General features: G+C 56.1%; 111 protein-coding genes, 1 tRNA gene and 2 rRNA genes (2 of these 114 running past the window's edge). 40 read left to right on the top strand and 74 right to left on the bottom strand.

Going from position 1 to position 115,019, the window contains the following annotated elements; translation table 11 throughout:
- On the top strand, positions 1–233 hold the final stretch of the coding sequence (locus JN414_RS12135) for a gamma-glutamyltransferase family protein (protein ID WP_304599242.1). It extends 1,333 nt beyond the left edge of the window; 233 of the gene's 1,566 nt are visible here — the last part of the coding sequence; its start codon lies off the left edge, out of view; it ends in the stop codon at positions 231–233.
- A gap of 46 nt (positions 234–279) precedes the next feature.
- Here JN414_RS12135 and JN414_RS12130 read toward each other — a convergent pair whose 3' ends face one another.
- Genes JN414_RS12130 through JN414_RS12115 form a run of 4 tightly spaced genes read right to left on the bottom strand, consistent with a single transcriptional unit; the run spans position 280 to position 2,986 of the window.
- Positions 280–1,614 (bottom strand): AtzE family amidohydrolase, encoded by a 1,335-nt coding sequence (locus JN414_RS12130; protein ID WP_202208107.1) that lies wholly within the window; start codon positions 1,612–1,614, stop codon positions 280–282.
- On the bottom strand, positions 1,611–1,790 hold the full coding sequence (locus JN414_RS12125; RefSeq protein WP_202208106.1) for a DUF4089 domain-containing protein: 180 nt from the start codon (positions 1,788–1,790) through the stop codon (positions 1,611–1,613). Before JN414_RS12125 ends, JN414_RS12130 begins: the two co-directional genes overlap by 4 nt.
- Before the next feature lie 31 nt (positions 1,791–1,821).
- On the bottom strand, positions 1,822–2,202 hold the full coding sequence (gene hpxZ / locus JN414_RS12120) for an oxalurate catabolism protein HpxZ (RefSeq protein WP_202208105.1): 381 nt from the start codon (positions 2,200–2,202) through the stop codon (positions 1,822–1,824).
- Between the two features lies 1 nt (position 2,203).
- Complete coding sequence (locus tag JN414_RS12115; protein ID WP_202208104.1) at positions 2,204–2,986, bottom strand: DeoR/GlpR family DNA-binding transcription regulator; 783 nt, start codon at positions 2,984–2,986, stop codon at positions 2,204–2,206.
- A gap of 178 nt (positions 2,987–3,164) precedes the next feature.
- Here JN414_RS12115 and JN414_RS12110 point away from each other — a divergent pair, with 178 nt between their 5' ends.
- Genes JN414_RS12110 through nagA form a run of 5 tightly spaced genes read left to right on the top strand, consistent with a single transcriptional unit; the run spans position 3,165 to position 8,762 of the window.
- Entirely contained in the window at positions 3,165–4,124 is a 960-nt protein-coding gene (locus tag JN414_RS12110) for an N-acetylglucosamine kinase (protein WP_237390030.1), read from the top strand.
- Positions 4,125–4,135: 11 nt separating this feature from the next.
- Entirely contained in the window at positions 4,136–5,089 is a 954-nt protein-coding gene (locus tag JN414_RS12105) for an SIS domain-containing protein (RefSeq protein WP_202208103.1), read from the top strand.
- 3 nt (positions 5,090–5,092) lie between these two features.
- The gene (locus JN414_RS12100) at positions 5,093–6,379 is read left to right on the top strand and encodes a D-tagatose-bisphosphate aldolase, class II, non-catalytic subunit (protein ID WP_202208102.1); all 1,287 of its coding nucleotides are present in this window, start codon (positions 5,093–5,095) and stop codon (positions 6,377–6,379) included.
- Entirely contained in the window at positions 6,376–7,656 is a 1,281-nt protein-coding gene (gene gluP / locus JN414_RS12095; RefSeq protein ID WP_202208101.1) for a glucose/galactose MFS transporter, read from the top strand. Before JN414_RS12100 ends, gluP begins: the two co-directional genes overlap by 4 nt.
- Positions 7,653–8,762, top strand: a complete 1,110-nt coding sequence (nagA, locus tag JN414_RS12090; protein WP_202208100.1) for an N-acetylglucosamine-6-phosphate deacetylase — start codon at positions 7,653–7,655, stop codon at positions 8,760–8,762. The genes gluP and nagA overlap by 4 nt, the downstream gene beginning before the upstream one ends.
- A 26-nt stretch (positions 8,763–8,788) precedes the next feature.
- Here the strand turns inward: nagA and JN414_RS12085 are convergent, their stop codons facing one another.
- Positions 8,789–10,534 (bottom strand): alpha-glucosidase, encoded by a 1,746-nt coding sequence (locus JN414_RS12085; RefSeq protein WP_202208099.1) that lies wholly within the window; start codon positions 10,532–10,534, stop codon positions 8,789–8,791.
- Between the two features lie 207 nt (positions 10,535–10,741).
- Between JN414_RS12085 and JN414_RS12080 the strand changes: the two genes are divergently transcribed.
- A complete protein-coding gene (locus JN414_RS12080) occupies positions 10,742–11,386 on the top strand; it encodes a D-sedoheptulose 7-phosphate isomerase (protein WP_202208098.1) in 645 nt (214 codons plus the stop codon).
- A gap of 76 nt (positions 11,387–11,462) precedes the next feature.
- Here JN414_RS12080 and JN414_RS12075 read toward each other — a convergent pair whose 3' ends face one another.
- The 3 genes from JN414_RS12075 to JN414_RS12065 form a co-directional block, all read right to left on the bottom strand.
- Positions 11,463–12,368, bottom strand: coding sequence for an NAD(P)-dependent oxidoreductase (locus JN414_RS12075; RefSeq protein ID WP_202208097.1), 906 nt, complete (start codon positions 12,366–12,368; stop codon positions 11,463–11,465).
- Between the two features lie 205 nt (positions 12,369–12,573).
- The gene (locus tag JN414_RS12070; protein WP_167386170.1) at positions 12,574–12,741 is read right to left on the bottom strand and encodes a hypothetical protein; all 168 of its coding nucleotides are present in this window, start codon (positions 12,739–12,741) and stop codon (positions 12,574–12,576) included.
- 78 nt (positions 12,742–12,819) lie between these two features.
- Positions 12,820–14,379 carry a carbohydrate porin gene (locus JN414_RS12065; protein WP_237390029.1) on the bottom strand — a complete coding sequence of 520 codons (1,560 nt, stop codon included), beginning with the start codon at positions 14,377–14,379 and terminating at the stop codon, positions 12,820–12,822.
- A gap of 246 nt (positions 14,380–14,625) precedes the next feature.
- On the opposite strand from JN414_RS12065, the gene flgH reads away from it, so the two are divergent.
- A complete protein-coding gene (gene flgH, locus JN414_RS12060; protein WP_202208096.1) occupies positions 14,626–15,372 on the top strand; it encodes a flagellar basal body L-ring protein FlgH in 747 nt (248 codons plus the stop codon).
- A gap of 60 nt (positions 15,373–15,432) precedes the next feature.
- Here flgH and JN414_RS12055 read toward each other — a convergent pair whose 3' ends face one another.
- The 9 genes from JN414_RS12055 to hrcA all read right to left on the bottom strand — a co-directional run bounded on the left by JN414_RS12055 (position 15,433) and on the right by hrcA (position 25,806).
- The gene (locus tag JN414_RS12055) at positions 15,433–16,680 is read right to left on the bottom strand and encodes a hypothetical protein (RefSeq protein ID WP_202208095.1); all 1,248 of its coding nucleotides are present in this window, start codon (positions 16,678–16,680) and stop codon (positions 15,433–15,435) included.
- Between the two features lie 3 nt (positions 16,681–16,683).
- Positions 16,684–17,118, bottom strand: coding sequence for a biopolymer transporter ExbD (locus JN414_RS12050; protein WP_202208094.1), 435 nt, complete (start codon positions 17,116–17,118; stop codon positions 16,684–16,686).
- Between the two features lie 73 nt (positions 17,119–17,191).
- Positions 17,192–17,617, bottom strand: a complete 426-nt coding sequence (locus JN414_RS12045; RefSeq protein WP_202208093.1) for a biopolymer transporter ExbD — start codon at positions 17,615–17,617, stop codon at positions 17,192–17,194.
- 4 nt (positions 17,618–17,621) lie between these two features.
- Positions 17,622–18,701 (bottom strand): MotA/TolQ/ExbB proton channel family protein, encoded by a 1,080-nt coding sequence (locus tag JN414_RS12040; protein WP_080951457.1) that lies wholly within the window; start codon positions 18,699–18,701, stop codon positions 17,622–17,624.
- A gap of 142 nt (positions 18,702–18,843) precedes the next feature.
- Positions 18,844–19,509 (bottom strand): energy transducer TonB, encoded by a 666-nt coding sequence (locus JN414_RS12035; protein ID WP_046900242.1) that lies wholly within the window; start codon positions 19,507–19,509, stop codon positions 18,844–18,846.
- Positions 19,510–19,906: 397 nt separating this feature from the next.
- Positions 19,907–21,038 (bottom strand): peptide chain release factor 2 gene (prfB, locus tag JN414_RS12030; RefSeq protein WP_099213300.1). Its coding sequence is split into 2 segments (ribosomal slippage): positions 19,907–20,968 and positions 20,970–21,038, totalling 1,131 coding nucleotides; the frame shifts between segments, so codons are not numbered across the junction.
- Between the two features lie 40 nt (positions 21,039–21,078).
- Positions 21,079–23,697 (bottom strand): penicillin-binding protein 1A, encoded by a 2,619-nt coding sequence (locus JN414_RS12025; protein ID WP_202208092.1) that lies wholly within the window; start codon positions 23,695–23,697, stop codon positions 21,079–21,081.
- Positions 23,698–23,782: 85 nt separating this feature from the next.
- A complete protein-coding gene (locus tag JN414_RS12020; protein WP_202208091.1) occupies positions 23,783–24,673 on the bottom strand; it encodes an aldo/keto reductase in 891 nt (296 codons plus the stop codon).
- A 62-nt stretch (positions 24,674–24,735) separates the two neighbouring features.
- Positions 24,736–25,806, bottom strand: a complete 1,071-nt coding sequence (gene hrcA / locus JN414_RS12015; protein ID WP_202208090.1) for a heat-inducible transcriptional repressor HrcA — start codon at positions 25,804–25,806, stop codon at positions 24,736–24,738.
- A gap of 83 nt (positions 25,807–25,889) precedes the next feature.
- On the opposite strand from hrcA, the gene rph reads away from it, so the two are divergent.
- Both rph and rdgB read left to right on the top strand, forming a co-directional pair.
- Complete coding sequence (rph, locus tag JN414_RS12010; protein ID WP_202208089.1) at positions 25,890–26,600, top strand: ribonuclease PH; 711 nt, start codon at positions 25,890–25,892, stop codon at positions 26,598–26,600.
- Complete coding sequence (gene rdgB, locus JN414_RS12005; protein ID WP_202208088.1) at positions 26,600–27,199, top strand: RdgB/HAM1 family non-canonical purine NTP pyrophosphatase; 600 nt, start codon at positions 26,600–26,602, stop codon at positions 27,197–27,199. The genes rph and rdgB overlap by 1 nt, the downstream gene beginning before the upstream one ends.
- Here rdgB and JN414_RS12000 read toward each other — a convergent pair.
- From JN414_RS12000 to JN414_RS11990, 3 genes are all read right to left on the bottom strand, one after another.
- Positions 27,177–27,638 (bottom strand): hypothetical protein, encoded by a 462-nt coding sequence (locus JN414_RS12000; RefSeq protein ID WP_202208087.1) that lies wholly within the window; start codon positions 27,636–27,638, stop codon positions 27,177–27,179. The two genes, rdgB and JN414_RS12000, sit on opposite strands and share 23 nt — an antisense overlap.
- Positions 27,639–27,875: 237 nt before the next feature.
- Positions 27,876–29,261, bottom strand: a complete 1,386-nt coding sequence (locus JN414_RS11995; RefSeq protein ID WP_202208086.1) for an amidohydrolase family protein — start codon at positions 29,259–29,261, stop codon at positions 27,876–27,878.
- 100 nt (positions 29,262–29,361) lie between these two features.
- Entirely contained in the window at positions 29,362–31,200 is a 1,839-nt protein-coding gene (locus JN414_RS11990; RefSeq protein ID WP_202208085.1) for an ABC transporter ATP-binding protein, read from the bottom strand.
- 121 nt (positions 31,201–31,321) lie between these two features.
- On the opposite strand from JN414_RS11990, the gene nth reads away from it, so the two are divergent.
- Complete coding sequence (gene nth / locus JN414_RS11985) at positions 31,322–32,002, top strand: endonuclease III (protein WP_202208084.1); 681 nt, start codon at positions 31,322–31,324, stop codon at positions 32,000–32,002.
- Positions 32,003–32,008: 6 nt separating this feature from the next.
- On the opposite strand, the gene JN414_RS11980 is transcribed toward nth, so the two are convergent.
- Together JN414_RS11980 and JN414_RS11975 are read right to left on the bottom strand one after the other, a co-directional pair.
- Positions 32,009–34,093, bottom strand: a complete 2,085-nt coding sequence (locus JN414_RS11980) for a ComEC/Rec2 family competence protein (RefSeq protein ID WP_202208126.1) — start codon at positions 34,091–34,093, stop codon at positions 32,009–32,011.
- 163 nt (positions 34,094–34,256) lie between these two features.
- Positions 34,257–34,982, bottom strand: coding sequence for an NADPH-dependent F420 reductase (locus tag JN414_RS11975; RefSeq protein ID WP_202208083.1), 726 nt, complete (start codon positions 34,980–34,982; stop codon positions 34,257–34,259).
- 108 nt (positions 34,983–35,090) lie between these two features.
- Here JN414_RS11975 and gltX point away from each other — a divergent pair, with 108 nt between their 5' ends.
- The 9 genes from gltX to JN414_RS11930 all read left to right on the top strand — a co-directional run bounded on the left by gltX (position 35,091) and on the right by JN414_RS11930 (position 46,803).
- Positions 35,091–36,494, top strand: a complete 1,404-nt coding sequence (gene gltX / locus JN414_RS11970; RefSeq protein ID WP_064274235.1) for a glutamate--tRNA ligase — start codon at positions 35,091–35,093, stop codon at positions 36,492–36,494.
- Positions 36,487–37,428: an aspartate carbamoyltransferase catalytic subunit gene (locus JN414_RS11965; RefSeq protein WP_202208082.1), complete on the top strand. Its 942-nt coding sequence runs from the start codon at positions 36,487–36,489 to the stop codon at positions 37,426–37,428. The genes gltX and JN414_RS11965 overlap by 8 nt, the downstream gene beginning before the upstream one ends.
- Entirely contained in the window at positions 37,425–38,699 is a 1,275-nt protein-coding gene (locus JN414_RS11960; RefSeq protein ID WP_202208081.1) for a dihydroorotase family protein, read from the top strand. The genes JN414_RS11965 and JN414_RS11960 overlap by 4 nt, the downstream gene beginning before the upstream one ends.
- Positions 38,696–39,325 (top strand): glycerol-3-phosphate 1-O-acyltransferase PlsY, encoded by a 630-nt coding sequence (gene plsY / locus JN414_RS11955; RefSeq protein ID WP_202208080.1) that lies wholly within the window; start codon positions 38,696–38,698, stop codon positions 39,323–39,325. Before JN414_RS11960 ends, plsY begins: the two co-directional genes overlap by 4 nt.
- Before the next feature lie 41 nt (positions 39,326–39,366).
- Positions 39,367–40,554, top strand: a complete 1,188-nt coding sequence (gene dprA, locus JN414_RS11950) for a DNA-processing protein DprA (protein ID WP_202208079.1) — start codon at positions 39,367–39,369, stop codon at positions 40,552–40,554.
- Between the two features lie 20 nt (positions 40,555–40,574).
- Positions 40,575–43,280 (top strand): type I DNA topoisomerase, encoded by a 2,706-nt coding sequence (topA, locus tag JN414_RS11945; RefSeq protein ID WP_202208078.1) that lies wholly within the window; start codon positions 40,575–40,577, stop codon positions 43,278–43,280.
- Positions 43,281–43,449: 169 nt separating this feature from the next.
- On the top strand, positions 43,450–45,144 hold the full coding sequence (locus tag JN414_RS11940) for a S41 family peptidase (RefSeq protein ID WP_373687855.1): 1,695 nt from the start codon (positions 43,450–43,452) through the stop codon (positions 45,142–45,144).
- Between the two features lie 26 nt (positions 45,145–45,170).
- Positions 45,171–45,512: a DUF1491 family protein gene (locus JN414_RS11935; protein WP_046900928.1), complete on the top strand. Its 342-nt coding sequence runs from the start codon at positions 45,171–45,173 to the stop codon at positions 45,510–45,512.
- A 142-nt stretch (positions 45,513–45,654) separates the two neighbouring features.
- Positions 45,655–46,803 (top strand): OmpA family protein, encoded by a 1,149-nt coding sequence (locus JN414_RS11930; protein ID WP_099213312.1) that lies wholly within the window; start codon positions 45,655–45,657, stop codon positions 46,801–46,803.
- 140 nt (positions 46,804–46,943) lie between these two features.
- Here the strand turns inward: JN414_RS11930 and JN414_RS11925 are convergent, their stop codons facing one another.
- Entirely contained in the window at positions 46,944–47,495 is a 552-nt protein-coding gene (locus JN414_RS11925; RefSeq protein WP_046900929.1) for a hypothetical protein, read from the bottom strand.
- Positions 47,496–47,811: 316 nt separating this feature from the next.
- On the opposite strand from JN414_RS11925, the gene JN414_RS11920 reads away from it, so the two are divergent.
- From JN414_RS11920 to JN414_RS11910, 3 genes are all read left to right on the top strand, one after another.
- On the top strand, positions 47,812–48,372 hold the full coding sequence (locus JN414_RS11920) for a hypothetical protein (RefSeq protein WP_374195565.1): 561 nt from the start codon (positions 47,812–47,814) through the stop codon (positions 48,370–48,372).
- A gap of 81 nt (positions 48,373–48,453) precedes the next feature.
- Positions 48,454–50,469: a DNA topoisomerase IV subunit B gene (parE, locus tag JN414_RS11915; RefSeq protein WP_046900259.1), complete on the top strand. Its 2,016-nt coding sequence runs from the start codon at positions 48,454–48,456 to the stop codon at positions 50,467–50,469.
- A 2-nt stretch (positions 50,470–50,471) separates the two neighbouring features.
- Entirely contained in the window at positions 50,472–51,368 is an 897-nt protein-coding gene (locus JN414_RS11910; RefSeq protein ID WP_237390027.1) for a DMT family transporter, read from the top strand.
- Between the two features lie 19 nt (positions 51,369–51,387).
- Here JN414_RS11910 and dld read toward each other — a convergent pair whose 3' ends face one another.
- From dld to ileS, 5 genes are all read right to left on the bottom strand, one after another.
- Positions 51,388–53,103, bottom strand: coding sequence for a D-lactate dehydrogenase (gene dld, locus JN414_RS11905; RefSeq protein ID WP_202208076.1), 1,716 nt, complete (start codon positions 53,101–53,103; stop codon positions 51,388–51,390).
- Positions 53,104–53,268: 165 nt separating this feature from the next.
- On the bottom strand, positions 53,269–55,131 hold the full coding sequence (gene mutL / locus JN414_RS11900; protein ID WP_202208124.1) for a DNA mismatch repair endonuclease MutL: 1,863 nt from the start codon (positions 55,129–55,131) through the stop codon (positions 53,269–53,271).
- A 39-nt stretch (positions 55,132–55,170) separates the two neighbouring features.
- Entirely contained in the window at positions 55,171–55,746 is a 576-nt protein-coding gene (locus JN414_RS11895; protein ID WP_202208075.1) for a DUF3035 domain-containing protein, read from the bottom strand.
- A gap of 50 nt (positions 55,747–55,796) precedes the next feature.
- Positions 55,797–56,309 carry a signal peptidase II gene (lspA, locus tag JN414_RS11890; RefSeq protein WP_202208074.1) on the bottom strand — a complete coding sequence of 171 codons (513 nt, stop codon included), beginning with the start codon at positions 56,307–56,309 and terminating at the stop codon, positions 55,797–55,799.
- A complete protein-coding gene (gene ileS / locus JN414_RS11885) occupies positions 56,309–59,155 on the bottom strand; it encodes an isoleucine--tRNA ligase (protein ID WP_202208073.1) in 2,847 nt (948 codons plus the stop codon). The genes lspA and ileS overlap by 1 nt, the downstream gene beginning before the upstream one ends.
- A 219-nt stretch (positions 59,156–59,374) precedes the next feature.
- Here ileS and JN414_RS11880 point away from each other — a divergent pair, with 219 nt between their 5' ends.
- On the top strand, positions 59,375–60,340 hold the full coding sequence (locus tag JN414_RS11880; protein WP_202208072.1) for a TraB/GumN family protein: 966 nt from the start codon (positions 59,375–59,377) through the stop codon (positions 60,338–60,340).
- An 89-nt stretch (positions 60,341–60,429) separates the two neighbouring features.
- Complete coding sequence (locus JN414_RS11875) at positions 60,430–61,188, top strand: tetratricopeptide repeat protein (protein WP_202208071.1); 759 nt, start codon at positions 60,430–60,432, stop codon at positions 61,186–61,188.
- Between the two features lie 82 nt (positions 61,189–61,270).
- On the opposite strand, the gene JN414_RS11870 is transcribed toward JN414_RS11875, so the two are convergent.
- The 7 genes from JN414_RS11870 to JN414_RS11840 form a co-directional block, all read right to left on the bottom strand.
- Positions 61,271–62,194 carry a bifunctional riboflavin kinase/FAD synthetase gene (locus JN414_RS11870; protein WP_202208070.1) on the bottom strand — a complete coding sequence of 308 codons (924 nt, stop codon included), beginning with the start codon at positions 62,192–62,194 and terminating at the stop codon, positions 61,271–61,273.
- Positions 62,191–62,871, bottom strand: coding sequence for an acireductone synthase (mtnC, locus tag JN414_RS11865; protein WP_202208069.1), 681 nt, complete (start codon positions 62,869–62,871; stop codon positions 62,191–62,193). The genes JN414_RS11870 and mtnC overlap by 4 nt, the downstream gene beginning before the upstream one ends.
- A gap of 9 nt (positions 62,872–62,880) precedes the next feature.
- Positions 62,881–63,435, bottom strand: a complete 555-nt coding sequence (locus JN414_RS11860; protein ID WP_202208068.1) for an acireductone dioxygenase — start codon at positions 63,433–63,435, stop codon at positions 62,881–62,883.
- A 3-nt stretch (positions 63,436–63,438) separates the two neighbouring features.
- Positions 63,439–64,065 (bottom strand): methylthioribulose 1-phosphate dehydratase, encoded by a 627-nt coding sequence (locus tag JN414_RS11855; protein ID WP_064274250.1) that lies wholly within the window; start codon positions 64,063–64,065, stop codon positions 63,439–63,441.
- On the bottom strand, positions 64,065–64,322 hold the full coding sequence (locus JN414_RS11850; RefSeq protein WP_046900273.1) for a twin-arginine translocase TatA/TatE family subunit: 258 nt from the start codon (positions 64,320–64,322) through the stop codon (positions 64,065–64,067). The genes JN414_RS11855 and JN414_RS11850 overlap by 1 nt, the downstream gene beginning before the upstream one ends.
- 71 nt (positions 64,323–64,393) lie before the next feature.
- Positions 64,394–64,864, bottom strand: a complete 471-nt coding sequence (locus tag JN414_RS11845; RefSeq protein ID WP_202208067.1) for a CHAP domain-containing protein — start codon at positions 64,862–64,864, stop codon at positions 64,394–64,396.
- A complete protein-coding gene (locus tag JN414_RS11840) occupies positions 64,861–65,469 on the bottom strand; it encodes a regulatory protein RecX (protein WP_202208123.1) in 609 nt (202 codons plus the stop codon). Before JN414_RS11840 ends, JN414_RS11845 begins: the two co-directional genes overlap by 4 nt.
- A gap of 64 nt (positions 65,470–65,533) precedes the next feature.
- Between JN414_RS11840 and JN414_RS11835 the strand changes: the two genes are divergently transcribed.
- The 9 genes from JN414_RS11835 to JN414_RS11795 all read left to right on the top strand — a co-directional run bounded on the left by JN414_RS11835 (position 65,534) and on the right by JN414_RS11795 (position 76,200).
- Positions 65,534–67,099, top strand: a complete 1,566-nt coding sequence (locus JN414_RS11835) for a D-aminopeptidase (RefSeq protein WP_202208066.1) — start codon at positions 65,534–65,536, stop codon at positions 67,097–67,099.
- 151 nt (positions 67,100–67,250) lie between these two features.
- Positions 67,251–68,453, top strand: a complete 1,203-nt coding sequence (locus JN414_RS11830) for an aspartate aminotransferase family protein (RefSeq protein WP_202208065.1) — start codon at positions 67,251–67,253, stop codon at positions 68,451–68,453.
- A 41-nt stretch (positions 68,454–68,494) separates the two neighbouring features.
- Positions 68,495–69,424: an ornithine carbamoyltransferase gene (argF, locus tag JN414_RS11825; RefSeq protein ID WP_202208122.1), complete on the top strand. Its 930-nt coding sequence runs from the start codon at positions 68,495–68,497 to the stop codon at positions 69,422–69,424.
- Positions 69,425–69,471: 47 nt separating this feature from the next.
- The gene (locus tag JN414_RS11820; protein ID WP_202208121.1) at positions 69,472–70,353 is read left to right on the top strand and encodes an Hsp33 family molecular chaperone HslO; all 882 of its coding nucleotides are present in this window, start codon (positions 69,472–69,474) and stop codon (positions 70,351–70,353) included.
- Positions 70,350–71,402 carry a hypothetical protein gene (locus tag JN414_RS11815; RefSeq protein ID WP_202208064.1) on the top strand — a complete coding sequence of 351 codons (1,053 nt, stop codon included), beginning with the start codon at positions 70,350–70,352 and terminating at the stop codon, positions 71,400–71,402. Before JN414_RS11820 ends, JN414_RS11815 begins: the two co-directional genes overlap by 4 nt.
- 19 nt (positions 71,403–71,421) lie before the next feature.
- Positions 71,422–72,249: a hypothetical protein gene (locus JN414_RS11810; RefSeq protein ID WP_202208063.1), complete on the top strand. Its 828-nt coding sequence runs from the start codon at positions 71,422–71,424 to the stop codon at positions 72,247–72,249.
- Between the two features lie 121 nt (positions 72,250–72,370).
- Positions 72,371–73,096, top strand: coding sequence for a gluconate 2-dehydrogenase subunit 3 family protein (locus JN414_RS11805; RefSeq protein WP_202208062.1), 726 nt, complete (start codon positions 72,371–72,373; stop codon positions 73,094–73,096).
- A 12-nt stretch (positions 73,097–73,108) separates the two neighbouring features.
- Positions 73,109–74,887 (top strand): GMC family oxidoreductase, encoded by a 1,779-nt coding sequence (locus tag JN414_RS11800; protein WP_202208061.1) that lies wholly within the window; start codon positions 73,109–73,111, stop codon positions 74,885–74,887.
- Positions 74,884–76,200 carry a cytochrome c gene (locus JN414_RS11795; protein WP_202208060.1) on the top strand — a complete coding sequence of 439 codons (1,317 nt, stop codon included), beginning with the start codon at positions 74,884–74,886 and terminating at the stop codon, positions 76,198–76,200. Before JN414_RS11800 ends, JN414_RS11795 begins: the two co-directional genes overlap by 4 nt.
- Positions 76,201–76,246: 46 nt before the next feature.
- On the opposite strand, the gene JN414_RS11790 is transcribed toward JN414_RS11795, so the two are convergent.
- From JN414_RS11790 to JN414_RS11675, 25 genes are all read right to left on the bottom strand, one after another.
- Positions 76,247–77,467 carry a hypothetical protein gene (locus JN414_RS11790; protein ID WP_237390026.1) on the bottom strand — a complete coding sequence of 407 codons (1,221 nt, stop codon included), beginning with the start codon at positions 77,465–77,467 and terminating at the stop codon, positions 76,247–76,249.
- Positions 77,468–77,502: 35 nt separating this feature from the next.
- Positions 77,503–78,189: a hypothetical protein gene (locus tag JN414_RS11785; RefSeq protein ID WP_202208058.1), complete on the bottom strand. Its 687-nt coding sequence runs from the start codon at positions 78,187–78,189 to the stop codon at positions 77,503–77,505.
- Between the two features lie 3 nt (positions 78,190–78,192).
- Positions 78,193–79,431, bottom strand: a complete 1,239-nt coding sequence (locus JN414_RS11780) for a hypothetical protein (RefSeq protein ID WP_202208057.1) — start codon at positions 79,429–79,431, stop codon at positions 78,193–78,195.
- Between the two features lie 44 nt (positions 79,432–79,475).
- Complete coding sequence (locus tag JN414_RS11775; RefSeq protein ID WP_202208056.1) at positions 79,476–80,615, bottom strand: baseplate J/gp47 family protein; 1,140 nt, start codon at positions 80,613–80,615, stop codon at positions 79,476–79,478.
- Positions 80,616–80,657: 42 nt separating this feature from the next.
- A complete protein-coding gene (locus JN414_RS16925) occupies positions 80,658–80,978 on the bottom strand; it encodes a phage tail protein (RefSeq protein WP_375781683.1) in 321 nt (106 codons plus the stop codon).
- Positions 80,971–81,021 (bottom strand): VanZ family protein, encoded by a 51-nt coding sequence (locus JN414_RS17240; protein WP_371822783.1) that lies wholly within the window; start codon positions 81,019–81,021, stop codon positions 80,971–80,973. Before JN414_RS17240 ends, JN414_RS16925 begins: the two co-directional genes overlap by 8 nt.
- Positions 81,014–81,637, bottom strand: a complete 624-nt coding sequence (locus JN414_RS11765; RefSeq protein WP_202208055.1) for a phage baseplate assembly protein V — start codon at positions 81,635–81,637, stop codon at positions 81,014–81,016. Before JN414_RS11765 ends, JN414_RS17240 begins: the two co-directional genes overlap by 8 nt.
- Complete coding sequence (locus tag JN414_RS11760; protein ID WP_237390024.1) at positions 81,634–82,452, bottom strand: hypothetical protein; 819 nt, start codon at positions 82,450–82,452, stop codon at positions 81,634–81,636. The genes JN414_RS11765 and JN414_RS11760 overlap by 4 nt, the downstream gene beginning before the upstream one ends.
- 242 nt (positions 82,453–82,694) lie before the next feature.
- The gene (locus JN414_RS11755; protein WP_202208053.1) at positions 82,695–82,904 is read right to left on the bottom strand and encodes a hypothetical protein; all 210 of its coding nucleotides are present in this window, start codon (positions 82,902–82,904) and stop codon (positions 82,695–82,697) included.
- A 6-nt stretch (positions 82,905–82,910) separates the two neighbouring features.
- Positions 82,911–83,828, bottom strand: a complete 918-nt coding sequence (locus tag JN414_RS11750; protein WP_202208052.1) for a hypothetical protein — start codon at positions 83,826–83,828, stop codon at positions 82,911–82,913.
- Between the two features lie 18 nt (positions 83,829–83,846).
- Positions 83,847–84,725, bottom strand: coding sequence for a hypothetical protein (locus JN414_RS11745; protein ID WP_202208051.1), 879 nt, complete (start codon positions 84,723–84,725; stop codon positions 83,847–83,849).
- A 166-nt stretch (positions 84,726–84,891) separates the two neighbouring features.
- Positions 84,892–85,212 carry a hypothetical protein gene (locus JN414_RS11740; protein ID WP_202208050.1) on the bottom strand — a complete coding sequence of 107 codons (321 nt, stop codon included), beginning with the start codon at positions 85,210–85,212 and terminating at the stop codon, positions 84,892–84,894.
- Positions 85,209–85,634: a hypothetical protein gene (locus tag JN414_RS11735; protein ID WP_046900291.1), complete on the bottom strand. Its 426-nt coding sequence runs from the start codon at positions 85,632–85,634 to the stop codon at positions 85,209–85,211. The genes JN414_RS11740 and JN414_RS11735 overlap by 4 nt, the downstream gene beginning before the upstream one ends.
- Before the next feature lie 2 nt (positions 85,635–85,636).
- Positions 85,637–87,121 (bottom strand): phage tail protein, encoded by a 1,485-nt coding sequence (locus tag JN414_RS11730; protein WP_202208049.1) that lies wholly within the window; start codon positions 87,119–87,121, stop codon positions 85,637–85,639.
- A gap of 81 nt (positions 87,122–87,202) precedes the next feature.
- On the bottom strand, positions 87,203–88,180 hold the full coding sequence (locus JN414_RS11725; protein ID WP_202208048.1) for a hypothetical protein: 978 nt from the start codon (positions 88,178–88,180) through the stop codon (positions 87,203–87,205).
- A 10-nt stretch (positions 88,181–88,190) separates the two neighbouring features.
- Entirely contained in the window at positions 88,191–88,595 is a 405-nt protein-coding gene (locus tag JN414_RS11720; RefSeq protein WP_237390023.1) for a hypothetical protein, read from the bottom strand.
- 205 nt (positions 88,596–88,800) lie between these two features.
- The gene (locus tag JN414_RS11715; RefSeq protein ID WP_202208047.1) at positions 88,801–89,202 is read right to left on the bottom strand and encodes a hypothetical protein; all 402 of its coding nucleotides are present in this window, start codon (positions 89,200–89,202) and stop codon (positions 88,801–88,803) included.
- Between the two features lie 55 nt (positions 89,203–89,257).
- Entirely contained in the window at positions 89,258–90,637 is a 1,380-nt protein-coding gene (locus JN414_RS11710; protein WP_202208046.1) for a DUF4043 domain-containing protein, read from the bottom strand.
- A 76-nt stretch (positions 90,638–90,713) separates the two neighbouring features.
- A complete protein-coding gene (locus JN414_RS11705; protein ID WP_233125942.1) occupies positions 90,714–91,202 on the bottom strand; it encodes a phage scaffolding protein in 489 nt (162 codons plus the stop codon).
- Between the two features lie 23 nt (positions 91,203–91,225).
- A complete protein-coding gene (locus JN414_RS11700; protein ID WP_202208045.1) occupies positions 91,226–92,644 on the bottom strand; it encodes a phage portal protein in 1,419 nt (472 codons plus the stop codon).
- Positions 92,645–92,687: 43 nt separating this feature from the next.
- A complete protein-coding gene (locus JN414_RS11695; protein ID WP_202208044.1) occupies positions 92,688–94,004 on the bottom strand; it encodes a phage terminase large subunit in 1,317 nt (438 codons plus the stop codon).
- Complete coding sequence (locus JN414_RS11690; protein ID WP_202208043.1) at positions 93,985–94,434, bottom strand: hypothetical protein; 450 nt, start codon at positions 94,432–94,434, stop codon at positions 93,985–93,987. The genes JN414_RS11695 and JN414_RS11690 overlap by 20 nt, the downstream gene beginning before the upstream one ends.
- A 28-nt stretch (positions 94,435–94,462) precedes the next feature.
- Complete coding sequence (locus tag JN414_RS11685) at positions 94,463–94,840, bottom strand: hypothetical protein (RefSeq protein WP_202208042.1); 378 nt, start codon at positions 94,838–94,840, stop codon at positions 94,463–94,465.
- 195 nt (positions 94,841–95,035) lie between these two features.
- Positions 95,036–95,548: a hypothetical protein gene (locus tag JN414_RS11680; RefSeq protein ID WP_202208118.1), complete on the bottom strand. Its 513-nt coding sequence runs from the start codon at positions 95,546–95,548 to the stop codon at positions 95,036–95,038.
- A complete protein-coding gene (locus JN414_RS11675; protein ID WP_202208041.1) occupies positions 95,548–95,856 on the bottom strand; it encodes a transcriptional regulator in 309 nt (102 codons plus the stop codon). Before JN414_RS11675 ends, JN414_RS11680 begins: the two co-directional genes overlap by 1 nt.
- 106 nt (positions 95,857–95,962) lie before the next feature.
- Between JN414_RS11675 and JN414_RS11670 the strand changes: the two genes are divergently transcribed.
- Positions 95,963–96,355, top strand: coding sequence for a helix-turn-helix domain-containing protein (locus JN414_RS11670; RefSeq protein WP_202208040.1), 393 nt, complete (start codon positions 95,963–95,965; stop codon positions 96,353–96,355).
- A gap of 534 nt (positions 96,356–96,889) precedes the next feature.
- On the opposite strand, the gene JN414_RS11665 is transcribed toward JN414_RS11670, so the two are convergent.
- The gene (locus tag JN414_RS11665) at positions 96,890–98,404 is read right to left on the bottom strand and encodes a replicative DNA helicase (RefSeq protein ID WP_046900301.1); all 1,515 of its coding nucleotides are present in this window, start codon (positions 98,402–98,404) and stop codon (positions 96,890–96,892) included.
- Between the two features lie 121 nt (positions 98,405–98,525).
- On the opposite strand from JN414_RS11665, the gene JN414_RS11660 reads away from it, so the two are divergent.
- Positions 98,526–98,840 (top strand): hypothetical protein, encoded by a 315-nt coding sequence (locus JN414_RS11660; protein WP_202208039.1) that lies wholly within the window; start codon positions 98,526–98,528, stop codon positions 98,838–98,840.
- On the opposite strand, the gene JN414_RS11655 is transcribed toward JN414_RS11660, so the two are convergent.
- Together JN414_RS11655 and accD are read right to left on the bottom strand one after the other, a co-directional pair.
- On the bottom strand, positions 98,816–100,138 hold the full coding sequence (locus tag JN414_RS11655) for a folylpolyglutamate synthase/dihydrofolate synthase family protein (protein WP_202208038.1): 1,323 nt from the start codon (positions 100,136–100,138) through the stop codon (positions 98,816–98,818). The genes JN414_RS11660 and JN414_RS11655 overlap by 25 nt on opposite strands.
- Entirely contained in the window at positions 100,138–101,007 is an 870-nt protein-coding gene (gene accD / locus JN414_RS11650) for an acetyl-CoA carboxylase, carboxyltransferase subunit beta (RefSeq protein WP_086633071.1), read from the bottom strand. Before accD ends, JN414_RS11655 begins: the two co-directional genes overlap by 1 nt.
- 272 nt (positions 101,008–101,279) lie before the next feature.
- Here accD and JN414_RS11645 point away from each other — a divergent pair, with 272 nt between their 5' ends.
- Entirely contained in the window at positions 101,280–101,843 is a 564-nt protein-coding gene (locus JN414_RS11645; RefSeq protein WP_202208037.1) for an HdeD family acid-resistance protein, read from the top strand.
- Positions 101,844–101,915: 72 nt separating this feature from the next.
- Here JN414_RS11645 and trpA read toward each other — a convergent pair whose 3' ends face one another.
- Positions 101,916–102,728, bottom strand: coding sequence for a tryptophan synthase subunit alpha (gene trpA / locus JN414_RS11640; RefSeq protein ID WP_202208036.1), 813 nt, complete (start codon positions 102,726–102,728; stop codon positions 101,916–101,918).
- A complete protein-coding gene (gene trpB, locus JN414_RS11635; RefSeq protein ID WP_202208035.1) occupies positions 102,725–103,951 on the bottom strand; it encodes a tryptophan synthase subunit beta in 1,227 nt (408 codons plus the stop codon). The genes trpA and trpB overlap by 4 nt, the downstream gene beginning before the upstream one ends.
- Positions 103,952–104,129: 178 nt before the next feature.
- Between trpB and JN414_RS11630 the strand changes: the two genes are divergently transcribed.
- Positions 104,130–105,179: a CorA family divalent cation transporter gene (locus JN414_RS11630; RefSeq protein WP_046900308.1), complete on the top strand. Its 1,050-nt coding sequence runs from the start codon at positions 104,130–104,132 to the stop codon at positions 105,177–105,179.
- Here the strand turns inward: JN414_RS11630 and JN414_RS11625 are convergent.
- The 5 genes from JN414_RS11625 to alr all read right to left on the bottom strand — a co-directional run bounded on the left by JN414_RS11625 (position 105,176) and on the right by alr (position 109,525).
- Complete coding sequence (locus JN414_RS11625) at positions 105,176–105,616, bottom strand: DUF934 domain-containing protein (protein WP_202208034.1); 441 nt, start codon at positions 105,614–105,616, stop codon at positions 105,176–105,178. The two genes, JN414_RS11630 and JN414_RS11625, sit on opposite strands and share 4 nt — an antisense overlap.
- Positions 105,603–107,276: a nitrite/sulfite reductase gene (locus JN414_RS11620; protein ID WP_202208033.1), complete on the bottom strand. Its 1,674-nt coding sequence runs from the start codon at positions 107,274–107,276 to the stop codon at positions 105,603–105,605. The genes JN414_RS11625 and JN414_RS11620 overlap by 14 nt, the downstream gene beginning before the upstream one ends.
- Positions 107,273–107,590 carry a DUF2849 domain-containing protein gene (locus tag JN414_RS11615; RefSeq protein WP_202208032.1) on the bottom strand — a complete coding sequence of 106 codons (318 nt, stop codon included), beginning with the start codon at positions 107,588–107,590 and terminating at the stop codon, positions 107,273–107,275. The genes JN414_RS11620 and JN414_RS11615 overlap by 4 nt, the downstream gene beginning before the upstream one ends.
- Positions 107,591–107,827: 237 nt before the next feature.
- Positions 107,828–108,274, bottom strand: a complete 447-nt coding sequence (locus JN414_RS11610) for an Rrf2 family transcriptional regulator (protein WP_202208031.1) — start codon at positions 108,272–108,274, stop codon at positions 107,828–107,830.
- A 126-nt stretch (positions 108,275–108,400) separates the two neighbouring features.
- Entirely contained in the window at positions 108,401–109,525 is a 1,125-nt protein-coding gene (gene alr, locus JN414_RS11605; RefSeq protein WP_202208030.1) for an alanine racemase, read from the bottom strand.
- Positions 109,526–109,636: 111 nt separating this feature from the next.
- Here alr and JN414_RS11600 point away from each other — a divergent pair, with 111 nt between their 5' ends.
- Both JN414_RS11600 and JN414_RS11595 read left to right on the top strand, forming a co-directional pair.
- Complete coding sequence (locus tag JN414_RS11600) at positions 109,637–110,110, top strand: Lrp/AsnC family transcriptional regulator (RefSeq protein WP_202208029.1); 474 nt, start codon at positions 109,637–109,639, stop codon at positions 110,108–110,110.
- Positions 110,111–110,198: 88 nt separating this feature from the next.
- Positions 110,199–110,429: a bacterioferritin-associated ferredoxin gene (locus JN414_RS11595; RefSeq protein WP_202208117.1), complete on the top strand. Its 231-nt coding sequence runs from the start codon at positions 110,199–110,201 to the stop codon at positions 110,427–110,429.
- Positions 110,430–110,478: 49 nt separating this feature from the next.
- On the opposite strand, the gene bfr is transcribed toward JN414_RS11595, so the two are convergent.
- From bfr to JN414_RS11575, 4 genes are all read right to left on the bottom strand, one after another.
- On the bottom strand, positions 110,479–110,967 hold the full coding sequence (bfr, locus tag JN414_RS11590) for a bacterioferritin (protein WP_202208028.1): 489 nt from the start codon (positions 110,965–110,967) through the stop codon (positions 110,479–110,481).
- A 1,162-nt stretch (positions 110,968–112,129) separates the two neighbouring features.
- A tRNA-Met gene (locus JN414_RS11585) sits at positions 112,130–112,206 on the bottom strand.
- A 50-nt stretch (positions 112,207–112,256) separates the two neighbouring features.
- Positions 112,257–112,371, bottom strand: a 5S ribosomal RNA gene (rrf, locus tag JN414_RS11580).
- Positions 112,372–112,451: 80 nt separating this feature from the next.
- Positions 112,452–115,019, bottom strand: a 23S ribosomal RNA gene (locus JN414_RS11575) (it continues 169 nt past the right edge of the window).

Raw genomic sequence — 115,019 nt, 5'->3', positions numbered from 1 at the left:
GTCCCCGCTGGCTCCTGGGTCGCACATGGGGGCAGGAAAGTACGTCGCTAAAACTGGAGCCTGGATTTGATCCGACCGTAGTTCAGGCTCTTCAGGATGCAGGGCATGTGATTGAGCAGCTTCCTGGCATGTCATCCATCATGGGACATGCCGGAGCCATCGTAAGGCACGCGAATGGTCGCCTAGAAGGGGCCACGGACCCACGCAGCGATGGGTCCGTGGCGGCCTGGTAACTTCAAGAGAAGGAGGCGCTCCTGTAAAAGCGCCTCCTTCTCATACTCAGACCAATCGAGCTTCGGCAGTTCCATCCCGCTCAAGGGATTCCCCTAGAGCCAGCAGCAGATCTTCCCTGCCCGGGCGCGCAATAAGCTGAGCTCCCAGAGGTAGTCCTGCCGTTTTCATCGGGATCGTCAAAACCGGGAAGCCTGCCAACGTCAGCGGTTGCGTATAAAGCCCCAGATTGGCACGCGCAGAGACCATTTTACCCCCTACTTCAATCAATGGCTGATCAAAGCGTGGTGCCTCACCCACCACAGCAGGCGCCAGCAGAATATCTGCATCAGCAAACGCCTCATGCATCCGTGCGCGGAACCAGTTTCTCAGACGATGCGCCTGAAAAATCAGGGAAGCCGGCAAAAGGGCGCCTGCAAGCAGACGGTCACGCACCGACGGATCGTAATCTTTCGCCTGTGTGCGCAGCCGATGCAGATGCAATGCTGCTCCTTCCGAGGCGCTGATCACGAAAGCAGACGCTCTCGCCCGCGCGACTTCAGGGAGTTCCACCGTGTTTTTGGCACCAAGCCGGGCCGCCAGTGCGTCTACTGCCTCCTGCATGGAAGCGGACATGTTCTCCGCAAACCATCCACCCAGGCGCGCCACTTTCAAGCCACCAACATCAACAGGTGCGTTTTCCGTCCGTACCAATGCCTCAAAACATGCTCTCAAGCCGCCCGCACTGTCCGCAAAAGGCCCAACTGTGTCGAGGCTGGCAACAAACGGGTAGCTACCCTCAATTGGAAAACGCCCCTGCGTTCCCCGAAGCCCCCAAACGCCACACAAAGAGGCTGGAACACGGATGGACCCGTTGGTATCGGACCCCAGACCAAGCGAAAACAGGCGCGCTGCCACCCCAGCCGCCGATCCACCAGACGAACCACCCGCCAGATGATCCGACGCATGAGGGTTGCGCGTGACGCCATGGTGGGCATTGTCCGTCGCAAAGCCGTAAGCAAATTCGTCCATGTTGGTCAGAGCTACAGGAATAGCTCCAGCTTCGATCAGACGTGCCACGAGTGCGGCATCCCGCGTCGCAGGCGGATCATTTGCCAGCACCTTCGAACCCGCTGTCGTAACCTGACCGGCCACATCAAACAGATCCTTGATCCCAAATGGAACACCCGCCAAAGCGCCAGGATCACGGCCTTCCGCAACAGCAGAATCAACCGCAGCGGCAGCGGCAAATGCACGATCCGTAAGGGGACGCGTGACGCAATTCAATGCTCCATCCCGCTCGGCGATGTCTGCAAAAACCGCTTTGGTTACGTCTGTTGCAGATAACTCGCCGCTTCGAACACGCGCAGCAATGTCCAGCGTGCGAAATTCAAGCCCGCTCATGGTTCGTACTCGAACGCAGGTTCAAGCCTGTCGGACAGTTCCAATCCCTCAATCAGGGTTGCGTAGGAACGCAGAAGGTCGAGGTTCATCCGAACCCCCTTATGAAATTCAGCGGGTATCACAAGGCCATTTGCCTTTGCGAGCACCTCGATCTCGTTATCTTCCAAAAGATTCATGCTGCTGCCGTTGCCTCTTCAGAGTCAGTCTTCAGGATATGTCGGCCATCAGGGAAACATGCGCAGCCAGAATCTTCCAGCCATTCTGTGTACGAAACCATGTCTGACTCTGCCGACCGATCTTCGAACCGCCCCGGCGTTGAAACTCCAGATCAACCACGGCGGCATGCTGGCCGATAACCGTGATGACGCGTTTCAGCACATCCCGTGGGGGAGAACCACCTGGACGCTGCTTCCGGAACGCCCTGATTTCTTCGATGCCGTAGAGATTTTCACCAACCCCGTACCGGACCGTCTCTGGCCCCGCATAGAAGAGATCATCCAGTATCTGAAGATCATTTTCACCCAACGCTTTTTCATAAAGATCAGCCAGGCCTGAAACCTCAGCCAGAATTTTGGGGTCATTCAGCATCCTATATTTTTCCTTCTGCATGCCCTGCGAGCACGACGTCATGCCCCTCGTCTCGCAGAGACTGAACCTGTCGGGCATCAAGATCGGTGTCTGTAAATATACAGGAAACCTGATCCAGGAACCCAACACTGTAAGTGGAGTGGCGCGCAAATTTTGTGCTATCCACAAGAAGAAAGCACGTCTCCGTCCGCTTCATCATAAGCGCGTTGAGCCTGGCCTCTTCCTCATCAGGCGTCGAAATCGTCGCATCTGGTTGCACAGCACTGGCGCCGAGAAATACCTGATCGAACCAGAGTTTCTCCAGTGCCTGCTCTGCCAAAAGTCCGACCAGACTGCGATTGGTATGCCTCACTCTGCCACCCAGAAGAATCGTCTCGACACCTTCAACACCGCTCAGCATTTCCGAAACCATGATATTGTTGGAAAAGACCGTCAGTGGCATGGGAGAAATGCGCAGACGCCGCGCGAGCTGCAGAACGGTTGTCCCGGCATCAAAGAAAACCTTTGATCCTCGCTCGATACGGCAAAAAGCCAGATCCGCAATGGCTCGCTTATGTTCAAGTGCGTGATTTTCCCGCGCCTCAAACGCGACCTCTCGATCGATGGAAGCAGTCAAGGAAGCACAGCCGCGTGTCCGGATGACAATGCCCTGCTCTTCAAGTAACTGAAGATCCCGCCGGATCGTCGCAAGAGAGGCATCCACCTGTCGGGCCAGTTCGTGGACACCACTCATTCCGTTCAGGTAAAGGTAATGCCGGATCTGAGCCAGCCGGTCAGAAGCCAAAAGACGCTCTCCCTACTGAGCCATGACACGGTGCGCCGAAGCATACCCATATTTTTCAAAAAGCACGCATAAAATGATCGAAATCGGAACGTTTCGCTCAGAAAGATGACTTGACATGACTGGCCTCTGACTAGTCTGATCAGATGAGGATCCTACTACCCGCAAAGAAAGCCTGGCCGTGACTGAACCCTGTATCGCAGCGATTGATGGCGGGGGCAGCAAGACTCTCCTTGTTGTCCTTCGTCAGGATGGAACAGTCGCCGTGAGCCGGCAGACAGGTGGAACAAACCCTTTTGACCAACCCTTCTGGCGCGAGAGGCTGACAGGCCTCCTTCAGGCACTCCCAGCCGAGACCCAGTCTGTCGGACTTGGACTAGCCGGATACGGCGAAAGTGAAACGCTTTGCGCCCGGCAAAAAAATGCTGTCTCCGAAAACCTTAAAGACATTCCATACTCCCTCACAAATGACGTGGATATGGCCTGCTCAGCCGCATTTGGGGGACAGCCCGGCATTCTTCTCCTCTCTGGAACAGGCTCCATGGCCTGGGCTTCCGATGCTGCTGGAAAACATTGCAGGGTCGGTGGATGGGGGAGCCTATTTGGCGATGAAGGCAGCGCCTACCAGATTGGCCGAAACGCCCTGGCACTTCTGACGCACATTCTCGATGGTCGAAACACGCAGGACGCCTGCTTCCTGGCCCCCTTCACTGCGGCCATGGGCCTGCCATCCAGCCCGGAACTCTGCACGCCTGCTCTTCTGGAGTGGTATGGCACCCTTGAGCATCCTCGCTCTGCCGTTGCAGCTCTCGCCCGTCACGTATCTGTTCTGGCCGAAGACGGTTGTGTCCCGGCCATGGCTCTTCTGGATCAGGCTGCATCTGATCTGGCCACGCATATCATTGCGGCGCGTAGAAAAATGCCGGGATTAGACCTTCCCTGGAGCTATGCGGGCGGTACGCTTCAAAGCGCGTACCTGCGAAATGCCATCGCAAAACAATGCGGAGCGCCTCGCCCGCCCCTTCTCCCTCCCATTGGCGGAGGCCTCATTTCTGCTGCCCGCCAGGCCGGATGGGCCGCAGATATACATTGGATTCAATCCCTCTCCCGTACCCTCGACACCGTAGGCTCAGGGGCCTGAAAGGTTTTCTTATGAACGCTACTGAGCGCGGTATTCGCGAACAGTTTCCACTCTGGAACCAGGTAGACATGCAGGATGTCCATCCGGACCCGGAGACTTTCACAGTCGTCGTGGGATGTGGAACATCTGTTCATATTGCGGATTCAATCGCGGCAAGCCTGAACGCCAATGGTATGTTTTCCCGTGCCGTCGCAGGCAATGAGTGGACACGCCGCCCGCAGGATTATGTGCCGTCCTCAATCCGCCCAAACATTCTGGCTCTTTCACGCAGCGGAGAGTCGACTGAGACAGTCGCCGCTGCCATCGAAAGCCGAAAGAGCGGGCTGCACGTTACAGCTTTCACCTGCGCGGAAGACACCAGTCTCGAGAAGAACGCAGACGAAACCGTCTTGGCCAAAACCCATGCGGAAGAAGGCATCGTCATGACGGCTTCGGCCAGTCTGATGCTGCTGATGGGCCTGCGTTATGCGGGTATTTCCGTCATGCCGGAAACAACAGAGGCTGCCGAGGAACTCCTTAACGCTGCAGATCCGCAGCTCAAGGCTCTAATCGAAGGCCGTTCCCATTTCGTGTTCCTGGGCGCTGGAGCACTTTATGGCGTTGCCCGCGAAGGCTCCCTGAAACTTCAGGAAATGAGCCTCAGCCAGACGGAGGCGCATCATCCACTGGAATACCGTCACGGCCCGATCAGCCTGATTGATAACAGCTCTCTCGTCGTCTTCCTGTACCACCCAGACACGCTGGAAGAAGAGAGCATTCTTGCCAAGGATCTGATCGGCAAGGGCGCACGCGTTCTCGGCATTGGTGGCCCCGGCACCGTCTCTCTTTCCGTTAAGGAAGGCGCAGATGTTCGCCCGCTGGTCGTTCTGCCAGTGCTTCAGCTTTTCGGCGAATATATCGCGCGCTCAAAGGGATTGGATACTCTGGCCCCTCGTCATCTGACCAAAGTTGTGACGATCGCCTGATTCATGAGCCTTTCTCCGTTCCTGAACCTCGTTCGCCAGACGCACGATCCAGACGTTCCGAAAGCCCAACGTCAAGGCCTGACCTCTGTCTGTTCCGCACACCCACTGGTGCTGGAGGCAGCACTTCAACGCGCTGCCCGGACCAAGAGACATGTTCTGATCGAGGCGACCTGCAATCAGGTCAATCAGGATGGGGGTTATACTGGCATGACCCCGGCAGATTTCCGGGATCTTGTGCTTGGAATTGCCGCTAAGGTCGGCTGCCCGGCGCATCTTGTTCTGCTGGGCGGCGACCATCTTGGGCCCAATCCATGGAAATCCCTGCCTCCGCAGAAGGCCATGGACAAAGCCCTGACCATGATCGAAACCTTTGCAAAAGCGGGCTTCGTAAAGCTGCACCTCGATGCCAGCATGGGCTGCGCGGGCGAACCGGTTGCGCTTTCCGATGAAACCGTTGCCGAGCGCGCCTGCGCCCTTGCACAGCGCGCCGAAAGCGCGGCTCCCGGTCAGGCCGTCTATATCATTGGAACGGAAGTCCCCGTTCCGGGTGGTGCGGCTGAAGCTCTGGACCATCTGGAGCCAACCTCTCCGGACGCTGCCACTGCAACACTTCAGGTTCACAAAACGCTGTTCCGCCGGGTTCTGGGCGATGATGTCTGGGGCCGTGTGATCGGGCTTGTCGTTCAGCCAGGAGTGGAATTCGGTGTGGAAGATGTGGTGATTTACGACCGGCCGCGCGCGCAGTCCCTCTCGGCCATACTGAACCAAATGCCGGGTCAGATCTTCGAGGCACATTCAACCGATTATCAGCCCCTTTCCGCCCTACGCGCCCTTGTGGAAGACGGCTTCCTGCTCCTGAAAGTCGGACCGGGCCTGACCTTTGCCCTGCGTGAAGCCCTGTATGGGCTGGACAGCATCCGCTCCGTCCTTCTGCCACAGCAGAAAAGCCTGCGGGTAGTTATGGAACGGATCATGACTGAGCAGCCCGCGCAGTGGCGTGGGCATTACGAAGGCACAGAGAGCAAGCTCGCCATTCTCCGTCACTACGCTTACAGCGACCGCATCCGCTATTACTGGCCTCAACCTGATGCGGAAGCCGCCGTTGAAACGCTTCTGCGCCAGCTTGAGGAAACAGGGCTGCCAGACCCGCTTCTGAGCCAGTTCCTGCCGGTGCAGTACGAAAAAATCCGCGATGGGCGTCTTCCACGGCATCCGCGCAACATCATTCTTTCCGCAATCGACACAGTTCTTGGCCTGTACGATCAGGCCTGTGGAGCCGAAGTGACATGAATCGTTCCCCGGACAGCCTGACTGGCTCATACGGCCTTGGTCCACTTGGTGTTGCCGCCGCCATCTTCTTCATGATGGGTTTTGTGACCTGGCTGAACGGGCCGCTAATCTCGTTCGTCCGGGTTGCGTTCTCACTGGGAGACGTCAGCGCTTTTCTGGTGCCTCTGGTCTTCTACCTGTCGTATTTCCTGTTCTCCATCCCCGCATCCTTTGTTGCCCGTTCACTGGGTCTGCGTCGCGGTCTGTCTGGAGCACTGGTTTTATGTGCGGCAGGCGTGGCCCTCTTCGGGCAATTCGTCTCCATGCGCATTTATGGCGGCGCACTGGCCGGGCTTCTGGTGCTGGGTTCTGGCCTTGCACTGATGCAGGTCGTCATCAACCCGCTGGTCAGCTTGCTGGGCCCTTCGGAACGCGCCGCCCAGCGTATTGCCATCATGGGTGTCTGCAATAAATTTGCCGGCATTCTGGCGCCTATCGTCCTGGCCACAGTCGTCATGGGCGATATCGGGAATGTCGCTGAGAAAGCGCAGCTTGCTGCAACACCAGAAGCACGAGACGCCATTCTAAACAGCTTCGTCCATGCCATTTATGCGCCCTATATGAGCATGGCTGTTGTTCTTGTAGTCGCTGCCGTGGGCGTGATCTTTTTCCCCCTGCCGGAACTTCAGGCTCCGCCACTTCCAAGCGTGAGCGGAAGCAGTGAGAAGATTTTCCGGCCGCATCTCGTCTTCGGCATTGCGGCCATGTTCATCTATGTCGGCATCGAAGTCATGGCGGGTGATGCCATCGGCACATATGGGCAGGGCTTTGGTCTTCCCCTAAGCGAGACCAAGTTCTTCACCTCCCTGACCCTAGCCGGAATGCTGGCGGGTTATGTCGCCGGGTTCGTCGTTGTTCCACGCATCATCACGCAGGAGCGCTTTCTTGAGTTCTCCTGCATTGGCGGCTGCATCCTGACCATTGCGGCCTTCCTGACGCATGGTTACGCGTCAGTACTTTGCGTCGCTCTGCTGGGCGCCACAAATGCTATGATCATGCCGACGATCTTCCCAATTGCCATTCGGGGTGCCGGCCCTTGGACCCCGTTGGCATCGGCCTTGATTGTCATGGCGTATAGCGGCGGTGCGATCATTCCGCAGATCTATGTCCTGCTGAAGCCTTATGTCGGGTTTCAGGCAATGTTCGCCCTCCTCGTTCTGCCATCCTATCTCGCAGTTCTTTTCTACGCTCGCCGCTACGGACAGACGGGCCTTCTCCCACTGGACCAGAAACAATGACGTCTCATCTCGATGGAAATCTCGTACTCCGGGACCGGATCGTCCCCGGTCGCGTGACCTTCGGCACCCATATCCACGATCTTGAGCCGCTGAAAAACGCTGGCAACCGTTACATTCTTCCGGGCTTCATTGATGGACATGTTCACGGTGGCGGTGGGGCCGACACCATGGACGGTGTGGAAGCCATTGAAACACTGTCCCGGTTCCACATGTCTCACGGCACTACGACCATTCTCCCAACAACCATTACGGCACCCTGGAATGACGTAATGAATGCCCTGAGAGCCGTCGCGGAAGTCTGTGAACGTGGGGTGGAAAACGGTCCGCGCATTCATGGAGCCCATTTGGAAGGGCCGTTTGTGAGTCCCCACAAGCTGGGTGCGCAGCCTCCCTTTGCCATTCCGCCCTCCCCTGACCGGGTTCAGGAAGCTGTCGAAACCGGGTGTGTCCGCGTGGTCACGCTTGCTCCCGAATTAGACCATGCAGAAAGTGCCATGCGCAGTTTTGCAGCGGCTGGCGTAAGAGTCAGTCTTGGCCATACCACCACAGATCATGAAGGAGCCGAACGCGCCATCTGCCTTGTCTGTGGAGCTGGCGGCACCGTCGGTGCGACCCATCTTTTCAATGCCATGTCTGCAATTGAGGGGCGCAAGCCCGGCCCTGTGACGGCACTCATGTGCAGCGACACCGCGTATGCAGAGATGATCTTCGATACCTACCACGTGCACCCCGCCAGCTTTCGTCTGGCCTCACGCGTTATGGGAGACCGCCTCCTGTTCGTGACAGATGCCATGCGGGGAACAGGTGAACCGGAAGGCCCCAGCAGTCTGGGCGGCCAGGACGTCCTGATCCAGGACGGCGTTGTCCGCCTTCCCGGCGGCTCTCTGGCAGGAAGTGTCCTGACTCTTGATCAGGCTGTGCGCAACGCCGTGCAGGCCGGGAAATCACTTCCGGAGGCTGCACGGCTCGTTAGCACCAATGCAGCGACTTATCTTGGCCTTCATGATCGGGGCACCATTACTCCCGACCTCCTAGCCGATTTCACCGTTCTGGATGACGCGCTGCAAATCGCGGAAGTCTGGGTTGGTGGGCAAAGAACTTTTTGAGGCTGCCTAACTGAGCAGACGTCTCTTCAGATATCCGCGGGTGGTGCCAGCCGATAAACGCCTGCCTGCCAAGGCTTCAGCTCAGGTAGCACGTCCGCTGCCTGAGTAAATGCGCTGTCGATCAGAACCTCAGATATTTTCAGACCATGCGGCAGAATATAGTGTTCCTTTTCCCCGCACATATTGATCAGAACAAGAAACTGCTCGTCCTCTAGCGTACGCGTAAACGCAATGACCGAAGGATGGTCTGGATCAACATCTTCAAATGTACCGTAAATCAGCGCCTGATGCGTAGCGCGAAGCTCAATCAAGCAGCGGTAATAATTCAGAATGGACCCGGGGTCAGCTTCCTGCTGGGCCACATTGATTTCCGTATGATTTGGATTGATCCGAAACCACGGCACACCAGTCGTAAACCCGGCACGCGACGTTCCATCCCATTGCATGGGTGTTCGTGCATTATCCCGACTGATCTTTGACAGGCTGGACAACACCTCTTTTGCGGACATTTTTCCAATACCGACAGTATTGTCCCAAATGCCCCTGGCATTGATGTCCTCGAAATCCTCGATCCCATCGAACCGGATATTCGTCATGCCAATTTCCTGCCCCTGATAAATATAGGGCGTCCCACGTCGCATCAGGAGCATTGTTGCCAGTGCCTTGGCTGATGGGCCGTGCCCTTTGGGCGAAGGATCTCCGAACCATGAGACAGATCGTGGGTTATCATGGTTTTCCAGAAAGGATGTCAGCCAGCCCTCTGGGCCAGAAGATGTATCTTCCCCGCTTAAAACTGCTTTGAGATCCTTGATCGTCCAATCCTGAACCTGCCAGTCATGGCGACCAAGGCGGACAATTTCGAAATGGAAAACCATCGTCATTTCCCGTCGGCTTTCCGCAACAAAAGCCGGGGTCTCATCGAAGGGCACACCAAAAGCTTCCCCAACTGTCAGAAGATCTCGGCCTGCGAAAACCTCCCGGTGCATTTCCTGGAGATAGTCATGCACCTTGGGGCCTGTGACATAAACATGCTCCAGACTTTCCATTTCGGCGAGCGTAAGGTCTCTGAGGCCTGATAACTTGGACAGAAAGCAGATTGCGTCCAGCCGAAAGCCAGACACGCCACGGTCGAGCCAGAAACGCATCATGCTATATATTTCTTCCCGGACATGGGGGTTTTCCCAGTTCAAATCGGGCTGCTCCCGGGCAAAATAGTGCAAATAATATTGCCCTGTCGCTTCATCCCTCTCCCATGCACTCCCGCCAAAAATGGACAGATAGTTGTTGGGCGGACCGCTGTCCCGGCCATCCCTCCAGATATAGAAATCACGGTAGGGATTATCCCGCCCGGCTCGGCTCTGTCGAAACCATGCATGCTGATCACTCGTGTGGTTGGCGACAATATCCACAATGAGCTTCATACCCCGGGCATTTAATCCTGCTACCAGACGGTCAAAGTCTTCCATGGTCCCCTGAAGGGGATCGACTTTGCGGTAATCCCGGATGTCGTACCCGTTATCAACATTCGGGCTGTCATAGTGCGGGGCCAGCCAGATCACCTGTACGCCGAGCGATTGCAGATAATCCAACCGGCTGATGAGACCCGGAAGATCTCCTATTCCATCCCCGTCGCTATCACAGAATGACCGTGTATAGACCTGATAAACCACAGCTTCCTTCCACCAGCGCCTCTTGTCGGGCGTATTGGCTTCACTGGCACGAAGGGCTGTCAGGAATGGTGCGTTGGAATCGTTGGGGGAAGGCTGTGACATCCGGGCTATCTCCTCGCGGATATAAGCCTTCAACGACGCACCAGGAAAAAGCGTTTCAATCTTTAACGTACAAGTTAACGAGACTGCTTTATCAGTCAGTCGCTTGACAGATGCGCCTCGAAACAGTCTGTGTCTCTGGCATGTCGGTGAGCCTGAAGGAGCTACGCCACCGCCCTTTCTATTGCGCTCCAGGAGTTCTTGACCCTGATGTCCACGAACCAGACATCCACCCTGCTGAATGATCTTTCTGCTTCCGAACGGAATTATATGCAGGATTATCTTACCCAGTCAGCCGAGACGATGGTGGCCTTCTCGAAAGATGAAGCCTGTTCAGAAATGATGGCAGGCATTGCATTGACCATCACATCCGCGCTGCAGGACGATGGAAAGCTGCTGGTTGCCGGAAATGGCGGAAGCGCGGCGGATGCCCAGCACATTGCTGGCGAATTCACGGCCCGCCTGATGTATGACCGTCGCCCACTGGCCGCTATTGCCCTAACAACGGACACATCCAGCCTGACGGCCATCGGCAACGACTATGGCTTCGACCACGTCTTTTCCCGACAGGTGCTTGCGCTGGGTCGCAAGGGCGACGTTTTCCTTGGCATCACCACATCCGGGCGTTCGCCGAATATCGTGGAAGCACTCAAGGCTGCTCGCTCGCAAGGGGTCACAACCATCGTCTTTACAGGCCAGACGTCGGTCGAAATTCCGGAAGCGGATTTCGTACTCCGCGTTCCTTCTGCATGGACGCCACTGATCCAGCAGATGCATATTACAGCTGCACACATTGTCTGCGCACTGGTTGAGCGGGCGCTGTGCCCACAATCCTCCATTCACGAACAGCACTGAGCAGGCACCACTGAACTGAGCATGGACCCAGCAGACAGATCCTGGTCACTGTCCGCCGGATCCATGCCCTGAATTATCAGGACCTGATGCGCCAGCGCCAGTCGTTCAGAACTTCCTCAAGAGTGTTTTTCCAGGAGATCTGCGCCGTCCAGCCCAGAATGCGTTGTGCTTCAGACGGATCACCCCGCATATTCTGCAGTCCTGACGGTGTCTGACGCGTAGAATCCAGGCAGATGTCTGCTTTGACGCCCGCCATCTCCATCAGGTCATTCAACATGGCACGAACCGTTCTGGTCTCACCGCTGCAAATATTCAGGATCGTGCCATCCGCAGGAGCCTCGGGTAGCGTCAGGGCATCGATATAAGCATCACAGGCATCCCGAACATTTGTGATGTCATACCCAACATCCGGATGGTTTATCGTAATGGTCGTCTGCTGGTGCGCCTCAACCCGAGCGACCTGAGCGGCCAGAAAGGGTAGGATGGCATTCGGATCCTGATCGCTTCCAGCTTGCGTGAAGGGCCGCATCCGTACAGCGTGCAGACCCTCTTTCGCCATCATTCCTACCGCCATATCAGCCGCCGCCTTACTGGCCGCATAAGAATTCAACGGTGCTACCGTCGCAGTTTCGTTTAAGGGAACGCCTTCCGCAAAAGAGGCACCATAAATTTCAGCTGAAGACACATAGACAAAACGGATGTGGCGGGCGTGTTTCTGAAACGTCTCCGCCAGATTCATCGTTCCGTCCAGATTGACTTGCCAGGCACGCTGCGTGTCCTGACTGGCCTCCAGAACCGATGACACGGCAGCAAGGTGAATGCAGGCATCGGGCCGTGTGTCCTGTACCACACGCTCTACGGCCTCACGGTCCAGAATATTCAGTTGCCCTTCGATCAGAACATGATCGGGCATCCGGTCCTTAAGGCGTGTTTTCAAATGGGTTCCAACAAACCCAAGACCACCCGTAAGAAGAATTCGCATTGCCTGCCCTCACACCGACCACCATAAAGAGCCGAGAGGGTCAGAGGACGTAAGAAGCGAATTTTCCGAAACAGGCAGCATTGATCATTCTCCCATGCTGACGGGTCTGAGCACCGAACGAAGGCACGGCCATTCCGCCATCCCTTCGTTCTCGACCACATTCAGCCACGGGGCAAGAGAGAGACTCTCCTGCAGGGTGCGGGACTCAGTTCCCCAGAGAACGATCCACAGAGCGGCCGGCACGTTCGATAGGCCCCTTCGGCGGATCGACGGTGTCGCGCACCTTTTCACCAAACGTCCGGTGGTGTTCACAGGCTGTCAGCGTCACGCAGGACACGGAAAGGGCCAGAAGAAGCAATATCGATTTACGCACGTGGAGTAATCCTCCGAAAAGACGGTGAAGCCATCAGAAACGGTCTGCGCCGTTCTCGGTTCCCTGCACGTAACGAAGTTAGAAAATTTCGATATGACTCTTGAAGCCCATCATGACAGCATCCCGTAAGTTCACCTGCCCGTTCGGGTTATGGTAATATTGGAGATCAGGCTCAAACGTCATCGCACGGCCGATTGCGAACGTGTAGTTCAGCTCTGCAACTTCCTGATGCGTCTGCAATCCCGTCGCCCGATAAGGCAGAGACTTGCCAGCAGCCAGAAGAATCCGTTCAGTTCTCTGCACACCTGACGCGATATGAACATACGAGACCGCCAGTCCAATCGTGTCTGATGGCCGGGCGGCCCAGAAGCCTTTCCAGGTTGCCCCCAGATAGATCTGCCGATCCCTGAGTGCCGTTCGAGGCTCGTTTAGCACGACACCCCCCATGAGCGTCACACCGCCCTGCGGGTTGATTCTGGAGCCTTTGATTCGTTGATCCGCCATCAACCACGTGGACCATGAACCGCTATGTCGGGCAGCGGAATATCCGCTATCCGCATAGGGATTTCCCAGCGTATCCAAAAAGTTCTCAGACCGCCCCATCGTTTCCACGGCAATGCCCAGCTTATAATGGCCTGGATACGCGAGCTCTCCGGAGGGGCGACGGAAGATAGGCTGCCATCCGATTTCTACGGGAAAGATTTCACCAACAATATTCGAGCCGTTCAGCTTGAACCCTGTTCTGTGTTGCGCGACCGAATAAATGCCCTCTTCCGCAAAATAGACACCCGTTTCGACATAAACATCCCGCCGCCAGGGACGCCCCCTCACACGCAACGCCCAAACAGACGCCGGATAAGAGCTGTAATAGGCGCTGTCAGAAGCACCTTTGGGGCGACCACAGAAGCTGTTGTTAACGAAGGAGCAGAACACCGTACCGGCTGCGAAATCCGAAAGCTGGGACATACGCCCCGCTGCGATTGCCAGTCGGTTCTGGAACAGGTGCTGCTCCCCATATGCCATCACAAGATGCACCACGACGTTTCCGCCACCACCATAGGTTTCCTGACTGTGAGCCAGCCAGTCTCCAAACATGCGGTTAGCCGTTGTGCCGTAGCGCCCTATAAAAATCACATGAGTCGCAAAGCCCTGAAGCTTCGCCAGACGGTTCCAATCCGTCACAATGTTCAGAGCATACTGTCCGGCATTAGACGCGCCCTGCTTGTAACCATACCCTTTGGTCGGAGCCGTCACAGCGCCCATCATCTCGTTCATATTATCGAACTGAGCAATGGTTCCATGACGCCTGAGCCAACCATGAGCATCGTTCACAAAGGAAAAGAGCGACGGCGGGGCAGACAGATTCCCGGCCAGATCTTCATACGCCGAAGCCTTTGGCAGGAGTTCCGCCGCTCCAGCTGAAAGCGGTGCAGCCTCTGTTTCCCCGTTGGCCTGATCAGAAGCGGTACGCCCTTCAGACGAAGACGAGTCAGACGCTGGTTCGGCAGCCACCGCAACGCTGGTCAAAGACAATACACATGCGGAAACGGCGACGCACATTATACGCTGCACCACAGCCATGCGAGCCTTTTCCATGCCATTTTTAATGTAGTCGCTTATCGAACTATCAACGCTCAAAAATGAATTTTCCTTGATGTCGCCCTCAACCCGTCCTGTTTATGCACACCACGACATTAGCTTCCATCCTGCAAATGCTGACCCTCCCACTGCATGAGCGTTGGAGCGAAGACAATATGGATACTTCGACTTTCATAAACCGGAGAAAAGTGCGCTAAACACCCCACTTAGGCACAGAGTTAACCCGTTTTTTACGAAACATATGTTTGGGTCGTTTTGTTCAGAACAAACGGAATTGCCCCATACATGTTGCTTCCATCTCGTCATGCTATGTGCTGTCTGGGGCTGATCGGGCTAATACCTGCCCTCTCCGCTTGTAATTCGCTGGCCCAGCTCTCTGAAGTTGGGCGTCCGCCACGCATGACGTCCATTACCGACCCAACATTAGCAGCAAGCTATCGCCCTGTCACAATGCCCATGCCCCCCCTGCGTCCCCCTCCGCAGGAAGCCTCCAGCCTGTGGCGAAGTGGTAGCCGTGCGTTCTTCAAGGACCAGCGTGCCTCTCAGGTTGGGGATCTGGTCACGATCATTGTGGACATCACCGATAACGCTGCTTTCAATAACGGCACGACAGCCAATCGTGCTGCCAACGAAAAATTTGGAATCCCAAATCTGTTTGGAATCAAAGGACGAGTCATCAGCGCTGTAACGGGTGCTGACAGTCTGAACACAACCAGCAGTAGCGATAGCAGCGCAACAGGAAAGATCATCCGGAATGAAACGGTAACCCTCCGTCTGGCAGGAACCATCACACAGGTTCTTCCAAACGGAAATTTCGTCGTAATGGGGAAGCAGGAAGTCCGGGTCAACAGTGAACTACGTGAGCTCGGTGTCAGCGGCATTGTCAGGCCACAGGACATAACGGCGGACAATACCGTTACCCACGATCGGATGGCGGAAGCCCGTATTTCTTATGGCGGCAGAGGGACCATCACCCAGATCCAGACCCCTCGTTACGGACAGCAGGTCATGGACTCGATTTTACCATTCTAAACAAAAAAAAACGCCGGGAATGACCCGGCGTTTTTCTTAAAATCTTAGCTCTTATCCAGCTCAGTGAGCGGCAGGACGAGACAGCAGAAGAGCCCAAAGTTCGGCAACGTCCTTTGCGGGACCATTCCCGGTGATGGTTTCAAAGGTCTTGATGGCATCAGCCTTATGACCAGCGTCCATCTGCGCCATACCAAATTCAATCTGGGCCAGATCCGGATAGTGCGGCTTCTTCCCAAGGCCGGTTTTCATCAGGGCAAGGCCCTGATCAGCCTGACCATTCAGAACAAGATTATAACCCGTTGTCAGAGCAGGACCTGCAGAGGGATCCGTAGCAGCAGACGCAGCAGCCTGAGCAAGTTGTGCACGGTCAGCAGCGGCACGCTGTGCAACAAATGCGTGGAATTTCGCATCGCCAGCGGCTGTCGGACCGTTACCCAGAGACTTGTTGGCATAGCCCTGATTGAGCAGGTTCAGCGCCAATTGGGGCAGACCCAGCTGAACAGCGCGCTCACCCATGTCCTGGTAGTCGGACGGATCCTTCAGGACACCCGTCGCCAGACGCAGACGCTCGACATAGAATACAAGCGGTGGTGCCAGGTTCGGGTTAGCGACCAGATCATGGATCAGCATCGCCCAATAATCAGGCTTGGAATAATACTTGGCCAGCAGGACGTAGGCGTGCGTCTTGGCGTCCGCGTCCTTCAGGTTCGTATAAGCGGTGGCGAGCATCTGAAGCTGATTTTCAGCAGGAATCTTGCCTGCCTTGATCGTTGCGTCCACCTGCTCCTGAGCAGCCTTGGCTGTCCCTTTCCAGTCACCCTGAAGATAGTAACACTGGATCAGCATGGTCTGCATGCGCGGATCGGGCCCGTGCTCATGCAGATAGCGCTCGGTCGGTGGAATGGCAGCCGCATAGTTCTTGGCACCATAAGCCATGGTAGCCTGAGCCATCAGCATCTGACCCTTCGCAGCCTTCGGCGTGCGGGAGCTGTTGATGAGAACGTCATAAGCTTTGGTTGCCGCAGCCACGTTGCCGGACTGAGCAGCGACCGCTGCACGCATCTGGGCAATGGTATAGGATTCGTAATCCGTCTTGCCCTTGACCGCATCCGCGGCATCCACCGCAGCCATGGCTTTTTCGTAGCTCTTCGCGGCAAGAGCACTCTGCGCCTGCTGAAGATCCTTGCCGACAGCTTGGCCTAGCACATCATCAGCATGGGCGGCAGGCCCAGCAATAAGAGCTGCACCAATAGCACCAGCCAGCAGAAGGGAGCGGGCGCTCAGACGGCGGTTAAGGGACAAAGACACGAATTACTGTCCTTCCATGAACTGATCCAGACCGACGATACCCAGCTTGGTCACACCGAGACGCTGAGCGTCAGCCATGACGTGGGCAACCGTTTTATAATCGGCAAGACGGTCAGGATGAATATGGACCTCGGGCTGATCGCCTTCAGCAGCAGCGGCCTCAAAATGAGCCTGAAGTGCTGCTTCCGAGCTGACCGGCTCGCTGTTCCACGAAATGCTGTTGTCGTAATTGATGCTGACAGTCACTAGCTTAGGCTGCTCGGTAGACGGCGGAGGATTGCCCTGAGGCAGATCGATCGCCACCGAATGTGTCTGCAGCGGGATGGTGATGATCAGCATGATCAGCAGCACCAGCATCACGTCGATCAACGGCGTGGTGTTGATATCGACGATACCTTCGTCTTCGTGCGTGCTGTCCGATCCGACGCTCATGCCCATGACGGCGGTTCTCCAAAAGGGTGACGTGAAAGAGGTTGCCGGACCGTTCTTTCTATAACGGCCCGGCAGACCTTCAGTTCGAGTGGGGCTGCTCGGTGATGAAGTCCACGTGAGCGATACCAGCTTCCTGAGCTGTAGCGACCACCTGGCCAACTGCCAGATACTTGGCAGCACCGTCACCACGGATCTGGACCTGCGGCTGAGGCTTCTGCTTAGCCACCTCTACAAGGCGGTTCAGCAGATCCTGATGCGTTGGGACCGGTGTGGTGTTCCAGAAAACCTGGCCATTCGCAGTCACTGCCAGAACAACATTATTCGGCTTAGTCTGGGTCGGCTGATTTGCATCAACCGGCAGCTTCAGCTTCACAGTATGCGTGGCGACTGGGATGGTGATCAAGAAGATGATCAGCAGCACCAGCATGACGTCGACGAGGGGAGTGGTGTTGATTGCCGACACCACCTCGTCGTCACCGCCGCCTCCTCCGACGTTCATTCCCATAGTATCAGACCCGCTGGCTGGTGGTGATGGTGGTCGGAGCTGACATGCCGCCGTCTTCCGGAGACACGCCGTGACGGAAGCCACCGATCAGGACAGACTGAACGTCTGCAGCGAAGTTGCGAACGCGATCCATAGCGCCCTTGTTACGGCGAACGAGCAGGTTGTAACCCAGAACGGCCGGAACAGCGGTTGCAAGACCAATTGCCGTCATGATGAGGGATTCACCCACCGGACCAGCAACCTTGTCGATGGACGCCTGACCTGCAATGCCGATGGCGGTCAGAGCGTGGTAAATACCCCAAACCGTGCCGAACAGACCGACGAACGGAGAGGTGGAACCCACCGTACCGAGGAACGCGAGGCCGCCCTGAAGACGCGTGTTGATGGTGTCAACGGAGCGCCCGATGGACATTTCCGTCCAGGAGTGCAGGTCGATCGCATCACGCATGGAACCTTCGTGGTGCTCTGCAGCAACAATACCGGTTTCAGCGATGTAACGGAACGGAGAAGAAGCCTTCAGGGACGCAGCGCCAGCCTGAACGGACGGCTTCGTCCAGAATTCACGGGAAGCTTCCTTGGAAGCAGCGAACACACGGCCCTGCTCCAGGAACTTCATGACCATGATGATCCAGGTACCAGCGGACATGATAACCATGATGATCAGAACGCCACGAGCGATCACGTCACCATTGGCCCACAGAGCGCCAAGACCGTACGGGTTGCCCTGCGGAGCCGGAGCTTCAGGAGCGGCCGTTGCGCTTTCACCCGGGGTGGCAGCAGCAGCAGGCGTCTGGTCAGCAGGAGCAGCTGCATCACCGGCGGCAGGTGCCGGAGCGCCAGCATCATTCGGTGCAGAAGCAGCAGGTGCAGCAGACGGGTCCGAGGACGGAGCCGGCGGCACTGCCGACGGGTCGGCCGGAGCGGCAGCCGGAGCACTCTGATCAGCCGGTGCAGGCTGAGCGAAAGCGACGGCCGGTGCGATTGCACCCGAAGCCAGGGCCAGCGTCAGAGCCATGGCGCTGGCCCGGACGGCGCGCGCCTTCGTCGGAACGTCAAGAGCAGGAAGGCGGAACAGTCTGGTCATGAACTCCATATCCTCGTTAGAGATGCCCGTTTTAGGAGCTGTCTGGGGTGCCGGCCATATGGGGACCGGCCCTTTTCCTTGAACCTCTCCGAACCACCTGATCCGAAGAGGCAATCTTATTGGACTACTGGCTGACGGACACTTAGTCGCCCATCGTGAAGTCAACGTGCAGAATGTGGTGATGCTCGGTAACCGGAGCGCCGTTAACGACGGCGGGCTGGTACCGGGCTCGACGAAGGAAGTCGAGCGCACTTTCCACAAACTCGTGACCACCGGTGGAGCTGACAATCGCGCAGTTTGCCGTGTGACCGTTCGGAAGAATGTCGCAGGAAGCCGTAACTTTACCTTCACGGTTCTCTTCCTGGGCTTCCTCCGGATACTCCGGCTTGGCGCCGTTGATCGGAGACGCGCCAGCCGTGTGATCAGGCACTGCCGGAGCTGGCGGACCCTGCGGAGGAGCCGGAACAGGCTCAGGTGCAGGCGTCGGGCTCGGCGGAACCGGATGCGGCGGCTTGGCGTGTGTGACCCGCTGGATCGCCTTGGGTGGCGGCGGAACACTGATCTTCGGCGGCGGAATATACGGCGGCGGCGGCTGTTCCATCTGCGGCGGCGGCGGAGGTGGTGGTGGCGGAGGCGGCTTAGGCTGCTCCTTGATCACTTCCGTCTTGATGGGCGGCTTTTCGTGGACGAGTTTGCCCACAGCACCGCTCATGAGCGCATAGATTACCGCGCCCATAGCCAGCACGGCCACGACGATCGCGACAATATAGTCCGTCGGCTTGCGCTGCTGTGCGGCGTAGCTCTTCATGTCGAAACCTTCTTACCCCTCACTGACACCGACAATGGATCCACACCTGTACGGTGCGAGATCTCGACCTTGTGTTTGCATCGAGTTCCCTCACCTCACGGACGTGTGATTCGTCTCATGTCGTGAGAACATACCCGATATGCTGATTGGGCAGCCTTCAGGCCATGGTGTCAAGCTGATTATTGCCTGTCCCGAAACGAAAAATTCTCATCTTTCGATCGTCTGGCGCCAATATTCGCAGGAGAGTGGGCGAAAAAGTACACTTTTCCGCTTTTTTTCTGCCTTCAGAAAATCAAATTTCCAAAAACTGTAACAGAATTATAACAAGAAGGCCGGGACAGCGTATTAATTACGCCGCCCCGGCCTTCCGGTTTCGTTTTAATGCGTCAGCTCGCTCTTACTGAGCGGAGGCGCTGGCTTCGGATCGCGTTGCTCCGACGCGCTGGGCAAGAGAAGCCGACATGAAGTCGTCCAGGGCGCCGTCCAGAACAGCGTCCGGATTTCCCTTTTCCACGCCTGTCCGCAGATCCTTGACCAACTGATAGGGTGCCAGGACGTAAGAGCGGATCTGATGGCCCCATCCGATATCCGTTTTGGCGGCTTCCGTCTGGGCGGCGGCGGCTTCCCGCTTCTGAAGCTCGGCCTCGTACATCCGGGCCTTCAGCATTTCCATCGCCTTGGCACGGTTGCGGTGCTGTGAGCGGTCCGTCTGACAGGCAACAACGATGCCGGTCGGGATATGGGTAATACGAATGGCCGAATCGGTCTTGTTAACGTGCTGACCGCCTGCGCCTGAAGCACGGAAAGTATCCACACGCAGATCCGAATCGTTGATCTCCACTTCAATGGAATCATCGACCACCGGATACACCCAGACAGACGCGAAGGACGTTTGACGACGGGCAGCGGCATCGAAGGGCGAGATGCGGACGAGACGATGCACGCCAGCTTCCGTTTTCATCCAGCCATAAGCGTTGAGGCCACTGATCTGGATGGTGGCAGACTTGATGCCCGCCTGCTCACCTTCACTGCTTTCAATGAAGGTCACCTTGTAGCCGTGCTGTTCTGCCCAGCGGGTGTACATGCGCAGGATCATCTCGGCCCAATCCTGGGCTTCCGTTCCACCTGCACCGGCATTCACTTCAACGTAGCAGTCATTGCTGTCAGCTTCGCCGGACAACAGGCTTTCGATTTCGCGCTTGTGCACGTCGGCTGCCAGCCCACGCAACGTCGCGATGGCTTCCTGCACCAGATCCGTGTCGTTCTCCATTTCTGCGAGCTCGACAAGTTCCAGCGTGCCTTCAACGTCCTGTTCGATCTGTTCAACGCCCTCGATCTGATTGGCGAGCATGGTTCGCTCGCGCATCAGCTTCTGGGCAGCGTCAGAATCATTCCAAAGGTCTGGGTCTTCCGCGCGGTGGTTCAGTTCCGCGAGGCGTGTTGTGGCGACATCCCAGTTAAAGATGCCTCCTCAGCAGTGCCACCGACTGCTTGATCTGTTCGGAGAGGGCTTCGGTCTCAGCCGACATTATAAATACTCCACTTATATATAAGGTGGTTTGGCTGCCCTCAGTACAGGCCGCCTACACCAATGTCACCATCCGATGCCGCAGGTTTCTGGGCCTGAGGCTTGGCATTCGGAGAAGACCCAACACTCGGCGCGCTGGTGTCTGTCATATCGCTCTCGGAATCCGAAATAACGGCATCTGCCCCGGTATCTGCCGCTGTCAGGGCTTCCGTACCAGCACCGAAGCCATGCAGAGCCACCGACGCACCCGGAACCTGATCAGCCTTGAATCCGTCAGTCGCAGTGATACGGCCGGTGTTGTAGGACGCCAGCGTGATATCGGCCGGAACACGGAAATCCAGCTTCGGCCGGTTGGCGAGCGCCACCTTCATGATCTTGTTCCAGATGGGGCCGGCAATGCGGGCACCATCAGCGTTCCGCCCGAGCGTTTGCGGCGTATCGAAACCGACCCAGACGATCGTGACGATATCCGGCGAAAAGCCAGCAAACCAGGCATCATGGAAATCCTGACTGGTGCCGGTCTTCCCCGCGATGGGACGGTCAATCCCTACCCCTGCCATGCGGCCCGTTCCATGAGCGATGACATCCTTCAGCATGGCCACGATCTGATAGGAACTGGCCTCGCTGGCGAGAACAGGACGACTATCTGCAATGGAGGGAACAGAGATACTTCCGGGAACCGGCGCCGATGGCTGCACTGGCGCCCCAGCAGCTTCGGTCGATGCCGGTGTAATTGTTGGAGATGACGGATCAGCAGTTGGAGGCGCAGGTGGCGCCTGCAAGGTGGTCCCTAATGCCAAGCCAGGTGCACGCCAGACGATATTGCCAAGGCGATCCTGAATGTCATCCATGAGGGTGGGAGAAACAACATGGCCGCCGTTCGCAATCGTTGCATAGGCCGCGGCTTCCTTGAGAACGGTCGTTTCAACGGCACCAAGTGCTGCGGGCAGCACATGCGGCATATCATCTACAAGGCCGGCCTTGATGGCTGTGTCTGCGACCGCCTTCATACCCAGATGCGCGGCCACCCGGATCGTCACGAGGTTCCGGCTTTCACGCAGGGCATCATGCAGGGTGGTTGGACCCCAGTTATCGTGCTCGTAGTTCTTGGGATGCCAGTCGCCGTAAGAGACAGGGGAATCATCAAACTTCTCGGACGGAGAAATACCCTGTTCCATGGCCGCCAGATACACAAACGGCTTGAAGGAAGAGCCCGGCTGACGCAGAGCCTGCGTTGCGCGGTTGAACTGACTTTCGTGAAACGACCATCCACCCACCATCGCCAGAACACGGCCTGTATGGACATCCATCGTCACGACAGCGCCTTCGACCTGCGGAATCTGACGCAGGGCAACGGAGCCACTTTCCTGCGGTTCAATCATGATGACATCCCCGGCACGAAGCGGGTGCATCCGACGTGCCCATGCGATGTCTGTTGCCAGAAGAGGACCAGTCTTCGCTTGGCCTTCCTCATTCCAGCCCACGTGAGTTCCACCGGGAAGAATGACGCCCAGACGCCACTCCCTTAGCATTCCAGCTGGACCGGAGACCTTATCGAGACTTTCTTCCCAGCCTTCTGCGTCAATGCCATCAAGATGGATGACCGGGCCACGCCAACCTCCGCGGCTCCGATCGTAATCCATCAGACCTTCATGCAGCAGCTTCGTCGCTGATACCTGAAGGGGCTGATCCAGACTGGTATGAACTTCAAGGCCGCCTTGAAGAGCGCGATCCTGACCATACAAGCTGATGAGCTGACGCCGGACCTCGGCCCCGAACCATTCTGAATCCGGCAAAGGTCCAAACCGCTGTTTTTTCTGCGGGACCAGTGGCTCCTTCTTGTCTTCCTGAGCCTGCTCGCGGGAAATGACGCCGTTATCGGCCATCAGATCCAGAACAAGATTCCGGCGCATCAAGGCTGCGTCAGGATGAAGGAACGGATTGTAATGTGTAGGGGACTTCGGAAGGGCCGCCAGTGACGCGGCTTCTGCATCATTCAGCTGGTCGAGAGGCTTGTTGAAATAGGTCTGGGCCGCGGCGGCGACACCAAAAGAGCCGTTCCCCAGATCCGCCCAGTTCAGATAGATCTCAAGAATCTTGTCCTTGGACAGCACCTGCTCCATTTTGACGGCAAGCAGGGCTTCCTTGATTTTACGATCGAGCGTGCGGGCATTGCTGTTAAGCAGCATCCCACGCGCAACCTGCTGCGTAATGGTGGACGCACCGACAGCACGGCGCCCATGGCGGGCAAAAACGTCCGTTACGCCTGCACGGGCAATGGCCATCACATCAACACCACCATGGGTGTAGAAATTGTGATCTTCCGTTGCGAGGAAGGCGCGCTTTACCCGATCCGGAATCGCTTCAAGCGGAACGAAAATACGCCGCTCGTTGGCAAGTTGAGCCATCAGGCGATCATCAGATGCATAGATGCGACTGACGGTCGGGGGCTGATAGGCCCTCAGGCTGTCCACACTTGGCAGATCAGCCACGAGTTTGGCGTAGGTGGTCCAACCCAAGATACCCGCACCCGCAACACCGACCAGCCCGACACCAGCGACGATGGCAAGAGACTGACGGAAACGGCGGAAACGGGGCCCGCGGGGCACACTGGCCCTGGGGTCCTGCGGATTACGGGAGCGAATGGAACGGCGCGTCATACAAACTGCATAGCACTGAAACGAGCCGTTCGTCGCCCCCACTGAAAAGGGTCATTTTGTGACAGTTTACGGCGGCCCGTGATCGTTATGATCCGGCGGCGGATTTCTTCCACACCTCTTCACCCTGCCGATTCAGAGTAGCAAACTCTTCATCGTTGAGATTCAGGGATGCTGACCGAACATTAGAGGCCAGATGGGCTCTGCTTCCGGTCCCCGGAATGGGCAACATGACCGGTGATCTTTTCAGAAGCCACGCCAGAGCAATCTGCCCTGCATCTGCATGATGCCGATGCGCGATCTTGTCCATGTCCGTACCGGGTTTGGCCAGTTCTCCGGCAGCTAGAGGTGCCCAGGGAATGAAGCCGATGTTTTCCTTGGTACAGAAATCCAGTACGTCTTCGGACTTGCGATCCACAAGGTTGAAACGGTTCTGAACGGTCGAGACCGGGAAGTATTTCTGCGCGAGCTTGATATCTTTCACACTCACTTCCGATAGACCCACGTGCCGGATCAAACCTTCTTCGCGGAACTTGGCGATCGCCTCGAATTGTTTTTCGGCAGGACAGTCAGGCCCGATCCGATGAAGCTGCCACAGATCTATGCGCTCAACGCCCAACCGTCGCATGGACATCAGCACGCACTGCCTCAGATAGTCCGGGTTTCCGACCGGCTTCCAGATATCTGGACCATGGCGTGTCAGGCCGCCCTTCGTTGCAATGACCATCTTTTTGTAGGGATAAAGCACTTCACGGATCAGATTTTCCGAGACGAACGGACCGTAAGAATCCGCTGTATCAATAAAATCCACCCCGAACTTCGGGAGGCTTTCAAGGGTCTGGACCACTTCTTCGTGGTCTGGAGGTTCATCCCAGATGCCCTTGCCGGTAATGCGCATCGCGCCAAACCCGAGGCGGTGGACCTTGAGATCACCACCAATGAGGAACGTACCGGATTTCTTTGCGTCAATCGTAGCCATGGACTCTTTCCTTTCCGATGGACGCAGGATTCAACAGCGCAAAGGCGGAAGGGTTGCAGTCACTATCCCAGCAGGCGTCCGACCATCCGGGCCGTGTAATCCACGACGGGTACAATTCGCCCGTAATTCAAGCGCGTTGGCCCGATGACACCAATGGCGCCCACGATTTTCTGGGCTTCATTACGGGCTGGCGCGACGATCATGGACACGCCCGACATTCCAAACATTCCGCTCTCACTGCCGATATAGATTCGCACACCTTCCGAAGCGTCTGCCAGTTGCAGGAGCTGAAGCATGGTCTCCTGCGTTTCGAGGTGATCGAACAACATACGGATCGTGGTCAGTCGTTCGATCTCGGTAATATCCGCCAACAGCTTGCCCTGCCCCCGAACGAACAGCGTTCCGCCATCAGCGTCCCATGTGGCCAGACCACTTTCGATGACGCTGGCCGTCAGAGCATCAAGTTCATGGCGGTTGACGTCCATTTCCTTGCTGACACGCTCTTTCAAAGTGCCAAGCGTCAGATCCCCCAAATGGGCGTTAAGATAGTTCCCAGCCTCGACAAGCGCGGAATGCGGCAGTCCTGCCGGGGTTTCGATGATGCGATTTTCCACCTGTCCGTCTGAACTGACGAGGACCACGAGAACACGTCCCGGACCGAGGGCAACAAACTCAATATGTTTGAGCGTCGCGTCGGATTTAGGGGCCAGCACCAGACCTGCTGCGGATGACAGGCCCGACAGCATGGACGATGCTTCAGCCAGGGTCTCCTGATAGGACCGGCCATGAATTTCCAGCCGGCTGTCGATACTGGCACGGTCTTCGTCGCTCAGGGTGCCAAACTGGAGGAGCCCTTCCACGAAGAGCTTAACGCCCTTCTCCGTCGGGAGACGCCCTGCGGACACATGAGGGCTGAACAACAGCCCGGCCCTGCCAAGATCTGCCATGACGTTGCGGATCGTCGCGGGAGACAGAGACAGATTCAAGCGCTGCGCCAGAGTGCGACTGCCGATCGGCTCCCCGGTCTCGACGTATTCCTCAACGATTTCCCGAAGGATCGCAGCTTCCCGTTCTCCGAGCCCGGAAGCAAAGGAGTTCGGCATACGGAAGAAGGAAGGGTCAGATCTCATCATGGTAAAACTGTATGTCGGGGCTGGAAGGCTTCTCGTCAAACGCGGTAGAGGCAGGGCTCGGTTCTGAGAGAGGATTTTTTCGCATGACAAAGCGCCCATCCGGACGCGCCTGTGACGAAGGTCGCGCTATTTCCATTGAAACAGGCTTTGCCCGACATGCGGAAGGTTCAGCACTTATCCGGGTGGGTGGAACGGAAGTTCTGTGCACGGCGTCTCTCGAAAATCGTGTCCCGCCATTTTTGCGCAACAAGGGTCAGGGCTGGATTACGGCCGAGTATGGCATGCTTCCGCGCGCCACCCATCAGCGTGGCAATCGTGAAGCGTCCAAGGGCAAGCAGTCTGGCCGGACGCAGGAAATCCAGCGCCTGATTGCCAGATCCCTGCGAGCCTGCGTCAATCTGAAGAAGCTGGGAGAACGGACCATCACGCTGGACTGTGATGTCCTGAACGCTGATGGCGGGACACGCTGCGCTTCCATTACCGGCGCCTGGGTTGCTCTCTCCATGGCTCTGAAAAAAGCCAATCTGTCCTCAGTCATGACAGCACAAATTGCGGCAGTCTCCTGCGGCCTGACTTCTGCTGGCGCCGTGCTGGACCTGGATTACGTTGAGGACAGTGCCGCTCAGGCAGACACAAACTTTGTTCTTACCGCGGAGGGTGGCATCGTCGAAATTCAGGGCACGGCGGAAACGTCCCCCTTTCAGGAAGCCGAGTTTTTCGAGCTGCTGCGTCTGGCCAAGCTGGGCACAGTCCCCCTATTTGAAGCACAGAATGCCGCACTGGAGACTTTGTAATGCGCCGCCTGTCCCGTGGGTCAAAAATTGTTCTGGCAAGCCACAATGCCGGGAAACTGCGTGAATTCTCCAGCCTGCTTGCAGAAAGCGGCATCACTGTTGTGTCTGCAGGGGAGCTGAATCTGCCAGAACCGGACGAAACGGCAGACACATTTACTGGCAACGCTGAAATCAAGGCTCTGGCGGCGGCCCGTGCATCGGGCCTACCCGCACTGGCGGATGATTCCGGCTTTTGCGTCTCGGCACTCGGCGGCCAGCCCGGCGTTTATTCGGCGCGATGGGGCGGCCCTGCAAAAGACATGACCGTTGCCATGGAGCGTGTGCAGCGCGAAATGGGTGAAACGTCAGACCACGCAGCATCATTTGTGGCGGCGCTCTGCCTGGCATGGCCAGACGGCGAAACACATTCCGTAGTTGGGGAATGTCATGGACAGATAGTCTGGCCACCGCGTGGGGAGCATGGTCACGGCTATGACCCAATGTTTACACCAGAGGGTCATAGCCGAAGCTTCGCAGAAATGAGCGAGCACGAGAAGAACGCGATCAGTCACCGCGGCCGCGCGCTCGCACTTTTCCTTACTGAATGTGTGGAAGGCTGAGCTCGGCTTCAGGCATCCGGGAGAGCTGTGAACTCTCCCGCTCCAAATGATAGGGGCCTGTTGAACAGACTTCTATGGACAGCATACCAGTCCCCTTCCGGAGAGCATCTTCAAGTTCCAGATGCGCACGGCCCTCTGTCCAGCGCGCATCATCGCCTTCGCTGGAAGCCCAACCTGTGATTTCGGGAAATGTCAGATGGGACGTGAGGCGATGGGCGCCTCTTACCGCGTAAAAAGTGATGTCCCCGATGAGGACGCCACGTTCCTCACAAGGCGAAGACTGGCTATGTCTTCGTGAGAGAAGCCAGAACGACTTTGTGGGGCTGGAGAGTATGAAAAGGGCATGACTTCCCTGCCAGCGGGCTGGATGAATGAGAGATCCATCATCGCAGGCAAGGTGGAGGCCAGGATCATTTGTAAGGTAATTAAAAGAGGACATGCGTTTTTCCTGCCATATGCAGTGATTTTATTGTCCATCGCCGAGCACGCACTTTCCCGACCATGGACAGCTCCATGAAGCAGACTGCAGTCTCTCATCCGAACCACATTCCTGTCTGCTTCATGGAAATATTATGTCGTGATATGGTTAGGGAACAGTACAAAATCAGGCTTCTGACAGGAAAAACGGTTCCGTAGCCGTTCTGTCAGAACAGCAAACTTCAGGTCTGCACCTCGATCAATGTGCCAGGTGCCTAACGACCGGTCCGTGACTGACGAGAACACCGCGCTGCCATACCTGATCCACCTGATCGATATCGGCGATGCTTTGGTCTGGAGCACCACGAACGATTAGAAGGTCTGCCCGCTTCCCTGTTTTCAGAACACCGCGATCTTCAAGCTCAAGCAGTTCAGCGGCATTTCCAGTCGCTAGATGAATGGCTTCAAGCGGTGTCAGGCCAGCTTCTACGGTCAAGGCAAGTTCGCGATGTTCCGCAAACCCCGGCAAACGCGTTGGAGCAGCCCCTGAGTCTGTACCAAAACCCACTTTCACGCCTGCCCGATAAAGCGTCAGAAGGTTCTTCTGATTAATCGCAAGCGCGGTGTGCGAAGCCGCGACAAGCGGCTTGGAAAGTGTCTGTTTACGCCAGTCTGCATCTGAGAGCTGCGCCATCAGGGCAGGATCGATGGCGGCCGCAACGAAAGGAACATTCAGAAGCTCCGGATGCTCTGCAAAAAGGTAATTTGCCTCGTCCAGCCCCAGCGTAGCGATGTACCAGACGCCATGGGCCTTCACGGCCTCAATCAGAGCCTGATCAACGGGCTGGTCTCGCACGCCATGCGCGAGGATATTGGCCCCTGCATCCACGACAGCTTTGGCAATATCCAGATCATGAATATGGACCGCCACGCGCGTATTGTGCTGATGGGCTTCGTCTATGACTGCCCGGTAAATATCTGGGGACATTTTGGGAAGCGTCTTGCCATTCGGCACGCCGTTCCGGAAATCATCCACCCAGAGTTTTACGAGATCCGTGTGCTCTGCGACCATACGGTCTACGTCCTGTCGCGCTTCCTGCGGCGTGGTCGGACGATAGACCTGATCCTGCCCTAACGCTTTCACCATCGCAGCGGGCGGCGCTCCTTCCGGAACACCAATGCCCTGATCAACGCCAAACAAATCTGCACCTGGATTTTTACCTGCGTGCTGCTCCCGCCGTAGATCATCGAAGAGCGGCGAACGGTTCAGGCCAAGAGACGTGACGGTGAGAACACCATAATCACTATACTGTTTCAGGGCCGCGAGAATATTGGCTCGGGTATAGTTCTCACTACTGCCAGACGTTCCCTTAATAATACCGACATGGCTGTGATCGCTGATCAGAGCTGGCAACAGGGTTTTGCCGCTGAGATCGATATGCTCGGCTCCTGAAGGGGCCGGATCGCCTATGGAGACAATTCGTCCGTCATTAATGACGACTGTAACGTTTTCACGGACGGGGTCCCCTGTTCCATCGATCAGGCGGGCATGATCGAACGCAACAGGTTCTGCCTGCGCGGTGCAGGCCATCAACGTCGCCGGCGCGGCCAGCAAAAGCCCCGCGAAAGCAGAACGAAGTGTCATAATGGAATTTCCCCTCAGCAGCATTCAGGCTGAGGAGAAACGTTCTGTCATGCAGAAAAGACCAATACCGTCTCGCGATTGTGAAAAAACGCTTGAAACTTTAGCCTTCGAGAGACTGAAGCTCGAACAAACGACGGTAGATGCCACCGTCCTGAGCCACCAGCTCGGCATGAGTGCCATCTTCCTTCAACTCACCCCGATTGAAAACAAGAATCCGATCCAGCTCCATCACCGTGGAAAGGCGATGGGCCACCACGATGACGGTGCGGTTCTGCATCAGGCGGCGCATCGCCTCCTGCACCAGGGATTCAGATTCTGAATCCAGACTGGATGTTGCTTCATCGAAAATAAGGATGGGCGCATCTGCAAGGAACGCCCGGGCAATCGCGACGCGCTGACGCTCACCGCCCGAGAGTTTGACCCCGCGTTCACCGACCATCGTGTTGTAGCCTTCCGGCAGACGCTCAATGAAGGCTGCTGCGTTGGCCTGACGCGCTGCTTCCTTAATGTCCTCGATTGATGCCGAAGGCCGGGCATAGGCAATGTTCTCAGCCAACGTCCGGTGAAACAGCACCGGTTCCTGTGGAACAATGGCAATGTGCGACCGCAGGGAATCCTGCGTGACATGCGCGATGTCCTGCCCATCAACCGTGATGCGTCCACTGTTCACATCATACAGGCGTTGCAGAAGCTTCGTGAGGGTCGTCTTTCCAGACCCACTCGGCCCCACGAGGGCCACACGTGATCCCGGCGCGATATCGATCGTGAGGTCCTGATAAAGAGGTTTGTCCTGCCCCGGGTACTGGAAGGTCACGTGCTCGAAATGGACTTCGCCCTTCGTAAACCGTGCAGGCTGGGCATCTGGTGCATCCTGAATAGCCGAATCCCGGCGGAAGATGGCGATCAGCTCTTCCATCTCATTGACGGAACGCTGCACCTGACTGACCTGCTGGCCCAGGTCTCGAAGATATCCCTGCACAAGAAACATCATTGTCAGAACATATGCGACGTCACCCGGACCGGCCTTGCCCTGCCACCACAGCATGACGGCAAGCCCAATCATGAGCATCCGCATCACAAGAGAGGCCAGCGCCTGAATATTGGCGCTATTGGTGCCACGCAGCCATGTCCTCAGGGTACGTCCGCGCCAGCCTTCGACGATGGTGTCCAGCCGCTGCTCTTCCCGCTTTTCAGAGCCGAAGGCTTTGACAACCGGATTGCAGGTGACGGAATCCGCGATGGCTGCACCCATTTTCGTGTCCCATTCATTGGATGCACGGGCACTGGGCGCAACATAGCGGAGCGTCAGGATAATTGAGAGCCAGGCAAACAGCACGACCGAAACCGCAAGGACCGATCCCATAAGAGGAGAACGGAACATAAGGACGGCCGTAGTGCCACCGAGTACCAGAACCTCTGGCCCGATCATCAGCAGCAGGGTGTCGTCCAGTGTGTCGATAGCCCACATGCCTCGGGTCAGGCGGCGAACCGTCGATCCGGCAAAGGTATTGGCGTGCCAGTCTGTTGAGAATCGCTGCACGCGGGCAAAGGCCTGATTGAGGACCTTGTGCATGATTGCCAGCGTCAGATGTGAAATCCCGACAAAAGACGACCGACGACCGAACAGCCCAATCAGACCAAGCGCAATCAATCCTCCCACCATGAGGAACGCATCATTACGCAGGCTCAGAAGCTCATCGGTTTTCGGGATGGTTGGCCCGGCAGCGTGTTTGGAAATATCCGAGACGAGGCGACCAGCCAGAATCGGTGTGACGACGTCTGCCAGTGTGGCGAGCGCCACACCAGAGAGTGTCCAGGCCAGCAGCGCTGGATGCGCCAGCCAGCGGCGGCAGACAAAGGACAGGACTTCTGTAAAGGAAACGTCGATTTTCCGGCCTTCCTGTTTCTGGCCGGTAAGTTGCGTAGAAGTATCGGACACGAAGAGCTCCGCCGTCTTGTCCTTCAAGGACAACGGCCTGATGGCATGAAATTTTCAGATGTTTGGCGTATCTTGCCGGACAGTCCGGATCAGACGCAACAGCCCGCGCGGAGTTTCAGCCATGACAGACGCCCCCAGACCCATGAGCAAGGCTGCGGCCAAAGCTTTCATTACCGCTCTGGCCGAAGCCAACCCGGATGCGGAAAGTGAGCTGATCTTCCGCAATACGTTTGAGCTTCTGGTGAGCGTGGTTCTGTCGGCTCAGGCCACAGACAAGTCTGTCAACAAAGCGACCAAAGGACTGTTTGAACACGCGCCCGATCCGAAAAGCATGGCGGAACTCGGGGAAGCCGGGCTCGCGCAGTACATCAAGACAATCGGCTTATGGCGCGCCAAGGCGCATAACGTGGCCCTGCTGTGCGAGCAGCTTTTGGAGCGGCATGGCGGGGAAGTTCCTGCTGACCGCAAGTCTCTTGAGGCGCTGGCGGGTGTGGGGCGCAAGACGGCCAACGTTGTGATGAATGTTGCGTTTGGGGCCGATACCATGGCGGTTGATACGCATATTTTTCGCATCGGGAACCGGACCGGGCTGGCTCCGGGGAAAACAACCCGGCAGGTTGAGGATGGTCTGGTGGCGCGTATCCCCAAGGATATGCTGCGGCCAGCCCATCACTGGCTGATCCTGCATGGGCGTTATGTCTGCAAGGCCCGTGCGCCTGAATGCTGGCGTTGCCCGGCGACACAGTGGTGCCTGTATCCGGACAAGCGTCTCACACCACCCCGCACAAAAGAAGCTGCCTGATCGAAGCTACTCTGCCTCAGCCAAGGGCAGATTGGGCATTCCGTGCGAGCCTATGGCAGGAACCCAGGGACGGCTCCCACGCCAGCTCCGATCCGAGACGAGCTCTGGACCGCCTCGATAGAGAAAGACCGCATAGGCGCCATTTCTCCAGACCGAAAAGCGATCAATAAACGGAACTCCTGGGCAGGCATTACGTGCCGGAGATGCACTTACGAACAGGCTAATTCCCTGACAGTCCTGCTCTGACGGGAGGCGAACGCCATCCAGACTATCTTTAGCCCGCAGCAGCATTGTCTGGCCTTTGAGTGAGACACGGCAGAGACCCGTCATGCAGTCAGGTGGCAGGGAGCCCATCGGCAGAGCTAGCGCCCGTTCCCAGTCCTGAAGCGCCAGATTTTCGAGACTGCCATGAGGACCAACCATCAGAACGCCGTCGCCCCTCAAGACAAGCAACCCTGCATCTGCGGAAACCAGAAGGTCCGGATGAGGCGCCATCCAGATGGAGAGAATTCCCACACCAATAGGCCCTAATCCAACGAGGCGCGGCCACCCTTTCCAGAGGCACAACCAGCACAGCCCGAGAAGCAAGGCAGCAAGCCCCCAGCCTGGCATGGCTGGAACAGGTTCGTAAGCAAACGGGAACATCGCAACGGTGTGTGCGATGATCTGAATAATCCGGATGCCCCACCCCATGAGGGTGAGCGGAAGACCTGTGGCATGCAGTGGCATCAGGAGCAGGGACAGGAGACCTGCGGGCATGATCCAGACGGCGGCCAAAGGAACGGCCAGCATGTTGGCGAGCACGAACCACGGCTGGAAGACACCAAAATGCGCCATGCTGACCGGCAGGGTCGCTAGCCCCGCCAGAAGGCTGGTGAGGGACAAGGCAGCCAGATGGGACAGGATGACGCGCACTGACCCACCTTCGCCTCGAAGTCGTGCAAGGGGTTCACGCAGAACTTCATACCCAGCGGTCAGCCCCATCACGGCGGCAAAAGACATCTGGAAAGAGACGTCCAGAACGGAAACAGGAGAGACCAGCAGGATAACGAGCGCAATCAGGGCAAGTGACCGTATGGACAGTGCGCGCCGCCCTGTAACAAGAGCCAGCGTGACCAGTGCAGCCATGCCGAGCGCGCGGACGCTGGGCAGATGGGCACCGGTCAACAGGACATATCCGATACCAGCAAAAAATCCTGAAACTGCTGCGATTTCCCGGCAGGGCCAATACAGAGCCAGACGCTCGAAGGCAGTCAGAAACGCGCGAACAGAAACCGTGACGACAGCCATGACCAACCCAAGATGCAGCCCGGCGACCGCCAGAAGATGCGCCAGCCCGGAAGCAGCGAATTCCTGACGGGTGGAGGCATCAATCCCGCCCGCCTCTCCTGCGAGCAGCGTCGCGGCGATGGCGCCAGTCTGGCCGGGGAGCACCTTTTCGATGCGCGCTTCTATGACTTCTCTCAGTCCCTCCAGGCCTGCCGTCGCATCTGCACTGTCCACGTGCTGGAGTGTGCCCAAAGCATACCCACTCCCTGCTGAGCCAGAGAACCAGGCTTCCTGTTGCAGATCGCGGCCACCCGGCCATGACGGAGCCGAAGGAGAGCGCAACATTGCCCTGATCTGGACGGTACTGCCCGGTAATGTGGATGCGGAATCATCATCCCGGAGTTTCAAACGCAACGTACGTTTGAGAGGCGCCATTCCTGCGTCGACAGGCGTATCGAACTTTGCGTGCGCCAGAATAATCCGTCTCCCGCCTTCATCGCTGCCTGGCCTGGGAGGCAGTGTCTCTAGCGCGATAACCTGCCCTGTTACGACAGAGGCTCGCGTTGGCAGAGACGGCATGGGCGGTTGTCGGCGTGTCTGCCATGAGGCGTCCAGAAAGCCGACCAGAAGTCCTAAAAATACCAGGAATAAAAACAGTAAGGCCGGATGCTTCCGCCAGAACCATACGGCCACCGCTACGCAGCCCGAAATACCGGATGCAGGCCAAAGAGGAGGTTCGAAGCGGAGTGTCAGATACGTGAGGGCCCCCAACGCAACCGCGACAGGGAGCCAGCAGAACAGCCGCCGCCCCTGCTCCACCATGATCCTCTCCATCCATGATGGATGGAATCCCATCCCGGCGGAGGTCTCCGGAGAGTTATCGAACTCATCAAGCAACAGGGTATTGGCAGAAGGCGTCGTGCGGGTCACGGCCTGAGCGTAACGGATTTTCGTCCATCCCGCGCGACCGTAATTCCAGTGAGCTTTAGTTATGAAGATGCAGCGCGCTTCTGAGACCCGCAGAGTCCCGTTCCAGTTCAAAGCCCGCGCTTCCCGGCTGAAAGAGTCGGGCACTGGCGAGGCCTCCCGTCACAACCGGGTCCAGCCCAGCGGCCTCGACCAAATCCTTGACCTTAAGCACCGCCGCCGTGTCATCGCCTGCGATCGGCAAGGCCAGACGTGGATCTGGCCGGTGTGCTTCGGCACGCAGGCTGGTCATGTCGATGGAGTTGAAGGCCCGCACGACATGCGCGGAAGGGAAATATCGCTGTGTCGTGATGCCGGCTCCGTCTCTGAGCGCAACATCAGCAATCCATCCGTCGCGGCCCACATAGGGATTGGCGGGATCAATCACGACCTTATCAGTCAGTGTCCGGTTCAGATCACGTCCGAGAGCAGGTATCGCGCCATACGGTACGGCAAGAACCACAACTTTTCCAAAAGCAGCAGCCTGAAGCGGCGTGCCGGCAGACGCCAGGGGCCCCAGGGTCTGAGCCAAAGCCTGAGCATCCTCGATATTGCGGGCAGAAACCATGACGCGATAGCCCGCCTGCACCCAGAGGGCCGCAAGTGTCCGTCCAACCTGACCGGACCCAATAATGCCGATGCCAGGAAGCTCGCGAGGCGAATCGGCCATTGCCGCGCTACCGACGGCAGCCAATCCAGCAACAGCCGCAAGAAAGGGGCGTCTACGGAGAGGAAAATTTTTCATGAAGGGTGCCATTCTCGGGACAGAGAACCGCCCTTACCCTGGACGGGGTCGATCGAAGGAAATGTCAGCGCGTTGATCCGGGCCGCACGACCATGATATGAGAGCCGCATGACCATCCGTACGCGCTTTGCACCCTCCCCTACGGGCCTGCTGCATGTTGGTAATGCCAGGGCTGCTCTGTTCAATTTCCTCTTCGCACGCCATCACGGTGGCGAGTTCCTGTTGCGGATCGAGGACACTGACAAGGAACGTTCCACGCAACGTGCCGTGGACGTCATCTTTGACGGCCTTGCCTGGATGGGAATTACGGCCGATGCCGAGCCCGTTTTCCAGTCAGCCCGTCAGGACCGCCATACGGAAGTCGCTCTTGAGCTTCTGGCCAAAGGCGAAGCCTACAAGTGCTATTGCACGCCGGAAGAACTGACGGCCATGCGCGAGAAGGCCATGGCCGAGAAGCGTCCGCCCCGTTACGACGGCACCTGGCGTGACCGTGATCCGTCCGAAGCGCCGGAAGGTGCGCCTTATGTGATTCGCCTGAAGGCACCGCGTGAGGGCGAGACCGTCATCAAGGATCTGGTGCAGGGCGAAGTCCGCGTTGCGAACGTGGAAATGGATGACCTGATCATCCTGCGCTCCGACGGTACGCCGACCTACCTGCACGCCGTGGTCTGTGATGACCATGACATGGAGATCACCCATGTCATGCGCGGTGATGACCATCTGACGAACACCTTCCGTCAGGCCATGATCTACCGCGCAATGGGCTGGGATCTGCCGCACTTCGCTCACCTGCCGCTCATTCATGGCCCGGATGGCGCCAAGCTGTCCAAGCGTCACGGCGCACAGTCCGTCGTGGACTTCCGCGAGGAAGGGTATCTGCCGGAAGCCCTGTGCAACTACCTGCTCCGTCTGGGCTGGGGCCATGGTGATGCTGAGGTTCTGTCCCGTGAAGAGCAGATCAAGCTGTTCGATCTGGATGGCGTCGGTCGTTCCCCGTCCCGTATGGATTATGTGAAGCTGGCACATCTCAATGGTGTCTGGATGCGTCAGGCTGACGATGAGCGCCTGACCAACGATGTTCTGGAGCGTCTGCAAGGCCGTGAAGGCGTTGTTGCGGATGACCGCACGCGTGCCCGTGTTCTGGCCATGATGTCCGGCCTCAAGGAACGCGCCAAGACGCTGGTCGAGCTGACGGATAACGCAGCCTTCGCAGGCTTCACCCTGCCCCTGACCTTCACGCCCAAGGCTGAGAAGCTGCTGGACGAGAACGGTCGCAAAGTTCTTGAAGGCGTCGGGCATGATCTGGCAGCTCTGCCGGATTTCACAGCGGAAGCCATCGACGGTGCCCTCCGCGCCTATGCCGAAAAAAATGAGCTGAAACTCGGCTCTGTGGCCCAGCCACTACGTGCTGCCATGACGGGGTCCACGACATCTCCGGGCATTGACCTGACGCTGGCGGCTCTTGGCCGTGACGAGGTTCTGGCCCGCATTGCGAGCGTGCTCAGTGCCTGAGCGGCCATCCGTCCCCCGGCATCTGCTGGGAATCGAGGGGCTAACAGCGGGGCAAATTGCTCCGTTCCTCGATCTGGCGGAGAGCTATGCACTCCTGAGCCGTTCCCGTTCCGCACCACGTGATGCGCTGCGGGGCCGGACAGTCATCAATCTGTTCTTTGAGGACAGCACCCGTACCCGCACCAGTTTTGAGCTGGCGGGCAAACGCCTTGGCGCAGACGTCATCAACATGACGGTCGCAACCAGCTCGGTGAACAAGGGTGAAACACTGCTGGATACGGCATCCACGCTGAATGCCATGCGCTGCGATCTTCTGGTCGTGCGTCATGGTCAATCCGGTGCACCGGCCCTGCTGTCCCAGAAGGTCGAAGCCAGTGTGGTGAATGCTGGCGATGGTACACACGAGCATCCTACGCAGGCCCTGCTGGATGCTCTAACTATTCGTCGTCATTTTGGACGTCTGGAAGGTCTGACGATCGCGATCTGCGGCGACGTTGGCCATAGCCGTGTAGCACGGTCCAACATCCATCTTCTGACGGCGCTGGGGAACAGTATCCGTCTGGTCGGGCCGCCCACTCTTCTGCCGTCTGCCATGGCAGAACTTGGGAATGTCACACTGTATTCGGACATGGATGAGGCCCTGAAGGGCACGGATGTCGTGATGTCCCTGCGCCTTCAGAAAGAGCGCATGGGTGCTGGTCTTGTCCCGAGTTCCCGCGAGTATTTCCGGTTCTTTGGCTTGGACAGACGCCGTCTGGCACTGGCAAATCCCGGTGCTCTGGTCATGCATCCCGGCCCCATGAACCGTGGCGTCGAGATTGCGTCCGATGTTGCGGATTCAGACCAGAGCGTGATTGCAGAACAGGTGGAAATGGGTGTGGCGGTGCGTATGGCCGTTCTTGATCGCCTGTCACGCGCACGGATGCCCTCATGACAATTACTGTTTTTGAAAATGTCCGTCTGGTCGATCCAGCATCTGGCCGAGATGGCATCGGACGCCTGACGGTTGAAGACGGCCGCATCGCCGCTATCGACAGCCCCGAGACGCCAGAAGGCGCGCGCGTGATTGATGGTCAGGGTGCAGTTCTGTGCCCTGGGCTTGTGGATATGCGTGTTGCCTTGGGTGAACCAGGCTTCGAATATCGTGAAAGCGTCAAGTCAGGTGCACGGGCTGCCGTAGCAGGTGGGATTACCACCATGGCCGTTCTGCCCAACACGTCTCCGGCAATCGACAATCCGGCTCTGGTGCATCTTCTGAAGGTGCGCGGCGAAGAGACGGGTATGGTCTCTATTCACCCTTACGGCGCGCTGACGCGTGGCTGCGAGGGCGGAGAGATGGCGGAGCTGGGTCTGTTGCAGGACGCAGGCGCCGTGGCGTTCACCGATGGCACGCGTGCCATCACAGACGCCAAGCAGATGCGCAATCTGCTGTCCTATTCCCGCTTCCTTGACGCGCTGGTTGTGCAGCATCCAGAAGAGCCTTCGCTCGCCAAAGGCGCCTGCGCGACGGCAAGTGCGCTGGCGGTCCGTTTGGGTCTACCGCAGGTTCCGGCCGCGGCTGAGGCGATCATGATTGCCCGCGATCTTCGTTTGGCCGAGATGACTGGGGCGAGACTGCATTTCGCGCACGTCTCTACGGCCGAAGGGCTGGATCTGATCCGAACAGCCAAAACACGTGGCGTCAAAGTAACATGTGACACAGCGCCCCCTTATTTCGCCATGACTGAAGAAGACATTGGGGACTTCCGTACCTACGCGAAGTTCTCCCCACCGCTCCGTGCGGAATCAGACAGGGCAGCAGTTTGTGCGGCCCTTGCTGATGGCACGATTGATGCCGTGGCATCTGATCACGCCCCGGCAGATGCGGACGACAAACGTCTTCCATTCGCGCAGGCGCGTGCAGGTGGGACAGGTCTTGTCACGCTTCTGGGTGTGACACTGGGCGCAGGGCTGCCTCTGATGGATGCCCTGCGTCTTGTCACCTGTGCTCCTGCCGCTCTTCTGGGCATTTCGGCGGGAACGCTGGCAATTGGTCAGGATGCCGATCTCTGCCTGTTCGACCCTGATGCTGTTTGGGAAGTGACGGCTGGCGAACTGCCGGGCCGGGCCCAAAATACGCCATTTGATGGTCAGAAGCTGACAGGACGGGTCCTGCGGACCTTCCGACGAGGCCGCGAGGTCTTCACGGCTGAGGGCTTGGCATGACGCTGTCTCACCCCAACCTGCTGCTTGTCGCCACAGTCGCGTATGTTATCGGGAGCATCCCGTTCGGGCTGATTTTAACGGCTCTAGGCGGCGGCGGAGACATTCGCCAGATTGGTTCCGGGAATATCGGCGCCACCAATGTCCTGCGGACTGGTCGCAAGGGCTTGGCCGCGGCCACCCTTCTTTTAGATGCTCTCAAAGGGGCGCTGGCAGTCTTTCTGGCGCTTCGGTTCGGTGGTGGCCCGCCGTCACTCGCCATGGCCGTAGCGGCAGTCTCGGTGGTGGTCGGGCACTGTTTCCCCGTCTGGCTGGGATTCAGGGGCGGTAAGGGCGTTGCCACGGGACTCGGGACAATCTGGGTTTTGTGCTGGCCTGTTGGTGTGGCGTGCTGCGTGGTCTGGCTCGCCGTAGCGCGGATAAGCCGGATCTCGTCGGCTGGAGCGCTTTCAGCATTTCTTGTTGCGCCGATTTTGATGGTTGTCGTGCTGAGCCGGGGTGCCAGTTCTCCCATTCCTGTCGCGACTTTTCTCATCGCCCTCCTGATTTGGGTACGACACTATAGCAATATAGTCCGTCTGCTGACGGGCAACGAACCTCGGGTGAACGCCAAGACAAAATCATCCTGATTTTAAGCAACCGTTAATGAAATTCGGATAGGAGCGAGAACATGACGACGTTTTCTGCTCCACCGTTCCGGTTGTCTGATCAAGAGCGACTCGACGCGATGCGTCTTGCTCGCACGCCGGGCGTGGGTCCGATCAATTTTTCCAGACTACTCTGCCAATATGGCGGCCCCACTGCGGCTCTTTCCGCACTTCCTGGACGGATGCGTCAGGCTGGCCGTCTGGATCTTCCGGTTATTCCATCGGCTAATCAGATGGCCGATGAAGTTGAAACCCTCCGGAAAATGGGCGGAAATGTTTTGATCCGGGGGGACGCCAATTATCCCCTGATGCTGTCCTTCATCAAAGACGCTCCACCTGTGCTTTTTGTTCAGGGAGATCCAGCTAAACTCTCTCTGCGCTCTGTCGGCATTGTGGGAGCACGCAATGCTTCTGCTGCGGGCATTCGCATGGCCGAAAGCCTCTCTGCCGAGCTGGCAGACTCGAAAATCTGTGTTGTTTCAGGTCTGGCTCGTGGGATCGATTCGGCGGCTCATGAGGCAGCCCTTTATCCCGGCCTGACGGCGGCGGCTGTCGCTGGAGGACTGGATCATGTGTACCCACCAGAAAATGCAAAGTTGCAGGCCAGTATTGCCGAACGCGGGTGCCTGGTGACAGAGGCGCCATTGAGTACCGTTCCCCAAGCGCGACACTTTCCTCGCCGCAATCGGCTGATTGCCGGGATCTCTCTCGGATGCGTTGTTGTGGAAGCCGCACTGCATTCCGGAACGCTGATTACGGCCAGTCTGGCGATCTCATACGACAGAGAAGTCTATGCCGTTCCCGGCTCGCCACTCGATCCCCGGTCTCGCGGCGGCAATGAGCTTTTAAGGCGCGGAGCGACGCTCACGGAAAATGTGCAGGATATTCTTTCTTGCCTCCCTTCCGAGCTCCCGGCTCCCCTTTCACCTCCATGGGTAAAGCAGCCGCACCAACCTGGTATTTTGCAAGGCTTTTCAGAACCTTACACAGCATGGAATGTGAGTACGGAGGATCACTGGGAAGACCCCGATCTTGTACTGTCTGAGGTGCTTCCGCTTCTCTCCATGACACCGGTAACAGTTGACGAGGTGATGCGCCGCTGCCAGTTCTCCGTTTCGGCAGTACTGTCGACACTGACCGAGCTTGAGCTTGGGGGTGTCGTGGAGTTCGTGCCCGGCGGGCGCGTGGCGTTACAGCCGAACAGGAAGTGACGCGGAAGACCGGAGTGGCAATGACAGACGTTGTGGTAGTCGAGAGCCCATCAAAGGCCAAGACGATCAACAAGTATCTGGGAAGCGGGTTTACCGTTCTTGCTTCCTTCGGCCATGTGCGGGATCTACCGCCCAAGGACGGGAGCGTACGCCCGGACGAGAACTTTGCCATGAGCTGGCAGACGGACGACCGGGGCGCCAAACAGATTGCGGCCATTGCCAAGGCTCTCAAGGGAGCAAAGAACCTCTATCTGGCCACTGACCCGGATCGCGAAGGTGAAGCAATCTCGTGGCATGTGCGCAGTGTCCTTGAAGAAAAGAATCTCCTGAAGGGAATCGACGTTCATCGCGTCACCTTCAACGAAATTACGAAATCTGCCGTCACTGCCGCGATGGCTGGCCCACGTGAGCTGGATCAGCCCCTGATTGACGCTTATCTGGCCCGTCGTGCGCTGGACTATCTGGTGGGCTTTACGCTGTCGCCAGTGCTTTGGCGCAAGCTACCGGGCAGCAAGAGTGCCGGTCGCGTGCAGTCCGTAGCGCTCCGCCTCATTTGTGAGCGTGAAGCCGAGATCGAGGTTTTCAAGCCGAAGGAATACTGGACCGTTACTGGCGGGTTCAATACTCCGGCGAAAGCAGCTTTTCAGGCGCGCCTTACCCATCTGCGTGGTGACAAACTCGACCAGTTCGATCTCAATAACGAACAGCTGGCCTTTGAGGCTCGTGACATCGTACAGGCCGGTCAGTTCACCGTTCGCTCTGTCGAGCGCAAACGGACGAAACGTAACCCACCGCCGCCATTCACGACCTCTACGCTTCAGCAGGAAGCCTCCCGCAAGCTTGGCATGAGCGCGCAGACAACGATGCGCACGGCCCAGCAGCTTTATGAGGGCGTGGATCTCGGTGGTGAGACGATCGGTCTGATCACCTACATGCGAACCGATGGCGTCACGATGGCCAAAGAGGCAATCGGCGCGATTCGCGGGCATATCGGCAAGGCGTTTGGGGACGAGTACGTGCCGGATTATCCGCGTGCCTATTCGACCAAAGCCAAGAATGCGCAGGAAGCGCATGAAGCCGTGCGCCCCACGGATGTGTTCCGCACACCTCAACAGGTCGCTCATGCGCTGTCTCCTGAACAGCGGCGGCTGTATGAACTGGTCTGGAAGCGCGCGGTTGCGTCACAGATGCAGTCTGCCGAGCTTGATCAGGTTGCAGTCACCCTGGCGGATGCCAGCGGACAAACACTGCTTCGGGCAACGGGTTCGACGATTGCGTTCGACGGCTTCCTGAAGCTTTACATCGAAGGCAAGGACGATTCGAAGGCGGAAGACGACGACGGCAAGCTGCTTCCTGCCATGAAGGAAGGGGACCGCGTCGCGACGACGGCTGTTGATGCTGAACAGCACTTCACCCAGCCGCCGCCGCGCTATTCCGAAGCGTCTCTGGTCAAGAAAATGGAAGAGATCGGCATTGGTCGTCCTTCCACCTATGCCTCTGTTCTGGGCGTTCTGCGGGACCGTAACTACGTTCGACTGGAAGCCAAGCGCTTCCTGCCGGAAGACCGCGGACGCCTTGTCACAGCGTTCCTGACGTCCTTTTTCGAGCGTTATGTCGATACCGGCTTCACAGCGTCTCTTGAAGAACAGTTGGATGACATTTCCGGTGGCCGGGCTGACTGGCACGATGTCATGGCAGCCTTCTGGCATGACTTCTCGGCAGCCGTAGATCAGACAAAAGATCTGAAAATCTCGGACGTTATTGACGCTCTGGATGAAGATCTGGGCGACCACTTCTTCCCGCCCAAGGAAGACGGTACTGATCCACGGGTCTGCACATCCTGCGGAACAGGCCGTCTGGGGCTGCGTCTTGGCAAGTTTGGCGCCTTCATCGGCTGCTCCAACTATCCAACCTGCCAGTTCACGCGACGTCTGGTCGCTGATGACGGTGCGGATGAGGGGCTCAAGGACGGTATCAAGGTTCTGGGCCAGCATCCGGACACCAGTGAGGATATCACCATTCGTCGTGGGCCCTATGGACTGTATGTCCAGCAGGGGGAACCCAACCCGGAAGACAAGAAGGCCAAGCCCAAACGTACAACCATCCCCAAGGGGCTGGACGGCAACACCATGACCATGGAGCAGGCTCTGGGACTTCTGTCCCTGCCCCGACTGGTTGGCATGCATCCGGAAACAGGGGAAAAGATCGAAGCCGGCCTTGGACGGTTTGGGCCCTATGTGAAGATGGGTGCGATCTACGGCACGCTGGACAAGGACGATGACGTCCTGACGGTTGGGCTGAACCGGGCAGTCGACAGCCTGGCGAAGAAGCTCGCCTCCATCCGTAACCTGGGAGCGCATCCCAAGGACGGTGAGCCGGTCATGATCCGCAAGGGTCGTTTTGGTCCGTATGCGCAGCATGGCCAGTTGATTGCCAATCTGCCCAAAGATCAGGACATGAATGACATCACGCTCGACGCTGCGGTGGCGCTTTTGGCTGAGAAGGGCAAACCTCTGAAGGGTGCAGCCAAGAAGACCACTGCGAAGAAGGCTCCAGCCAAAACGGCAAAAAGCAAAAAAACTTCGGATGTGGATGCAACTTCTGGCGAAGAAGCTCCAAAGAAAAAGACGACCCGCGCCACAACAAAAACTTCGACGGCGCGGAAAACAGCCGGATCCGCAACGAAAAAGCGGAAAACGGCAGCAGACTCTTCCTCGGAAGCCTGAAGCGTTACTCTGGAGGGGGTGTGACCTGGTTGCACTCCTTCCAACAATGTCATTGGTGTGTCTTTACCGGGGCCGAAGTTTGTGGCGTGGTCAAAAGATGGATGGGGTAACCACTTCCTTCTTTCCGCCTCTCCTCAAGGACCCCTCTTTGCGCCATGCCGCACGTCCCATGATCCTGTTTCTGTCGCATATTCGCGAGACGGCGTGCCGCCCGGTTCTTATCCTCAGCCTTCTCACACTGGCGCTGGGAGGAAGTGTCCAGCCTGCTTTGGCCCAGACGCAGGCCACGCCATCAAGCAGCACGCCTACAGCACCTGAAGCCGCTCCGGCCTTTGCTGGTGGAATGACCAGGGACGTTCTTGTCGCCGCCCTTGGGTTTCTGGCGCCGCGCACCCTTGATGCCCATTCCGCAAGGGAATTCTGTATCTGGGGACTGGACGGGCTAACGGCGATCGATCCCACAATTATCGTGACAACGAACCCTGCTGAGGATCGTGACGGTCAGCATATTCCTGAAACCGTGACAATCACGCGGGGGCAGAAGGCTTTCTTCAAGCATCCCCTCCCCGCTGATACCAGCCGAACCGGATGGGCCGATCTTGTAACTGCCGCCATGGACGCTGCCTGGTCCCACTCATCCACGATCCGGGATGCGGGTGATGATGCCCTGCTTCAAGGGTTCTTTGATGAACTGTTCAACCACATGGACCCGTATTCACGGTATCTGGGACCGACCCCGGCGGTTGCAGACCGAACACGACGTACCGGCCAAAGCGGCACTGTAGGCCTGACGCTAGGACAAAAAGGTCATTCGATCGTTGTGACGGCTGTCAATGCCAATGGACCGGCTTGGGAGGCTGGGGTGGACATGGGACAGCGTCTTGTCTCGGTGAATGGAAAATCTACGCACGGACAGTCTCCTGATACCGTCCAGAGCTGGCTGGACGGAGATGAGCGCACAGCCGTATCTCTGGCCCTGGCCTCTAAGGGCAAACGTCCGGCGACCTTGAAGCTGATGAGAGCGCAGGTCCCGCCCGAGACTGTTTTTGCATCTACGGTGGATGCCTACACGCTTCTGAGGATCTCTTCCTTTTCGACTCAGACGGCTGAGGAAATCAGCCAGTATCTCGATCAGGTGGTGGAAGATGACACACCTGATGACTCTGGTGCCACGCAGGCGGCAGGCAAAGCAAAGCGCCCTGCCGGGATCATCATCGATCTGCGCGGGGACCGTGGCGGCGTTCTTCAACAGGCTGTTACGGCTGCCGCCCTGTTCCTCGATCATGGCGTAGCAGTCACGACGCATGGCCGCGATCCTCAGGCCAACCACATCTGGGCCGTTCAAGGCGGCGACATGACAAGTGGAGCGCCGATTGTCATTCTCGTGGATGGTCGCACAGCAAGTGCAGCGGAAATTCTTGCCGCAGCCTTGGCCGATCATCGCCGCGCCGTCGTCATTGGCAGCGAGACCTTGGGCAAGGGTCTGGTGCAGGTGATTGGCCAGATGCCCAATGGCGGCGAACTGTTCGTGACATGGAGCCGAAATCAGGCCCCGCTGGGCTGGCCCATTCAAGGTCTGGGCGTCATGCCTCAGGTTTGCACCTCCCGGGGGAGCGACGACCTGCATGCCCAGCTTGACGCTCTGAAAAACGGAAACGCCCCGCAGGCAGGCGCCGTTCAAATGGCTCGGGCAGCGCGCTACCCCGTTCCTGTTGCCCGAATTCTGGACATCCGACGTCATTGCCCGGCAGCAATTGGGACAGACGCAGACATGGACACGGCAAGATTCATGCTGTCTTCTGCTTCGGCCTACAAGGCAGCGCTTGAAGCTGTCCCTGACGAAAATACCGCACCTCTGCACTAACTTTTCAGGATATGGACGGAACTTTCATGGGTGCACGTTTAAAAACAGGTCTCTGGGTGCGTGCCGTGATGCGACGGATTTCTTCCGACGGCACGTCCGCCATGGTCCTGAAAAAGGGGGATGAGGATGCTGGAGCCGTCCTGATCGTTCTCAGGGACCGCGACGACAATGTCGCCCTCCTCCGTGAAAATGGTTCGGACTGGATTCGGGCGGACGTTGAAGGTGCTGCCGGACTGGAAGACTATCTGGAACGCCAGCGTCGTTATGATCCGGACCTCTGGGTCATTGAACTGGAAGTCCGGAATGTGGCCACGCCGCTGGAACGAACACTCGGTTCGCGTCGCGCAGATCTGGACGTGATGCACTGAACTGTGGGAGGGAGGACACACTGGGCGACGAACATGCCCATTGTGAAACTTTCGCATCACCCATTAAAGGGTTCGGCGCGTTGCCATCGCCTGTAGTTTCGGCAAGAAGACTTTCAAATTGGGTTGGTTGGAGAGAAATGACATGATGCAGCGATCCGTTTTCAGGACCTGGCTTGCCCGGGCCGGGCTCACTGCAGGCGTTTCGATGCTGGTCATGGGGGCCGCAGAGGCGCAGCCGGTCAGGGGACTGTACGTTTCCGGGTCTGGCGGCGCGAGCTTCAACCAGGATCAGACAGTCCGTCTTTCTCCTGTCTTCCCGAGCGGCCGTGACCATTATCAGGCAGGCGTCACGGGACTCGGCAGCGTTGGCTGGGGCCTCGGAAACGGGTTCCGGGTCGAGGTTGAGGGAAATTACCGCAACAATCGTCTCCAGCAGTTCAAGAGCAGCCTGTTCCCGTCTTCTGTTGGTGGTCGCCAGCAGAGCTACGGCGTGATGGCAAATGCCCTGTTCGACATGGATATCGGGCAGTCCTGGGTTTATCCGTATTTCGGCGCAGGCGTAGGCTACGGCTGGCAGTCCATGAACACCTATGTTCATGCGCCCAGCGGTGCATTCGACCAGCACGTCACGGGTACGGCAGGAAACTTCGCCTATCAGGGCATCTTCGGGCTGTCGTTCCCTGTTCCCTGGGTGGTTGGTCTCTCTGCCACGACAGAATACCGTTTCTATTCCCTGCTTGGGCCTAACGGTCATCACGCTACGGCGACAGGCGTTTACGGCGGCTGGGATCAGAAGCAGGCTTATGGCTCTTCCACGGGCAATCGCGACACACGCACGAACTTCAATCACTCGCTGCTCCTAGGCCTGCGTTACGAGTTCAACCCGGCTCCGCCGCCTGCACCACCGGCTCCAGCAGTGATTGCTGCGCCCGCACCAGCCCCGACACGCACGTATCTGGTTTTCTTTGACTGGGATTCGGCTGCTCTGAGCGAACGTGCGAAGTCTGTGGTGGCTGAAGCTGCCAAGAACTCCACTTCGACCCAGGTCACGCATATTGAAGTCAGCGGATATACGGACACGTCCGCTGCCCAGCCAGGGGCACGCGGTCAGGCTTACAATCTCGGCCTCTCCAACCGTCGCGCCGAAAGTGTGAAGGCTGAGCTGATCCGTGACGGTGTGGCAGCTGGCCTCATTTCCACGCAGGGCTTTGGCGAGGCTCACCCCCTCGTCCCGACAGGCCCGAATGCTCGCGAGCCTCAGAACCGCCGCGTTGAAATCGATTTCAAGTAAGGTTTAGCCTTACGTTTTAAACGGCCTTGAAAGCCGGCGCCCTTGACTGGGTGCTGGCTTTTTTCATGTCTGATCCGGTAAAAGCGATACAAAAAAAGCGGGGATAAACCCCGCCTTTTTCATCACGAAGCTGAAGAGCTTCAGTGCTTGCGACGTGTCGTCTGACGCGTAGCTGTCTTCTTTTTCGTGGTGGTTGTAGCAGCCTTCGGCGTCGGTGCCGTAACAGCAGGCTTGGCAACAACAACGCCGGTCGCGTCCACAGTGATGTGTACAACAAGGTGTTCGCGCTTCTTGCCACCACCTGGGATCAGCTCCGCCGTGAACGTGTCTGCGCCAGCATAGGCCGTTGCAGGGGTATAGTTCACGTAGGTGTGGCCATCGTAATTGTAGAGGAAAGCCTTGCCGTGTGACGGCGCAGGATTCACACCGAAGGAGGAATAGCTGCTGCCGAAGGATTTCTGCACGGAGATCGCGCAGAGGCCATCGTCACTGCGAACGGTCATGTCCACGTTCATCGTGCCATCAGCGGCGGTTGTGACCGGTGAGACGTGGCAGACTGCAGAAACCTTCTGGTAGCCGAAGGGGTTCGGCGTCACAGAGCGTTGAACGATCGCCTGCTGTGCGCAGCCGGAAAGAAGCAGGGAAAAGGCAAAGGCCGATCCCAGGGTAATGACGGAACCTCGCAGGCGCACGGTCAACTCCAACGCTCGTGACAGACTTAATGCCGCGCTTCCCGCGACAAGATAGACGTTCGCATGTAGAACAGGACGAGGCGGGGTGAAAGCCTGTCCGTCTCCCTTAAGCGCACTTTCAGGGCTTTTTCTGCGGTCGGCGTGATAAATTACAATTGAGAACGCGAACGCCCATTTTCCGCCACGAAATTATGTTGCAGGTAAAGAGCTTGCCGCACGTTTCTCACATGCGGATTCATCTTTCCGCGGGCCGCAAGCCCGGATTATGCTGTCTGTCTGTTTCCGGCCATCAGTCCCGGCCTTGTGGAGTTTGTCGATGCCTTCGTTTTTCCGTCGTTCCTTCGTCCGTCTGGCTGGTGCTGGCCTGGCGTGCACAACACTGTTCGCCGCTCATGCCACGCCAGCTTTCGCAGCTGAGTGCGGCAACTCCCCGGCTCATGAAGCTTTTGACGTTGCGGGCCTGAAGTCCGAACTGATGGTAACGGCTCTCTCCTGCAAGTCGCAGGACCGTTACAACGCGTTCGTTGCCAAGTTCCGCCCGTCCCTTCTGGATGCTGAAAAGCGCCTTGATGGCTATTTCCGCACCACATACGGTCGCCGCGCTCAGGCAGCGCATGATGATTACATCACGCAGCTTGCAGATGTGCAGTCTCTTGGTGGCCTGAAGTCCGGCACGGTGTTCTGTGAACAGCGTACGGCCATGTTCGACGAAATCGACGCACTCGAAAGCGCGTCTGATCTGGCTCACTATGCAGAAGCCAAAGACGTAGCGCAGCCTGCGTCCTATGAGAGCTGTGCAGCACCTGCCACGGTTGACCGTCGGCCGCGCCATGGCACAACCAAAAGCACCACGACGCGTCGCACGCACCGCGCCTGATCTGCTGCCGAAAGTCAGTCGTTCTGTTCCATCCGGAAGCGTTCTCTTGACGTTCCGGACTGGGACGGCGACAACGCAAACATGAGCGATCTGTTCGAGTCAGGCAAAGCAGGAAATACCAAGGCGACTGGCGGCCGCAAAGGCGCAGTCAACACGGATTATGGCGCACAGGATATCGAGGTCCTTGAAGGACTGGAGCCTGTTCGTCGTCGCCCTGGAATGTATATCGGTGGCACGGATGATAACGCCTATCATCATCTTGCCTCCGAAATTCTCGATAACGCCATGGATGAAGCCGTAGCCGGCCATGCCAGTAGCATCGAAATGCGACTGGAAGGCCCACGGACACTTATGGTGCGCGATAACGGCCGTGGCATCCCAACGGACCCTCATCCCAAATTCCCCGATAAATCCGCTCTGGAAGTGATCTTCACGACGCTTCATGCGGGCGGAAAATTCTCTGGCAAGGCGTATGATACGTCTGGCGGCCTGCATGGTGTCGGCAGTTCGGTTGTCAATGCGCTCTCCGACAAGCTCGAAGTGGAAGTCGCCCGCGACCGGGTACTTTATCGGCAGGATTTCTCCCGTGGTGTGCCGCTTGGCCCGTTGGCCGAAGTCGGCAAGGCTCCTAATCGCCGAGGCACCACGGTCCGATTTTCGCCTGATCCGGAAATCTTCGGGAATCTCCATTTCTCCGCATCCCGCCTCTACCGGCTCTGCTGCTCCAAGGCCGCCCTGTTCCGTGGCGTCATCATTCAGTGGAAATGTGATCCGGAGCTGATCAAGGCTGGCGACGAAACACCAGTCGAAGCCACGATCCAGTTTCCGAACGGTCTGGAAGATGCCCTGACGGCAGAACTCGGTGCCAACCCCGATCTGTTGACGCCACTTTGGGCCGGAGAAGCTGAGCTTCCTCTGGCTGCTGATGGCCGGACAGGTGGCAAGGTAGAGTGGGCTGTCGCGTTTCTGGAAGCTGGTACATCCACACTCACCTCCTACTGCAACACGATTCCCACGCCGCAGGGCGGCACGCATGAAGCGGGCTTCCGGGCCGCTCTGGTCAAGGGTTTCCGTTCCTGGGGGGACCAACGGAAGGTCAAACGCGCAGCAGCGATTACGGCTGAAGATGTTCTTGGCGCCGTTGCGGCCAAGCTTTCTGTCTTTATTCGTGACCCGCAGTTTCAGGGCCAGACCAAGGACAAGCTGACCAATCAGGAAGCTTCGCGTCTTGTAGAAGGCGCCCTGCGTGACCGAATCGACCATTGGCTGGGCGGGAACCCGCAGCAGGCCGATAATCTTCTGGCATTCATGGTGGAGCGCGCTGAAGAGCGTTTGCGCCGTCGTGAAGTTAAGGAAACGGCGCGAAAAAGTGCGACCCGCAAACTGCGCCTTCCCGGCAAGCTGACAGACTGCACCCGCGAGAACGCCTCCGAGACCGAACTGTTTCTGGTTGAGGGCGAATCGGCAGGTGGCTCTGCACGCCAGGCACGTGACCGGGAAACGCAGGCTGTTCTGCCACTACGAGGCAAGATTCTGAACGTCGCCTCAGCCACCGCCGACAAACTACGCGGGAATCAGGAACTCCGTGACCTGACGGAAGCCCTTGGCTGCGGTCTGGGGTCGTCTTTCGACATCAGCCGCCTTCGCTACGGCCGCGTCATCATCATGACAGACGCTGACGTCGACGGTGCGCATATCGCCTCCCTTCTGATGACGTTCTTCTATCGTGAGATGCCGGAACTGATCCGTCATGGGCATCTGCATCTGGCGCAGCCGCCGTTGTATCGCCTGACGCATGGGGCAAAGACGGTCTATGCGATGAACGATCAGGACCGTGACAAGCGCATCAAGGCGGACTTCAAGTCCAATGCGAAGGTTGAGGTGTCCCGATTCAAGGGTCTGGGCGAGATGCCTGTGAAGGATCTCAAGCAGACGACGATGGACCCTGCACGCCGGACGCTTCTGCGAGTGGTCGCTCTTCCTGAAGATCGCGCGCTGACAAGCGAACGCGTGGAAAGCCTCATGGGACGCAAGCCGGAACTCCGATTCCGCTTCATTCAGGAGCACGCCCGTTCCGTCGAAGATCTTGACGTCTGAACGTGACCACTGATGTGCAGCCTGTTGAAAAATACGGACAACTTAAGGCGGTAGGGCTACTGATCGGGGGGATATCCTCCTTCCAGATCGGCGCCACTCTGGCGAAGGGGCTTTTTCCGCTCTTTGGTCCAACCGGGATGGTGGGGCTGCGTGTCTGTATGGCCGCACTCATTCTGCTGGCCATCTGGCGCCCGACTCGCATGACCCTGACACCAGCGGCCCTGAAGCTGCTGCTGCCTTATGGCGCGTCTGTTGCGGTCATGAACTTCTGCTTCTATGTGGCGCTGGTTCGCCTGCCACTGGGGATCGTAGTTGCACTTGAATTCACGGGCCCGCTGACGCTCGCACTTGCTGGGTCACGTCGCTGGCTCGACCTGTGCTGGGTACTTTTTGTGATTTCCGGACTGTATCTGCTGCTGCACCCAGAGACGGCAGCCGTTGCCGGATCTGCCCATGCTCTGGATATATTCGGAGTCTGTGCAGCACTCCTGAGTGGCTGCGGGTGGATCGTGTACATCCTCACAGGCACACGCATGGGGAAGATCCTAGATGCGGGGCAAGCGACAACACTGGGTATGGCAACGGCGGGGATTTTTCTTCTCCCCTGCCTGATTCCCACAATTCCCACCGTCATCACGCATCCGTGGCAAGGTGGAGCGGCCCTCAGCGTGGCCGTTCTTTCCTCGGCCGTGCCTTATATCCTCGACATGATGGCCATGCGTCGACTTCGGCCGAAAGACCTTGGAATTCTGCTGAGCATGGAGCCCATGCTCGGCGCCGTTTCAGGCTGGATCTTTCTGGGCGAAACGCTGTCGATCACGCGATGGGCAGGCGTTCTGTGCATCGTTGTTGCGTCTCTCGGCAACGTTCTCACAGCCCGGAAAGCCACTCTGCACTGACTTTCCGGGCAAAGGATAATCAGACGCTTTCAGCGACCCAGTTCCGGCGTTTGGTGGCTTTGCCAATACCCGGATTGAAGCAGTTGCATGGGTCCAGACTGCGATAGTGTTCGATCATCTCTTCCGGCGCATCGTAAAGATGACCGACGTTATGCTCGGCAGGATAACGGGCGCCCCGGGCCTCCAAACCTGGCAGCATGGAGTGCTCCACGGCCATGGCGTTGTAGCCCTTTTTCACCACGTAATCCTGATGCATCACGTGGCAAAAGAAGTGGCCGTAGTAGAGTTTGACGATAATCTTGTCTTCAATCTCTTTCGGCAAAGTTTCAAACCACTCCCGGTCATTGCGCCGCAGCGCCACATCAAGGGCAACAATGTCTTCTGCCGTCTTTGAATGAACGGCACGGTAACGGATAGCTGCTCCGGCTGCGGCAAAGCGATGGAGAAAGGCCAGCTTTCCTTCTTCCGGGGTGCAGGCAAAGAAATCGCCAGACGTTTTTGAGTGCCATTCTTCAAGATACGCTTTGACGGGCGCTGCAAGCTCCGCCGATACCTTGAGCATGAGATGGTGCTCGAAACGATCCCGGAAATCACACATGCGTGCCGGGAGCTGCTTAGGAATGACCTTGCTGAACGCCTGAAGCAACAGGTCACTCAGGTGGCCTGAAATGCCGGGGATGCGCTGTACAGCAATATCGAACCGGGATTTCAGACCGAAGAACGTGGGCAGGAACCGTGTGCCCATGTAGCGAATGATGGCTGTCGTGTCCTTGCCATACACCTCGGCAATATTGAACGCGCCCCGGTGGATATATTCCCCGGCGATTGGCAGCTCGTCGAAGCTTGTGAGGATATGGCGACGCAGGTCTTCCAGATCCTGCGTGCTGTTGGTCCCGATGTAGAATACTGCTGGATTCTTATTGGCCTTGAAGGTGTCGAGGCGAACGGCAAACACAACCAGCTTCCCCGCGCATCCAGCGGCTTCATGCCAGCGGTTGGGGTCCGCATTAAAGCGTGCAGGCGTTTCAGCATCCACGTCCCGCACATGCTGGGCATAACCCGCGTCATGGCCGCGCCCTGCGTTCCAGTCGATGGCACTATCAGGAAGCTGCCCAGCCTGAACGGCAGAAAGAATCTGCTCCGGATCACCCGCAAGGCGGATCCCCAGATGGTTGACGAGATGCAATTTCCCATCTGCCCCCATCTGACCGAAGAGGGCCATTTCCGTGAAAGCAGGGCCGCGCTGCACCAGAGCGCCGCCGGAATTGTTACTCACACCACCCAGAACGGAGGCACCGATACAGGATGAGCCAATAACCGAGTGGGGCTCGCGGCCAATCTTGGCGAGCTTTTCTTCCAGATCATGCAGGGTCGAGCCAGGAAGACAGACAACCTGCCGCCCCTCACCGATCAGGTGGATGCCATCCAGCCGGTTTGTGCTGATGATAACGATCTCGCGGTCGTAGTCGTTGCCGTCTGGTGTAGAGCCACCGGTCAGGCCGGTGTTAGCGGCCTGCATGATGATGATCTTGCCACTTTCAGCACAGAGCTTGGCAACTTTCCACAGTTCAACAAGGTTTCCCGGCTGTAGAACGGCCAGCACATCGCCGAGCCCAAACCGGTATCCTTTACGGAAGCGATAAGTCGCGTTGGGCTTAGTCAGAACATGACGGCGGCCAACGACCGAACGAAGGGCATCAAGGAAAACCGTGTTCCCGCTGGAGCTGGCCGGCATGTCTGTATTCTTCCTTCAACGTTTCTGGCGTTGCTACCTTCAAAGCGCAGCCAGCGGACTCCATAGTTCCAAAATTTACGCCTGTTCAGCGACAGGCTTACAGACACACCCGCAAGAGCGCGCCGTCCATGCCTCAGATCAAGCAATGGGATCACAATTGGGCGACTATTTAATACGCCCGAAAAGACGCTCGATCTCATTACGCGTCAGTTTTAACCAGGTTGGACGGCCGTGCGAACAGGTATTGGCGCGCGGAGTACGCTCCATTTCCCGCAAAAGAGCATCCATTTCTTCCGGTTTCAGGCGTCGGCCCGCGCGAATGCTTCCATGACAGGCCATCCGGGCCAGAATGGCATCCAGACGATTGGAAAAACTATCCGTATTGCCAGCATCCAGATCCGGATCATTGGCGAGTTCGTCCGCCACATCCCGCAGAAGGCCCTGAACGTCCTTTGTGCCGAGAAGGGCGGGGACTGATCGGAGCAGCACACTCCCTGCACCAAAGGATTCGAGGTCTATCCCCAGCCTGGACAGATCTTCAGACCGTGCCAGCAGAGCCTCAGCGTCCCGTCGGGGAAGATCCACGACTTCAGGCAGCAGGAGCGCCTGAGATCGTAAAGTCCCGCTGGCATATTGCTCTCTCAGGCGCTCATGGGTCAGACGCTCATGAGCCGCATGCTGATCCACGAGAACCAGATCCCCATCAGGGGCAACGGCAATAATGTATGTGTCAAAGACCTGAGCCACCGAAGCGCCGAGCGGAAAAGAGGCGTCAAGATGCTCTGGAACAGGTTGGGGCGCACGCGCAGCCGGCGCAAAACCCGCCTCCTGCTCAGCAAAACCCGATCGATCGGGAGCGAATGGCGCTGCCTTTGGCACACTTAAGGGCAACGATGCTGCTGGCTCTGTGCGGAACTCCTTGAAAGAAGGCAGTTCAACAGGAACGTCTGGCCGCGACGGGTAGGAAATTGAAGGACGCGCTGGACGTGACCCGAAGCTGGCGTGGATTCCGCCTCCGCCACTGGACCCATGCCCGAGTGCCCGACCCAAACCGCCAATAACGAGTGCCCGGACTTCAGCTTCATCCGCAAAGCGCAGTTCTGTCTTGGCAGGATGTACGTTCACATCCAGTCGCTCCAGAGGCACCTTGAGATGAAGAGCCATCACCGGAAAACGCCCCCGTTCAATGACGGGACGATACGCCACACGGATGGCCGTCCGCAGCATGGGATCTGTAACCGGGCGGTGATTAACCATGATGAACTGGCCCGAACCGGTAGCCTTTGTTTTGGCAGGGCCACATGCAAAGCCGGACAGGCGTATATGGCCGCGCTGTTCATCAAGCGGGATCAGCGTGTCGGGTGTTGTCTCCAGAACCGTTGCCGTCCGGGCGATGGGGCTCTGTTCGGGCAGGTCAAACAGGACCTTATCGTCCAGTGTGACGCGCATGGCGCAATGCGGCGCGCTCAGAGCCAGCCGCCGCATGACCGATTCGGCATGACTATTTTCCACACGCGGGCTTTTAAGAAATTTGCGTCGCGCAGGGGTAGCGAAGAACAGATCCGTAACCACAATCCGCGTGCCCACCGGACCGGACGATGGGTGTGGCGGCGTGATGACGCCTCCGTCGACACGAATGCACCAGGCCGTGTCAGATTCGGCTGTTCGGGATGTAATGGAAAGGCGTGCGCTTGCCCCAATGGATGGCAGGGCTTCCCCACGGAAACCAAGCGTGCGGATCTGAACGAGACGTTCGTCCTGCAATTTGGATGTGCAATGGCGCTGGACAGCCATGTCCAGCTCTTCCGGCGTCATGCCGCAACCATTGTCCGTGACATCAATACGATCTGTGCCGCCAGCGCGAAGGGCGACCACAAGACGTGTGGCGCCAGCATCAATCGCGTTCTCGACAAGCTCTTTCAGAGCCGCAGCCGGGCGTTCAATCACCTCACCCGCCGCAATCAGATCAACAACATGACCTGACAGCCGACGGATAACCGGGCGTACGAGGGAAGTTTTTTCAGACAGGACGGTGACTCACAATCCTGAAGGTCGGGAGAGTGCCGTTTACAGCACGCCCAGAAAGTGGCCGCTCTTTTTCTTGACGGTCGGGGTGGCACCTGTTGCCGGGTTACGACCCAGAGCCGAGTTCTCACGAATACGGCGGTTTTCAGCGTCCCCGTCGACCACGGAGCCAGCCTGGCCGCCCTTCCAGAACATCAGGTTGTCAACAAAGCCTGCATCGGCAGCACCGAGCTCGGCATTGTTGGGAGCACCAGAGGCCTTGTCCACCTGACCAACCAGCGCGGACTGGCCGCTGCTGTTTTCGCCGCCAAAGGGGTGCAGCGCTGCATCCGGAGACAGCGTTTCAAGAGCCTGCATCCGCGGGCTCTCGTCCGGCCGGTGCGCATCGGCAGCGCCGGGAAGCTGCATCTTCTCTGAAGGCGGCATGGACAGCGGGGCACGCGTCGTGACGGTATATTCGTCCGGCATGTAGCGTTCCATGCCGAAGGCCCGCTCCAGATCGCTGCCTGAGCAACCAGACAGCATCAGGCCGAATGAAGCAATTGCACCCATCTGTACGCTGAGACGGGCAACTGGAAGACGGTTACGGCGCATTGAGGGACCCTGGGACGCAATCATGATGGGTATAGTCCTACAGTCCGCACAGCGTGGGGGCAAGCTCCCCTTGCTCACTGCGGCTGGCTGTTACGTTCAGCAAGAAGGGAGTCAATCAGCCAGACCGCCACCCCGCACACAATACCGGCATCGGCAATGTTGAAGACATACCATGACCAGCCGAAAGCGTGGGCATGGAGAAAGTCCACAACGGCACCATACCGCAGGCGGTCAATGACGTTACCGATGGCACCACCCGCGATGGCCCCGCAGGCCCCCGCGACCAGTGTCCGGCGCGTTTTTATCATGGTCCAAACCAGCAGGCCCACGGCCAGTAAAGAGACCGTGCAGAAGACCAGAGGCCCTTTACTGCCCAGACCACCAAACATTCCAAACGTCACAGCATGGTTCCAGACCATGGTGAAGTTCAGGAATGGGAGGATCTGGACAGACCCTTTCTCCGGCAGATTATAGCCGTAGAGAATCCAGTCCTTGCTGGCCTGATCCAGAACGAGGACCAGAACCAGCAGGGCAAGCCCAAGAACCAGCCGCCCCATACGGCTCATACCTTCCTGCCAAAGGGACATCAGGCACTCACCACACTGACGCAGCGACGGCACAGAGCCGGATGCTCGGCATTTTCACCCACATCCGGAAGCACCTTCCAGCAACGGGCACATTTATGACCCGGCGCACGCTCGACTTCTGGGCCACCGTGAACTGTTTCGCCCGGAAGAAGCTCGATCTCCGCGTGGGATGTGATGAGCAGCTCTGCCCAGTCAATTCCTGTAAGAGACGCTGCCTCTTCCTGTGAGATCGGAAGCGTTACACTGGCTTCCAGAGAGGCGCCGATGACGCCATCACGGCGGGCTGTTTCCAGCTCGGTCGTAACAAGGCGGCGGTAAGCGCGGATCTCGTCCCAGTTGGCGCCCAGTTCCGGGCTGTTCCACTCGGCATCAGGCTCAAAGAACTGCTCCAGATGGATGCTGCTCTCTTCACCGAAACGGGCGCTCCAGGCTTCTTCTGCGGTGAAGACCAGAACAGGTGCCAGCCAGGTGCAGAGCGCACGGTGCAGAGCATCCAGAACCGTGCGGGAGGCACGGCGCGTCAGATCAGAAGGAGCGTCGCAGTAGATAGCGTCCTTACGGATATCGAAATAGAACGCAGACAGATCCGTCGTGCAGAAACCATGCAGGGCCGGATAAACACCCACCCACTGATGCGTTTCGACGGCCGTGCTGATCAGGCCGCGCAGTTCCGAGAGGCGGTGCAGGATATACTGCTCCAGCGGCGGCATTTCAGCGTAGGGGACAGCCTCTTCTTCCGTGAAGCCGTCCAGCGCGCCCAGCAGCCAGCGCAGGGTGTTGCGCAGGCGACGGTACAGTTCGCCCTGCTGCTTCAGGATCTCGTTGCCGATGCGCAGATCTTCATTCGTGTCGGAGTTCAGCACCCACAGGCGCAGAATGTCGGCACCCAGTGAGTCCGTGACGTCTGCCGGGGCAATGACGTTCCCGAGCGACTTGGACATCTTGCGGCCCTGTTCGTCCAGTACGAAGCCGTTCGTCACAAGGGCTTTGTAGGGGGCGACACCACGTGTGCCGACGCTTTCCAGCAGGGACGACTGGAACCAGCCGCGATGCTGATCAGAGCCTTCCAGATAGACGTCTGCCGGGAAGTTCAGGCCTTCCTGCCCCAGAACGAACTGATGCGTGGAGCCGGATTCAAACCACACGTCCACAATATCGAAGACCTGTTCGTAATCCGCTGGGTCACGGTTTGGACCAAGGAAAACAGCCGGGTCTGTGTCGTACCAGACGTCCGCACCCTTTTCGTGGAAAGCCTTGACAATCCGGTCCATGACGTCTGCATCACGCAGAACTTCACCGCTTCGCTTCTCCACGAATACGGCAATCGGCACGCCCCAGGCGCGCTGACGGGAGATGCACCAGTCCGGACGCTGCTCGACCATGGAGGTCAGGCGGCGACGGGCAGCCTCAGGCACGAAGGTGACAGGATCAAGCGCCTTGAGAGCCTTCTCACGCAGCTTCGTTTCCCCATCCATCGCGATGAACCATTGAGGTGTGGCGCGGAAGATGATCGGGGCTTTGGAACGCCAGGAATGCGGATAGGAATGACGGATCTTGCTGCGGGCCATAAGGCCGGTCGCAGGTGCGTCGTCATGTTCACCGGACTGACGGGCTTCCGTCAGCAGATCGCAGACCGGGTCAGCCGCTTTGAAAACATGGATGCCTTCGAGATGCGGAACCCATGACGCATATCGACCATCATCCTGCACCAGTTCCGGCACTTCAATGCCGAACTGGCGGCAGACGATAAAGTCATCCTGACCATGAGACGGCGCCATGTGAACAAGGCCCGTACCAGCATCTGTCGTGACGAAATCACCCGGAAGCATCGGCACGTCATATTCGTAACCACGACCACGTAGCGGATGAGCGGCAATAGCACCTTCCAGCGCGCTGCCGGGCAGCGTGTAAAGAATGTGATGCGCACTGATACCGGTTTCAGCGCAGAAGGCCTCAACACGGTCTTCCGCGATCAGCAGGCGCGCGCCCTGCGGCACAACGCTGGCTTCTGTGATCTCGTCGGCACGCAGAACCACGTAGGTGATGTCCGGACCGTAAGCGAGCGCGCGGTTGGCTGGAATTGTCCACGGCGTTGTGGTCCAGATAACGGCTGAGACGCCATCAAGGGCGTCACCCGGCGTCGGGTCCTTGATGATCGGGAAGGCGACGAAGATCGTAGTGGAGTCAACGTCGTGATACTCGATCTCGGCTTCGGCCAGAGCGGTCTTCTCGACGGGGCTCCACATAACAGGGCGGAGGCCCCGATACAGACCGCCATTCAGCAGGAACTTGCCGATTTCTCCAACGATTTTGGCTTCAGAGCTATAGTCCATCGTGACGTAACGATTGGCCCACTCGGCCTGAACACCGATGCGTTTGAAGTCTTCCGCCTGCTTGCTCACCCACTCCGCGGCGTACTGGCGACACTCTGCGCGGAACTGGAGCAGGGGAACCTGATCCTTGTCCTTGCCCGCCTTGCGATACTGTTCCTCGATCCGCCATTCAATCGGCAGACCATGACAGTCCCATCCCGGCTGATAGCGGACTTCGAAACCGGACATGCGATGCGCACGGTTGATGACGTCTTTCATCACCTTGTTCAGCGCATGACCAATATGAATGTGCCCGTTGGCATACGGAGGACCGTCGTGCAGCGTGAAGACCGGGCGTCCCTTCCCTTCCTCACGGATTTTCCCATCCAGATCCATTGCTGCCCAGCGGGCAAGCGTCTCGGGCTCACGCTTCGGCAGGCCACCCCGCATGGGGAAGCCGGTGCGCGGCAGGAACACAGTATCGCGGTAGCGATCCTGCTGTTCTTTGAAGGTCGTATCGGACTTGTCGGACATGGGACGGGCCAACTTTGGTCATTCACACAAAATAAGGGGGACCATATGGAGATTGGGCGGGGATGTGGTCAAGTCTTCTAAGGGTAAACCGCGTCATGTTCTGCCAAAAACGCTGTTATTCGGGCCTTCAAGACAATTGAATGACAGGTCTGGTCATGGATTGTTTCAGTGGCAGAAGCATGATCTGTTTTGGCAGAAGATCTGTACGGGGGCATTTTCATGAAGACATTCTGGCTGGCTGCGATCCTGGCGATTGCTCCTTCTCTCGCGGTAGCACAGGCCCCTCGTTGTCCGGCACCGGCAGCTGTTCCATCCAAATCTGATCTTCCTCATCTTCTGATGACATCCCAGGACCGCGGGTTTCTGTGGAAAGCCACGAAAGATGGTCATACGTCGTGGCTGTACGGCACTGTTCATGCCTCTCGCGAAGAATGGTTGATGCCTGGGCCGCTAATACGGTCCGCCATCCTGCAAAGCCAGGCTGTTGCGCTTGAACTGAATCTGCAGGATCCCCAGACACTGGCAGCCCTTCGCAAACCCGAAGAACCGACCAACCGCGAAAGGCTGATTGCTTCCGGGCGGAAGAAAAAACTCGATGCCCTGGCAGATGAACTCTGTATTCCCACGGCAGGCTTTGCCACTACGGCAATCGGCCTTGAAGCGGCCGGGCTTAGCGCGTCAGCTGCCCGTGCGGATGGATATTATCCCGATTATGCCGTCGATCTTGTTCTTCAAGGAATGGCTGGCAGCCTGAAAAAGGAAGTTATCGCTCTCGAAGATGTTCAGACACAGCGTAACCTCCTGATCTCCCCCAAGCTGTCCGAAGAAAACGCCTTCATTGATGAAATCATCAAGCAGATCCCCTCGGGGGAAGCACGGAAGGATGAAGATCAGTTGATTGCGATGTGGGGGCGCAGCGATCTGACGCGACTGAACCAGTACAAACAGTGGTGCAAATGTGAGCGGACACCACAGGAGAAACGCCAGACGTTCCACATGATTGATGAGCGAAATGCAGCGATGGCCCAGAAAATCCTGACCCTCCATGATTCTGGAAAGTCCCTGTTCGTGGCGGTTGGGTCTTTACACATGGCGGGCCCAGAAGGACTTCCTGCGCTCCTGAAAAAGGATGGTTTCGACGTTCAGCAGATCGTACCTGCGCCTTCGGCAAAAACGTCGCTTTAAACAGCAGGCGCTTTGCCTGAACGACCTGGGAAGCTACAGTCCGGCGGCAGTATTTTCTGCATTCGGACAGGGCGGATGGTGACCCCGGCATGAAGCGCGTTTTCAGGAAAATCTTTTCCCGCCCACCCGAACGTGAGGCCGCTCCTCCGCTGCCTTCGCATATCGAGATCATCCGTGAGAAAGCCCTGAAAGGGCACCATCTGGAAATCGTCCAGTGGGGGCAGATCCTGCTGGAGAGCATTTATGTTCCCAAGGACCCTGTCGGGGCATTGGAATGGTTTACCATCGCCGCAAAGGCCGGGTTCGGGCCGGGACATAATATGCGGGGCCGGTGTTTTCAATTCGGCTGGGGATGCGAGGAAGACCTTCAGGAAGCGGCCCGGTGTTATGCAGCAGCGGCTGAAGCTGGAGACGAATGGGGCCGTTATAATCTGGGCATTCTGACCATGCGGGGCATCGGACAGCCGCAGGATCTGCCAAAGGCGCTTCATCTGTTTCGAACCGCGGCGCACAACGGCCATGCCAAATCCATGAACCTGTATGCACGTTTTCTGGAAGAAGGCTGGGTTGTGCCACAGGACCGTGCGGCAGCCTTGGACTGGTATCGGGAGTCAGCAGAAGGCGGAGATTACCGGGGGCAGCACAATTATGCGACGGCACTGGTGGATGCTGGCCAGATTGACGAAGCGCTGGACTGGTGGCGCAAGGCTGTTGTGGAGGCCACGTCTGACATTCTTCTGGCGATGAGCAAGAAGCTGGTCCATTTGGGGGACAAAAGAGATCAGAATCTGGAAAAGCGCGTTCAGGAACGCCTGAAAGAAATCGGCATCCGCTCTCAAGGAGAATAATATACCTCCCAGTGCTGTATTCCCATGTCTCCTCAGCCTAGTGCACTCTGACAAGATAAGGCTCAGAGCTCAAAAAGACGTCCTAGCGCCCGAGAAGACGACGCGCCTGTTTGGCATCCTGAACAATCTGAGCCTTGAGTTCCTCAAGCCCGGAGAAGCGCTTTTCATCCCGCAGAAGCGCAATCAGAGCAACACTCAGGGTTTTGCCGTAAAGGTCTTCCGAGAAATCAAAAAGATGGACTTCAAGGCGGCTTTCCTGTCCATCATCGATGGTCGGACGCCTGCCGATATTCGCTACTCCGGGAATGATCCGTCCATCTGGCAGCGTCACCTGAACGGCATAAACTCCGCGTGCGGGTTCGAGATGCTGACGAAGGGGGATGTTCGCTGTGGGAAAACCGAGAAGACGTCCCCGCTGATCCCCGTGGATGACCGGCCCGACGATCGACCATGGTCGGCCCAGTTCCAGCGCAGCCCGTTCAGGATACCCTTCCTGAAGCAGGCGGCGAATGCGGCTGGATGAGATAGGTCCACCTTCATCTACTAACTGCGGTACAATCGTCAGCCCGACACCCTTTGGCGTCAGAAGCGCTTCCAGATCGTCAGTGTTGCCGGTTCTGCGATGACCGAAGGCAAAATCTGCGCCACAGGCGACGTGACGGACACCCAGAGCCCCCAAGAGCACATCATGAACAAAGGATTCTGCGCTTAACCGCGAAAAATCCTTGTCGAAGGGAATCTGGAAAACATGGGCCACGCCCTGCTCTTCCAGCGCCTTGGCGCGGACATCCGGAAGCATGAGGCGACACGGCAGATTCTGAGGGCGAAACAACTCTCGCGGATGCGGATCAAACGTCACAACGGAGAGCGGATGGTCAGGACGCGCTGCACGAAGGCTGTGCAGCAGGTGCACATGTCCACGATGAACACCGTCGAAATTCCCTAGAGCGGCAACTGTGCCGCGGGCGTCCTTCGGAATATCTCGCCAATCAGTGTGCAGGGTCATGCGGGGAGACTGAACTTCTGGGTAACGTCATTCAGATCTGCCGCGTGAAGAACACCCGTGTGCGGAACTGTGTGATCCTGTGGGCGCACTAGCTGACAGACCTGAAGCCCAGCTTCCATCGCAGCGTCCAGCTCGGCTCCAATGTCGGAAAGGAAAAGGATATCTTCCGGCTTTAGACCGCAAGCTTCTGCAATTTTTGTATAGGATGCCGCATCTTTCTTCCCGCCTGTGGAAAGATCGAAGAAGCCGTCGAACAGGGACGTCAGGTCACCTTGTTCCGTATAGCCATACAGAAGCTTCTGGGATGGAATGGAGCCGGAGGAGTACACCGCGAGACGCAGGCCGCCCTCAGACCAAGCCTTCAGGGCTGGTGGAACGTCCTTGTAAAGATCTGCACAGAGCGTGCCATCTTCAAAACCCTGCCGCCAGGTGATGCCCTGAAGTGTTTTGAGGGGAGCCGCTTTCTCGTCCTTGGCCATCCAGTCCTGACAGACCTTCAACGGATCTTCTCCAGGATTGGAGATGGCAATATCTGCTCGTGCGGCCACAACCTGCGGGTTTGTGTGGTCTTCGATCAAAGCCGGAAGGGCCTTGGCCGCATAAGGGAACATGACGTCCCGAACGAAAGAGATCGGCAGGGTCGTGCCTTCGATATCAAGCAGGACGAGACAGATCATGTCAGACTTTCAGGAGAAAATGGAGACGTCTGCGGGGAAACGCTCGGCGATGTCATCGCCTGTATATTGTGCGATCCACCCGGTTGTGTCGGTGAAAACGCGCAGAGCGACCACATCCGGGGACGGGCCAGCATCAAACCAGTGCGGAATACCCTCTGGCACAGAAATCAGGTCTCCGGCCGTGCAGAGAACCGAATAGATCCGGCCGTGAATGTGCAGGACGAAAGCGCCCTGACCATGCACAAAGAACCGGACTTCATCTTCGCTGTGCGTATGCTCCGAAAGGAACTTCTTGCGCAATTCTGGCAGATTGGGCGTGGACGCATTGATGCGCACCACGTCTGCACTTCCCGCGCCCGTTTCACCCATCAGGGTGTCGAGATAGGGGCGATATGCGTCCAGAATTTCGTCCGTCGTCGCGTCTTTTGCAGGCGTGACAGGCGGCGTCCAGCGTTCGAAACGGATATTATGCGGACGCAGGGTCTCGGCGATTTCCCCGGGGGTGGTAACGTCGAGAAGGATCGTTTCGGGGCTGTCGTCCCGATAAACAGTCAGTCTGCTCATGGTTCAGCGTGCCTTCTGGAGACGGGCGAGATGGCAGGCGAGCAGGAATTCAAGCCCTTCAAGCCTTGCCAATGCTGTGAACATGTCCTTACCCCAGACATAAACGCCATGACCGCGGATCAGGTAACCCAGACGCATGTCCGACAGTTTCGGAGCAACAACTGTCGAGAGACGGGCGATATCCTGATCGTTGTGAAACAGGGGCAAGTCCAGGCTGGTGTCGTGCGTTGACTGGCCTTCGAAAACCTTCAGCACTTCATAGCCCGCGAGCGTGATCGCGTCTGTTGGTTCATCCATGGACAGGATGGTGGCCGCAACGGAATGACCGTGCAGTACAGCACCGATTGACGGATCATGTGCATAGAGCTGGGTATGCAGCAGGGTTTCAGCACTGGCCCGCTTCGTCGGGTCCAGCGGAACGCCTTCAGGGGTGATCTGGATCACGTCCTGCTCTGTCAGGAAGCCTTTGTGCCCTCCTGACCGCGTGATGGCGATGCGGCCATCTGCAAGACGTACGGACAGGTTGCCAGCTGTCGCTGGAACCCAGCCGCGCTGATCCATCCGCTGGCCTGCCCGGACGATTTGCCCGGCGGCCTCGGTCCATGCCGTATCAGACGTCGTGTTCAACATCAGACCTGCGTGCGGTGCGTGTCGCTGTTGGTGGTCGTCTGGCTATAACCGGGCGACTGATTGGGGGCCGAGATATGACCCGGCGCCTGATTGGCTTCAGGCGGCGTCATGTTCTCGTCTTCGCCCATGTTCTTCTTGAAGGACTTGATGCCCTTCGCGAAGTCTCCCATCAGGCCGCTGATTTTTCCACCGCCGCCAAACACGACGAGCAGGACGACCGCCAGGATCAGCCAGTGAACGGGGCTCATGCTGCCCATAATGTATTACTCCGAAAAGCCAAGGCTACACCTTCATGTGGCAAGGCTTGGGCGTTTGTGCAAGCGTTCGCTCAGGACGCATCATCCGGACCGGAGGCCGAAACGAAGCCATAGGTTGGATAGGCTCGGCGCCCCAGGCCGTGAATGGGTGCCCACCAGACCCGGACGAGTGTCCAGTCATGACGGGGTGAAACATCCGTGATGGGAACATTGCGATCAATGCGTCCCGGTTCCCAGTTAGCATGATCTACGAGGATCGTGTTTGAAGAAATCTGTCTGCGCACGATGGAAACGTGTCCGCTCGGTACGCGGGACGTTGCCCGGAAGACCAGAACAGAGCCCGCAATCGGGGCATGGCTTCTGGCATAATGCCCCGCAGACTGGCGCCACCATGAGGCTGCCTCTCCCCGCAACTGAAGACCTGTTCGGGAGCGGGCATAAGGTGCGCACTGGAGCGGCCCGTTGAAACTGGCACGACTGTATTCGCGGCTACCGCCACAGGCTGTGAGCGACAGCAGCAGGCAGAGTGCCAATTTTTTCATGGGCGGCTCCGGAAAGCGATGATGCGGTCTTCTGCTTCTTCAGTGTCCATTTCCAAGGCTGTCTGCACGACATCCCTGGAAAAACCATTGCGCGCAAAGATTCCCATAACGCGAACCGGATCCTCTTGCGGACGGTCCGGGCGGCAGAAGGGGCCGACGCGACGTTTGCGCGCCAGAACGAGCGCCGCCGCCAGTTCAGCCTCACGCGCCGTTTCGTCTGATCTTTCACCCAGCGATTCGTTGAGTGCTTCCTGTGTGATTGTCTGATCAACGCCCTTCGTGGCCAGATGTGCGGCGACAGCCCGGCGAGACCGTCCGGTCCGGGTCAGGTTCAGAGCGCGGGAACGGGCGAATCCGGCATCATTGACGGCTCCGAGTTCTGTCATGGCGACAATGACGTCTTCCACGGCCGGTCGAAGAGTTCTGATTGTGGCTTCGGCATCTTCTTCAGGCAGCCCGGCATGCACTGCACGCGTGCCCCAGCGCCGAAGACGACGTTCCAGCGTCTGGCGCAAGCTATGCTCGGTTGTGGCAAAGCGAGCCACGTGCGCCAGTGCCATTTCGCGTAGTGCCTTGAAATCGGGAGCTGTTGGTATGTCCTCCATAGCAAAAGAGTATGCTGCGAAGAGGGCATTTACGGCAAGATCGGATAGGGTCATCATTCAAGCCATGAGCGACTCTCTTTCAGCCCGTCTTGAGGCGGCTGTCTCCGCCCTTCCTGTCCGCTATCCCGGCCCCGGCGGGGCTGTGGCTGTTGTGAAAGATGGCGAGGTTCTCGTCCGTCACACATGGGGCTATGCCAATGCAGAGCGGCGCCTGCCGTTCACCCCGTCTTCCCTGTTCCGCATGTGCTCCATCACGAAGCAGTTCACCTGCGGCGTATTGCTGGATCTTTTCCAGGACCCGGCGGAACTTGACGGAGATGTGGACGACCGGTTGCCACAACTGGATGAGCCAGCGCCAGGGGCGCTTCATCTTGCGCACAACCAATCCGGCCTGCGTGACTACTGGGCCGTGGCAATGCTGCATGGCGCACCAGTCGAGGGGTTTTTCGGAGATCGGGAAGGACGTCGCGTTATTGACGGCACGCGCACGCTCCAGTTTCAGCCCGGTACGTCTTACTCCTATGTGAACCAGAACTTCCGCCTGCTGTCTGACATTCTGGAAGACAGAACAGGGCGGAATTTCGCTGAACTGCTTCAGACGTCCATTTTCAATCCCGTGGGTATGGAACGGGCCATTCTGGCAGCCGAAACACGCGCCATGCCGGACGGGACTGTTGGGTATGAAGGAACCGTGGAGAGCGGCTTCCGCCCGGCTGTCAATAACATCTGGTGGACCGGGGATGCAGGTCTGGGCGCTTCGCTGGATGACATGATTGCCTGGGAGCGTTTCATTGATGCGACGCGCGATGATCCTGACGGGCTTTACAACCGTCTGACAACGCCGGTGACCTTCCGCGATGGTGAAGCAGCGCCTTACGGATTTGGGCTGCAACGCACATCACTTTTCGGACGTGATGTGACGATGCATGGTGGCGCGCTAAGGGGCTGGCGGTCCCACAGGCTGCACGTCGCGTCTGAGCGCCTGTCTGTCGTTGTGATGTTCAACCATATGTCACCTGCACAGGTTGCAGCGGGCCAGATGCTGGCAGCAGCACTGGGTGTTCCCTATGAGCCGGATCGGGCGACACAGCCGCCTCATGAATTGTACGGCACCTTCATTGAGCGAGAGACCGGGCTATCCGCGCGAATCGAGCCTGCTCCCGGCGGAGCCAAGCTTCGATATCTGATGGTGCCGGAAATGCTGGAGGGGGTTTCCGCCTCACGAGCTGAAACACCAAACGTCCAGATCGTTCGTCAGGGAGACGAAATCCGGATGGAGCGGCCGGGTGAAAATCGCGTGGGCATTCTCACCGCCTGTGAGGAAACTGCCGGTGAAGACATAGAAGCACTTGAAGGCGTTTATCGCTGTGAAGAGCTGGATGAGGCAGAAGTCACCATCGAACTGGCAGGTGGCGTGGTCTATGGCGGTTTCTCAGGCTTTCTGGGCAATGGCCGGATGGAACCGCTTCAGAGACTGGCACGGGACGTCTGGGTTTTGCCATGCCCTCGGGCGCTCGATCATACGGCGCCGGGCGACTGGACGCTGCTGTTCGAGCGGGATTCTTCAGGCGTCAACACCGTGAAGGTCGGATGCTGGCTGGCGCGGGATCTGGTTTACAGGCGCGCCTGACAACCGTTCTTTGCCCGCAAGGGGTTTGACGGATCGTATTTCTGCCGCACAGTATGTGTCTGCGGAATCTTTGGCCCTGCCCCGGGCGACCGGGGCAGGGTTTTCCGATTCTGCAGCTTTCATTCACCCTGATCCAGGATCGACGATCATCATGATCTCCTCCCTCATGCCCAATTACAAACGTGCCGACCTTGCTTTCGAGCAGGGCGAAGGCGTCTGGCTGACGGCATCGGACGGGCGACGATATCTGGATTTCGGGGCTGGCATTGCCGTCTCTTCGCTGGGCCACGGCCACCCGAAGCTGGTGAAGACCATTGCGGATCAGGCCGCGAAGGTCATGCACGTCTCGAACCTTTACCGTATTCCGCAGGCTGAAAAGCTGGCGGATCTTCTGGTGAAGAACTCATTCGCGGACTCTGTGCTGTTCTGCAACTCGGGCGCTGAAGCAAACGAGGGCATGGTGAAGATGATCCGTCGGGCGCAGTTCGAGAACGGCCATCCCGAGCGTACGCGCATTCTTTGCTTTGACGGCGCCTTTCACGGTCGGACATTGGCCATGATTTCTGCGACCGGAAATCCTGCCTACCAAAAGGGGTTTGGGCCTGTTGTTGAAGGGTTCGATCATGCGCCGTTCAACAATACCAATACCCTGCGCGCGGCTATTACGCCGGAAACTGCCGGTATTATCGTGGAGCCCATCCAGGGTGAAAGCGGCATCAAGCCAGCGTCCGAAGTCTTCATGAAGGCCTTACGCGCAGTCTGTGACGAGCACGGCATCTATCTTGGCTTCGACGAAGTCCAGACCGGTGTTGGTCGGACAGGAAAGCTGTTTGCGCATGAGTGGTATGGCATCAAGCCGGACGTCATTTCCATTGCCAAGGGCATTGGTGGCGGCTTCCCGCTCGGGGCTGTTCTGGCAACCGAAGAGCTGGCCAAACATCTGACACCTGGCTCGCACGGGACGACATTTGGCGGCAATCCCTTGGCTTGTGCGGCAGGAACGACAGTTCTGGAAGAAGTTCTCAGCCCCGGCTTTCTGGAGCATATCTGCACGGTTGGAGAGGCCTTCGAAGGCATGTTGCGAGATGTCGTAAAGCGTTCACCGGGCGTTTTTGACGATGTCCGCGGCATGGGTCTGATGCGTGGTCTGCACTGCGTGCCACCTGTTGGAGACGTGATGCCGCTCGTCACGGCCGCCGGGCTTCTGACCGTTGGTGCGGGCGATAATGTGCTGCGTCTGGTGCCTCCGTTGATTGTGACGGAAGAAGACTGTCAGGTCGCCTGCAAGAAATTGATCGAAGCGGCCGAAGCCTACTCAGCCGCCCATAAGAAAGAACAGGAGAAAGTGTCGTGAGTTTGGCAATTGCCCCCCGGACAGCAGGAACGGAACAGCAGATGCCACGGCATTTTCTTGATATTCGCGATTTCAGCGGCGAAGTCATCCGACAGATCATTGATCTGTCGGCCCGGATCAAAGCGCTGCAGAACAATCGCGAGACCCCACTGCATCCGCAGCGTCCTCTTGAAGGACGCACTCTGGGACTAATGCTGGCACAGCCCTCCACCCGCACACGTGTTTCATTCGAAGTGGGTATGGGGCAGTTGGGCGGCCAGGTGTCCGTCCTTTCACCGGGAGACATGCAGCTTGGCCGTGGGGAAACTATTGCGGATACGGCCCGCGTTCTGTCGCGCTTTCTGGATGTGATTGTTCTGCGAACCGGTAAGGACGAGAACCTGCGTGAGCTGGCAAAATGGAGTACGGTTCCGGTCATCAACGGTCTGACGCCGGTCTCTCATCCCATCCAGATTCTGGCAGACGTACTGACGTTTGAAGAGCATCGTGGCCCGATTGCGGGAAAAACGCTTGCGTGGATTGGGGACGGCAACAACGTAGCCACTTCCCTGATGGAAGCGGCAGCTCTGCTCAAATTCAATGTTCGTCTGGCAACGCCAGAGGGGTTCGCGCCCAGTGAGCGTGCTGTTGCCTGGGCACGCCAGAATGGTGCCTCCATCGAGGTCTTCCAGAACCCTGCCGAGGCTGTCGTGGGCGCAGATGCTGTTCTGACAGACACGTGGGTCAGCATGGGGGACAAGGATCGCGATCAGCGCCTTGCTGCCTTCCGTCCTTATCAGGTGGATGCGGCCCTTATGGCAAAAGCTGCACCAGATGCCCTGTTCCTTCACTGCCTGCCTGCCCATATCGGGGAGGAAGTGACTGCCGAGGTGTTCGAAAGCCCGGCGTCTGTTGTTTTTGACGAGGCGGAAAACCGCCTTCATACGCAAAAGGGCCTGCTTCTCTGGGCTCTTGGAAGAGAGAACGGGTGATCGATACACCGCCATTCCTTGACAGGGGACGCCCCAACGTCCCGAACATGGTCGTTTCAGGAGGGATTGTGCCATTTCATCTGGCACAGTCGCCCGTCCGGGGACGACTGGTTCGGCTAGGAGCGCTGGCAGACGCCATCCTGTCGCGGCATGACCTTCCGGATCCTGTCCTGATAATGGGTGGTCAGGCCCTAGCTCTGGTTGCAGGCATGGCGTCTGCGCTAAAATTCAAAGGGTCTTTCTCCCTTCAGATCAAGGGAGACGGTCCGGTATCCTTGCTGCTGGCAGATGCCACGGACACAGGCGACCTGCGTTTTACAGCCCGGCTTGCGGAAGAGGCTGATCCAGCAGCGCTGCCAGTGTCCCCCAAAGAGTTGCTTGGTAACGGCTACCTCGCTTTCACGATCGACCAGGGGGCGGATATGGACCGCCATCAGGGCATCGTGGAGCTAACGGGAGAAACCCTCTCTGAGATGGCCGTCCACTATTTCCAGACCAGCGAGCAGCATGACTGCTGGATCCGTCTGTTCTGCCTCAAGACGGTTGACGGCTGGCGGGCCAGTGCCCTTGTGCTGGAACGGATTGCCGATGAAGGCGGCATCGAGAATGCCGCTCAGGCTGAGGACGCCTGGGAAACGGCCTGCACGTTTGCCGAAACATTGCAGGACCGGGAGATGTTTGACGAAACACTCGAAAGTGGCGATTTGATCCATCGCCTTTTCGGGACGTTAGACGTTCAGATCGCTACACCACGCGCTCTGGCTTACGGCTGCCGCTGCTCCCGGGCACGATTGGCCTCAGTGCTGGAGCGTTTTGGCGAGGACGACCTGGATCACATGGTGGAAAACGGCGCTATCACGATGAACTGTGAGTTCTGTAACGTCGGCTTCCGTTTCACCCGTGATGAGCTTGGAGAAAAACCTGCATGACGCTTCCACTGCTCGACGGAATCAGGATCGACGACCTTCCCGTCGAACAGCTTTATCCAGGCTGGGTAGCCTTGGAGCGCCATCCTGTTATTGGCCAGTTCGAGGTCATTCTCTTTCAGGATGAAGACAGCGGACGACAGGCCTGCTGGTGGATTGAGGATGGAGCGTACAAGGGCAGTCATGTCATGGCGCTTCACCCGGATGTGCAAGACCGCCTTCTGACTGGCATGGACCCGGTATTCTGGCCACTGGCAGAAGGGGTGCTTGGCGGTGACATCCGGGACGATGCTGTCTCTTTCAGGACTGACCTTCCTTCGACAGCTTTTCGGGAGCTGTCGGGTCTCTGGCTGGGACGACATGCCCCCCATGCCATTTTCATTGCTGCAGGCCATGCCGATAGCGGAGAAGCCCTGACCTGTCCCGATGGGAAGCCTGTGGCAGAAGGGCGTATGAAAGCGCTACTCTCGGCCCGAAGAGGCACAGACGTTCTGGTTGTCTCCTCTCCTTTCTCTGCAATGCCTGTCCGGGCGCAGATTGAGATGAAGCTGGGAGGCGCGACAGCCTATCGCTTCCACGACGCACTGGAAAACTCGGTTTTCTATCTTGTGTGGGACGAAGCGGCACCTGAAAATCGTCCGTCGTTCTACTATCCCAGCGGCCCACTCCTGATTAGCGATAATCCGTCAGGGCCACTGATTCCGGGCTGGATTTTGGAGTGGTTTGCACGACATTCCGAACACGCCGATCTCATCAGAGCTGCGCGTCCTTTCCTTCCGGAAGATTTTGGTGTCGGTCAGGCGTCTTCGCTACGGACGCCCCGCGTTCCTCAGGCGGCTCCGGCTGCGGCGGTTGTGAAACCGACTGATCCTGAGCCAGAAAAGCCTCCTGATAACAGTCCGGAAGTGACGGAAATTCGGGAATCAGAGCCTGTTCAACGTCGGTCTTTTTTGCCGGAGCTTCCGTTGGAGCCGCCTCCGGTATTACAGTCACCGCACAAGAAGGGGCTGTTCGGGCGTTTCAAGAGCCTATTGGGCCGCGACGACCAATAAGATCATGGGGAATAGCGTGATGGGTGTACGGTACTGGTTCGGAGCTGTTGCTCTGGGATTATCACTCGGTCTTGCGGGTTGTGCAGATGATGAGCCAGCGCAGACATTCCCTCCCGCAGACTACAGCTATTTGTCGCAGTTGCACCTGAATGTGGCGACAATCAACATTCAGGATGAAGCTGTTCCATCCCCAGGTTCCCTGAGTTCGAAAGCCCCTACGCCCCCCGATCAGGCCCTGAAACAAATGGCTAACCAACGACTGGTGGCCAGTGGACAGCAGGGTCAGGCAGCATTCATCATTAAACAGGCCTACATTTCTTCAGAGGGCGAGAATGCGATCTCAGGCGCCCTGGATGTGCAGCTGAATATTGCCGATGCGGGAAATCTGCATACGGGATATATCCATGCACGGATCAGCCGAAAGCTCGACACCGGCACCAAAAGCGCTACATCCCGCGCCTCTCTTTATGCCCTGACTAATCAGATGATGCAGGACATGAATGTTGAGCTTGAGTTTCAGGTCCGCAAAAAGCTCATGAGCTGGATGACGGATGCAGTAGGGAATCCATTGATTGATGGCGGCGTGAAGCAACAGGCTCTTGATGGATCAGGCAGCCCCACACCGGCGACGCCTGCAAAGCCTGTCCCACAGGATGTTCCGGCCGTAGTCACAAGCACGCCAAGCGTTGCCGCCCCTGTTCAGCCAAGCGTTCCAGATGCCATTTTCCCCACGGGCGCAGGTGACGACAGCGCGGCTTCGGCAACTACGGCACCAAAGCAGAAGTCTCCTCCTGCAGGTGTTCTGCAACTTCCATCCAATGTAAAAGCCAGCGACTCAGCCGGGTAAATAGCGCTCATCGCTAAATGATGATCGAAAGTTCTCTGGCGTTATGACCTCCACCCATCCTATGGGGGTCTGACATCTTTCATTCCGGATATGTTTGTTTTCCGAATATGACCTTCCCCTTATGCTGGAGAACAGTGTGCCTTCGACGGAACCGACCGTGACCCGCCCTCTTCGCCGCAGTTTTGTCAAAGGCCTGCTTGGGTCCACATCATTTTGGATGGTTGGCGGCCATGCCCACTGGGCCGAGGCTCTGGCCGAAGAATCGAAACAATCCTACCACCCTTCCTTCTTCACATCTGACGAGTACCGCCTCCTAGAATCCGCTACGGAACGGCTTTTTCCGCAGGACCAGCATGGACCAGGTGCGCGCGCATTGGGCGTTGCAGAGTTTATAGATCGTCAGATGGAAACACCCTACGCACAGGGAGACAACTGGTACATGTCAGCCCCTTTCGTGCAGGGACCAGCTAATCTCGGCTATCAGCTCCCGTTTGTACCGCGCGATTTGTATCGCAAAGGCCTTCAGGGACTGGAAGCCTATACCCGCCAGCAACATGGAAAATCCTTCCCGGATCTTCCAGTCGCAGAGCAGGAGGCCATCCTGACGGCACTGGAAGGCGGCTCTTTGTCATTGGGCGATGTTCCAGGCCGGGTTTTCTTCGAGCAACTTCGGACCAATACTCTTGAGGGTGTTTTCTCTGATCCCCTTTATGGGGGTAACAAAGGGCTAGGCGGGTGGCTGATGCTGGGCTTCCCGGGGGCCCGGGCCGATTTCATGGACTGGGTCAATCAGGATGGCGCCGCCTATCCGTTTGGCCCTGTTTCCATCTCAGGCGAAACGGCCTGAGGGGCTTAAATCATGACAAAAAAACACGTAGACGCAATCGTGGTCGGAGCTGGCTGGGCTGGTGCGATCATGGCGAAAGAACTGACCGAGGCCGGACTGTCCGTCATCATGCTAGAACGCGGCTCTGAGCGTACGACGCCCGTAGAAGGCGCTTACCCGGAGTCCATCGATGAACTTCGCGGGGCAATTCGCAAACGCCTCTTCCAGAACCTTTCCCAGACAACAGTCACGGTCCGCAATACTATTGATCAAACTGCACTGCCCTATCGTCAGTTAGCAGCATTCCTGCCGGGCGAAGGTGTTGGGGGAGCGGGGCTTCACTGGTCAGGCGTCCATTTTCGCGCTTCGCCAGAAGATCTCAGGCTTCGTAGTTCCGTAGTAGAGCGTTACGGCGAGAAGTTCATTCCTGAGGACATGAACCTTCAGGATTACGGCGTGACCTACGCAGAGCTGGAACCTTTTTTCGACAAGGCCGAAAAGGTTTTCGGAACATCTGGCGAAGCCTACCGGGTCAACGGCAAAATTGTCGGAAACGGTAATATCTTTGATGGAGACCGGTCGGATAATTTCCCGCTCCCGGCCATGAAAGACACCTTCACAGCCTCTACCTTTCGGGACGCGGCTTCCCAGGTAGGCTATCATCCCTATTCCCTACCCGCAGCCAATGCATCCCGCCAGTATACGAACCCGTATGGCTGCCAGATGGGGCCCTGCAATTTTTGCGGGTATTGCAGCGGGTATGATTGCTACCTCTACTCAAAAGCATCCCCGAACGTAAACGTTCTGCCTGCTCTCCGGCAGGACCCTCGGTTCACTCTTATTTCTGATGCGCACGTTCTTCGTGTCGACTTGGACAGCACCAAGAGCAAGGCAACCGGTGTCACGTATCTGGAGACGAAAACGCAGAAAGAAGTGTCGCTCTCCGCTGATCTCGTCATTCTGAGTGCGTTTCAGTTTCATAACGTCCATCTGATGCTACTGTCGGGCATCGGAAAGCCGTATGATCCTGTTCAGAACACAGGCACGGTTGGGCGCAACTTCGTTTACCAGACAATTACATCGTCTCGCATCTGGCTACCGCCATCCAAATATGCCAACCAGTTCATTGGTGCAGGCGGCGTTGGTGTCGCATTTGATGACTTCAACAGCATGAATTTTGATCATGGCCCGCTTGGCTTCATCGGGGGGTCTCCGGTGTGGGTCAATCAGGCCGGAACGAAGCCCATTGCTGCAGCCATCGGGACAGGCGGCGGGGGCACACCACGATGGGGCTCAGCGTATAAAGGCGCTCTCATCGACAGTTATAAGCACTCCATCGGGGTCGATGCACATGGCAGCAACATGGCCTACCGGGATGTTTATCTAGACCTGGACCCGACCTGGAAAGATGCTTACGGCTTGCCACTGCTTCGCATGACCTTCACGTGGAAAGATAACGATATCCGCATGAACCAGTACGTTGTCAGCAAGATTGAACCGCTGGCAAAAGCCATAGGCGCCACGAAGACCAATCTCGTTCATCTCAACGCTGGCCAACCCTTTGACACGCGCCACTATCAGACTACTCATCTCGGCGGCGGCGCAGTTATGGGAACAGATCCCAAGACAAGCGCGCTCAACCGCTACCTTCAAAGCTGGGATGTTTCAAACGTGTTTGTCATCGGCTCCAATGCTTTTCCTCAAGGGATGGGATATAACCCCACAGGCACCGTTGCAGCATTGGCATATTGGGCGGCCTACCACATCCGTACAACCTATCTGAAATCTCCTGGTCCATTGGTGAAGGCATGAAATTTTTTCCTTTTCTGGCCTTTACCAGCAGCGTCCTGTTCTTCAGTTACGATGCCGCAGCTAATGATGAAAAATCTGCCCTGATCGAAGAAGGCCGTTATCTTGCCGCCGCTTCTGATTGCGCAGCCTGCCACTCAATTCATGGTAAACCGGAATATTCTGGAGGAGTATCGTTTTCTCTTCCGATCGGTACAGTTCATTCCACGAACATTACCCCCGACATGGAGCACGGGATCGGCAAATATTCAGAGGCCGAATTTGGAAAAGCCCTGCGAGAAGGTATCCGCCGAGATGGTGCAACGCTTTATCCCGCAATGCCCTATCCATCCTATGCCCGCCTGACAGATCATGACGTTCATGCGCTCTACACTTATTTCCATGAAGGTGTTGAGGCATCATCCGTCGCAACACCGGAAAATGGTATTCGCTGGCCATTTTCCATGCGGTGGCCTCTGACATTCTGGCGCTGGATGTTCTCCCCTGCCCCGGTCAAGGCTCAAGCCAAGACGCTTCAGACATTTACAGACCCACAGATAGCCCGCGGAGCTTATCTGGTGGAAGGTCCAGCACATTGTGGAGCCTGTCACTCACCACGTGGTCTTGCAATGCAGGAAAAAGCTCTTACAGCGGCTGATAGCGAAGCCTTTCTGTCAGGCGGAGTAGCCGTCGATGGGTGGGTCCCAACCTCTCTTCGTCAGGAAAACCGGACTGGCTTAGGTCGATGGAGCGAAGAGGACATCGTCGCGTTTCTCAAAACCGGACGAAACATGCAGGGAGAAAGTTTTGGTGCCATGACGTCTGCCATTGTCCATGGCACGCAACACCTTTCTTCCGCAGACCTTCTTGCCATGGCCAAATATCTGCGCACTCTTCAGCCTTACGACAAGACGCAGAAAAACTGGGTCTATGACCCCGCATCCACCAATGCTCTGCGGAAAGCCGATGTTTCCGCGCGAGGTGCCAAAGTCTATATCGATAATTGTGCAGCCTGCCATAGAACAGACGGCAAAGGATATCCTGCTGTCTTTCCGCCGCTTGCGGGTAACCCTGTTGTCATGGGAGAAAATCCGGCGTCACTCGTTCACATCATTCAGAGTGGGGCAACATTACCCAAGACTGCGACAGCCCCTTCTGCCTTTACGATGCCGGATTTCATGCATCGCCTAAGCGATCAACAGATCGCAGATGTCACAACATTTATCCGTCATGCATGGGGAAACAACGCTCCTGCTGTCAGCCCAGAAGACGTTGTAAATCTGAAAAAAGACATGCCGCCGCGCAATATGGTGGACGGCGAAATTTCATTGAACTGAGGCTACGTGACGAGGGGATCATCCAATTCATGTCCCCTCGTCTGCCTTAAGGCAGGAAACGATACATAACGCATCCGGAATAACCAGAGCCACCCGGTGATTTTGTTCCATCTGCAGATGTAGAGTAGGAGCCACCGCCGCCAGCGCCAAAATGGGTAGCGCTACGGCCGCCCTGGTTTCCACACCGACCACCGCCGCCCCAAGGACCGTTACCGCCGTAGCCTGCAAAAGTGCTTGAATTCGTTTGACCGTCCCCCCCCGAGGTTCCGATCTGATTCCAGACAGTTCCTCCTGACGCTACGCCTCCTTCGCCACCAGCAGAGCCCATCGTACTGTAAAAATAACCGCCCTGACCGCCGCCAGCCTGTAGCAGGGTTTGACCATTATAACTGACAAGAGAGGTACCACCCGTCTGCTCCGGTCCACCACCTGCACCCACTGTCACGTTCAGCGTGCTACCAGTTGTCAGATTAACGCCATAAATACCCGAAGCATCTCCGCCACTGCCGCCGCCACCGCCAGAAAATGATCCGTTTAGTGTCATTGAATTAGACGATGCGCCGCCACCGCCGCCGCCCACAACACGCAGTTCCACACGAGACGCCCACACTGGAATAGAAAGCGACGTATTGGTTGTGACAAGCTCCATGGGCTGCATAGCAGCGCGAAGCAACGTCTGTGTTGCCAATTCAGGAATAGTTGGCCAGAAAACCTTCCCTGCCTGAGGCTGCACACCTGCAAGAGACGTAACCCCCTGAGGCACATTCAGAGTATACAGCGCAACGACTGCCCCACCTTTAGGAGCCGTTGGGGTATCCGTCGAAACGACAAAAGAGAGGCCTGCCCGTCTCCGTGTTGGTAAAGCATTTCCATCATTATTTACGCCTGCCTGCGTCTGCGCGGGATTTGAGGCATTGAAAAACGGCAGGACGGTCTCGTCGACATCCTGTTCAGCGCAAAGAGCGAAAACAGTATAAGTCGCGCCTGTTCCTGGAACAGGCACCCTCACATCCTCATCAGTTGAATACTGGCATGTTGTAGGCGTTGCATCCGCCTCATAGCCCCCACCAGCGCCGCCCAAAAATGCAGCATCCATGGCACCGGATGTCGTGATGGAGCCTGCCCCGATTGTTACAGACAGATCTGAAAGAGAGGGTTTGCAGATCAAACCCGAAGCAGCTGTCACGTCGCGCCCGTAGAGCATGTCAGACAGGTGACCGAGCGCGGCCTTTCCATACCTTCCTACGCGCAGCAGATCCGTATCCATTGGAATTGATCCTGCGTATACAATTGCCCGATCCATTATTTGCTCACCTTGACCCAGCCTGTCACGCCGCTGGCTGCTGTTTTTTCGATTGCCTGATAAATTACGTGGGCATCAGCCGCATGCCCCAGCGCCGTTTCCACGAAGAACTGTCCGCCCTGTCGGCTACCGTATCGCAACCCTGCGCCCCCATATCCATATCCCCCACCTTCCGCCGGCATCGCGGATGATGCCAATGCATGGCAATCCGCTGCATTCAGGGGTTCAAAAATGGTGGGAGCGACACCTGTAACCGACAATAGAGCGTTGAAAACAGCCTCGCGGGTGTTTTTTTGTGCCACCAGTGATAACACAATGCGGGCGCGATAATCTCTGTCCTGCTCTGATGTGCGGCGCGCTAAACCGTCTGGTCCAAAATAATCAGCAGCCAGCATATCCAGAAAAGGGCCACTCATCGTCATCAGGCGCGTCTGCTGCTGACACTCCTCCAGCAATGTCCATATCCCAGCCAAAACGGCTGAAAATCCTCTCAGAACAGCGACAAGAACTGGGGCAGTTTCGTCCTCCAGATCCTGAGGAACAGCCGGGAACCAGCCAACAGGCAGGAGACTTCTCAATCTTGATGCAAAATCATCGATGGATCCGGGAATAACCCCCGTATCCAAAAGAATTTTTCCATCCGTCGCTCGAAGGACCGCTTTCTGGCTGTCGTACAATCTAGCCATACTTCAACCTCCAGTCTGTTCTGGAGTCATCAGCGGGATACGATAATCCGTTCCATTGACGCTGATATGCAAAAAGCCTCCCCCCACTGTGGCGGGAAGTGTGCCTGCCGCATTCGTTACCGGGGAAGAGATTTGCAACTGCCCTCCCTCTTCCGGAAACAAACCAAGGTTTGACGATCCGTTTTCGCCACTTTGCACATACAGACCAGCCGCCTGAGTGCCTGCCCCAGGTTGGACCTGCAAAGTGTTGTTGGGTGCCACAGCACTTGCGACTGAAAAGAGTGTCTGTCCTTCGATATTGCTGAACAGAATTCCATTATCGACAAAGTCCTGTCGTACGCCCTTCGAACGCTCTGTCACGGTAGAGCGGACAAATGCTCCAACATTCCCTCCCGAAACCCCACTAACGACTTCTGGTGTGTGCCACTCCAGAGCATGATTACGCGCAAGAGACAGGGCGGAGGCATATCCATTATCTGTCCCGTTGGTGCCGCTTAAAGCAGTTGCGCCGAAAACAATACCAACCTGCCAGGCGTTAGGGTTTGAAACAAAAACGACCCCTGCTGCTGCATCGGAAGTATCCGTGGTTTGACCGCCACCAGCACCGAGCTGAATGCCATAAACGCCGCCGCCGACATTGGGGGCATACGGCGTAGACTGACCAATAGCCAACCCACCAAAATTGACCGCTTCAAGTTCCATGACGAACGTCGGTTGATAATTCACACCAGCCAGACGCCACGCCTCTCCATAATAAGCATAGGCTGTGGTCGTCGTGGGTGCAGATGTGTCATCAGCGACACCCCAGGACGCAACACCAATTGTACTCGGTTGAAACCCCAAAGTGTCTGGTGCCGTTTTTGCATCAGATGTCCGGGACGCTGCGACAAAGGCACTGTTCCCAAATTGGGCCACCGAAGCGCATTGCGCATCCTGCAACGCCCACGGACCAATCGAGGTGGCGCCCATTGTCTGGGACAGCCACTCGTTTTTAGATGCTGCCTCCCGATCGCTCAGTCCCGGATTAGCTGCAGCATCCCCAATCAGAACGCGATCAGCAAAACGACTGATCCTTGCCCCTTTGTCCTGATAGAATGCCCCACTTGGCTGGGAAACTGCTGGAGCCCCTGCAAGCTGGGAAGCCGTTGCGGTAACGGTTTGATGGCCACTGGAATCTGCCAGCACCAGAACTTCATCGCCCGTCAACGTTTCAAGCCGCGGGTATGTATTGAAAACAGGCATAGCCTTCCTTCTGCCCCGATACCGTTGGCAGGGGGCCTGTCTGGTCAGTTCTGAAGAACGTTGATCTGAATTGTGCCGACTGTCAGAGCCTGCTCGCCATTCGCAGCAATATCGGCTTGTCCACCATTCAGGCGGACATCCAGAACGGAGGTAACCGTCACGCCTGCCCCGACATATGCCAGATACGAAAGGCGGCTATAGGCATAACCTGAACCGACACCCGTGCCTGCGATATCTTCGCTCAGAGCCTTCTCAATCGCACTTGCGGCTTGCTGAACCATCACCGACATTGGCACGACGACTGTCATGGTCACGTTAACCGCGAGCGTCTGGGGCGGTCTGACCGCAAAACCCACACCCAAGGCCCGAACAGCATCCACAGCCTCATAAACCTGGGTCAGAAGCACATCCGAAGGCGAGCCACTTCCGTCATTCACAACAACCGTAAAATACCCGGTCTGCACAGTTCCATCAGCAGCAACGCCATCTCGCAGCGAACTCGATAATCCTGTCTGAACACCAGCAACCGCATTCCCGACGGCTGCTCTAGACGCCGAAGCTTTTGCTGCCAGCCATAGAGGAAAGCGCGCACGAAGCTGCGCGTCTGTTTCCTGATCCGCACCGTTGAGAAAGGCGGCTGGGTTGGTAACGGTATCAATGCCGGAAATAGCTGTGCCCATCAGACAGAGCGCACCAACAGACACATTGCCACTTGACCCCGCAACCTGACATTGCACCGGAACCGATATGCTCTGCATATCCGTCTGCCGAACATACCCACCAGCAACTTCGGACCAGACAGGCAGATTACTTTCTTTAATCACTGAAAATGAGAGGCCAGAAACAGTGCGAACAATCGCTCCTGGTACAATGACTGCCGATTGCTGGGATGGCGAAAATGACATCATCGTCACCATCCCAGTAGATGCAGTTCCCGGCAAACGCGTCATTCCGAAATCTTCGACAAAACTATCGCAATCCTCAGCGGAGGAAGTTGCCAGACGTGTGCGAAGCAAGGTCTGTAAAACAAGATACTGCAGCCATAACCCTATGCCACCGACGCCTTCCATCAGTGCCCGGACGGGCGACCCAACGGAGACATCCAGAAGCTGCGCACAGGAAGACTGCGCCGTCGCCACGGCGGTAGAAACCGTCGTAGCAAACGAGCGAAGAGAAAGAGACATTACGTCCTCCGGAAGCGCAGAATATAGCTCCACGCTTCTTGTTTAGGCAGAAAAATCCAGTGTTTGCTGTTGTCTTGTGGCAGCATCGACATAGGAAATATGGCACAGACAAAGACCGTCAGCGCCAGCGCTCACAGTCACATCAACGGAATGACCGGGATCAACTCCCGGATCCTTTAAAACTTGCACCCGAATGGCAGCCTGCATGACGGACGGGATAATAACCTCCCCAACCATACTTTGCAGGCCCACCCCATATTCCGGCTGCCAGATATAATCACCAGGATTGGTCAACAAACGCCTTAAGAGCCGCTGACGTGTTTCTTCAGCTCCGGAAATGACGTGTAAGCCGCCTTTACCCAGAAGCAGATCTCCCCCACACAAATGACTGATGGAACTCATCCAACAGGTCTCCCTGTCATCTGGCTGCCCATCAAATGTATGTGCTGCGCCAACGAGTGCTGATCCGTTTGAATATCGCCACCGGAAACCATCAGGCCAGTTGCCGAAAATACAGCCGTTAAGCCGCCTACACTCAGCGAAATACCATTCTCTGCGATATGTAGCCGCGAGTTTCCTGCCCCTAAAATGACCCCGTCAGCACCAATCTGACACCAGCCTGCCTGAGAATTTACGTCACCAGTTTGGCTGGTCATTTCTTTTGGCGGAGCACCACATCCTGCCCTGATCAACATGGTTCCAGGTTGAATAGCCTGACCATCCAGGGGAGAAACGGGCGCGGTCACGACCGTATCAAACACAGCCCCAATAGCAATCAGATGCTCACCATCACCTTCAAGTGGTAACAGAGCAACGTGGGTCCCGGGTTCCGATGGACAGGATACACGCAGATTTCCGGCCTGCACGCCCGCCACATCCGGTATCCACCCCGTTTCCACATTATCGGGCTGAATACGAACCTTGATGGCATGGTTCACAGGGTCAACTGCTGACACAATTCCAAGAACAGCATGCGCACTTCTGTTTGCAAAAGCAGCAGCTACCATTCGCGTATCACTCATGCCCCACTTCCCCGGTTACGCAAAACCACATGCTGAATAAATCCATCATTCACGGAAAAACGGGAGACAACCTGATCCACACCCAGCGTCTGCTCCGTTGGTCCCAATGAAATCTTTATAAATTGCCGTGGTCGCAGCCCAATAATACCCGGCATTGAAATCCGGGCAGACATTGCGTGGGCAGAAATACGTTCATACTTCCCACGAGCCAGCCGTCGCAGATCTTCCAGACGACGGCCCGGCACACGAAAGCTATGAAGTGCCATCACCCCCGGTGGTGCATCCTGAAAGAATGTTTTGCCATCATAATAAACATGCGCGCTGCTCCGCTGTCGAGAATCCCAAGACGCCATATGCACCACAATGCCCGATAGCAATTGAAGATCTCGTGCAATATCTGTCTCAAATACGGCATTTCGAACATCAATAATTTCAGCCGTTTCTGCATTCACCCTAAACGGCTGGCAGACGAGCGTTTTTCCATCAGCATAAAGGTCGCACAATGCGTCCCTCGCAACTGTAAAGGCCAGATCTGCGGCCGTCTGAAAGCGATGGTGGGATAGTAGAGCCCCTCTTTTATGCTCTATTTGCCAGAACTGACCCATCATATGGTCAGAGCCATCATCAGGAAGAGCAATCCGGGTCTCAAGTGCCGCGCTTTTGGCAATATCCTGCAACAGATCAGAGCCCGTATGGTTCAACCAGGAATCCTGCACCCGAAGGTCTATAAGGGCAGCAAGAGCGTCCCGACACTCCATTTCGACCAGAGAATGCTCGTCAATACTCCGAACATGATCAACACGCCCTTGGAACAAAACAGTCCAGGGTCCTGAAGAAATTTTAAGGTCCCTGATTTCAACAGAAATCCATGGGCTTGAAAGTTCACCCTGTTCAAACCAGAACAATGCCTGTCTGATCGACTGTCTTTTTTTTGCGAACGTCAAAACTGCCGTATCGCAAGACTCATATCTGTTGGAGTCCAGTTCAAAACTTTTGAGCGCAAGATCCGGATTTTCTATCCCATCCCATAAAATTCGAACTTCAATCTGCCGTGCCGTCATCCTCCGGCCTCATCAGGAAGCCCAGATGAAAAAGTGAGGTCTTCCACCGGAATTTTCAGAGGCTGAACTGTTTCAATTCTGCTTAAATCTGGATCTGAAAGCCCATTACTCTGAGCAATTCTCCACCACTGGCAAGCATCACCCAGTTCACGCGCCGCAACATGAAAAAGCGAAATATCAGCAGCCGTTACAACAATATTTTTCATAATTCCTCACGCCTGCACCACCGGCAACTGCGTAGAAGCGCCTTGAGAGTCACTGATATAAGCCAGAGAACGATTCACCAGACCGCCAGTATCCGATGCCGCACTGTGCAAACCCGCGTTCCCGGCAACCACTCCCAGGGAAGACGTGTCCGCGATCGCTATATTTTCCAGATTTCTTCCCGTGCTATCCATGATGGACATCAATCCACTCCCTGCGGCCGTAAGCTGCTGGGATATGGCCGCCACGCTGGACGGAGTAGCCGCAAGATTAACACCATTCTGGCTCAAAACATTTGCCGTACCCAGTGCATCAATAACTCTGGCCGCGCTTCCACCCGTTCCCACTAAAGTGGCCAATGGCATAAGCTGCCCAACGATGGAATTAACTTGCCCAGTCCCTGTAAAAATACCTTCCGAAATCTGCGAAACCATATCTGAAATAGTGTTTATTCCCCTCCCGGTATCATTTCCGAGAATGCCTGAGAGTGACGTTTGATCTGTCGCTGAACCCTTGGCTTCTGCAGGCCTTTCCAACGTAAGTTCATATGAACAGACGGCCCCCTTCGCTTCATATGAATAAACAAAGCGAGCAATCCAAACATCACTTGCTATGCCTGCCGCGGAGAATGCTACAGGCTGGCCTGCAATGCGCATCCGCTCCACAGCCTGTGCCCGAGCCTGTGCATTCGGCCCTAAAAATCGTCCCCGTAATTCCAGTCGGCCAGGATCGTTTCCAAGCGTATCAACAACACGCCCACCTCCCGGCAGCCTGTGCACGACCATCATCTGATGGCCGCCAACCTCAAGTCGATCAGGAACTTCAATGCCGCTCAGAACAAGTGAACCAAGCGTAACTGGAGCAGATGCGCCTAAACGACCAATGGAACCAATGGCGTTTTCAATTGCAGAGAGCGTTACACCCATTGCAGCCCTCCTCTAAAATCATCCAATTCCAATGCTGCGTCCAGGATATTGGGGAAATTGAATTTCATCGACGCCTCCCATTGCGCGGCGCGCGGCAAGACGCGCCATTTTTCCAGAATCGCAGGCTTCTCTGCGCTTTCCCTTATCGAACGGCGGCATTTCTAGCCTGGAAAAATGAGACGGCTGGGTTGGGTCATTTTCTTCAAATTCAGGCTGCCGTACCCGACCCATTTTCTCGAACGATATTGGCCGGAATTGGGATGGGACTGCTGAACAATTTTCCAGCCCTGGCATGCTTATCTTTACGGCTGGAGCAGACCTGGTATCAATTGCTCGGTGCCGTATTTCAGGACGAAATATACGTCCAGAAACTGACATATCTCGAGGAAAAACATGAAGTGTAGAGTTACTATGCGATACGCGCATGTTTTCGGAAAAAGAACCTGCCGCCACCGAATTTTCGCGCGCTTTTCTAAGCTTAACGGAAGGTTTTTTGACGCCAACTGCCTGCATATTTTTACGGTTTTTCTGCAAGACAGACCCGCCAGACTTCTGCGATTTAGTCTGCAAAAAATGTATGAAATTTTCTCGCCGTGCCCGTATTTCAAAAAACTGGTTTTGATTTCGTCCAAATCTGAAAGCACTTTCCGATTTGTTCTCGAAATGCGTTCCGGGACTGCCTTCCGGAAAGATATGGCTCTTAACTGACGCCCGTCGTGGCATCGAATAAGGCCCCAAATTTTGTTTAAAAGCGATACTTCTTTTTTGGTAGTTCTTCACAAACCTGATCGCGGGAATAACAGATTTTCCTGCCCCTCCGGAAGACTGACGCAAGACATTCCGAGGCAACAACCTTCCAGATGAAAGAATATCTCTCCACAATTTATCCGTATGCATGCTTATTCCCGGTACTGTCTCTGGTCCCAGTCAAAGACATGACCTTCCCGCTCTGCCGTCACAACACACGCAGCCATCCGCCTCGCACGAGACCACGACTTCAATAAATCCCAGGGCACCCCATGATCCAGCAGATACAACATCTCCTGAAACGCAGAGTGCCCACTTAGTTTTTTGCTGTAGAGACCACCATGTCTTCATCATTTTCCTGATGAAAGCATGGATAAAGCGCTGCAATACCAATCTTCCCGATACGTCGCGCCAGATCACGAATTTCTTCTTTAGTGCCTGGCATCTGCACCGGAACACTGTCGATAGCCGTGACTGAACAGATCATTTCCGCATATCCCAGCCATGCAGCAGCCGAAGCACCAGTCACAGCAGAGCCTGCCGCCTCAATCAGATCCAGCATATCCGCAGGATCGATCTCTTTCAGAGAAAGACATCGTCCATCAGCAAGACGAACTTCTTTCGGAAGCATACTCATGAAATCTTTGCCCTCGTTGATGCAAAGAACTGCACCGTTTGATGAACCATCTGATCCGACTGCCAAGCATCATTTTTCAACTTGATGGACACGTTCGTGTACTCCCACGTACTTGTCGTGCCATCAGGCTCTGTCACGTACTGGTAAATTGTACCGCTCCCAACCGTTCCAGCATTCCAGTAAGCAGCTTCAATAGCAGCAACCAGATTGTCCAGCGCCGCACTCGCACGTGCGATCTGAAACGAACCACGCCAGCCATTCGGAACATTGAACTCAACCGGCATGCCATTAAGCGGACTCGCTCGCAGAGCATGCGTCTCCTGTGATGCCCCGAAAGACGTGACATCACGCAGATCAACCCGCTGGCCGTTCCAGAGAACTGTAATCCGGCAGTCACGACCAATACTGTAAGGATTTGCCATACTCAGACGCTCCCGCCCGCAGTCGTCACCGTCACGGAAGTGCCGCCCTGCAAATTCACCACAAATTTTTCATTGATGCCCTGGTACCGCACAGCCACGTCAGCCTGCACATATCCCAACGCAGTCCGCGACTGAGGATTATTCGAACTATCGCAAACAACGCGGTAAGGCAGTTCAGCGTTCTGAACGCCTAGAATGCCCTGAGACAACAGAGACGACAGGAAACCCAGCAAGGTCGAGCGAATGTCGGAAAAGAGCGTGTCATTTACGACCTGTCCGACATACGCTCCCATGCCACCAGCAAGCGATGACGCAATATAATTGGTCAGACGGGTATAATTATCTCCATTTACCGTCGCTTTACTTGACGTATTGTGCCCACACCGTACTGCCCAGTAAGTCCCGCCCGGCGCCGGATTGCAGATAACATCGATCCCAGCCGTAAACAGTGTAGACAGTTCGGCAGTGGAATAGGTTGCGCTGCTCCCCCCTAAGCCTGCCTTTTGGCTTCCAACAATACCCGAAAGTGCTTTATTCAGGCTCGACTGTTCAGGTGAAAGTGCAGAAAGAATGCCTGCAGCAAATGCCTGAGGACTAACAAGCATCATGCCATTAACGTCATCGTTCCACCAGATCCAGTCACCGAACATCAACTTTACGGCTGAAGAATCCAGACCGCTGGCGGCTTTGACGGACACTGCATTGCTTACACTGTCATATGCGGGGCTTGTCGCCACCATATAGACCCCTTCACCGAGGCCAAATGCCGCCTGCAACGAATAGGACGCGCTATCTGTCACGCCATGAAGGGTGGCAACGGCACATCCCTGCCCCCTCAGAGCATACATACCCGTCCGAATGATATCGTCTTTTCCTAGAAAAGCCGACGTATCAGGCGCCCCACCATCTAGTCCTCCAGACAGCGTCACGCTTCCAGGAACAGGATCAGGAACTGCATCCGGCAAATGGATCGTCACCAGAGCTGACAGATCCTGCGCGACAGCGGCTTCCAGGATGTTCCATGTCGCACCTGAATAACTTGCCGCTCCAAGAACCGGATGCGAAACTGCCAGCCCATAACCCGCCCCTGTTGCGGTCAGGGTCACAACGATAGCATTACCACCAGTTCCGGTATGAACAGCACTGAGTGTAACGCCTCCCAAAGAGGCCGTTGCGTTTGCATCCGTTCCATCTGTTACACGCACGACAACAAACGATGACGCCCCTTGCAGAGCCGCAATATTCACAGCCAGCCCTGCATCCGTCGCTTTGTTCTGCTTACTCCCAAACGCAGAGAGATAATCACTCATGCCACCCACTGGCACCGGAAGCCCTACCGGGCCCCATCCTGCCGTTCCAACGATACCCAGTTTCGAGGAAGAGGCACCCGTCAGTCCCAGCGACTGTGGCTGCGCAATCTGTACATACAGGTTAGGAACCGTAAGCGCAGTCGTATTCAGCGTACCCGCCTGATAAACTAGAGACATCCGGCGATATTTCCTTCCAGAGAAAAGTATATTATTCCGAATAAGGAACGAATTACCTTTTTCTATTGAATTGATTTTATTTTAATTGGGCTGACAGACGACAGTGCCAAACTGGTTGACCATCATCCCTGGATATGAATTTTGAGCAGCCCGTAAAGCTCCCGCAGTGTGCATGGCCTCAAGAGCATGCAGAACCACACCATTATCAAAAGCAGGCTCGATTACGCCGAAACTGCTAGTTTGATCACCAGCAGAAACAGTCCCGGCCCCAAACATCATGTCAGACGACCACTGAACCTGAAGGGTGTCAAAAACCAGATCGTACAAATAATCCCGTCGATACAATGCCTGATTTTGCATCGTATCGATGTCCTCAACACTTACGAACCTAAGCTGCGCCTGCCGACCATCCAACGTGAAAATCCAGCTCTTCTCAGCCAGTTCCGTATCCAGAAACTGTCCAAGCGTATCCCGAACACCAGAATCAGCCGTCCAGAGCGAAACCCTATATCGCTGATTCTGTCGGCGATTCACCCTTACGGACTGGCCATAACCAACAACGTTTCCGGTTAAGTTATACCCCGGAACCTGAACAGAATTTCCGTCTGCAAGACCTTTTGGGAGTTGCCCGGCTAAAGCCAAAGCCACAGTTTCAGGAGTGTCCTGCTCAGTCACGGCATAGGCAGCAGAAATCTGAGTTTTCCCTGCCTCGTACCAAACACCGACAACACCTGAAGGCACCCCCTCAGACGGAAAGACAATGCAAACAGCTTGCGCACTCTGCTTCACTGACACCGTGGGCAGAACGCGCGCCTGAACCTGCCAGGGGCGCCCCAAAGGCTCTGGCACAACAATACCTTTCTGAGGTGCCAGTGTGACCGTCAGGAAATCCGTATTATTCCGAATATTTTGAGCTGCAAATATATCACTCGGCAAAAGCCACCCGCGACGAACGATCGTCTGCCGCCCCGTTACAGACGGCTTTTCGAGGCCTTCTGGATATAAAATTCCCGCACACACATAAGCCAGAGCCAATCCGACCTGAGAAGCATCCGCCATTTTTCTCTCCTCAGACCTGTTGCAGAGACATGGTGCAACGCAAACCCCAGTCCGACATCTCGGCAGCGTTAATCGTGTACGTCGTATCCAGGTCCGTCGTGACCGTCATATAGGGTTGCAACACGGTGCCGGGCAGCCGCGGCAAATACATGACGAATTGCCCGGGCTTGGCTGAACCCGGAATGCCACTCCCAGACCCCTCTCCTTTGGAGCGCAAAATAATCGCAGCAGGACATTCCTCAACGACATTCCCTTGCGTCCCAGAAACGCCACTGATCTCTACAGTCCGATTACATGCCACACATAGCGGAGGTCGAAGGTCATCCACGGCCGCAACAAAAAACGTATTTCCCCCGCAAGTCAGAATATCTCCGACCACAGTATCTTCACGGCAATCCGTAAGCACATATTCCATAACCCCACCCCAATTGGGGGATCTTGAGAATGTAAAGTCAGCACTCGAATCAAAAGCGAGCATCGGGTGTGCATAAATATTTTGCATGGGAGACAACGGATTATCCGGCCGGTATTGCTCTCCGGAGTGACCTAAAATCCCTGCTGCTTTTGCATACCCTCGACAAAGTCTGGACGCGATCTGTTCCGCCCGCATCATGCCCCCTTCAGATGATGACCAATCGATCATCCTGCAATTCCAAACCGCCTGTCACCCCAAGAAACGCGCATAAACGCCGACGCCATAACGTCAGAAGCATCACGCGATCACGCACTTCATGACCGTTGTGGTACCAACTCGCAGCCTGTGCCGTGTCCAGATTTTCAGACGCCCCCAAAAGAGCCGTTTCCAACGGGTAAAGCTGTGAAAGGTACAAGCGCACCTGCTGCAGTTCTGCGCCGGACAAGCTGTTAATCCGCCATTCCAACGCTCCCTCAACCTGAAAGAAGCGCCAGGATTCCTGCCCTGTCTCCCGCGATCCAATTGCCGGATACCCGCAAAATCGCCGAACATCGACCTTTTCCCCGTCCGTCAATGGGCCCGAGGAAAGGCTTGCAGTCCCAGACATATAATCCTCCTCCTCCAGAAGAACCCCCATGGAATTATGGGGGTTCGAAATCAGCTTAGAAGGTCATGCCAAGTGCATCCGTGCCCAGGCTCTCAATGATAACGCCACGCTTGAGATAGCTGTTCGTCGCCGTGGGAATAACGTTTGTATCTGCCGTCACATCCGTCGGTAGCGCGAAACCCCCAATCCAGTACCAGGACTGAGCGATAATCTGACGCAGTCGATCCAGTGGCTCACGCGTCACCATTGCAACCCCATCCACCATCTCAATCAGTGCCCGATCAGCGTCTGGGATGTCCGAATGGCCGGTCAGCGCACAGTCACCCTCGATCAGAGCCCCCTGACCCAACAGCAGAGCACGATGAATAGGACCGGCACCAAGAGAAAGCTGCTGAGGGGCCTCTGTCGTCGGAATAAACCGAACACCCAGCAGCTCAATTACTTGTCCGGAACGATACTCTTCCGAACCGTATGCCCCCCGATAAAGATGCTTGAAATCATCGTCACGGAACAGCGATAGAAGCTGAATATCATCCAGATAACAATGATATGCCCCATTGATCATAGGAACGTTGTTACGGCGAAGCGTCGCAACACCAGCCAGAACCTGCTGAATACCCAGCGTATCCGCGAGACCGTTTGCACTCGCCGTCTGTAGAGCTGCCGTCGTCAGACGGCCATTCGGACGGATCACCTTCGGTGCCGTTGCCGCAACCACCGGCTGACCAACGGCCCCATCCGCGACAGACACGCTGCTGGAGAACGTCATCTGCCCGGAAATTCCGCCCGGCGCGGTAGAAACATTGGTCGCATCCGCTACCACGCGAACAAGCGTGTACACATCCGAACCAACAGTCACAGTCATGCCATTGCTGGATCCAATCAGCGTAACCTGACCATTAACGATGACGGACTGAAATCCCCGAATGTCATCAACTTGGATGGTGTCGCCTTCAGCATCAAGCGCAACACTAACGCGCGTATTGCCACCCAGATAACCACCTACTCCATTCTGAGCTCCACCAAACAGCGTATTGCGTGCAAGCCGGTCCAGAGACTGCATAGCCTGAACACCATTCGTGTTGGCATTTGCAAGAAACTGTGAGGAAATCCCTACACCGCTCGTCACCATATTCAGATCAATCGTGTCGCCATACTGGTTGATCGAAAGAGTGTATTGCTCAACAGACCAGCCAGCAGGGCTCATTCCATTATCGAAGTTGGTATTGCCCGTTGGATTCAGCGGTGTCGTAACAGGAGCCTTCAGACTCTTACGCGTCTTGGTAAGAGTTTCACCAATAGCGTTAGGGAAAATCTCGCGGTCAGCAACCTGTCGAAATCCCAGTCGAGATTTGAGGCCGTTTTCAAACTCCCGTGCCAGAAAACCCTGCTGAATCGCAGCCTGAAGCTGAACTGGAAAATTTTCGATGCTCATGAATGTCATTCCGTAAATATTTATGAAAAATTCCGGCATATTTAGCCGGTAAAATATTTAATTCACTGTCGCGCTATCAGGCCCGGGCCAGAAACTGCCACTTGCGCGCTTCGTAATCAGCTTCAGTAGCTGCGCGCGCATCAAAAGGCTCAATACCGCCAGGCTTCGGTGCCGGGTATCCAACCGTTGTGCCACTCGAATATCCGGGCCGTACAATTTCTCCGAACAAATATGCACGCTCCTGCCGCGCCTGTTCCAACGCCTCAATCACCCCCACAACCGCGCCATCCTCAGTGCGGGTAACACCGCCCATATCAATCAGACGAACAACATCTTCAGGATTATACGCGCCCAAACGAACAGCCTCTGACCGCAGAGCCGCAACCATAATTTCACGGTCACTTTCCTGCTTCACACGAGACACAATTTCCTCATGCGATCGCTGCAGATCTTCCTGCCGGGCAACAGCATCCGCCATTTCCCGACGAACGGATTTGACCTCATCCTGCGCTTGAGCAAGCGCCTGACGCAGAGCCTCCACACCCTCAATAGTTTCTTCAGACACGGATATTTTCCCTCCGTTCAACGTCACGCCTCATCCAGCGCAACCCACTGTTCAAGCACACGCCATTCTGCCCCGGGGTCAGAATTTCCAGACGCCGTCGCATACATTCTGACAGCCGTCTCTCGGCTTAGAATCCCGTTGGAAACAGCCGTCACCAGCCCCTGCGACAGCGACAGAAGCTCCGGATCCGTTGCCGGAAACCAGGCTGGCCATCTTAGCGCCATACGGCAGTAAGGGAGGTCTTTCACCAAAGCCCCACCCAACCGCAGCCCGTTTTCCAGCACACAGGAAAAGCGGCAGGCCATTCGGTAAACAGCCAAAAGCCCACTTTCGCCATAGGAGTGACGCAGCCGATCCACTAGCCAGATTAGAGGCTGGCACATCATTTCCATTGCCTTGCCAGACTGCACACCTGAAATCCGATCGCCATGCGCCCGGTTGCCGTGCAGTTGCTCCAACGCAATTTGCCGCAGCTCCCGATAGTGCTCGAGCACCGCCCCTGCGGCATTGCCGTTAATTTCCAGAAGCTTGGCATCTCCTTCAGGAGGCAACGTCAGAGCCGACGACGCTCCCCCTTGATGAGCCACACCATCCGAAAAACCTCCAGTTTTCAAAACCAGCGTCGGATCAGAGCCATATTTCAGACCTCGCCCAGCCTGAGACAGAAGGTAGTCTGCCTCAATGACCGTATCGATCGCCCGTTCAAAAGTGCATTCCCCTTCCGGGTCGCGCCCATGTACCCCACCCAGATTGCGGATCCAGATAATCGGTACAAAACCCAACCCATGGCGCACGGACCGGCTTTCATCCCGAACCCCACCGTCCATACCGACGAGCCAGGGCACGGAAACTGCGCAATCCATTGGTGTCCAAATCCGCTGCCACCAGAATTGCGCACCCAATAGCTCTTCACCAATTGGATAACCCTGCGCAGCAAGATCCCGGCCTCGAACAAGAAACCGTTCCTCAACACGCAAAAGCTCGCCACTGACATCATCCCAGACCGGCGTCAGATAAGCCGTATCGAGAACCGAAAGCTTCGGCACGCCGGCCGAGACCTCAAAAAGAATCACTACCGAGCCAATGGAACCGGACGTTGCGGCTTCCATCATCAGTGATGCTAAACGCGTCTGTGCGGCGAAAACACTCATGGCCTCCGCAACCCGCACATCATCCGTAATCAGACTGGGCCAGTGCGTATCGCCAAAAAGTAACGAGACGGATTCATCGACAACCGTTCGGCATAAATTGCTCCGAACAGATGGTCGTCTATTCGAAAGCGGAATGTATTCCCCCGCCCCTGACCGTTCCAGCGAGAACGGATGAGGCAAGGCATCATATTGCGTACCGTCCAGAACGCGCCTTAACGCCAGCAGGCGTGCTGTGCGCGCAGACGCACCCGCCGGCACGGCATACCGCCGTTGCAGGGACAACCAGTCCATGAATTCTCCAATGCTAAAGCCCGCCTGCAGCCCAAAGGCTTGGTCAGCGCGCCAACGAAAATCCCGACGGACTCCAGCCCGCCATACTGCTGCTGCCAGACAGCATCAGTTCACTCAGTCCCCAGACCATCGCATCCGCCCGATCCGGAGACCGGGGACCGCGATACCCACTGACTGAGAAATGACAGAGTTGGTCCTCAAGTGCTTCAAAACGCCCATGATGAACCACCTTGCCAATCTCATAGAGCGCCGCCACAGGCTCAGCCCGCGCAGCCTTGCCTCTGGCAGCCGTCACCAACCGAACCGGCGCAGTCGCGCGCACACTTCGAATGGTATTTTCTACCAGAGCACCGCCAAAATTCCTCTCGGCGACAATCCGCTCAGCCCGCCAGTCATCCAACGCATGCAGTGCCCGTGCCGCCCATCCTGCCGGACTGTCTCTGGCAGAAAGATCTTCCAGAACATGTCCGACACCATCAGCATCCACGCCACAGACAACAATTCCGATTTCATCAGATCGATAATCTTCCGGACCAGATGCTCCCGAAGGATCAACCGACACCAGAATACGCCGCATGCGTGACGCAATATCCATCCGCGTCTGAGCCGCAACCGCCGCTTCACGCTGAAACGATTCAATCCGCCAAAGAGCCCCTTCAACCGCGACCTGATACTCACCGTGAAGAAATCGCCGCCGCTCCCGCTCCGGCAATGCTTCCAACGCCGCAAGATAATCATCTCCCAGATTATCCCGATTGGAATGCGGATTCAGAATCATCGTGCCGTACAAGGAACGATCCAAGATTGGTTGTCCCGATTTTGGCTCTATTCCCAATTCAAACAGCGCGTACAGCCAATGCCCCACACTAGGCGGATTAGCATCAATGTATTCGCGGTTCACCAGGTCACATTTCTGAGCCAGACGCGTCAGCAACATATTCCGTGCGCCATAACTGATCTGACTGGCTTCGTTCAGATAGACCGTCGCGAATTCGAGACCCAGAATTTTCTCAGTGCGCTGTTCATCGTCCAATCCTCCGAACAGAATTGTAGATCCATTGGGAAACGTCACGACACAGTCCTGCCGATCCAGCTTCCACCGGACCTGCGGAAAACAGGACCGCATAACCTTCGGGAATGTGTCCCGCAAAACAGATGCCTTAAGGGCCGTTAATCTATGACGAAAAATACCGTGCCGACTGTTCGAAACCTTCAACGCCCTGATAACAACAGCTCGAATCAGCACAAACGTTTTGCCAGAGCGTGAGCCGCCCCTCAGTAAAATATGCCGGGCAGACCCTCCCAACAAACGAACAGCCTCACTCTGTGCATCATTCAGTCTAAAGGGCTCTGTCGTCATGGCTAATGCAAATGGAAATAGCGCCAGCCTGGTCGTCAATATGTCCGGCTTTGAAACGAGAGGGTCGATGTGCCTTCAGAAGAAAGGCCATCAAACCATCACTATATTTTTTCTTGACGAGCGGACTTCCCGTTTCCGGATCACAAACAACCCTTCCGCCATACGTAATGGGCTCGTCATATCCTTCAACAGCGCGACGCCGAGCCTCAGCCTCCAAGGCGTCTGCGGCTTCCTCCAAAGCATCATCCCAAAGAGATGCAAACTGGGGATCCGTTTCTTTCCAGTGATACAGAGTGCTTCTCTGAACATTTGCAAAGCGGCCAGCCGCAGAAATATTTCCGTTGGCGGCAAGATGCTTTAGAAACTGCTCCTTGCGCTGACGAGATCGCCCGTAGCTTGTCCGTTGCTTCGCACTATGTGCCTCGCTCATCTGTCCATTCCCTTTTTGACCCTGAGCGTCAATCGAGCCGCAGCCCTGCTTCACGTCGGCTTTTCATTGACCATTCACCCAGCCAAGCCTCGTGTTTTTTCCCAACATGCCTGGGCTTTCTTTTTGGCAAATGTGTTTTGGGAACTTCCTGTAATCGCAACCGCTGCTCTCGCCGTGCCAAGACTTCCAACCGACTTCTGGTCGCCTCGCCTACGCACCCAATAGCCCTTAAAGAGAGCGTCTTGCGTCGGCAGGGAATGGCACGACAACGCACATCAAGCCGTGTGAGTCCCGCCTCCACCAATTCATGCCATTCAAGAGAGCAATCTGCCCGATGAATCGCTTCCTCAGCATTCACAACCGGACATGCAATGACATCCAAACCATCGGTAAGAATAATAATCATGACTTGTCGACCGGAAAGAACAACTGATCCCGGAGAAATCTTAAATCGTTCCAACACCAGAAAATCTTCCAAATAAAAAAGGCCAAACCCAATAAGAGTTTGACCTTTTGAAATAAAATATCTTCAATGTATCTTTCTTATGCAATAATTGCGTTCGATGTTCAACAATTTTTCTGAAAAATTTTAATATTATTATTAGTTTTTATTTTTCATGCTTTCATACGCATGCGAGAGCTGCTCAAGCAATAGCGCACATTGTGCCGAAACTTTCATACGCGCCCGCCCTTCAGAAAGACCTGGATAAAGATGGCGCGCCATCGCAGAAAAAGACATCTCTCGGGCCAGCATCATTTCAAGGCGCACATGTCCGCACAATCCCAGCCTCTCACGAATTTCCGCAATCCGAACCGAACACTTGCCGCGTCCAATCATCCACGTATGCACATCGCCTTTCTTACGAAAACGACCATCTGACGGCTTTTCTTCAACAATACCAATGGTTGCGAAAAGATATTCCCGATACCAGCGATCTGCAGCCGAGACCTCGTCGTCGCCAATATCACCCGCCTCATACATGGAGTGCACTGTGTTAACGACGCGATGAACCCCATTTCGCTCCACGATCTCATGATGCTGGAGCCGTTCCGGAGTAGGCTTCATATGCCCAGCAGCAACCACCGGCGAAACTTCCTGAATTAACGCTTGCATCAATGAATACTTTCCCAAATCGCGGAAGCTCCCATTGGGGGCAAGGCAGGAAACTGCGGAACACGATCAGCACCCCACAAAGCGTTCCAACTCACAGGATGCCCTGGCGGTAAAGCTTCAGCGCTTTCACGATCTACAACCTGCCGCTTTGCAGTGCCGCCAGATACTTTTGCAATCTTTTTGGCCTTGCGGATCGAACGATGACGCGCCTCTTTGTAAGCAGGTTTCCAGCTATCAGCCGCCAACATGGCTGCAATGGCATTGGCAGATACCCGGCGAGGAGTCTGGATTTCACTCATCTGCCTCATTCTTACTTCCTTCACGATGCGAACTTGATTTGTGGCAAAATGCCATAGGTAATAAGAAAAAAAACTTCTTCTGGATTTGGCATAAAGCCATTGCTAAAAAGGCCACATGGCCAAACACAAGCGCTCGGACTCCCTGACTATCCTCCAGCGAGCTATCGGAACACGTATCGCCTGGGCCAGGGAACTCGTTATTCCCAACCAGAGCGAGTGTGCCAGACTGCTGGGAGTAGATGCCTCCACCCTCAACAAGATTGAGCGTGGCGATCGCGCACCCAGCGTCTTCCTCATCGCCGCTCTCTCGAACCGGCTCCGCGTTTCGACAGATTTTCTTCTGAAAGGCGTCCTGAACGGTCGTACCGACGAAGAACTGGCCCTGCGGCTGGCTGCCCTGCACCCAGAGTTGGTGCTCCAGCGGCAAGACATGGCTCTCGACATGGACAAAAACACGACTTCCGGCATACCTGATCAGCCCATGAGACCAGACGAGGATCTGCACTGATAGTATCTTCGCTGACTTCCATGCGCATTCGAACGCTCCCCCATTCGTCGTAGTGCAGCAAACCTGCCTCGGCGATGGAATGAACAAATCAGAAACGTTTCCAGCTATCAGCGAAACACTACGCATTCAACCGGGCCCCTTCCTTCCTCAGCAGCCATCCCCACGACAACCGCCGATTAACGATAAATTAATGGCAATATGCCACTGGGTCAAGAAGCAAATATGGCTCATTGCCATTACTCAGCTTGATAGGACCTCATTCCTTGGTCGGCATTGTTTCCAATGTCCCCCTGGATGAGTTCCCTCTGGAGCGATGAAAACTGCTGATTTCCGTAACTTACTCTCTTGGCAGAGGTGAAAATTTTTCCAATTTTCCTTGGTGTTAAAAAACAAAACACAACAAAATATTTCTTGTTTTTTATCCGTTTCGTGAATCCGGAAAATCGGTTTTCCTTTAAAAAGGACTGTCGCTTAAGATCGAATCTGACTACCCAAAAGTCATAAAAAAAGCGGTCCGAAGACCGCTTTCAATTCTTATTCGTGGATCGTATCCAGATCTCCAAATCGGGTATACTCTCCCTCGAAGTACAACTGGACCATCCCCGTCGGACCATGTCGCTGCTTCTCGAGAATCAGTTCTGCCTTGTTATGCACAAGCGCCATTTTCCGCTGCCATTCCTCAGTTGCCGCCTGAAACTTCTCATTACTGTCGTAAGCACTATCTTTTGGCATCCGCTGCTGCAGATAATACTCGTCACGATACACAAACATCACAGCATCGGCGTCCTGCTCAATAGAGCCAGACTCACGAAGATCCGATAGCATCGGTCGTTTGTCTTCACGGGATTCGACCTGACGTGATAACTGAGACAATGCGATAACCGGCACTGAAAGCTCTTTCGCAATTGCTTTCAGGCCCTGTGTAATCATCGAAATTTCCAACACGCGGCTATCCGGCTTGGTCCCGATCGCCGGACGCATCAATTGCAGGTAATCCACAACTACCAGACTTAATCCCTGCGTTCGCGCCAACCGGCGACACCGCGTTCTCATCGCAGAAAGGGAGATAGCCGGCGTATCGTCAATGTAGAGTGGCAACTTCTGCAACTCACGGGACACACGGACAAAACGATCGAACTCTTTCTGCCCAATGTCACCACGACGAATTTTTTCACCCGAGACTTCTGCTTCGCCCGACAGAATACGTGTCGCCAGCTGCTCGGATGACATTTCGAGGGAGAAGATAGCAACAGAACCGTGAGGTTTTTCCCCACGTTCTTCAGCATCTCTCATGATCGAACGCGCAGCCGAGAAAGCAATTTTCGTCGCCAACGCCGTCTTTCCCATGGCCGGACGCCCAGCGAGAATCAAAAGATCAGACGGATGCAACCCACCCGTCCTTTTATCCAGATCTCGCAGTCCGGACGTCAGGCCAACAACATCGCCCGTCCGTAGAAATGCCTTCTCAGCAACATCAATAGCTCCCGTAAGGGCTTTGCCAAACGAAACAAACCCGCCCTCCTGACCACGTTCAGTCGCAAGTTTGAACAACGCCTCTTCAGAAGCCGCAATCTGATCACTACCATCCAGGTCAGGTCGTGCTCCGAAAGCATTGTTTACAACTGTCTCTCCGATATCGATGAGCTGACGCCGGACCCATGCATCATGAACAACACGACCATAATCCCCGGCATTTACGATCCCAACCATGGCGGTCAGAAGTTTGGCGAGATAAGCAGGTCCGCCCGCAGCATCCAGCACACCTGTGTGCTCGAATTCGGCCTTCATCGTAACGGGGTCAGCCAACTGGCCACGCTCAATGCGACGGGCCACAGCCTCATAAATCCGGCCATTCACCGAGTCGGCAAAATGCTCGGGCTCCAGAAAATCCGAGACCCGCTCATAGGCCTTGTTATTGGTCAGGATAGCTCCGAGAAGCGCCTGCTCTGCCGCGATATTCGCTGGCGGAGAACGACGCAGGAGCGCGCCTAGCCCCCCATCATCAGAGGACGCGTCAGACGCAGCTGGAGAAGGAAAGGATTCGATCATAGTCACGACAGTCTTTTACCATCAGCATCCTCCAGAAGCAGCGCCTCAATGTGCATCTCCTGCCGAGACAAAACGTTTTCAGTCCTGTCAGCCTCTCAATCGCTACATCAGGACGCAGGACATGATCTCAAAAGAGCAGTTCTACGACAGCCTTAAGAACGCCAATCCGCCCACCGGCCTGTCTCTTCCTCAAACAGCCCTTTGGTGGATTGGAAAACAGAATTGGGCCAAAGCACACGAACTGGTGCAATCAGCCGAAGGCATACGACCAAACGACCGTATTCACGCCCTTCTTCACCGACAGGAAGGAGATCTGGCCAACGCCCGCTACTGGTATTCCAGAGCGGATGCGAGGATGCCGGACCAGACCATTATGCAGGAATGGGATGATCTGGTCCGACAAAACTTCGCTCAGACGGAAACCCAGCCATCCTGAGCAAGAGCAACGCCCGCAAGATAAAGACTACCGCAAATCAGCACGCGTGCGGGCTCTTGCCCACTTTCAGCCAAACGCTCCAAAGCTTTGACAATCGTCGGCCCAGCGATTGCGATTCCCCCGGACGCAGCAACAAGCTCCTCCACAGGCGTGGCAAGATGCTGGTCAACTTCCGCCACAGCCTGAACACTTGCTGCCCGCGCCAAGAGGGGCTTGAGAAATCCACTCACGTCCTTGCTCTGCTTGACCCCGGCTATGATGTGAACAGGTCGATCCTTCCAACCATCAAGCACTTCCCCCAGCACCTCACCTGCACCAGGGTTATGGCCACCGTCCAGATAAAGCTCCCACCCATCTGGCAGCATAGCAGCAAGCGTTCCATGCAATCGCTGTAACCGGGCAGGCCAGTCAGTTCTGGCAATACCCTCATACGCACTCAACGCGATATTCAACCCAGACACCCGCAAAGCCGCAATCGCAAGAGCTGCATTTGTCGCCTGATGCGGCCCCTTCAAACCCGGCAAGGGCAATTCAAGGCTACCTTGCGGGTCAGAATAATGCAGCTTTAAACCATCCACCCGAACGTGCACATTCTGTCCCAGGCTCCACAGAGGCGCCTTCAATGCCTCCGCATGCGACCGAATGGCATTCAACGCTTCTGGAGCCTGCGGAGAGACAACGACGGGCACACCAGACTTAATGATACCCGCTTTTTCACCAGCAATGGCCTCCAGCGTTTCTCCCAGAAAGGCCTGATGGTCCAGACTGATCGTCGTGATGGCACACGCAGCAGGCTTAGGAACCACATTTGTGGCATCCAGCCGTCCACCGAGACCCACTTCAAGAATGACAAGGTCAGCAGGGATGCGGGAGAAAAGAAGAAAACCTGCGGCCGTCAAAACCTCGAAGACGGTAATGGGCGCACCTGCATTAACGCGCTCAACCTCTTCAAAAGCATCCACCAGCGTATCTTCGTCAACCAGCTTCCCTGCCAGACGAAACCGCTCAGTAATGCTCACAAGATGCGGGCTGGTCATCACATGCACACGGAGACCTGCTGCCTCGGCAATCGCCCGCAGATTGGCGCATGTGCTCCCCTTACCGTTCGTGCCAGCAACATGAATGACTGGTGGCAAGTGCAGTTCGGGATGACCCAACTTAGCCAGAAGAACTTCCAGCCGCCCAAGTGAAAGATCAATCAGCTTGGGATATAACTGGTGCAACCGGGCAAGAACCTCGCCCGGCCGTCCCTGATATTCACCAGCCAGACGGACCGGCTCCCCCTTCTGGGCACCCATCAGGCAGCGACGTCCGGAGCCGCCTTTTGGCGAGTCAGCATACCAAGAACACGTCCCAGAAGCTCAGGCAGCTCGGAGCGCTTCGCAACAATATCAACCATCCCGTGCTCACGCAGGTACTCGGACCTCTGGAAACCTTCCGGCAGTTTCTCGCGCACAGTGTCCTGAATCACACGAGGACCAGCAAAAGCAATGAGCGCATTCGGCTCAGCAATGTGAATATCACCCAGCATTGCGAAAGACGCTGACACGCCCCCGGTCGTCGGGTTCGTAAAGACCACGATATAGGGCAGACCAGCTTCCTGAAGCATCTGCACGCCAATCGTCGTACGCGGCATCTGCATGAGGCTGACAGCGCCTTCCTGCATACGCGCACCGCCGGAAGCCGTGTAAATCACCAGCGGAGCCTTCTGAAGAACAGCCAGACGACAGGCCGCCACAAAAGCCTCACCCAGACCTGCTCCCATCGTTCCCAACAGGAACTCAGGCGCCATGACGGCCACCACAGCCTTCTGCCCCTGAATCCGGCCATGTGCGACCACAAGCCCCTCATCAAGATGAGACTTGTTCCGCGCGTCCTTCAGACGATCGGTGTAACGCTTGGAATCCTTGAATCCCAGCGGATCAACCGGCATCTTCGGCAGTTCGATGGTCGTATATTCGCCACCATCAAACGTCCAGGCCAGACGCTCCTTTGCCGTCGCACGCATATGATGCCCACAATGCGGACATACCTTCTGGGAACGCTCCATTTCCTTGACGAGCATCATCTGCCCGCAGGAATCGCAATTTGTCCAAAGATTATCCGGCACGTCCCGCTGAAGCAGGCCACGCAGCTTTGGTCGGACGTAATCGGTCAGCCAGCTCATGTCGTCTCGTTACTTTCTGCCTGCCTTCGGGACGAAGGCCAGAATGGGAAAAGGCTCTTGTACAGGCCATTCATAATCGCCGCGTTTTAGCGTTGCCAGCACATTTATGCCAGCCTTGCCATACAGAACTGTGCCCAGCCTCGCAAAAATATGGCACCATCTCCCTTAAGGAACATGCACCGCGATCACCTGCAACCACTGAGCGTTCTCGCGGTTTAATCAGGCAAAATCAGTGAACAGACGGGCTATTGTTCCCGTCCGGAGAAACCCCAATGTCCGACAGTTTCAATACCGTGCAGCTCTCCCCTCAGTCAGGCCTGAAACCCGGATGGTTCATCGGCGTAGGAGCCTTTCTGGTCGTCCTGGGGCTTCTGGCAGCCTTTGATGCAATCGCCACAACTCTGGCCAGCATGGTCCTTCTGGGCGTTCTGCTCATCATCGGTGGAATCGCCCAAATCATGCAGAGCTTCGCGCATCGCGGGCTCCCCCTGCCCAACCAGTGGCTTTCCGGCCTGATCGGCGGACTTTACATTCTTGGCGGCCTTCTCCTCATCGAAGAGCCCGCAACCGGATCAGTCTTTATTACGGCTATCCTTGCAGGCTGCCTGATCTTCGCAGGCCTTAGCCGTGCCTTCTGGGCCGCCGGGCACCGCACAACAGGTGGCTGGGGCCTCCTCGCCGTCAGTGGCGTCTTCACGCTCCTGATCGGCATCCTTCTCTACATGACACTGCCTTGGTCAGGCCTGTGGCTAATCGGAACCCTGATTGCCATCGAGCTTCTGATGGCTGGGGCATCTGCCATTCTTTTTGGCATGTCACTGCGCAATCGCACTTGAGCAGACTGCAAATAAAAAAAGCGCATCAGAGAGTCCCCTGATGCGCTCCCAAATCACCACCTGAAACAGGTTTCAACCCCGAACAGCGGCAGACAACTCAATAAGCTGCTTCAATACGGATGGAACCGTCTTTTCCGTCGCTTTACCCTCAGACAATGTCCCCGCCATCGTCTTGATCAAAGCAGACGCTACAACAGCCGCATCCCCAATCCGGGACGCCGCCCGCGCCTGCTCAGGCGTCGAAATCCCAAACCCGATCGCAACCGGAAGATCGGTTGCTTCCCGAATTTTCGGAAGAGCTTCCTCAAGCTGCGCCTGGCTCGCACTGCCCGTCCCCGTGATCCCCGTGATGCTCACATAATACACGAAGCCAGACGCATCTTTCAGCACATGAAACAGACGAGTCCGGGACGTTGTCGGCGCCACGAGAGAAATGATATCCAGCCCGGCCGCCCGTGCGTGAGCATCCAGAAGATCCGCCTCTTCCGTCGGCATATCCACCACAATGATACCATCCACACCCGCCTGAACCGCATCAAAGCAGAATTCCGCTGGCCCGTAGCTATCAATCGGGTTCAGATATCCCATCAGAATAATCGGCGTCTCAGCATCGGTCTCCCGGAAAGACCGAACCATCTCCAGAACGCCACCCAACGTCGCCCCAGCCTTCAGCCCCCTCAGTGCCGCAGCCTGAATCGTCGGACCGTCCGCTGAAGGATCGGAGAACGGCACGCCAATCTCGATCAGATCTGCCCCCGCAGCCGGCATCGCCTTCAGCAGTTCCAGTGAGGTCTCATAATCCGGATCAAACGCCTGAAGATACGGAATCAGAGCGCCCCGTCCCTCCTTCTTGAGGGCTTCAAAACGGGCTTTGATACGGCTCACAGGTTCACTCCCAGATGGCTCGCCACAGTGAAGATATCCTTGTCTCCACGGCCGGAGACGTTCAGTACGATGATCTTGTCCTTCGGCATCTCTGGAGCAATCTTCATCACATGCGCCAGTCCATGCGCGCATTCGAGCGCCGGAATAATACCTTCCGTCCGCGTCAGAAGCTGGAACGCATCCAACGCTTCCTGATCCGTCACACCAACATACTCGGCACGGCCAATATCATTCAGCCAGGAATGCTCAGGCCCAATCCCCGGATAATCCAGCCCCGCACTGATCGAATGCGCCTCTTCGATCTGACCATGCTTGTCCTGAAGCAGATACGTCCGGTTGCCATGGAGCACTCCCGAGCGCCCACGCGAGATGGACGCCGCCGTCTTGCCAGAATCCAGTCCAAGCCCAGCAGCCTCCACACCAATCAGACGCACATCCGCATCATCAAGGAACGGATGGAAAATCCCCATCGCATTGGAGCCGCCACCAATGGCCGCAACAATCACATCCGGCAGGCGCCCCTCAGCCCGGACAATCTGCTCCTTTACTTCCGTACCAATGATGGACTGGAAATCACGAACCATCTCAGGATAAGGATGCGGCCCAGCAACCGTGCCCACCAGAAAATATGTATCCGCCACGTTCGCAACCCAGTCGCGCATGGCTTCATTCATGGCATCCTTGAGTGTCCCGGCCCCAGCCGTCACCGGCTTCACCTCAGCCCCAAGCAGATGCATGCGGAAGACGTTGGGCTTCTGGCGCTCAACATCCGTTGCGCCCATGTAGATGACGCATTTCAACCCAAAGAGCGCACAAACCGTGGCCGTAGCCACACCATGCTGACCAGCACCCGTCTCAGCCACAATCCGTGTCTTGCCCATCCGTCGGGCGAGCAGGATCTGCCCCATGACATTGTTGAGCTTGTGCGAACCTGTGTGGTTCAGCTCCTCACGCTTGAGATAAACCTTTGCACCACCCAACTCTTCCGTCAGGCGCTTCGCAAACCATAACGGGCTCGGGCGGCCAACATAGTCCCGGTAATAGTAGTCCAGCTCCTCACGAAACGCCGGGTCAGCCTGCGTCGCGCGATACGCCTCCTCCAGTTCAAGAACCAGAGGCATCAACGTTTCCGCAACAAAGCGTCCACCGAAGACGCCAAACCGGCCACGCTCGTCCGGACCGGAGCGCAAGGAATTAGGCAGGGAAGATGATGGGGTCGTCATACCGGGCTCTGTTCCGCTTAAAGGGCTAACCAGCGATACCAAGGCCAGACGGGAACGTCCATCCACACCATTTTTAAGAAACCACCCTTACCGAATTCTCGGCAGCCCCCTTGCACAGAGCGCATCCTCAAGACATGAGTCAGAACACCTCCTGCCTCCGACCAAGGATCTTTCTCTGATGCTTCTCGCCCGGCCCGCCGGCACACCGGCCCGCGAGATCGGCCCGGACGTCGATATCAATGCCACGAACTGGATTGACCTCATCAATCCAACACATGATGAAATCACAAAAGCCGAGACACTCCTTGGGGTTCACATTCCCAAACTGGAAGAACTGGAAGAGATCGAAAGCTCATCCCGCCATTATGAACGGGATAACTGCCTCTACCTCTCGACCCCCCTTGTACGCCGTGCGGATGACGTCTCGTTCTCCAAACCCGTCGGTTTCATCCTGACGGAAAAGAGAATCATCACAGTCCGCTATACGGACTATTTCGCATTTGATCTCGTAGGGGGAAAGCTGGCCGAATACCCGGCAGGCAAGGTCTCGCCGTCTTCAACGGAACTGCTGGTTGAACTGCTCGAAGAGATTATCAACCGTCTGGCTGATATCCTCGAAGGCCTGGGGCGCACTCTCGACACCATTTCCCGCCGCGTCTTCAACGCCGAGCAACCGCGCGATCGCGCACGCGTGGGCGCCATGCTTCGCGAAACCCTGCGCCGCCTCGGATATGCTGGAGACCTAGCCTCAACAGTCCGGGACAGTCTCCTCGGCATCGACCGTGTTCGTATCTATCTGGAAGATTACATCAGCCAAAGCCTGCAAAAGGCCAAGGATCAGGGCACGTCTCCCCTTCCCGCCAGAGATACTGCTGGGAAATCACCAACGCCGGCTGACACATTCAAATCACGTCTCAAAGTCGCAGGCCGCGACATTGCTTCCCTGAGCGACTTCGATGCCCAGATCGTCAGCAAGGTCCAATTCCTTCTGGATGCGACGTTGGGCTTCATCAGCATCGAGCAGAACGACGGCATGAAAGTCCTCACCGTCGCCAGCTCAATCGGGATCATGCCAACGCTCATCGCAGGTATCTACGGCATGAACTTCAAGGACATGCCGGAGCTTACCTGGAAATATGGCTACCCTTACGGCCTTACCTTGATGGTTTTATCCACCATCCTGCCGCTCTTCTGGTTCTGGCGCCGTGGATGGTTCGGAACCCGTTAAGAGTCTTCTTCAACCCGCAAACCACCCTCAACGGGGCGGAAAGGCAGAACAGAGCGCTGATATGCCACCGGGAAACGATGGAGCTGTTTTTCCCACAGTTCCACATCACTTCCTTCCGGCAAAACGACGTTGTCTACGCCACACCGCTTGAGGAAGGCCGCCTGATCTGGAAGGACATGCCCTTCCGCACGAATTTCTCCGGAAAAGCGGAGGTACTCCCGCAACTCCCGAGCCTGCGTAAACACACGCCCATCACGGAAGATCGGAAAGCGCAAAACAACCAGCTCAAGTCGATTGAGATACGGTTTCAGGGCCGTCGCATCATCAGCAATATCCAGAAGAACAGCGCGTGCGTCTGTGTTCTCGGCCAACTCTGAAAGCGTTACCAACACCTCATGAAACTTGGCAGGACGCTCATTCAGCTCAAACAGTTTCATAAGCCGCCTCCTTGAAAGGAACGTCCCCGAGTCGATCTAACGTATCGAGGAACGTCTCCCCTTTCTGCCTTACACCAAGGTAGCAATCCACCAATCGGGCAATCGCATCAACCGTATCGTCTTCCGGAAGCGCCGGACCCAAGATCGTTCCAATAGATGCGCCGTTCTCTGCCCGGCCGCCCAGAGTAATCTGGAAGAACTCTTCCCCACGCTTGTCCACACCAAGCAAGCCAATATGACCTGCATGGTGATGGCCGCATGCATTGATGCAACCCGAAATATTGATCCGCAGCGCGCCGATTTCCGCCTGCAAAGAGGCATCCCCAAACCGCGCGCCCAGCTTCTGGGCAATCGGAATGGAACGCGCGTTTGCCAGTGCGCAGTAATCCAGTCCAGGGCACGCCACGATGTCACCGATCAGACCAATGTTGGCCGATGCCAGATCCACCTCTTTCAGGGCCTGCCACAGATCATACAGTCGATCCTGTCGAACATGCCCCAGAACAATGTTCTGAAGATGCGTAATCCGCAGTTCGCCAAAGGAATATTCGTCAGCCAAGTCGGCCAAACGGTCCATCTGGGCAGACGTCGCATCTCCCGGAATTCCCCCGGCAGGCTTCAGAGAAACAACCGCAATAATATGACCTGCATCACGATGAGGATGCGTATTGCTTCGAACCCAGAGGTCAAACTCCGGATTGGCCCCACGTCTGGCAGATAGCTCCTGAGACGCATTATCCGGGGCTGATAGTTCCGGCACAGCAAATCGCGCGCGGATTGCATCTACCATTTCAGGCGTCAGACGGTAATGCTCCAGATCCATCTGTTGCAGCTCAGCTTCGACTGCCTCACGATAAGCCTCAATGCCCAGAGCCTGAACCAGGATCTTGATCCGTGCCTTGTAGATATTATCGCGGCGTCCATGCGCATTATAGACACGAACAATCGCTTCGAGCGTTGCAAGCAGTCGCTCTTCAGGTACCGCATCAAAAATTTCCTGCCCGATAATAGGCGTACGGCCTAAGCCTCCCCCTACAAAGATCCGGAAAACAGGACGCCCGTCTGCGCCACTGCGAGCCAGAATTCCAATATCATGGAAACGAGCTGCAACCCGGTCATTCGGACTGCCAGAAATAGCAATCTTGAATTTCCGCGGCAAAAACGTGAATTCGGGATGCAATGTAGACCACTGGCGCAGAATTTCCGCATGAACACGCGGGTCCACGACTTCATCCGCAGCCGCACCCGCAAATTCGTCAGACGTCACATTCCGGATGCAGTTTCCGCTGGTCTGAATGGCATGCATGTCCACCTTCGCCAGATCGCGCAGAATGTCCGGAGTTTCTTCCAGCTTTATCCAGTTAAACTGAATATTCTGACGCGTGGTAAAGTGCCCATAATCACGATCGTACCGACGCGCGATATGCGCGAATATCCGCATCTGCTGACTGTCGATCGTTCCGTAAGGAATAGCGACCCGCAACATGTAAGCGTGAAGCTGAAGATACAGACCATTCATCAGCCGCAGCGGCTTGAACTCGTCTTCACTCAAACTTCCATCGATACGACGCGTCACCTGCTCGGAAAATTCGTCGATGCGCGCGGCCAGAAAATCGCGGTCAATCTGGTCGTACTGATAATGGCCAACTGGAGCGTTCATTGCCCGGCCTCCACTGAAAATTCCGGATGTACAGTCGGACCATGCGCCCGAATTCGCTCACGCACCGTCACAGGTTCTGGAGGATCAACATCGCGTACAGCCACTTCATAAACACCTACGACGCCATCGTGCTGAGCACGCGCCTGAGCACTCTCAAGAACATCGTTCACAGCGTCAGCATCCAGTTTTTCCGCCGCAGCAACTTTGGCCGTCCAATGTCCATCATGGCCGCGCCAGACGATTCTTCCGTCCAGAAGGCGATTAGCCGTCAGAACAAGTTTCTCACCCGCTCCAACACGAACTGGTCGTTTCATGATGCCCTCCGCAGGAACGAAACTGACATAGGATAAACCATCAACTCGCAGGTTTCCCCTTGCATGACCTCGAAAGAAGCTCCGAAGATCTTCCCAACGTGATGCTGCGAATGAAAAAGGACTGACCGTAGCAACGAAAAATTCACCATAACGAATCAAATAATGATCCATTATGGTGAATTATCCAACCTCAATAAACAAAATTTAGTGATAATTTTTTATAACTAATTATTATAGTTATATCGAGAATGATATCGGAGCCCGATTAGGTCTCTGCATTCCCGCTTCCTCGGCCTGACGCAGCAACCCTTCCAAGGTCACAGCATCCATCTTTTTGGCTAGTTCAACATTCATTGACGCCCAAAAAGGTTCAAGAACCTTTTCTATCAACGGATTGGCGGCTTCACCATCCGGGGTATGCTCTTCTGTAACGGCCTGAACAATTTCATGCACGGTAATCGTCCGCGGCGGACGGCCCAACCGATAACCGCCTTTGGGGCCTCGCACACTATCCAGAAGCTTTTCTCTTGAAAGAGCCTGAAGAACAGGCTCAATCCCGCGACGCAGCATATTACCCCGCTTGGCAATATCCGCGCCACTCACCACACCGGAACGCCCCGCGTGAAAAGCAACATCCAACATGATTGAAACAGCTGTCAGGGCACGATCGCGGCGGAGATACATGAATTTTCCGAATTCAACGCAAAAGAAAGGGCACTTGAACAACTTGCGATGCTCATTCGTGTATTTGGGTCTTTCAAACAGCCCTGTCAATCATTGAAACGGGATTACATCCTCAATCGGATGACTCTACTCCACATATTCGCGATAATATCGCCCACCTAGAGAGGTCAAAATTTCATATCCGATAGTTCCCGCAGATGCGGCCACATCATCAACGCTTCTGCGTGGCCCAATCAGATCCACGTACATATCCGCATGTAGCTGAGACTCCGGAACAGCAGACACATCCAGCGCCAAAGAATCCATGGAGATGCGCCCGACGATGGGCAACGCAATATCTCCCAACCACGCACAACCCGTACCGCTATTATGCCGGGAAAACCCATCAGCATATCCCACAGCCACAGTCGCAATACGGCGTGGTTCACTAGGGCGGTAGGTCAAACCATACCCAACAGCATCGCCCACTCCCACATCACGTAACTGAAGGACACGTGCGCGAAGAGAAACAACCTGCTGCAGAGGATTAGGCGCTTCAGTATTAGGAGCGATTCCATAAAGAGCCGCACCAGGCCGGACCAACTCCATATGGTAATCCGTACCAAGGAATATTCCCGAGGAAGCCGAGAGACTTAAAGGAGCCGCAGGCATTAATGCAGCCATGTCTCGAAATCTTTGGCGCTGCATTTGGTTCGCCTCGCTGAATGGATCGTCGGCACAAGCCAGATGACTCATCACCAGTCCAAGACGGATACCCCCTAGAAGACTTTTGTCCTCGGAGAGCCTCTGAACGTCCCCCCAGGAAAGACCGAAACGGGACATACCACTATCAACCTGGATAACGGCCTCCAGAACGGCCCCTTCACGCGCAGCCTCGCGCTTCCAGAGATCTATCTGTTCAAGACTGTTCAGAACCGGCCGGAGCCCGAAATAGACACACTCAGCCGCCGCTCCCGGCCGCGGCCCATGCAGAACCGTAATCCGAGTCTCTGATGAGACGATCTGACGCAGAGCAATTCCCTCATCAACATGGGCGACAAAAAACTCTTTTGCGCCTTCCCGTTCGAGAACAGGCGCGACTTGCTCAGCACCCAGCCCATAGGCGTCCGCTTTCACAACAGCAGCACAAACTGCCGTTCCCACCTTATCCCTCAAAAAGCGATAGTTTCTGGCGATAGCCTTGAGATCGACCACAAGAGTGGCACCCGCCCGTGAGGCAGGCCAAAGGTGGGGAGCTGATAAGATCGTCATACGTCACCCTATCGCAAATCGAAATGAAATTTCCTGCATAAATTCAGCATATTCTTCAGTCTCAAAGGTTATATATGCAGCATATAACCAAGGAAGACGGAAAATTGTGACATGATCTTCGATCGCACTACCGAATCCATTCTTCGCCTTCTGCAACATGACGGCCGTATGAGCAATGCAGACCTCGCGGAACGCGTTGGTCTTTCACCCTCAGCATGCCTGCGACGTGTCAAAATGCTTGAAGAGAAAGGCATCATCCGAGGTTACCATGCCGTCATCGACGATCGGTCCGTACATAACCTGACAACAGTCATTGTACAGATCACCTTGGAGCGCCTGACGGACGAAGCTCTAAGACGCTTTGAAGCACGCATTAAGGAATGCGCCGACATTCGTGAGTGCTACCTGATGACTGGTGAAGCAGACTATCTTCTACATGTGGCAGCCCGAGACCTGGCAGACTACGAACGAATCCACAAAGAGGAACTCTCTCGCCTCCCGGGTGTGATCCGTATTCACAGCAATTTTGCCATCAGGCCCGTTGTGCAGCGTTGGAGCACTCAAAACATTAGCCAGACAAAATAAGCAAATTTTAATCGAAATGCATTTGCGAACTAATCTCATTTAACGTATGGGAAATTATTGCCTCATGATAGGACGCTACGAGCAGCTCATGATCATCTGTTCATGTAACGCACTTTCCCACAAAGACGTCGAGTCGGCCATTGATGCTGGAGCCTCCCGACCTTCTGAAATTTACACCGCCAAGAAGTGCCGTGCTCAGTGTGGAAACTGCGTTCCAGGAATGGTCTGCCTTTTGAAACAGGCCATTCAGGAGCGACGAAATCTCGGTCTAGCCAATACGAAAATCGCACAGCCACCGACACAAACCGCATACTGTTAATTTAGAGAACTAAAAAAATGCCCGGGATTACCGAGCATTTTCGAAGCATTTAGTCTTGATCAGGAGCTGCTGCGGAATTGGTCTGAATGTACCGCTCAATTCCAACCTGCTTAATCAGATCGAACTGACGATCAATAAAGTCTTCATGCTCTTCTTCATTCACGAGAATCTTAAGAAGAAGATCACGAGAAACATAATCCCGTACGCTCTCACAATACGCGATGCCTTCACGTAGATCTTCGAGAGCTTTTTTCTCAAGCTTTAAATCGCATTCCAGAATCTCTTCAACGCTCTGTCCAATCAAAATTTGATTTAGGCGCTGAACATTAGGCAACCCGCCCAAGAAGAGAATGCGCTCGATTAGCCAGTCAGCATGACGCATTTCTTCAATGGATTCTTCGTATTCTTTTTTACCCAGCAGCGTCACGCCCCAATGACGCAACGTCCGTGCATGCAAGAAATACTGGTTGATGGCCGTTAACTCGTTGGTCAACTGCGTGTTCAGATGCTCGATGATTTTAGGGTCTTTAATCGCCACAGGAAGATCCTCTTCGTTATCTTGATCATCCGTTCATACACCACAATCAAGTAAATAACAAAAAATAATTAAGTTATATACTTGATAAAATTAATATACATTCTCATTTGGAATTTTTACTTAAAAAATATCTTCAAAATTTCCATAGAAACCTAATTTAGAAATTATAATTTCAAGTATTAATAAAACATAGATTTTTCACAAACATAATTAACCCTAAAGAAGGCGCCAATCGCAAAAAACAGATAATCGAACATCTACCTGTATATGGTAAAAGACTATCAAATCTTCCAACAGCCGATTGGAATGTGAAAACGCTTGGCATGTTTGATGGATTCCTACTTTATCTCCGACCTGTAATAGAAAGGCTAACCTTTTTTCCTCTAAAGTCGGATCGAAGAAGTCAACATCAAACCCAGTCCGCCATCATATCGTTTAGCGCCTCCTGTCAGCGCGGACTATTGAGATCAACAGCGTGATGCGACGCAGAACGACAACTCGCATCTTGGCGTGGATCCCCACAGCGATCCATCTGTTTGTCCACTAACCGATATAGATCGTTCCATCCTTCATTTTCCATTATAGAGCCTGGCTCAGATTTTCCGTTTCCTTCAACAAATCTAGCGATCATGACGCCGACTAGTCGCATCTACTACGTTGGAAAGGACATATAGGTTGATGATTAAACTCTTACGATATCCCACACGAATTTCTTATGCTGATATAATATTTTCGCGTGAGCAACAGGAAGTATCGAAATAAAAGTGATCTCATACACTGCTTTCAGCGCTGAGCTCAGAGTTCGGGATCAATCTAAATAGTGGATACAAAGTGACGCAAGCGCCAGACCAAAAAGCTGGACTCTCTAGTCATCTTCGAAACGGATGAAGTATGATTGTGGCCTTTTAGCATACCTTTTAGTGCCGCTAAACGAGGGCTTTATGTACTGCCCACCGCAACATCCTACATTTGACACGCTTGTCGCTGCATTAAGGCCTTCCCCTCAAGAGCCATTAGTTGCGAGTTTAGCGATTCCGATTTGAATCTACGGGTGCCAAGTCATTGAAATGATGGGGAATTTGATAGGCGTGTGGTATGGGCCGCAACACGAAAACCCCCGCTGTCTCGGTGAGAGAGCGGGGGTTTTGGAACTGTATTGGTGTGGTTGCGGGGGCAGGATTTGAACCTGCGGCCTTCAGGTTATGAGCCTGACGAGCTACCGGGCTGCTCCACCCCGCGGTGGTGTATGTGATGTTGGTGTGTGGGAGTTTTTGTGAGTGGGCTAGGGGACCTGGCGGCGACCGACTTTTCCGCACCTTGAGGTGCAGTATCATAGGCGCTGAGGGATTTCACGGCCGAGTTCGGGAAGGGATCGGGTGTAGGGCCCTCGCAATGGCCACCAGGTCTTCTAGCCCACCCAGTCTTTTTGAGAGTGGGTGGAGGTTGGTGTTTGTTGAGTGTGGCTGATTTCTGTGCATGTGTTTGATGTGAGAAGTATGAGCGATTAGGACCGGTTAGCTGCATGCATTACTGCACTTTCACACCCGGCCTATCAACGTGATGGTCTGTCACGGCTCTATGAGACCTCGTTTTGAGGTGGGTTTCCCGCTTAGATGCTTTCAGCGGTTATCCCGTCCATACTTAGCTACCCGGCTGTGCCACTGGCGTGACAACCGGTGCACCAGAGGTATGTTCATCCCGGTCCTCTCGTACTAGGGACAAATCCTCTCAAGTCTCTTACACCCACGGCAGATAGGGACCGAACTGTCTCACGACGTTCTAAACCCAGCTCACGTACCACTTTAATCGGCGAACAGCCGAACCCTTGGGACCTGCTCCAGCCCCAGGATGTGATGAGCCGACATCGAGGTGCCAAACCTCCCCGTCGATGTGGACTCTTGGGGGAGATCAGCCTGTTATCCCTAGAGTACCTTTTATCCGTTGAGCGATGGCCCGTCCACGTGGGACCACCGGATCACTATGGCCGACTTTCGTCTCTGCTCGAACTGTCATTCTCGCAGTCAGGCGGGCTTATGCCATTGCACTCGACAGCCGGTTTCCGACCGGCCTGAGCCCACCATCGCGCGCCTCCGTTACACTTTGGGAGGCGACCGCCCCAGTCAAACTGCCCACCATGCAGGGTCCCGGACCAGGCTTACTGGTCTCGGTTAGACATCAGAAAAATTCAGGGTCGTATTTCAAGGGTGGCTCCACCGGTGCTGGCGCCCCGGCTTCAAAGCCTCCGACCTATCCTACACAGGATTTTCCTGATGCCACTGCAAAGCTGCAGTAAAGGTTCATAGGGTCTTTCCGTCTGACCGCGGGTACCCCGCATCTTCACGGGGAATTCAATTTCGCTGAGTCGATGCTGGAGACAGTGGGGAAGTCGTTACGCCATTCGTGCAGGTCGGAACTTACCCGACAAGGAATTTCGCTACCTTAGGACCGTTATAGTTACGGCCGCCGTTTACCGGGGCTTCAATTCAATGCTTGCACATCTCCTCTTAACCTTCCGGCACCGGGCAGGCGTCAGGCCCTATACGTCATCTCACGATTTCGCAGAGCCCTGTGTTTTTACTAAACAGTCGCTACCCCCTGGTCTGTGCCACCCAACCATGGTTGCCCACGATTGGGTCTCGTTTATCCCGAAGTTACACGAGCAATTTGCCTAGTTCCTTCAGCATCGTTCTCTCAAGCGCCTTGGTATTCTCTACCAGTCCACCTGTGTCGGTTTCGGGTACGGTCTATACGCCAGAGCTATTTCCTGGAATGGTCGAAAAGCCTGTTCAATCCGATAAGGACAGACAACATTTCTCATTCGTCACTTCTGGCAGGCCTAGGAATATTCACCTAGTTCCCATCGACTACGGCTCTCGCCCTCGCCTTAGGGGCCGGCTCACCCTGCGTGGATTAACCTTGCGCAGGAACCCTTGGACTTTCGGCGACAGTGTTTCTCGCACTGTTTGTCGCTACTCATGTCAGCATTCGCACTTCCGATATCTCCAGAGGGGGTCACCCCGCCTCCTTCGCAGACTTACGGAACGCTCCGCTACCGCGCATTCATAAGAATGCACCCACAGCTTCGGCACGTGGCTTGAGCCCCGTTACATTTTCGGCGCAGGGTTTCTAATAGACCAGTGAGCTATTACGCTTTCTTTAAAGGATGGCTGCTTCTAAGCCAACCTCCTGGTTGTTTTGGAATCCCCACATCCTTTCCCACTTAGCCACGATTTAGGGGCCTTAGCTGGTGGTCTGGGCTGTTTCCCTCTCGACAATGGACCTTAGCACCCACTGTCTGTCTGCCGGGCTATACTCCTGGGTATTCGGAGTTTGGTTAGGTTTGGTAAGGCTTTGGGCCCCCCTAGCCCATCCAGTGCTCTACCCCCCAGGGTAAACACCCGACGATCTACCTCAATAGATTTCGCGGAGAACCAGCTATCTCCGAGTTTGATTGGCCTTTCACCCCTAGCCACAGCTCATCCCCGACTTTTTCAACAGGCGTGGGTTCGGCCCTCCAGTGCGTGTTACCGCACCTTCAGCCTGGCCATGGCTAGATCACTCGGTTTCGGGTCTTCTGCCAGCAACTCATTCGCCCTATTCAGACTCGCTTTCGCTACGCCTACACCTAACGGCTTAAGCTCGCTGCAAACAGAAACTCGCTGACCCATTATACAAAAGGTACGCCGTCACCCCATAAGAGGCTCCGACTGCTTGTAGGCGTCCGGTTTCAGGTCTCTTTCACTCCCCTTATCGGGGTGCTTTTCACCTTTCCCTCACGGTACTTGTTCACTATCGGTCACTAAGGAGTATTTAGGCTTGGAGGGTGGTCCCCCCATGTTCAGACAGGGTTTCACGTGCCCCGCCCTACTCGAATCCTCACCAAGACACTACGCATACGGGGCTATCACCCATTATTGCCGGACTTTCCAGACCGTTCTGCTTCTTCTTGGTAAGGCATTGGCCTGCTCCGCGTTCGCTCGCCACTACTAGCGGAATCTCTGTTGATGTCTTTTCCTCCAGGTACTGAGATGTTTCAGTTCCCCGGGTTTGCC

This window comes from Gluconobacter sp. Gdi (assembly GCF_014132155.1).
In the GTDB taxonomy this organism is placed as follows: domain Bacteria; phylum Pseudomonadota; class Alphaproteobacteria; order Acetobacterales; family Acetobacteraceae; genus Gluconobacter.
This window is presented reverse-complemented; position numbering and strand designations above follow the sequence as displayed.

Bases quoted from the DNA above. Each gene is read 5' to 3' on its own strand.
- JN414_RS11630 (WP_046900308.1), top strand. From the start codon at position 104,130: ATGCTTCTCGCCCGGCCCGCCGGCACACCGGCCCGCGAGATCGGCCCG.
- gluP (WP_202208101.1), top strand. From the start codon at position 6,376: ATGAATCGTTCCCCGGACAGCCTGACTGGCTCATACGGCCTTGGTCCA.
- dprA (WP_202208079.1), top strand. From the start codon at position 39,367: ATGACGACGTTTTCTGCTCCACCGTTCCGGTTGTCTGATCAAGAGCGA.
- JN414_RS12125 (WP_202208106.1), bottom strand. From the start codon at position 1,790: ATGAATCTTTTGGAAGATAACGAGATCGAGGTGCTCGCAAAGGCAAAT.
- JN414_RS11685 (WP_202208042.1), bottom strand. From the start codon at position 94,840: ATGATTATTATTCTTACCGATGGTTTGGATGTCATTGCATGTCCGGTT.
- JN414_RS11660 (WP_202208039.1), top strand. From the start codon at position 98,526: ATGATCTCAAAAGAGCAGTTCTACGACAGCCTTAAGAACGCCAATCCG.
- JN414_RS11975 (WP_202208083.1), bottom strand. From the start codon at position 34,982: ATGAAAAATTTTCCTCTCCGTAGACGCCCCTTTCTTGCGGCTGTTGCT.
- JN414_RS11840 (WP_202208123.1), bottom strand. From the start codon at position 65,469: ATGGAGGACATACCAACAGCTCCCGATTTCAAGGCACTACGCGAAATG.
- JN414_RS11820 (WP_202208121.1), top strand. From the start codon at position 69,472: ATGGTCGTTTCAGGAGGGATTGTGCCATTTCATCTGGCACAGTCGCCC.
- JN414_RS11755 (WP_202208053.1), bottom strand. From the start codon at position 82,904: ATGAAAAATATTGTTGTAACGGCTGCTGATATTTCGCTTTTTCATGTT.
- mtnC (WP_202208069.1), bottom strand. From the start codon at position 62,871: ATGATCTGTCTCGTCCTGCTTGATATCGAAGGCACGACCCTGCCGATC.
- JN414_RS12075 (WP_202208097.1), bottom strand. From the start codon at position 12,368: ATGCGAATTCTTCTTACGGGTGGTCTTGGGTTTGTTGGAACCCATTTG.
- JN414_RS11830 (WP_202208065.1), top strand. From the start codon at position 67,251: ATGATCTCCTCCCTCATGCCCAATTACAAACGTGCCGACCTTGCTTTC.
- JN414_RS11745 (WP_202208051.1), bottom strand. From the start codon at position 84,725: ATGCATACGGATAAATTGTGGAGAGATATTCTTTCATCTGGAAGGTTG.
- JN414_RS11600 (WP_202208029.1), top strand. From the start codon at position 109,637: ATGATCTTCGATCGCACTACCGAATCCATTCTTCGCCTTCTGCAACAT.
- JN414_RS11720 (WP_237390023.1), bottom strand. From the start codon at position 88,595: ATGGAATATGTGCTTACGGATTGCCGTGAAGATACTGTGGTCGGAGAT.
- JN414_RS12080 (WP_202208098.1), top strand. From the start codon at position 10,742: ATGTCCACGAACCAGACATCCACCCTGCTGAATGATCTTTCTGCTTCC.
- JN414_RS11620 (WP_202208033.1), bottom strand. From the start codon at position 107,276: ATGAACGCTCCAGTTGGCCATTATCAGTACGACCAGATTGACCGCGAT.
- JN414_RS12040 (WP_080951457.1), bottom strand. From the start codon at position 18,701: ATGACCAGACTGTTCCGCCTTCCTGCTCTTGACGTTCCGACGAAGGCG.
- JN414_RS11750 (WP_202208052.1), bottom strand. From the start codon at position 83,828: ATGGGTGTAACGCTCTCTGCAATTGAAAACGCCATTGGTTCCATTGGT.
- JN414_RS12085 (WP_202208099.1), bottom strand. From the start codon at position 10,534: ATGTCACAGCCTTCCCCCAACGATTCCAACGCACCATTCCTGACAGCC.
- trpB (WP_202208035.1), bottom strand. From the start codon at position 103,951: ATGACGACCCCATCATCTTCCCTGCCTAATTCCTTGCGCTCCGGTCCG.
- JN414_RS11870 (WP_202208070.1), bottom strand. From the start codon at position 62,194: ATGACCCTGCACACTGATTGGCGAGATATTCCGAAGGACGCCCGCGGC.
- JN414_RS12130 (WP_202208107.1), bottom strand. From the start codon at position 1,614: ATGAGCGGGCTTGAATTTCGCACGCTGGACATTGCTGCGCGTGTTCGA.
- JN414_RS11775 (WP_202208056.1), bottom strand. From the start codon at position 80,615: ATGTCTCTTTCTCTTCGCTCGTTTGCTACGACGGTTTCTACCGCCGTG.
- JN414_RS11805 (WP_202208062.1), top strand. From the start codon at position 72,371: ATGCTGGAGAACAGTGTGCCTTCGACGGAACCGACCGTGACCCGCCCT.
- JN414_RS11855 (WP_064274250.1), bottom strand. From the start codon at position 64,065: ATGTTGAACACGACGTCTGATACGGCATGGACCGAGGCCGCCGGGCAA.
- accD (WP_086633071.1), bottom strand. From the start codon at position 101,007: ATGAGCTGGCTGACCGATTACGTCCGACCAAAGCTGCGTGGCCTGCTT.
- JN414_RS11810 (WP_202208063.1), top strand. From the start codon at position 71,422: ATGGGTGTACGGTACTGGTTCGGAGCTGTTGCTCTGGGATTATCACTC.
- JN414_RS11645 (WP_202208037.1), top strand. From the start codon at position 101,280: ATGTCCGACAGTTTCAATACCGTGCAGCTCTCCCCTCAGTCAGGCCTG.
- nagA (WP_202208100.1), top strand. From the start codon at position 7,653: ATGACGTCTCATCTCGATGGAAATCTCGTACTCCGGGACCGGATCGTC.
- JN414_RS11710 (WP_202208046.1), bottom strand. From the start codon at position 90,637: ATGAGCATCGAAAATTTTCCAGTTCAGCTTCAGGCTGCGATTCAGCAG.
- parE (WP_046900259.1), top strand. From the start codon at position 48,454: ATGAGCGATCTGTTCGAGTCAGGCAAAGCAGGAAATACCAAGGCGACT.
- JN414_RS11920 (WP_374195565.1), top strand. From the start codon at position 47,812: ATGCCTTCGTTTTTCCGTCGTTCCTTCGTCCGTCTGGCTGGTGCTGGC.
- JN414_RS11875 (WP_202208071.1), top strand. From the start codon at position 60,430: ATGAAGCGCGTTTTCAGGAAAATCTTTTCCCGCCCACCCGAACGTGAG.
- JN414_RS11725 (WP_202208048.1), bottom strand. From the start codon at position 88,180: ATGGCGGATGCTTCTCAGGTCGGATTGGCTCTGGCTTATGTGTGTGCG.
- nth (WP_202208084.1), top strand. From the start codon at position 31,322: ATGACAGACGCCCCCAGACCCATGAGCAAGGCTGCGGCCAAAGCTTTC.
- JN414_RS11980 (WP_202208126.1), bottom strand. From the start codon at position 34,093: ATGGTGGAGCAGGGGCGGCGGCTGTTCTGCTGGCTCCCTGTCGCGGTT.
- hpxZ (WP_202208105.1), bottom strand. From the start codon at position 2,202: ATGCTGAATGACCCCAAAATTCTGGCTGAGGTTTCAGGCCTGGCTGAT.
- hrcA (WP_202208090.1), bottom strand. From the start codon at position 25,806: ATGATGAGATCTGACCCTTCCTTCTTCCGTATGCCGAACTCCTTTGCT.
- JN414_RS11860 (WP_202208068.1), bottom strand. From the start codon at position 63,435: ATGAGCAGACTGACTGTTTATCGGGACGACAGCCCCGAAACGATCCTT.
- JN414_RS11850 (WP_046900273.1), bottom strand. From the start codon at position 64,322: ATGGGCAGCATGAGCCCCGTTCACTGGCTGATCCTGGCGGTCGTCCTG.
- plsY (WP_202208080.1), top strand. From the start codon at position 38,696: ATGACGCTGTCTCACCCCAACCTGCTGCTTGTCGCCACAGTCGCGTAT.
- rdgB (WP_202208088.1), top strand. From the start codon at position 26,600: ATGCGCCGCCTGTCCCGTGGGTCAAAAATTGTTCTGGCAAGCCACAAT.
- JN414_RS11625 (WP_202208034.1), bottom strand. From the start codon at position 105,616: ATGAAACTGTTTGAGCTGAATGAGCGTCCTGCCAAGTTTCATGAGGTG.
- JN414_RS11700 (WP_202208045.1), bottom strand. From the start codon at position 92,644: ATGGACTGGTTGTCCCTGCAACGGCGGTATGCCGTGCCGGCGGGTGCG.
- JN414_RS11930 (WP_099213312.1), top strand. From the start codon at position 45,655: ATGATGCAGCGATCCGTTTTCAGGACCTGGCTTGCCCGGGCCGGGCTC.
- JN414_RS11815 (WP_202208064.1), top strand. From the start codon at position 70,350: ATGACGCTTCCACTGCTCGACGGAATCAGGATCGACGACCTTCCCGTC.
- JN414_RS11800 (WP_202208061.1), top strand. From the start codon at position 73,109: ATGACAAAAAAACACGTAGACGCAATCGTGGTCGGAGCTGGCTGGGCT.
- JN414_RS12020 (WP_202208091.1), bottom strand. From the start codon at position 24,673: ATGGCTACGATTGACGCAAAGAAATCCGGTACGTTCCTCATTGGTGGT.
- topA (WP_202208078.1), top strand. From the start codon at position 40,575: ATGACAGACGTTGTGGTAGTCGAGAGCCCATCAAAGGCCAAGACGATC.
- JN414_RS11935 (WP_046900928.1), top strand. From the start codon at position 45,171: ATGGGTGCACGTTTAAAAACAGGTCTCTGGGTGCGTGCCGTGATGCGA.
- JN414_RS11845 (WP_202208067.1), bottom strand. From the start codon at position 64,864: ATGAAAAAATTGGCACTCTGCCTGCTGCTGTCGCTCACAGCCTGTGGC.
- JN414_RS11740 (WP_202208050.1), bottom strand. From the start codon at position 85,212: ATGAGTATGCTTCCGAAAGAAGTTCGTCTTGCTGATGGACGATGTCTT.
- JN414_RS11795 (WP_202208060.1), top strand. From the start codon at position 74,884: ATGAAATTTTTTCCTTTTCTGGCCTTTACCAGCAGCGTCCTGTTCTTC.
- JN414_RS11715 (WP_202208047.1), bottom strand. From the start codon at position 89,202: ATGTCTGGGACTGCAAGCCTTTCCTCGGGCCCATTGACGGACGGGGAA.
- JN414_RS12045 (WP_202208093.1), bottom strand. From the start codon at position 17,617: ATGGGAATGAACGTCGGAGGAGGCGGCGGTGACGACGAGGTGGTGTCG.
- JN414_RS11610 (WP_202208031.1), bottom strand. From the start codon at position 108,274: ATGTATCTCCGCCGCGATCGTGCCCTGACAGCTGTTTCAATCATGTTG.
- lspA (WP_202208074.1), bottom strand. From the start codon at position 56,309: ATGTCCCTTTGGCAGGAAGGTATGAGCCGTATGGGGCGGCTGGTTCTT.
- gltX (WP_064274235.1), top strand. From the start codon at position 35,091: ATGACCATCCGTACGCGCTTTGCACCCTCCCCTACGGGCCTGCTGCAT.
- JN414_RS12025 (WP_202208092.1), bottom strand. From the start codon at position 23,697: ATGACGCGCCGTTCCATTCGCTCCCGTAATCCGCAGGACCCCAGGGCC.
- JN414_RS12035 (WP_046900242.1), bottom strand. From the start codon at position 19,509: ATGAAGAGCTACGCCGCACAGCAGCGCAAGCCGACGGACTATATTGTC.
- JN414_RS11735 (WP_046900291.1), bottom strand. From the start codon at position 85,634: ATGGCAAATCCTTACAGTATTGGTCGTGACTGCCGGATTACAGTTCTC.
- flgH (WP_202208096.1), top strand. From the start codon at position 14,626: ATGTTGCTTCCATCTCGTCATGCTATGTGCTGTCTGGGGCTGATCGGG.
- JN414_RS11880 (WP_202208072.1), top strand. From the start codon at position 59,375: ATGAAGACATTCTGGCTGGCTGCGATCCTGGCGATTGCTCCTTCTCTC.
- JN414_RS11780 (WP_202208057.1), bottom strand. From the start codon at position 79,431: ATGCCTGTTTTCAATACATACCCGCGGCTTGAAACGTTGACGGGCGAT.
- alr (WP_202208030.1), bottom strand. From the start codon at position 109,525: ATGACGATCTTATCAGCTCCCCACCTTTGGCCTGCCTCACGGGCGGGT.
- JN414_RS11790 (WP_237390026.1), bottom strand. From the start codon at position 77,467: ATGGATACGGATCTGCTGCGCGTAGGAAGGTATGGAAAGGCCGCGCTC.
- rph (WP_202208089.1), top strand. From the start codon at position 25,890: ATGACAAAGCGCCCATCCGGACGCGCCTGTGACGAAGGTCGCGCTATT.
- JN414_RS11695 (WP_202208044.1), bottom strand. From the start codon at position 94,004: ATGACGACAGAGCCCTTTAGACTGAATGATGCACAGAGTGAGGCTGTT.
- JN414_RS11765 (WP_202208055.1), bottom strand. From the start codon at position 81,637: ATGAGTGATACGCGAATGGTAGCTGCTGCTTTTGCAAACAGAAGTGCG.
- JN414_RS11665 (WP_046900301.1), bottom strand. From the start codon at position 98,404: ATGATCGAATCCTTTCCTTCTCCAGCTGCGTCTGACGCGTCCTCTGAT.
- JN414_RS11995 (WP_202208086.1), bottom strand. From the start codon at position 29,261: ATGACACTTCGTTCTGCTTTCGCGGGGCTTTTGCTGGCCGCGCCGGCG.
- JN414_RS11615 (WP_202208032.1), bottom strand. From the start codon at position 107,590: ATGAAACGACCAGTTCGTGTTGGAGCGGGTGAGAAACTTGTTCTGACG.
- JN414_RS11730 (WP_202208049.1), bottom strand. From the start codon at position 87,121: ATGTCTCTAGTTTATCAGGCGGGTACGCTGAATACGACTGCGCTTACG.
- dld (WP_202208076.1), bottom strand. From the start codon at position 53,103: ATGCCGGCCAGCTCCAGCGGGAACACGGTTTTCCTTGATGCCCTTCGT.
- JN414_RS11895 (WP_202208075.1), bottom strand. From the start codon at position 55,746: ATGATTGCGTCCCAGGGTCCCTCAATGCGCCGTAACCGTCTTCCAGTT.
- JN414_RS11690 (WP_202208043.1), bottom strand. From the start codon at position 94,434: ATGAGCGAGGCACATAGTGCGAAGCAACGGACAAGCTACGGGCGATCT.
- JN414_RS12100 (WP_202208102.1), top strand. From the start codon at position 5,093: ATGAGCCTTTCTCCGTTCCTGAACCTCGTTCGCCAGACGCACGATCCA.
- JN414_RS11940 (WP_373687855.1), top strand. From the start codon at position 43,450: ATGATCCTGTTTCTGTCGCATATTCGCGAGACGGCGTGCCGCCCGGTT.
- ileS (WP_202208073.1), bottom strand. From the start codon at position 59,155: ATGTCCGACAAGTCCGATACGACCTTCAAAGAACAGCAGGATCGCTAC.
- JN414_RS11595 (WP_202208117.1), top strand. From the start codon at position 110,199: ATGATCATCTGTTCATGTAACGCACTTTCCCACAAAGACGTCGAGTCG.
- JN414_RS12050 (WP_202208094.1), bottom strand. From the start codon at position 17,118: ATGGGCATGAGCGTCGGATCGGACAGCACGCACGAAGACGAAGGTATC.
- JN414_RS11680 (WP_202208118.1), bottom strand. From the start codon at position 95,548: ATGCAAGCGTTAATTCAGGAAGTTTCGCCGGTGGTTGCTGCTGGGCAT.
- JN414_RS11670 (WP_202208040.1), top strand. From the start codon at position 95,963: ATGGCCAAACACAAGCGCTCGGACTCCCTGACTATCCTCCAGCGAGCT.
- JN414_RS12000 (WP_202208087.1), bottom strand. From the start codon at position 27,638: ATGTCCTCTTTTAATTACCTTACAAATGATCCTGGCCTCCACCTTGCC.
- JN414_RS11960 (WP_202208081.1), top strand. From the start codon at position 37,425: ATGACAATTACTGTTTTTGAAAATGTCCGTCTGGTCGATCCAGCATCT.
- JN414_RS11675 (WP_202208041.1), bottom strand. From the start codon at position 95,856: ATGAGGCAGATGAGTGAAATCCAGACTCCTCGCCGGGTATCTGCCAAT.
- JN414_RS11835 (WP_202208066.1), top strand. From the start codon at position 65,534: ATGAGCGACTCTCTTTCAGCCCGTCTTGAGGCGGCTGTCTCCGCCCTT.
- argF (WP_202208122.1), top strand. From the start codon at position 68,495: ATGCCACGGCATTTTCTTGATATTCGCGATTTCAGCGGCGAAGTCATC.
- JN414_RS12105 (WP_202208103.1), top strand. From the start codon at position 4,136: ATGAACGCTACTGAGCGCGGTATTCGCGAACAGTTTCCACTCTGGAAC.
- JN414_RS11655 (WP_202208038.1), bottom strand. From the start codon at position 100,138: ATGGGTGCCCAGAAGGGGGAGCCGGTCCGTCTGGCTGGTGAATATCAG.
- JN414_RS11785 (WP_202208058.1), bottom strand. From the start codon at position 78,189: ATGGCTAGATTGTACGACAGCCAGAAAGCGGTCCTTCGAGCGACGGAT.